At 60.3% G+C, this 115,343-nt stretch carries 101 protein-coding genes, 1 tRNA gene and 2 pseudogenes (2 of these 104 cut by a window edge); 52 read left to right on the forward strand and 52 right to left on the reverse strand.

Annotation, left to right across the window (positions count from 1 at the left end; translation table 11 throughout):
- The 3 genes in view from BW979_RS09270 to BW979_RS09280 are tightly spaced (each overlapping or abutting the next) and all read left to right on the forward strand, a layout consistent with a single transcriptional unit that may run on beyond the window.
- On the forward strand, positions 1-2,675 hold the 3' portion of the coding sequence (locus BW979_RS09270; RefSeq protein ID WP_076383673.1) for a Tc toxin subunit A. Its footprint begins 958 nt before the window's first position; the window shows 2,675 of its 3,633 coding nt (coding positions 959-3,633); its start codon lies off the left edge, out of view; it ends in the stop codon at positions 2,673-2,675.
- Positions 2,672-6,757: a neuraminidase-like domain-containing protein gene (locus BW979_RS09275; protein ID WP_076383674.1), complete on the forward strand. Its 4,086-nt coding sequence runs from the start codon at positions 2,672-2,674 to the stop codon at positions 6,755-6,757. Before BW979_RS09270 ends, BW979_RS09275 begins: the two co-directional genes overlap by 4 nt.
- The gene (locus BW979_RS09280; RefSeq protein ID WP_076383675.1) at positions 6,750-11,456 is read left to right on the forward strand and encodes an Ig-like domain-containing protein; all 4,707 of its coding nucleotides are present in this window, start codon (positions 6,750-6,752) and stop codon (positions 11,454-11,456) included. The genes BW979_RS09275 and BW979_RS09280 overlap by 8 nt, the downstream gene beginning before the upstream one ends.
- Before the next feature lie 16 nt (positions 11,457-11,472).
- Here the strand turns inward: BW979_RS09280 and BW979_RS09285 are convergent, their stop codons facing one another.
- The 6 genes from BW979_RS09285 to BW979_RS09310 form a co-directional block, all read right to left on the reverse strand.
- On the reverse strand, positions 11,473-12,804 hold the full coding sequence (locus BW979_RS09285) for a DUF58 domain-containing protein (protein ID WP_076383676.1): 1,332 nt from the start codon (positions 12,802-12,804) through the stop codon (positions 11,473-11,475).
- A 217-nt stretch (positions 12,805-13,021) separates the two neighbouring features.
- Positions 13,022-14,026, reverse strand: a complete 1,005-nt coding sequence (locus tag BW979_RS09290) for an AAA family ATPase (RefSeq protein ID WP_047227100.1) — start codon at positions 14,024-14,026, stop codon at positions 13,022-13,024.
- Positions 14,023-15,186 (reverse strand): DUF4350 domain-containing protein, encoded by a 1,164-nt coding sequence (locus BW979_RS09295; protein ID WP_076383677.1) that lies wholly within the window; start codon positions 15,184-15,186, stop codon positions 14,023-14,025. The genes BW979_RS09290 and BW979_RS09295 overlap by 4 nt, the downstream gene beginning before the upstream one ends.
- The gene (locus tag BW979_RS09300) at positions 15,183-16,721 is read right to left on the reverse strand and encodes a DUF4129 domain-containing protein (protein ID WP_076383678.1); all 1,539 of its coding nucleotides are present in this window, start codon (positions 16,719-16,721) and stop codon (positions 15,183-15,185) included. Before BW979_RS09300 ends, BW979_RS09295 begins: the two co-directional genes overlap by 4 nt.
- On the reverse strand, positions 16,708-17,682 hold the full coding sequence (locus tag BW979_RS09305; protein ID WP_076383679.1) for a stage II sporulation protein M: 975 nt from the start codon (positions 17,680-17,682) through the stop codon (positions 16,708-16,710). Before BW979_RS09305 ends, BW979_RS09300 begins: the two co-directional genes overlap by 14 nt.
- A complete protein-coding gene (locus tag BW979_RS09310) occupies positions 17,679-18,404 on the reverse strand; it encodes an RDD family protein (RefSeq protein ID WP_076383680.1) in 726 nt (241 codons plus the stop codon). The genes BW979_RS09305 and BW979_RS09310 overlap by 4 nt, the downstream gene beginning before the upstream one ends.
- Before the next feature lie 1,315 nt (positions 18,405-19,719).
- Here BW979_RS09310 and sbcB point away from each other — a divergent pair.
- Positions 19,720-21,147, forward strand: coding sequence for an exodeoxyribonuclease I (sbcB, locus tag BW979_RS09315; RefSeq protein ID WP_047227095.1), 1,428 nt, complete (start codon positions 19,720-19,722; stop codon positions 21,145-21,147).
- Positions 21,148-21,240: 93 nt separating this feature from the next.
- Here the strand turns inward: sbcB and mvaT are convergent, their stop codons facing one another.
- The gene (gene mvaT / locus BW979_RS09320; RefSeq protein ID WP_047227094.1) at positions 21,241-21,618 is read right to left on the reverse strand and encodes a histone-like nucleoid-structuring protein MvaT; all 378 of its coding nucleotides are present in this window, start codon (positions 21,616-21,618) and stop codon (positions 21,241-21,243) included.
- 303 nt (positions 21,619-21,921) lie between these two features.
- On the opposite strand from mvaT, the gene purU reads away from it, so the two are divergent.
- Positions 21,922-22,770 (forward strand): formyltetrahydrofolate deformylase, encoded by an 849-nt coding sequence (gene purU / locus BW979_RS09325; protein WP_047227093.1) that lies wholly within the window; start codon positions 21,922-21,924, stop codon positions 22,768-22,770.
- A 58-nt stretch (positions 22,771-22,828) separates the two neighbouring features.
- Entirely contained in the window at positions 22,829-23,020 is a 192-nt protein-coding gene (locus BW979_RS09330) for a hypothetical protein (RefSeq protein ID WP_076383681.1), read from the forward strand.
- A gap of 7 nt (positions 23,021-23,027) precedes the next feature.
- Here the strand turns inward: BW979_RS09330 and BW979_RS09335 are convergent, their stop codons facing one another.
- From BW979_RS09335 to BW979_RS28100, 5 genes and pseudogenes are all read right to left on the reverse strand, one after another.
- Positions 23,028-24,023 (reverse strand): lysylphosphatidylglycerol synthase transmembrane domain-containing protein, encoded by a 996-nt coding sequence (locus BW979_RS09335; protein ID WP_076383682.1) that lies wholly within the window; start codon positions 24,021-24,023, stop codon positions 23,028-23,030.
- Positions 24,020-24,787, reverse strand: a complete 768-nt coding sequence (locus BW979_RS09340) for a DUF2334 domain-containing protein (RefSeq protein WP_076386563.1) — start codon at positions 24,785-24,787, stop codon at positions 24,020-24,022. The genes BW979_RS09335 and BW979_RS09340 overlap by 4 nt, the downstream gene beginning before the upstream one ends.
- 16 nt (positions 24,788-24,803) lie before the next feature.
- Entirely contained in the window at positions 24,804-25,925 is a 1,122-nt protein-coding gene (locus BW979_RS09345) for a glycosyltransferase family 4 protein (protein ID WP_047227089.1), read from the reverse strand.
- Between the two features lie 184 nt (positions 25,926-26,109).
- A complete protein-coding gene (locus tag BW979_RS28095) occupies positions 26,110-26,874 on the reverse strand; it encodes a methyl-accepting chemotaxis protein (RefSeq protein WP_370695207.1) in 765 nt (254 codons plus the stop codon).
- Positions 26,875-26,967: 93 nt separating this feature from the next.
- Positions 26,968-27,999: pseudogene (locus BW979_RS28100) on the reverse strand (HAMP domain-containing protein); the annotation flags it as partial.
- 188 nt (positions 28,000-28,187) lie between these two features.
- Here BW979_RS28100 and BW979_RS09355 point away from each other — a divergent pair.
- Positions 28,188-29,675: a helicase HerA-like domain-containing protein gene (locus BW979_RS09355; protein ID WP_076383684.1), complete on the forward strand. Its 1,488-nt coding sequence runs from the start codon at positions 28,188-28,190 to the stop codon at positions 29,673-29,675.
- A 206-nt stretch (positions 29,676-29,881) separates the two neighbouring features.
- Here BW979_RS09355 and BW979_RS09360 read toward each other — a convergent pair whose 3' ends face one another.
- Entirely contained in the window at positions 29,882-30,337 is a 456-nt protein-coding gene (locus BW979_RS09360) for a DUF721 domain-containing protein (RefSeq protein ID WP_076383685.1), read from the reverse strand.
- Positions 30,338-30,644: 307 nt separating this feature from the next.
- Here BW979_RS09360 and secA point away from each other — a divergent pair, with 307 nt between their 5' ends.
- The 4 genes from secA (at position 30,645) to BW979_RS09380 (ending at position 36,453) form a co-directional block, all read left to right on the forward strand.
- Positions 30,645-33,380 carry a preprotein translocase subunit SecA gene (gene secA / locus BW979_RS09365; protein ID WP_076383686.1) on the forward strand — a complete coding sequence of 912 codons (2,736 nt, stop codon included), beginning with the start codon at positions 30,645-30,647 and terminating at the stop codon, positions 33,378-33,380.
- A 121-nt stretch (positions 33,381-33,501) separates the two neighbouring features.
- Positions 33,502-34,719: a bifunctional glutamate N-acetyltransferase/amino-acid acetyltransferase ArgJ gene (gene argJ / locus BW979_RS09370; protein ID WP_047227084.1), complete on the forward strand. Its 1,218-nt coding sequence runs from the start codon at positions 33,502-33,504 to the stop codon at positions 34,717-34,719.
- A 160-nt stretch (positions 34,720-34,879) separates the two neighbouring features.
- Positions 34,880-35,512 (forward strand): glutathione S-transferase family protein, encoded by a 633-nt coding sequence (locus BW979_RS09375; protein ID WP_047227083.1) that lies wholly within the window; start codon positions 34,880-34,882, stop codon positions 35,510-35,512.
- Positions 35,509-36,453 (forward strand): Nudix family hydrolase, encoded by a 945-nt coding sequence (locus BW979_RS09380; RefSeq protein WP_076383687.1) that lies wholly within the window; start codon positions 35,509-35,511, stop codon positions 36,451-36,453. Before BW979_RS09375 ends, BW979_RS09380 begins: the two co-directional genes overlap by 4 nt.
- A 136-nt stretch (positions 36,454-36,589) precedes the next feature.
- Here the strand turns inward: BW979_RS09380 and BW979_RS09385 are convergent, their stop codons facing one another.
- Genes BW979_RS09385 through BW979_RS09395 form a run of 3 tightly spaced genes read right to left on the reverse strand, consistent with a single transcriptional unit; the run spans position 36,590 to position 40,174 of the window.
- Positions 36,590-37,171, reverse strand: coding sequence for a cob(I)yrinic acid a,c-diamide adenosyltransferase (locus tag BW979_RS09385; RefSeq protein WP_076383688.1), 582 nt, complete (start codon positions 37,169-37,171; stop codon positions 36,590-36,592).
- A 2-nt stretch (positions 37,172-37,173) separates the two neighbouring features.
- The gene (locus tag BW979_RS09390) at positions 37,174-39,210 is read right to left on the reverse strand and encodes a sensor histidine kinase (protein WP_047227080.1); all 2,037 of its coding nucleotides are present in this window, start codon (positions 39,208-39,210) and stop codon (positions 37,174-37,176) included.
- Between the two features lie 46 nt (positions 39,211-39,256).
- A complete protein-coding gene (locus tag BW979_RS09395; protein WP_047227079.1) occupies positions 39,257-40,174 on the reverse strand; it encodes a putative 2-dehydropantoate 2-reductase in 918 nt (305 codons plus the stop codon).
- A 142-nt stretch (positions 40,175-40,316) separates the two neighbouring features.
- Between BW979_RS09395 and BW979_RS09400 the strand changes: the two genes are divergently transcribed.
- Positions 40,317-40,802 (forward strand): YajQ family cyclic di-GMP-binding protein, encoded by a 486-nt coding sequence (locus BW979_RS09400; protein WP_003205057.1) that lies wholly within the window; start codon positions 40,317-40,319, stop codon positions 40,800-40,802.
- A gap of 96 nt (positions 40,803-40,898) precedes the next feature.
- On the forward strand, positions 40,899-41,741 hold the full coding sequence (locus tag BW979_RS09405; protein ID WP_076383689.1) for a mechanosensitive ion channel family protein: 843 nt from the start codon (positions 40,899-40,901) through the stop codon (positions 41,739-41,741).
- 151 nt (positions 41,742-41,892) lie between these two features.
- Here the strand turns inward: BW979_RS09405 and BW979_RS09410 are convergent, their stop codons facing one another.
- Positions 41,893-43,161, reverse strand: a complete 1,269-nt coding sequence (locus BW979_RS09410) for an OprD family porin (protein WP_076383690.1) — start codon at positions 43,159-43,161, stop codon at positions 41,893-41,895.
- Between the two features lie 855 nt (positions 43,162-44,016).
- Between BW979_RS09410 and BW979_RS09415 the strand changes: the two genes are divergently transcribed.
- Together BW979_RS09415 and BW979_RS09420 are read left to right on the forward strand one after the other, a co-directional pair.
- Positions 44,017-44,442: an HIT family protein gene (locus tag BW979_RS09415; protein ID WP_076383691.1), complete on the forward strand. Its 426-nt coding sequence runs from the start codon at positions 44,017-44,019 to the stop codon at positions 44,440-44,442.
- Between the two features lie 4 nt (positions 44,443-44,446).
- Positions 44,447-44,653: a SlyX family protein gene (locus BW979_RS09420; protein ID WP_047227075.1), complete on the forward strand. Its 207-nt coding sequence runs from the start codon at positions 44,447-44,449 to the stop codon at positions 44,651-44,653.
- 70 nt (positions 44,654-44,723) lie between these two features.
- Here the strand turns inward: BW979_RS09420 and BW979_RS27950 are convergent, their stop codons facing one another.
- Entirely contained in the window at positions 44,724-45,329 is a 606-nt protein-coding gene (locus BW979_RS27950) for a cold-shock protein (RefSeq protein WP_047227074.1), read from the reverse strand.
- A gap of 374 nt (positions 45,330-45,703) precedes the next feature.
- On the opposite strand from BW979_RS27950, the gene BW979_RS09430 reads away from it, so the two are divergent.
- The 18 genes from BW979_RS09430 to BW979_RS09515 all read left to right on the forward strand — a co-directional run bounded on the left by BW979_RS09430 (position 45,704) and on the right by BW979_RS09515 (position 59,436).
- Positions 45,704-46,177 (forward strand): Dps family protein, encoded by a 474-nt coding sequence (locus BW979_RS09430; RefSeq protein ID WP_047227073.1) that lies wholly within the window; start codon positions 45,704-45,706, stop codon positions 46,175-46,177.
- 206 nt (positions 46,178-46,383) lie between these two features.
- Positions 46,384-46,761: a ribbon-helix-helix domain-containing protein gene (locus BW979_RS09435; RefSeq protein WP_076383692.1), complete on the forward strand. Its 378-nt coding sequence runs from the start codon at positions 46,384-46,386 to the stop codon at positions 46,759-46,761.
- 123 nt (positions 46,762-46,884) lie between these two features.
- Positions 46,885-47,106, forward strand: a complete 222-nt coding sequence (locus tag BW979_RS09440; protein WP_003178589.1) for an FmdB family zinc ribbon protein — start codon at positions 46,885-46,887, stop codon at positions 47,104-47,106.
- A 75-nt stretch (positions 47,107-47,181) separates the two neighbouring features.
- A complete protein-coding gene (aspS, locus tag BW979_RS09445; RefSeq protein WP_047227071.1) occupies positions 47,182-48,957 on the forward strand; it encodes an aspartate--tRNA ligase in 1,776 nt (591 codons plus the stop codon).
- A gap of 119 nt (positions 48,958-49,076) precedes the next feature.
- Positions 49,077-49,823, forward strand: coding sequence for a YebC/PmpR family DNA-binding transcriptional regulator (locus BW979_RS09450; RefSeq protein WP_076383693.1), 747 nt, complete (start codon positions 49,077-49,079; stop codon positions 49,821-49,823).
- A gap of 171 nt (positions 49,824-49,994) precedes the next feature.
- A complete protein-coding gene (gene ruvC / locus BW979_RS09455; protein WP_030140802.1) occupies positions 49,995-50,519 on the forward strand; it encodes a crossover junction endodeoxyribonuclease RuvC in 525 nt (174 codons plus the stop codon).
- A 114-nt stretch (positions 50,520-50,633) separates the two neighbouring features.
- Entirely contained in the window at positions 50,634-51,242 is a 609-nt protein-coding gene (gene ruvA, locus BW979_RS09460; RefSeq protein WP_047227070.1) for a Holliday junction branch migration protein RuvA, read from the forward strand.
- Complete coding sequence (ruvB, locus tag BW979_RS09465) at positions 51,243-52,304, forward strand: Holliday junction branch migration DNA helicase RuvB (RefSeq protein ID WP_047227069.1); 1,062 nt, start codon at positions 51,243-51,245, stop codon at positions 52,302-52,304.
- Positions 52,305-52,432: 128 nt separating this feature from the next.
- Complete coding sequence (ybgC, locus tag BW979_RS09470; RefSeq protein ID WP_047227068.1) at positions 52,433-52,900, forward strand: tol-pal system-associated acyl-CoA thioesterase; 468 nt, start codon at positions 52,433-52,435, stop codon at positions 52,898-52,900.
- Positions 52,890-53,585, forward strand: coding sequence for a protein TolQ (gene tolQ / locus BW979_RS09475; RefSeq protein WP_047227067.1), 696 nt, complete (start codon positions 52,890-52,892; stop codon positions 53,583-53,585). Before ybgC ends, tolQ begins: the two co-directional genes overlap by 11 nt.
- Positions 53,586-53,608: 23 nt before the next feature.
- Positions 53,609-54,061 (forward strand): protein TolR, encoded by a 453-nt coding sequence (tolR, locus tag BW979_RS09480; RefSeq protein WP_160893274.1) that lies wholly within the window; start codon positions 53,609-53,611, stop codon positions 54,059-54,061.
- Complete coding sequence (tolA, locus tag BW979_RS09485) at positions 54,061-55,104, forward strand: cell envelope integrity protein TolA (RefSeq protein ID WP_076383694.1); 1,044 nt, start codon at positions 54,061-54,063, stop codon at positions 55,102-55,104. Before tolR ends, tolA begins: the two co-directional genes overlap by 1 nt.
- On the forward strand, positions 55,101-56,402 hold the full coding sequence (gene tolB / locus BW979_RS09490; protein WP_076383695.1) for a Tol-Pal system beta propeller repeat protein TolB: 1,302 nt from the start codon (positions 55,101-55,103) through the stop codon (positions 56,400-56,402). The genes tolA and tolB overlap by 4 nt, the downstream gene beginning before the upstream one ends.
- A gap of 52 nt (positions 56,403-56,454) precedes the next feature.
- A complete protein-coding gene (gene pal, locus BW979_RS09495) occupies positions 56,455-56,952 on the forward strand; it encodes a peptidoglycan-associated lipoprotein Pal (RefSeq protein WP_047227063.1) in 498 nt (165 codons plus the stop codon).
- Between the two features lie 6 nt (positions 56,953-56,958).
- Positions 56,959-57,789: a tol-pal system protein YbgF gene (ybgF, locus tag BW979_RS09500; protein WP_076383696.1), complete on the forward strand. Its 831-nt coding sequence runs from the start codon at positions 56,959-56,961 to the stop codon at positions 57,787-57,789.
- A 166-nt stretch (positions 57,790-57,955) separates the two neighbouring features.
- Positions 57,956-58,603 (forward strand): 7-carboxy-7-deazaguanine synthase QueE, encoded by a 648-nt coding sequence (gene queE / locus BW979_RS09505; RefSeq protein WP_047227061.1) that lies wholly within the window; start codon positions 57,956-57,958, stop codon positions 58,601-58,603.
- Positions 58,604-58,622: 19 nt separating this feature from the next.
- Positions 58,623-59,297, forward strand: a complete 675-nt coding sequence (gene queC, locus BW979_RS09510) for a 7-cyano-7-deazaguanine synthase QueC (protein WP_171061329.1) — start codon at positions 58,623-58,625, stop codon at positions 59,295-59,297.
- Positions 59,298-59,360: 63 nt separating this feature from the next.
- A tRNA-Lys gene (locus tag BW979_RS09515) sits at positions 59,361-59,436 on the forward strand.
- 126 nt (positions 59,437-59,562) lie between these two features.
- Here BW979_RS09515 and BW979_RS09520 read toward each other — a convergent pair.
- Positions 59,563-60,498: a LysR family transcriptional regulator gene (locus BW979_RS09520; RefSeq protein WP_047227126.1), complete on the reverse strand. Its 936-nt coding sequence runs from the start codon at positions 60,496-60,498 to the stop codon at positions 59,563-59,565.
- A gap of 171 nt (positions 60,499-60,669) precedes the next feature.
- Here BW979_RS09520 and BW979_RS09525 point away from each other — a divergent pair, with 171 nt between their 5' ends.
- The 6 genes from BW979_RS09525 to BW979_RS09550 are packed head-to-tail and all read left to right on the forward strand — an operon-like array spanning position 60,670 to position 67,577.
- Entirely contained in the window at positions 60,670-61,287 is a 618-nt protein-coding gene (locus BW979_RS09525) for a thermostable hemolysin (RefSeq protein ID WP_047227059.1), read from the forward strand.
- Positions 61,284-62,849 carry an AMP-binding protein gene (locus BW979_RS09530; RefSeq protein WP_076383697.1) on the forward strand — a complete coding sequence of 522 codons (1,566 nt, stop codon included), beginning with the start codon at positions 61,284-61,286 and terminating at the stop codon, positions 62,847-62,849. Before BW979_RS09525 ends, BW979_RS09530 begins: the two co-directional genes overlap by 4 nt.
- Positions 62,824-63,705 carry a TauD/TfdA family dioxygenase gene (locus BW979_RS09535; RefSeq protein ID WP_076383698.1) on the forward strand — a complete coding sequence of 294 codons (882 nt, stop codon included), beginning with the start codon at positions 62,824-62,826 and terminating at the stop codon, positions 63,703-63,705. The genes BW979_RS09530 and BW979_RS09535 overlap by 26 nt, the downstream gene beginning before the upstream one ends.
- Positions 63,706-63,713: 8 nt before the next feature.
- Positions 63,714-64,841 carry an aminotransferase class III-fold pyridoxal phosphate-dependent enzyme gene (locus tag BW979_RS09540; protein ID WP_076383699.1) on the forward strand — a complete coding sequence of 376 codons (1,128 nt, stop codon included), beginning with the start codon at positions 63,714-63,716 and terminating at the stop codon, positions 64,839-64,841.
- Positions 64,819-66,159, forward strand: coding sequence for an aspartate aminotransferase family protein (locus tag BW979_RS09545; RefSeq protein WP_076383700.1), 1,341 nt, complete (start codon positions 64,819-64,821; stop codon positions 66,157-66,159). The genes BW979_RS09540 and BW979_RS09545 overlap by 23 nt, the downstream gene beginning before the upstream one ends.
- Entirely contained in the window at positions 66,156-67,577 is a 1,422-nt protein-coding gene (locus BW979_RS09550) for an amidase (protein ID WP_171061325.1), read from the forward strand. The genes BW979_RS09545 and BW979_RS09550 overlap by 4 nt, the downstream gene beginning before the upstream one ends.
- Positions 67,578-67,583: 6 nt before the next feature.
- On the opposite strand, the gene BW979_RS09555 is transcribed toward BW979_RS09550, so the two are convergent.
- The 6 genes from BW979_RS09555 to BW979_RS09580 all read right to left on the reverse strand — a co-directional run bounded on the left by BW979_RS09555 (position 67,584) and on the right by BW979_RS09580 (position 73,957).
- Positions 67,584-68,495, reverse strand: coding sequence for a DMT family transporter (locus tag BW979_RS09555; protein ID WP_047227054.1), 912 nt, complete (start codon positions 68,493-68,495; stop codon positions 67,584-67,586).
- 112 nt (positions 68,496-68,607) lie between these two features.
- On the reverse strand, positions 68,608-69,795 hold the full coding sequence (locus BW979_RS09560) for a cyanate transporter (protein ID WP_076383701.1): 1,188 nt from the start codon (positions 69,793-69,795) through the stop codon (positions 68,608-68,610).
- Between the two features lie 126 nt (positions 69,796-69,921).
- Entirely contained in the window at positions 69,922-70,848 is a 927-nt protein-coding gene (gene copD, locus BW979_RS09565; RefSeq protein WP_269458137.1) for a copper homeostasis membrane protein CopD, read from the reverse strand.
- A gap of 1 nt (position 70,849) precedes the next feature.
- The gene (copC, locus tag BW979_RS09570; RefSeq protein ID WP_047227052.1) at positions 70,850-71,236 is read right to left on the reverse strand and encodes a copper homeostasis periplasmic binding protein CopC; all 387 of its coding nucleotides are present in this window, start codon (positions 71,234-71,236) and stop codon (positions 70,850-70,852) included.
- A gap of 59 nt (positions 71,237-71,295) precedes the next feature.
- A complete protein-coding gene (locus BW979_RS09575) occupies positions 71,296-72,213 on the reverse strand; it encodes a copper resistance protein B (RefSeq protein WP_047227051.1) in 918 nt (305 codons plus the stop codon).
- 10 nt (positions 72,214-72,223) lie between these two features.
- Positions 72,224-73,957: a copper resistance system multicopper oxidase gene (locus BW979_RS09580; RefSeq protein WP_047227050.1), complete on the reverse strand. Its 1,734-nt coding sequence runs from the start codon at positions 73,955-73,957 to the stop codon at positions 72,224-72,226.
- Between the two features lie 393 nt (positions 73,958-74,350).
- Between BW979_RS09580 and nadA the strand changes: the two genes are divergently transcribed.
- A complete protein-coding gene (gene nadA, locus BW979_RS09585) occupies positions 74,351-75,409 on the forward strand; it encodes a quinolinate synthase NadA (RefSeq protein WP_047227049.1) in 1,059 nt (352 codons plus the stop codon).
- A 49-nt stretch (positions 75,410-75,458) separates the two neighbouring features.
- Here nadA and BW979_RS09590 read toward each other — a convergent pair whose 3' ends face one another.
- The 8 genes from BW979_RS09590 to BW979_RS09625 all read right to left on the reverse strand — a co-directional run bounded on the left by BW979_RS09590 (position 75,459) and on the right by BW979_RS09625 (position 85,683).
- Positions 75,459-75,947 (reverse strand): RDD family protein, encoded by a 489-nt coding sequence (locus BW979_RS09590; RefSeq protein ID WP_047227123.1) that lies wholly within the window; start codon positions 75,945-75,947, stop codon positions 75,459-75,461.
- Positions 75,948-76,040: 93 nt separating this feature from the next.
- Positions 76,041-76,253 carry a cold-shock protein gene (locus tag BW979_RS09595; protein ID WP_047227048.1) on the reverse strand — a complete coding sequence of 71 codons (213 nt, stop codon included), beginning with the start codon at positions 76,251-76,253 and terminating at the stop codon, positions 76,041-76,043.
- 394 nt (positions 76,254-76,647) lie between these two features.
- Positions 76,648-77,772 (reverse strand): glycine cleavage system aminomethyltransferase GcvT, encoded by a 1,125-nt coding sequence (gene gcvT, locus BW979_RS09600; RefSeq protein ID WP_076383702.1) that lies wholly within the window; start codon positions 77,770-77,772, stop codon positions 76,648-76,650.
- A 39-nt stretch (positions 77,773-77,811) separates the two neighbouring features.
- Entirely contained in the window at positions 77,812-79,188 is a 1,377-nt protein-coding gene (locus BW979_RS09605) for an L-serine ammonia-lyase (RefSeq protein ID WP_047227046.1), read from the reverse strand.
- A 186-nt stretch (positions 79,189-79,374) separates the two neighbouring features.
- On the reverse strand, positions 79,375-82,224 hold the full coding sequence (gcvP, locus tag BW979_RS09610) for an aminomethyl-transferring glycine dehydrogenase (RefSeq protein WP_076383703.1): 2,850 nt from the start codon (positions 82,222-82,224) through the stop codon (positions 79,375-79,377).
- A gap of 10 nt (positions 82,225-82,234) precedes the next feature.
- On the reverse strand, positions 82,235-82,618 hold the full coding sequence (gene gcvH / locus BW979_RS09615) for a glycine cleavage system protein GcvH (protein ID WP_047227044.1): 384 nt from the start codon (positions 82,616-82,618) through the stop codon (positions 82,235-82,237).
- Positions 82,619-83,048: 430 nt separating this feature from the next.
- Positions 83,049-84,557 carry a sigma-54-dependent transcriptional regulator gene (locus BW979_RS09620; protein ID WP_047227043.1) on the reverse strand — a complete coding sequence of 503 codons (1,509 nt, stop codon included), beginning with the start codon at positions 84,555-84,557 and terminating at the stop codon, positions 83,049-83,051.
- 220 nt (positions 84,558-84,777) lie between these two features.
- The gene (locus BW979_RS09625; RefSeq protein WP_076383704.1) at positions 84,778-85,683 is read right to left on the reverse strand and encodes a LysR family transcriptional regulator; all 906 of its coding nucleotides are present in this window, start codon (positions 85,681-85,683) and stop codon (positions 84,778-84,780) included.
- 112 nt (positions 85,684-85,795) lie between these two features.
- Between BW979_RS09625 and BW979_RS09630 the strand changes: the two genes are divergently transcribed.
- Together BW979_RS09630 and BW979_RS09635 are read left to right on the forward strand one after the other, a co-directional pair.
- A complete protein-coding gene (locus BW979_RS09630) occupies positions 85,796-86,674 on the forward strand; it encodes an MBL fold metallo-hydrolase (RefSeq protein WP_076383705.1) in 879 nt (292 codons plus the stop codon).
- 96 nt (positions 86,675-86,770) lie between these two features.
- On the forward strand, positions 86,771-87,385 hold the full coding sequence (locus tag BW979_RS09635; RefSeq protein WP_047227040.1) for an NAD(P)-dependent oxidoreductase: 615 nt from the start codon (positions 86,771-86,773) through the stop codon (positions 87,383-87,385).
- A 31-nt stretch (positions 87,386-87,416) separates the two neighbouring features.
- On the opposite strand, the gene BW979_RS09640 is transcribed toward BW979_RS09635, so the two are convergent.
- The 11 genes from BW979_RS09640 to BW979_RS09690 form a co-directional block, all read right to left on the reverse strand.
- Entirely contained in the window at positions 87,417-87,746 is a 330-nt protein-coding gene (locus BW979_RS09640) for a GlpM family protein (RefSeq protein WP_171061330.1), read from the reverse strand.
- A gap of 26 nt (positions 87,747-87,772) precedes the next feature.
- Positions 87,773-89,101, reverse strand: a complete 1,329-nt coding sequence (locus BW979_RS09645; RefSeq protein ID WP_047227038.1) for a sigma-54-dependent transcriptional regulator — start codon at positions 89,099-89,101, stop codon at positions 87,773-87,775.
- Positions 89,098-90,999 carry a sensor histidine kinase gene (locus tag BW979_RS09650; RefSeq protein ID WP_047227037.1) on the reverse strand — a complete coding sequence of 634 codons (1,902 nt, stop codon included), beginning with the start codon at positions 90,997-90,999 and terminating at the stop codon, positions 89,098-89,100. Before BW979_RS09650 ends, BW979_RS09645 begins: the two co-directional genes overlap by 4 nt.
- A gap of 160 nt (positions 91,000-91,159) precedes the next feature.
- Positions 91,160-91,894 (reverse strand): amino acid ABC transporter ATP-binding protein, encoded by a 735-nt coding sequence (locus BW979_RS09655; protein ID WP_047227036.1) that lies wholly within the window; start codon positions 91,892-91,894, stop codon positions 91,160-91,162.
- A complete protein-coding gene (locus BW979_RS09660) occupies positions 91,891-92,562 on the reverse strand; it encodes an amino acid ABC transporter permease (RefSeq protein WP_047227035.1) in 672 nt (223 codons plus the stop codon). Before BW979_RS09660 ends, BW979_RS09655 begins: the two co-directional genes overlap by 4 nt.
- Positions 92,562-93,308, reverse strand: a complete 747-nt coding sequence (locus BW979_RS09665) for an amino acid ABC transporter permease (RefSeq protein ID WP_047227034.1) — start codon at positions 93,306-93,308, stop codon at positions 92,562-92,564. Before BW979_RS09665 ends, BW979_RS09660 begins: the two co-directional genes overlap by 1 nt.
- 193 nt (positions 93,309-93,501) lie before the next feature.
- The gene (locus BW979_RS09670) at positions 93,502-94,416 is read right to left on the reverse strand and encodes a glutamate/aspartate ABC transporter substrate-binding protein (RefSeq protein ID WP_047227033.1); all 915 of its coding nucleotides are present in this window, start codon (positions 94,414-94,416) and stop codon (positions 93,502-93,504) included.
- 446 nt (positions 94,417-94,862) lie between these two features.
- A complete protein-coding gene (gene glpD / locus BW979_RS09675; RefSeq protein ID WP_076383707.1) occupies positions 94,863-96,401 on the reverse strand; it encodes a glycerol-3-phosphate dehydrogenase in 1,539 nt (512 codons plus the stop codon).
- Positions 96,402-96,730: 329 nt separating this feature from the next.
- Entirely contained in the window at positions 96,731-97,486 is a 756-nt protein-coding gene (locus BW979_RS09680) for a DeoR/GlpR family transcriptional regulator (RefSeq protein ID WP_047227030.1), read from the reverse strand.
- Between the two features lie 96 nt (positions 97,487-97,582).
- Positions 97,583-99,088: a glycerol kinase GlpK gene (gene glpK, locus BW979_RS09685; RefSeq protein ID WP_047227029.1), complete on the reverse strand. Its 1,506-nt coding sequence runs from the start codon at positions 99,086-99,088 to the stop codon at positions 97,583-97,585.
- A gap of 75 nt (positions 99,089-99,163) precedes the next feature.
- Positions 99,164-100,015 carry an MIP/aquaporin family protein gene (locus tag BW979_RS09690; RefSeq protein ID WP_047227028.1) on the reverse strand — a complete coding sequence of 284 codons (852 nt, stop codon included), beginning with the start codon at positions 100,013-100,015 and terminating at the stop codon, positions 99,164-99,166.
- 320 nt (positions 100,016-100,335) lie between these two features.
- On the opposite strand from BW979_RS09690, the gene ybaK reads away from it, so the two are divergent.
- Both ybaK and BW979_RS09700 read left to right on the forward strand, forming a co-directional pair.
- Complete coding sequence (gene ybaK, locus BW979_RS09695) at positions 100,336-100,806, forward strand: Cys-tRNA(Pro) deacylase (protein ID WP_076383708.1); 471 nt, start codon at positions 100,336-100,338, stop codon at positions 100,804-100,806.
- 171 nt (positions 100,807-100,977) lie between these two features.
- Positions 100,978-101,787 (forward strand): PhzF family phenazine biosynthesis protein, encoded by an 810-nt coding sequence (locus BW979_RS09700; RefSeq protein WP_047227026.1) that lies wholly within the window; start codon positions 100,978-100,980, stop codon positions 101,785-101,787.
- 105 nt (positions 101,788-101,892) lie between these two features.
- Here BW979_RS09700 and BW979_RS09705 read toward each other — a convergent pair whose 3' ends face one another.
- On the reverse strand, positions 101,893-103,002 hold the full coding sequence (locus tag BW979_RS09705; RefSeq protein ID WP_047227025.1) for an ABC transporter ATP-binding protein: 1,110 nt from the start codon (positions 103,000-103,002) through the stop codon (positions 101,893-101,895).
- Positions 102,999-103,919, reverse strand: a complete 921-nt coding sequence (gene argF, locus BW979_RS09710) for an ornithine carbamoyltransferase (protein WP_076383709.1) — start codon at positions 103,917-103,919, stop codon at positions 102,999-103,001. Before argF ends, BW979_RS09705 begins: the two co-directional genes overlap by 4 nt.
- Positions 103,920-104,113: 194 nt before the next feature.
- Here argF and BW979_RS27955 point away from each other — a divergent pair, with 194 nt between their 5' ends.
- From BW979_RS27955 to grxD, 4 genes are all read left to right on the forward strand, one after another.
- On the forward strand, positions 104,114-104,239 hold the full coding sequence (locus BW979_RS27955) for a hypothetical protein (RefSeq protein ID WP_257220644.1): 126 nt from the start codon (positions 104,114-104,116) through the stop codon (positions 104,237-104,239).
- A 47-nt stretch (positions 104,240-104,286) separates the two neighbouring features.
- Positions 104,287-104,574, forward strand: coding sequence for a hypothetical protein (locus BW979_RS09715; protein WP_047227023.1), 288 nt, complete (start codon positions 104,287-104,289; stop codon positions 104,572-104,574).
- A 131-nt stretch (positions 104,575-104,705) separates the two neighbouring features.
- On the forward strand, positions 104,706-106,814 hold the full coding sequence (locus BW979_RS09720; RefSeq protein WP_076383710.1) for a molybdopterin oxidoreductase family protein: 2,109 nt from the start codon (positions 104,706-104,708) through the stop codon (positions 106,812-106,814).
- A 99-nt stretch (positions 106,815-106,913) separates the two neighbouring features.
- Entirely contained in the window at positions 106,914-107,255 is a 342-nt protein-coding gene (gene grxD / locus BW979_RS09725; RefSeq protein ID WP_047227021.1) for a Grx4 family monothiol glutaredoxin, read from the forward strand.
- A gap of 197 nt (positions 107,256-107,452) precedes the next feature.
- Here grxD and bfr read toward each other — a convergent pair whose 3' ends face one another.
- Positions 107,453-107,926, reverse strand: coding sequence for a bacterioferritin (gene bfr / locus BW979_RS09730; protein WP_047227020.1), 474 nt, complete (start codon positions 107,924-107,926; stop codon positions 107,453-107,455).
- A gap of 199 nt (positions 107,927-108,125) precedes the next feature.
- The gene (locus BW979_RS09735; RefSeq protein ID WP_047227019.1) at positions 108,126-108,344 is read right to left on the reverse strand and encodes a bacterioferritin-associated ferredoxin; all 219 of its coding nucleotides are present in this window, start codon (positions 108,342-108,344) and stop codon (positions 108,126-108,128) included.
- Positions 108,345-108,647: 303 nt separating this feature from the next.
- Here BW979_RS09735 and BW979_RS09740 point away from each other — a divergent pair, with 303 nt between their 5' ends.
- Positions 108,648-109,250 (forward strand): peroxiredoxin, encoded by a 603-nt coding sequence (locus tag BW979_RS09740; protein WP_003204949.1) that lies wholly within the window; start codon positions 108,648-108,650, stop codon positions 109,248-109,250.
- Positions 109,251-109,452: 202 nt separating this feature from the next.
- On the opposite strand, the gene rnt is transcribed toward BW979_RS09740, so the two are convergent.
- On the reverse strand, positions 109,453-110,130 hold the full coding sequence (gene rnt, locus BW979_RS09745; RefSeq protein ID WP_047227017.1) for a ribonuclease T: 678 nt from the start codon (positions 110,128-110,130) through the stop codon (positions 109,453-109,455).
- Positions 110,127-111,173 (reverse strand): dihydroorotase, encoded by a 1,047-nt coding sequence (gene pyrC / locus BW979_RS09750; RefSeq protein ID WP_076383711.1) that lies wholly within the window; start codon positions 111,171-111,173, stop codon positions 110,127-110,129. The genes rnt and pyrC overlap by 4 nt, the downstream gene beginning before the upstream one ends.
- A 191-nt stretch (positions 111,174-111,364) precedes the next feature.
- On the opposite strand from pyrC, the gene BW979_RS09755 reads away from it, so the two are divergent.
- Complete coding sequence (locus BW979_RS09755) at positions 111,365-112,327, forward strand: flagellar protein MotY (protein ID WP_047227015.1); 963 nt, start codon at positions 111,365-111,367, stop codon at positions 112,325-112,327.
- 127 nt (positions 112,328-112,454) lie between these two features.
- Positions 112,455-113,672 carry an argininosuccinate synthase gene (locus BW979_RS09760; RefSeq protein ID WP_024779511.1) on the forward strand — a complete coding sequence of 406 codons (1,218 nt, stop codon included), beginning with the start codon at positions 112,455-112,457 and terminating at the stop codon, positions 113,670-113,672.
- 244 nt (positions 113,673-113,916) lie between these two features.
- Here BW979_RS09760 and BW979_RS09765 read toward each other — a convergent pair.
- A pseudogene (locus tag BW979_RS09765) lies at positions 113,917-114,174 on the reverse strand (hypothetical protein); the annotation flags it as partial.
- Positions 114,175-114,645: 471 nt separating this feature from the next.
- On the opposite strand from BW979_RS09765, the gene BW979_RS09770 reads away from it, so the two are divergent.
- Positions 114,646-115,272: a response regulator transcription factor gene (locus tag BW979_RS09770; RefSeq protein WP_047227014.1), complete on the forward strand. Its 627-nt coding sequence runs from the start codon at positions 114,646-114,648 to the stop codon at positions 115,270-115,272.
- Positions 115,273-115,328: 56 nt separating this feature from the next.
- Here the strand turns inward: BW979_RS09770 and BW979_RS09775 are convergent, their stop codons facing one another.
- On the reverse strand, positions 115,329-115,343 hold the final stretch of the coding sequence (locus tag BW979_RS09775) for a PA3496 family putative envelope integrity protein (RefSeq protein WP_047227013.1). Its footprint extends 168 nt past the window's final position; 15 of the gene's 183 nt are visible here — the last part of the coding sequence; its start codon lies beyond the right edge, outside the window; the stop codon is at positions 115,329-115,331.

Raw genomic sequence — 115,343 nt, forward strand, 5'->3', positions numbered from 1 at the left:
ACACCCAGGGGCTCGAGGCTTTGCTGTCGGTACGGGGCTTTGCGCCAGTGCGTTCGGCCAATGTGACGTACTCGTCGCAGGTGCCTGAAGAACCGGAAAGCGGGCGCTCCGGTTCGGTTTACCTCAACGCCAATGCCCACCCCGCTCTCCATATTACCGGTCGCGGAGAGGGCAATTTGTTTCTTCATAAACTCTCCGTGAGCCCAGGCAACGCGGCGGGACTTGCGCATTACGACCGAATGAATCGCAAGTTGCGCCTGGATCAATGGTTGGCACTGCCCAGCGAACAGGTGGATGCGCTGCTGGTGGCGGCCATCAAGGCTGAAGTGCGCGGTGGTGCGCCGGCAGATAACTGGTGGATCACTGAACAGGTCGTGCATGCCCTCGGGCTGTTTCAGTCGTTGCGCGAGCGCTGTGAATGCCCGGTGAACGACTTTGTCGTGTTTATCGACGAGTTGTCGATTTACGGTCGCGGTGAAGCACTGTCCCAATTCGATCAGCTCTTCAATGGCCAGGGCGATTACCGTGACCCCTTGAAGCTCGACGGCGGAACGTTTCCGATCGTGCCGGCACCTGAGGTGCCCGACCTGACCGTCAGCCAATTGTGCAGCGCGTTGGGCATCGACCTGCAGACCTACAACTACCTGGCCCTGGCGATTGCCAATGCCCATGGCATCGACGGCGACAGTCTGCCGCGTAACCTGGCGATCGTGTCCAGTTTCTACCGCATGGTGAAGCTGCCCCGGCTGTTGGGCATTACCCCGGTCGAAGGCGTGTTGTTGCTGACGGTGTTGGGTGGGGAGCTTTGGCTCAACGGTTTGGCGGGTGTGCCCCGGATCAACTCCACCACAAGCGATAGCCCGGATGTGCTGAACCTCATCCATGCCATGCAATTGTGTGTGGACTGGTGTGCCGATCACGACCTGCCGGTGCTTTGGATGGTGCAGCAGGTCTCGCCGCCTTCTGCGCTGGACGCTTCCCGGGACGCTGAGGGTCGGCTTTTTGAGCAGTTGCTCAATCTGTTGCCCGGCGCAATGCTCACCCACTCGGCGATCCTGATGGGCGGTGTGCCGGCGATGGCGGGCGCCAGTTGGCTGGAGCTGCTGGGGATGCAAACGACATTGGTCGAGTCCGATGGGCTGGTGATGTCGCGCACGGGAACCGAGGCTCAATACCTGGACTTTGCGCGAAGAGAGCTTGATTACGCCGTGACCATCGGCCTCGGTGAACAATATGAACTGGAGCGCCCCGCCATCGTCGATAGGCTCCTCGCCGTGGTGTTGGAGGCCAGGGACGCCCAGGTCTCGGTGGTCAAGGAATGCCTGGCGGTTTACACGGGTATCGGTTCCGAGCAAGCGCTCGAGGTGCTGGCGTGGGCCAATTCAACGGTGAGCCGGTTGCTGCGTCTGGTGCTCGAACGTGACCTTTCGCATCTTGAAGGCTCGGTGAAGCGACGCAACGCCTTGGCTGACCCATTGCTTGCGCTGCTGGCCGATGTGCGCCGTCGCAGTGCGGTGGTGGCGAAACTTGAGCTGAGCGCAGAGGTGTTGCGCGACTATCTGGATTACGGCCATAAAGCCTGGCTGGACCAGGACGACAAGCACGCGTTCACGGTGCGCACGCTTTATTACCTGACCACTCTCAACCGTGCGTTCGAGCTGAGCGACCAGCCGGCGCAGACGCTGCTCGACTACCTGCGCGAGGTCAATGCGCTGCCTTCTCCGATAGGGGGGCATGCACTGCGTCTGGCCGAACAAGCGGCGTCCATCCGGCTGGCCGGGTTTTTTGACTGGAGCGTGCAGGAGGTGCGCGAGTGCGTCAGCCGCTTCCAATCTGCGCAAAAAATCCTGAAAAACCTGCCCCAGCTCGATCTGTTGATGCGGGTCCGGGTGCTGGCGGCGCGCACCGGCATGGATGCCTTGACGATTTTCCTGATGGGCGGGCTGCCAGAAGAGATCAACAAACCCGCCTACAAGGCCGCCGCCGAACATGCCTTGCTGAGCCTGTCCGAATCCGATAGGCCGTTGGTGACCTTTACCGGGGATCTGAAGCAGCTCGTTACTGTGACGTGCAATCCGGACAAGTCCACGGTGGTGGCTGGGACTGATGAAACAATCACCTTCACCGTCACCCTTATGGACAGCGACGGGAACCCGTTGAGCGGCGTCAACGTTTACTGGAGCGCTGAACTGGGGACCGTTGAAACCAAGGCTACGGAACCCGACGGCGTGGTTGAGGCCGTGTACAAACCGGGCAAGGTGACGGGGTGGGACACGCCGCAATTCTGGCTCGATCTGTTTGAGCGCGAGTATGCCCCGACCGTCGAGGTCACTATCGATGCTAAACACATAGCCATACCATCACGGTACATGTCACCGGTACCTCTGGAAGCGGTACCTGCCGGTCAGGAAGTCGAACTCTACGCCACCATCAAGGACGTCCATGGAAACATTGCGAAAAACCATCTGACGCGCTGGTTAAGCAGGGACTTGGACGACGGGGGAGGCACGGTGGTTTATCGACCGGATCAGAGCTACACCAACCAGGAGGGCGTGGCCCGAACATTTGTTTCCAGCCCTACTGGCGGAAAGTTCCAGATCAGCGTTGCCCCTGAAGGTAGCGTGTTAGCTAATTTCCCGCCCATCATCTTTGAACGCGAGGAGCAAGTACCATGACTCTGAACACGTTGAGTGACTTGCTCGAAAAACGCCGGACCGCCCTGATCGAATACAGCCTCGGGCACGTTGAAAAAAGTGGTGAGAATCCTCCGAACAACTTCCTGCGGACCCCGGCGGACCTGTTCGAACTGCTGCGCCTGGATCCCCTGGACAGTTACCCGGTGCAAAGCTCCTGGGTCGCCGAAGCGACCAGTTGCGCCCAGCAGTTCATCCACGCCGCCTACCGCAAACTGGAACCCGGCTATGCCGACACCGAGTTCGACAAGCGGGACCTGGCCACCTGGGAGCTCTACAACAACTACCCGGATTGGTCGGCGCTGCAAATGATCGCGCTTTACCCGGAAAACTTCATCAACCCCTTCGTGCGGCAGCGCAAGACCAGCCTGTTCAAGACCCTTGAAAACAACCTCAACCAGGCACACTTGAACAGTGATTCGGTGCAGGTTGCCTTGCAGGAGTACCTGCAAACGTTCGAGCAAACCTGCAACCTGGACGTGCTCAGCAGCTACATGGACAGCGTCTCGCCGGCCCGGGCCGACTACTACTTTGTCGGTCGCCAGCGGGTGCCGCCTTACCAATACTTCTGGCGCAAGGCCGAGGTCGAGCTCTCTCCCACTTGCCCGGCCATCAACCCGGCGGCCTGGAGTGAATGGCTGCCGGTGGACACGCCCACGGGCGTGACGATACTGGATATCCGCCCGGTGTTCTGGAGCGGACGGCTGTGCCTGGTGTGGGCCGAATGGCAGTACAAGGTCGAAAGCGTGGACGAGGACGACGTAAGCCTGCCGCACCGGCTGGACATCAAAGTGGCGTTCATGGCCCAGAATGGCCGATGGTCGGCGCCGCTGAGCCTGCACAGCAGCGTGCATGACGACGACCTTTCCCAAGGCGCCCGGTTGATTGCGACGGTGTGGGCCGACCCCTACAACCCCAAGGGCAAGCTGGGCGTTTTTTTGACCAACGCTGAGGACTCCCTCAAGGTGTTTGCGGTGCGTGACGTGTTGTTCCGCCCCGTGGCCTGGGACGATGGCGGCTGGCTGGAACACGCGGCGCTCAAGCGATTTGTCACGGCTGAGACGGTGCAACATCCGCTGATGAATCAGCCGACCATGGTCACCTCCGTGGAGAGGACGGGCAGTTTGACACCGTACCTGAGCCTGCAGGCGGTGGTGTTTCGCGACGCCAGCACCGACATGGACAAGCTGTTTGTGCAGGGCTATTGCAGGCCAACGGGTTTGACCGGAGAGGCCACCTTTGACCTGACGTTGCAAAATTCGGCCGACGACCCTCCACCCATTTCGGGAAGTTTTCCCTTGGCCGGTGGCTGGAGTACCGAATGGCAGGAGTTTCAGCGTGAGAGTGGCTCATGGCCGGAGCCAACAACGTTTTCGTTCGGGCATACCGCAACCACGGGTGGATATGGCCGAAATAAATTCGAACTGACCATCATCAACGTCACGAAGTTTGCCCCTGTCTCACTGCTCAAGAACAGCCTCGATGCAGCGCAGTTTCTCTCCCTCAACCAACCCGAGCTGACCCTTAAGTACGCCCGCCTGAATTCGCTGTTCGGCCCCGAGCTGGTGCAGCGCTCGAATATCTCCGTCGAGGCGGTGCTGGATTGGGACACGCAGTTTCTGCCGGAGCCGCCCCCGGAAAGCCAAACGATCAGCGAGCCGAACGGAGCCTTCGACGGCGCTAACGGTCTGTTTTTCTGGGAGCTGTTTTTCCACCTGCCGCATCTGGTGGCCACACGTTTGCGCACCGAGGACCGCTTCCTGGAAGCGCAGAAATGGTTGCATTACCTGTTCGACCCGCAAGCGCCGGCCGACCCGGCCAACGACCCTCAGTACCCGAATCCCAAACCGAAGTATTGGCGCTGCCGCCCTTTGAATAGCAACGGCAACCTGGGCTGTGAAACCCAGGCGCCCACCGACCCTGACGCCATCGGCTATTCGGCGCCCCGGCACTTTCAGATTCTGGTGTTCTCGGAGTACGTCAAGAACTTGCTGGCCTGGGGCGACTGGTATTACCGCCAGCTCACCCGTGACAGCCTGGTGGCGGCCAAGCTGTGTTACGTGCAGGCCGAATTTCTGATGGGCAAGGCACCGGCGGTGCGCACGGTCAACCGCTGGGAAACCGACACGGTAGACAGCTTGATGAACAAAAGCAGGTCGCGACCGGCACTTGAGCAGTTCGAGCAAAGCCTGGCGTTCAGCCTCGCGGATTTCCCCGCGGCCGCCGAAGCGCCGCCGCTGCTGGGGCTGTTGGCCAACGAGCCTTTCAAGGCTCCGATCAATGAGCAGTTGCTCGCGCTGTACGACTTGCCCGGCCAGCGCCTGCATAACCTGCGCAACAACCTCACCCTGGACGGCAAGCCACTGGACACACCGCTATTCAGCCCACCCACCGATCCCAACGCGTTGTTGCGCGACCTGGCGGCCGGTGGTGTCGGTGCGCCAAGGCCCATGGGCGGTCGGTTGGTGGTGGGGGCTTTCCGCTGGCGCACGACGTTCGAGGTGGCATTGCGCGCCGTGCAGGCGCTCCAGGATCACGGCGCCCAGGTGCTGCGTCTGCTTGAACAACGGGACCAGGCCGAGCAGCAGGAACTGCAACAGAACCATCTGGTGGAACTGGGCAGCTACGCCCAGACGGTGCAGGAACAGAACATCACTCAGCTCCAGGCGAGCAGGACTGCGCTGCAGCAAAGCCGGGCGGTGGCAGAGGAACGGGCAACCGCTTATGAGCATCTCTACAACGAAAACGTGTCGAAGGTCGAATACGAGGTCATGGAGAGCTTGCAGCTTTCCAAAATCCTGGCATTGACCTCGGCAAGCATCAAACCCGCGGGCGCCGTGATTGCCTCGATGCCCAATATTTTTGGTTTGGCCGCCGGTGGGCATCGTCTCGAGAAAATAGCCGACGCGGTTTGTTTCGGTCTGGATGTTGCTTCGTCGGTGTTGCAAATGGACGCGGACAAACAGGCCACCACCGAAAGTTACCGGCGTCGCCGTGAAGAATGGCTACTGCAACGTAATCAGGCGCAGGCGGAGGTGCGTGCGCTCGATGCGCAAATCACCGCTCAGACCCACGCGGTGAGCGCCGCTCAAACCACGCTGGATCAAACCCTGCTGGCCAACAACCAGGCCTTGACGGTGTACAACTTCATCAAAAAGCGCGCGTCCAATGCCGAGCTGTATGGCTGGCTGCTGGGTCAGTTCAAGGCGTTGCATTACCAGGCCTACGATGCCGTCGTCAGTCTGTGCCTCAGCGCCCAGGCCTCGCTGAGTGCCGAAACCGGTGACTATGATTCGCAGATCCCCTTGCCCCAGGTCTGGCTGGACAACCGCCACGGTCTGACGGCAGGCGAACACCTGCGCGGGCATTTGATGCGCATGGAGCGTGAGTACCTGCAACGCTTTGAACGGCGGTTGGAGCTGGTCAAGACCATTTCCTTGCGCCAGTTGTTCGATGATGCGAGCGACCCGCAGGCCCCCAACAGCAGTTGGGCGAGCGCCCTGGATCAGTTGCGCACCAAGGGAACGCTGGAGTTCAAACTCTCTCAATTGCTGTTCGACCGCGACCACCCGGGGCATTACTGCCGGCAAATCAGCTCGGTCGAGGTCGACCTGCCTGTGCTGATCGGGCCTTATGAACATGTACGTGCCACCTTGCTGCAGATCAGCAGCATGACGGCTACCAAGGCATCCCTTCCAGCGGTGAAGTACTTGCATGATCCCGTGGGTAACGTGGCGCCTTCCGATGTGCAGATCAACCTGCGCAGCGGTCAGCAGATCGCCTTGTCGATGGGGCTTGGCGACCACGGCATGGTGGCGATGAAACCCGATGACAGCATGCTCAACCCCTTCGAAAACACCGGGGTGGTTTCACGCTGGCTGTTGAGTTTTCCAAGGGCGGTCCATGAGCCGCAGAAGAGCACGCTGCTGTCGTTGACGGACATCATCGTGCGCATCCGTTACATGGCCAGGGCCGGCGAGCCACCGTTCGTGCGAGCCGTCGAAGATCAGATCAGCCTGACTCCCCCCTACTCAACCGCCGAAGGAGCAGCTCGCCATGAATAAGCCGATTATCCTGGCCAATGAAAATCTGGTGCTCAATGGCGACTTCGAAAACTGGATCGAGCACTGGACACGGGGACCGATTCCGGGCGACCTGGGCACTGGGAAGGAGTGGTATGAGGGGGAGGAGGAGTTCGTTAGTTTTCTGACCATCGGCGATGAGGCTTCGGTCAGTCAGGCGCTGACGGCGCCCAAGGATCCAGGCGCTCCAGCGCGCTACGTCCTCACCTTTCTGTGCGAGACGAGGCATACCGAACCGGGCAGGCTGGTCATTAGCAGCGATAAACATCCGCAGGAGCAGGAAATCCTGTTGCCGAGAGGAGCAGCCCGGGATGTGGAGGAGGATCAGGCACGGCTGAGGGACGGTCAGCCGCTGGATTACAGACCTATTGCCTACAACGTACCCTTGGACCTGCCGTTCAACGCTCAAGACACCCTCACGCTGAATATTCAAAGCCCGCGAAACGCCCCCGAAGACGACATCGGGGCCATCCGCATTACGCGCATCAACCTCCAGGTGTACCTTGAGCCAGTGCTGATGCAAGCGTTCAAGCTTGACGAGCAGACACTGCCGGCAACCGGGCCTTTGTACGTGTGCCTGGGGGCCTCGGGTGACTTGGCTCATCAGCTTGAATTCAGGCCCGATCCGGACAATGCATGGGCCGGCACCCAAGCTGCGTTGACCAGCGATGACAACCCCCAGGGCGCGGTGCTCGCGACCCCGGCCTGGGGTGTGGATCACCCGTTGGATTCGGCCTGGGCCCTGGACTGTCCGGCGATCGGTGAAGACGGTCCCTATCTGTTTTCGATGGACCTGGTTAACCAGTACGCCGCCGATGCTTATCCGGTGCAGGTGTCCCTGGGGCATCATCGTCTGGCCTTTCGTGGCGTGCTCGAGGCGGCGTATTACCCGGTGCTTGAATACGACCAAAGTGTGCGTTTGGGGGTGCAGGTCACTTCCTATTACACCGGGCAACCCTTGAGCGACCGCACCGTGAACTGGACCTCCACGACCGGGCAGGTCACCGGCGTTGCCGTCAGCCGAACTGACGGCTGGGCCTACTTCGATTTTCAACCGACGCAGGCCGGTGATGTCGAGATCCAGGCGTCGGTCGAGAGCCTGTACTACGCCTCTGGCACGTTGACTCAAATCCTGACGGTGCGGGTGCTGGCCACGGATCCGTGGAAGGATGTGCTGACGGTGGTCGAGGGGGTTGAGTCGCGTTGGGAGGAAAAAACCGGTTACCCCAACCGCGGCTCGGAGTATCCCCTCGACGTGAAACTGCCCGCCGCCAGCCCCTTGCAGGGGACGCAGTTGTCGTTGCATTGGAGTGGTGATTCCCACGAGCAATTGGGCGTGGCCGTCAGCCCGGCCCTTGAAGCTCCGGTGCCGGTCACCGGCGCCGAACTGGCCTGGACCTTGACCAGCGAAGATCGGTCTGACGGTCGGTTCGACCTGCAACTGACCTGTTCGAAACTGTTGCTGCCTTCACCGAAAAAAAATATGTCGCTGGCGCGCAATCTGGTTCGGGTGGGTGAAGTCCGAGAGGCCAACAAGTTTCCCGTGGTGGACGAAAATGAAAGCGTGCTGTTGCGGGTGCAGGTGGTGCACTTCGTGGCCAGCGGCGACGGCGATCCGGTCATCAATGCCCAGGTCGAATGGAAAACCGGGGGCGAGACGCTATCCACCGTTACCACCGGCATCGGCGGTTGGGCCAGTGTGTTGTACACGCCGCAGAGTGCGGGGGACAAAGTGGTCATCGCCAGTATCAAGGCCCATGGCGAGGCCGTGGCGGTGGAGCGCCCGTTTGAGGTGAAGGCGATTGCCACCAGCCCCTGGAAAAACGAGGTCAGTATTCTGCTCGATGGCGAGGTGGTTGAGCGCAATGCGCTCGGTGTGCTCTGCCGGCGCGGGCAGACGCACACACTCAAAGTGCTGCCCAATTCCGGCAGCTCGTGGATCGGTAAGAACATCAGTCTGCATTGGCGCGGGACGGCGCCGGATATCGGGCTGGTGCCCAGTGACCTTGGAACGCCCAAAGCGCTGGTGGCAGCCGGTACGGAGTGGAATCTCGCCTCACAAGCGAATACGAGCACCAGCAGCCTGTTTGAGCTGGAGTTGCGCCTGGAGAGCGTTTCAATCGTTCGCGAGCTGACGGGGCGATTGGTGTCTGAGAATCTGACGGAAGAAGTCAGCCTGAGACTCGACCAGATAGCCGCCGCACTGGACGCCCAGGCGCTTTATCCGTGTCTGGGCGCGCTTCATCGTTTTAGCGTTTTACCCAATGCGCTGAGCCCGCTGGTGGGGTTGGAATCAACGTTGGCGTGGTCGGGGACACCCGCCGAGGAACTGGGGGCAACGGTGCGCCCTGCGTTGAATCTTGCGCAACCGATCAACGACGGCGGCGCGATCTGGACGCTGGACTTTTCCGCCAGTGAACAACCGGGCGAGTTTGCCCTGGCGTGGGCAGTGCCTGCGCTGGACTTCGTCGCCACGGCCAAGCCGATGACGCTGGCGCATAACAAAGTCAGGATCCAGGGCTGGCGCGAATCGCCGGTCGACCCAGTGGTCGGGCAGGATCCTGCGTGGCTGTGGGTCCAGGTGGTTTCCCACTTCACCGGGCGTGCCGTGGAGCAGGTGCCGGTGACCTGGACAGCGGGCAGTTCAAGCGCGCAACCCACCGACGCCGATGGCTGGTCGGGTTTTGCCGTGGCGCCGGCCGCCGCCGGCACCCAGACAGTGAAGGCCTCGGTGAGCAGTCGTTACGACGGCTACGAAGAGGAACGGCCCTTTGAAGTCACGGCGCTGGCAAGTGATCCGTGGGCGGGGCTGACGGTCCGGTTTGATGGCGCGCCCGCGCGACCCTGGGGTGAAAAAACCTACTTTCCGCGCCGCAAGGGCGAACATGTTTTTGAGCTGATGGCCTCCGAGAACAGCCCTTTGTTCGAGCGTGAGCTGACGCTTGGCATGACCGGAACCGGGCCCACCGAACTGGGCATCAGCTTTTTACCTGACCCCTTGGGAATGCCTCGCGAGTTTCCCAGCGAGGGCTTGCGTTTCACGCTCAAGGCCGGCGATCTGAAGGACGGCAGCTTTGCCTTGCGCCTGGCGTCCCAGCGTCTGGCCAGCCTATCCCCGGCGAATGCGATGTCGTTGGGCGAGGGCGAGCAAGTGCTGGAGATCCGCTGGGACAGCGGGGTTCAGCAAATACTGGAGTGGGAGCAGGAACTGGTCGAACAGGTCACCGTGATCTCCTCCATCAGTGGCAGGCCGATTGCCGGGGTGATCGTGACCTGGCGCGGTGATGACCTGGGGGAAGTGACCACCGTGACCGATTATTACGGGGTGGCGCGCGTGCGTTATGTGCCCACCACGCCCGGCGCGGCACAGTTGACTGCGACGGTGGGGGAAGGGCCGTACGCGGCATCGGTGGCGCTGTCGTACTTCTTGCACCAGCCCCGGGAAATCCAGTCGCTCACCAGCGACCAAGCCAATGGTCATATCGGCGAGCTGGTTTCAGCGCTCGTGACCGTGGTGTCGGCCATGACCGGCGAGCCCTTGGAAGACGTCGAGGTGCGGTGGGAGTACCCCCACATCACGATTGCGCCGACCCGGACAAATGCCGACGGGCAAGCCCCGGTGCAGTTCAGGTTGCCTGGCGTGCGGAAGGGGGTGCTATACGCCATTGTCACGGGGGGCTATGCGGGATGGGAGGTGGCAGGTCTGACCTTTGAGCTGCTGCCCAATGACATGACCTGGCTTCAGGAATTCAACCCCTACATCAATGGCCAACCCGTAAGGTGGCCTGACGTGGAACTGAATCTGGTCCCCGGAGAGGTTTGCACGCTGACGCTGGATTATGAGTACAGCTGGTTGATCGGCGATCCTGATGCGCAAGTCCTTCTGGAATATAAGCCGGGCGAACAAGCACAGGGTTTGATATTCGATCCGCCGTTGGGGCAGTTGGTGGCGATGGAGGCGGGGAGTACTGCGTTGAGCTGGTCTATTTCCACCCAGGAGACCCAGATTGACCCGTTTGTACTGCAATTCGATATGCCGCTGATGAGCGGGATGCCGAAGTCTCCGCCATTGCCGGGGCAAATAAGTCAGCCGGAGTTTGAGAACACATTTGACGAAATTCCAGTGAGTTTCGGAGGCAGTGCCTATCCCTGCCATGGCGCAAGGCACACTTTTACCGTGCGACCGCACTCCTCCAGCCAGTTTCTGAATAAAAATGTAAAACTGGTATGGAGCGGGGAGCCCGCCGCAGATCTCGGTGTGGTGATTACCCCCCCATTGCACACTCCCCAGTTGCTGGGCCCGGAGGGCGTGACGTGGCAGTTGAATTTCTTGAATACGACCCAGGATGCGGACTTTTCCTTGCACATGGAAGCCGTGGAGTCAGGGGAGACGACTGAGGTATTGGCCATGTCATTGGGCAATAACCTGGTAAAGGTTGAACGTTGGACGACGAGACTGAATATGGACAGCTCAACGACGAGTCCGCCACCTGATCGTATAAAGAGCATTCGTGCCCGTTCTCGATATTCGAATAAAGTCGCCGCCGGGATTGAGGTACTCGTCAACGGCGGGCCTTCCGGCATTCGCACCGATGAACGCGGTGAGGCTTCAATAGACGAATTTGGAGACGATAATTTTCATTTGTCGATCCGTAACCGTTACGACGGAAGTACGGTCTGACAACGCTTCTGAGGGTCTACAAATTCCCCGCCTTCTTCCACCCCAGATACAACGTCACCAGCTCGGCCCCCAATTCGCCGGGCCGGGCTTGCAGCACCGCCACCCCATGGGCACTCAAGCGCTCATGCAGTTCGGCCCGGGCGTTCAAATAATCCACTATCCCGCAATAGGTCAGGGCTTCGGGCAGGGTTTGCACCGGTGCCTGGCGTAAGCGGTCGAGTGCCTCTTCCCGCAGGCTCGCCACCAGAACCCGATGCTGTTGGCCCAGGCGTTTGACGGCGGCCAGCAGCTCCTCATCGTCTTCATCGCGAAGGTTGGTCACCAGCACCACCAGGGCTCGGCGCTTTTGCCGGGTCAGCAGTTGGGTGACGGCGGCCTGGTAGTCGGCCGGGCGTTGGCTGCTGTCCAGGTCGTACACGGTGTTGAGCAACACGTTGAGTTGACCGGTGCCTTTGACCGGTGCGAGGTAGCGTGGCTGTTCGCTGGCGAAGGTGCTCAGGCCCACGGCGTCACCCTGGCGCAGCGCGGTGTAGCTGAGCAGCAGGCAGGCGTTGAGAGCGTGGTCGAAGTGCGCCAGCTCGCCGTCCTGGCTGCGCATGCGCCGGCCACAATCGAGCATGAAGATGATCTGCTGGTCGCGCTCGTCTTCGTACTCCCGGGCAATCGGTGTGCGATGGCGGGCAGTGGCCTTCCAGTCGATCTGGCGCAGGCTGTCGCCTTCGCGAAATTCGCGCAGTTGATGAAACTCCTGCCCCTGGCCGCGCCGTTGGCGCTGGCGGATACCCAATTGGCTGAGCCAGTTGTCCACCGCCAGCAGTTGACCGTCGTAGAGCCTGGCGAAATCCGGGTAGACGCGGGTGTGGTCGAGGGCGTCCAGCAGACGTTTGCCGGCCCACAGGCCCAATGGGCTGGGCAGGCTGATTTCGCAGTGTTCAAAGCTGAAGTGACCGCGCTTGAGCGGGCGCAGGCGGTAGCCAACCTGGCTGTGTTGACCGGGTTGCAGCTCGACCGACAAGGGGAGGCTTTCGAAGTCCAGGCCGTCGGGGACGTGATCGAAGACCTGAACATTCAGCGGCTGCGCAAAGTCATGGCTGATCTGTAGTCGCACTTCGCTCCAGCGACCCAGTGCCAGGCTGCCGGGCATCTGCCGTTGCACCCGGGGCGAGGGCAAGCGCTTGAGGCGTACGGCATCAAGTATTGCCAGGGCCAAAAGGGCCAGCAGCAACCCCCAGTGGATCGACAGCAACATCGATGGAACCGCAACGCCCAGCGCCCGCAACGCGCCCAGCACGATGCCGAGGGCCAGCAGAATGGCGAGCCAGGTCAGCAGTAGGCGCGCGGGTTTCATGGGGGCGTTCCCTTGGAGAAGGTATTTGCTTTGGTAAAAGAGTTTGCCGCCAAGAGGTTTCCTGTGGCGAGGGAGCTTGCTCCCGCTGGACGCGTAGCGTCCCCTTGCGGTGTGCCAGGCAAAACCAGGGGGCTGCTTCGCAGCCCAGCGGGAGCAAGCTCCCTCGCCACAGAAAGCGGTCTTGCCTCAAGAAGTGCTCTTGGCACAGGCCGCCTCCTCACAACCGCGGCGCCGGCACTTGATCGAGCAGTTGCCCCAGCACCTGATCCACCGAAAGCCCTTCGATGTCCAGCTCCGGTGCCAGCCGCACCCGGTGGCGCAGCACGGCCAGGGCGCAGCCCTTGATGTCATCCGGCACCACGAACTCGCCGCCGCGCAACAATGCCCGGGCCCGGGCGCAGCGCACCAGGGCAATCGAGGCACGCGGCCCGGCGCCCAAGGTCAGGCCCGGCCAACTGCGGGTGGTGCGGGCCAGGCGCACGGCGTAGTCGAGCACCTGATCGTCCATCGGCAGGTCACTGGCGATGCGTTGCAGCGCTTGCACGTCCTTGGCCTGCAACACCGTGCGCAACGGTTGTACATCGAGCATGTCGGCCCGGGTCGAACGGCTGACCTGACGGACCATGTTCAATTCCTGGTCGGCGTCGGGATAGTCCATGCGCACTTTGAGCATGAAACGGTCGAGCTCGGCTTCCGGCAGCGGGTAGGTGCCTTCCTGTTCGATCGGGTTCTGGGTGGCGAGCACCATGAACGGTTGGGCGATGGGCAAGGCGCGACCTTCGAGGGTGACCTGGCGTTCCTGCATGGCTTCGAGCAGCGCCGCCTGGGTCTTGGCCGGGGCGCGGTTGATTTCGTCGGCCAGCAGCAGGTTGGTAAACACCGGCCCCTTGCGCAGCTTGAACTGCTCGGTCTGCAAGTCGTACACCGCGTGCCCGGTGACGTCGCTGGGCATCAGGTCGGGGGTGAACTGGATGCGCGCGAATTCGCCGCCGAAACAGCGGGCCAGGGCGCGCACCAGCAGCGTCTTGCCCAATCCTGGAACCCCTTCGAGCAAGACGTGTCCGCCGGCGATCAGGGCCGTGAGCACATCGTCGATCACCGCGGCCTGGCCGACCACCGCCTTGTGCAGCTCGGTGCGAATAGCCTGGGCCAGTTGACTGGCGCGCTGGCGCTGTTGGGCGGCGTGGGTCTGGCCGCCGGCAGGTTCGTTCTCTTCAGTCATAAGGCATTCCTGAGGGTTTGCAGATGGGCGACCTGACGGCAGAACTCAGCGCTGGACATGCGCTGTTGCGGTCGGGGGCTTAAGGCCTGGCTGATGGCCCGCGTGGGTTGGCGGGTCAGGCGGGCGAGCACTTGCCACTGTTCGGCCACGGCCAGTTGTTCGAAACCGGGATGCAGATGGCGTGCCCGGCGCAGCACGTCCTGTTGCAAGCTGTGCAGCAGATGCTGACGGCCATTGTGTCGTAGATGAAAACCGGCGCTGGCCTGCACGTGTTCCTCCAACTGGCGCCGCGCCTTGGGAGCCGGTTGTTGCAGCGGGCCCTGACGCACCGCCGAACGCCAGAGCCAGAGGGCGATCAAGGCCAGCAGCGCCACCAAGGCCTGGGGGAAATAACGCAGCAACAGGGCCAGCAAGTTGTCATGGTCGATGTCATACAGCAGCGTCACGTGGGTGTCGGCGCTCAAATACCAGAGCAGCCAGGCGTTGTCGTATTGGTCGATATGGTCGTTCTTCCACAGCTCGGCGTCGGTGAGCACGGTGATCGAGCCCAGGCCATGGTTGAGCTGCATCATGTGGGTCGCCAACGCGCTGTTGGCCCAAGCCTGGGCTAGGTTTTGCGGGTCTTCGAGGTGGAAATCGGTGTCGAAGCCGACATACGCGGGTGCTTCTTCGTCCTCCAGGTACAGCTTGGTCAGCTTGGGGTAGCGATTCTTGATGAGTTCGGGCTCCGGCGTCTTGAGGTCCTTGCTCAGGAATTGACGCAGGCGCACACGGTCCAGCAATAAGTCGCCGCTGCTGGCGGTACTGTTATCCCACAAGGCTTCGGCGACAAACAGCAATCGTCCACCGGCCTGGGCCCAGTTCATCAACTGATCGACTTCCCGTGGGGTCATGTGGGTGCGTTCACCCAACAACAGCAGGCTGCGCTGATCAGGCTCAAGGTTGGGCAGGACGTCCAGATTATTGGCGTGCTCGACGTTTATGCCCTGCCGGCGCAGGAAATGTTCGGCGGCCAGGTAGGGATTGGCCTGGGCCTCGGGGGAGGGGCCGTGATCGATGGTTTCCTGATAGGGCACTGCGTTCAGGAACAGATAGAGGGCCATGACGCAGAGCAGCGCGGCCACCCCGGCGCCGACCAACAGCCCTGCGCGGCGATTCATCGAGACGCCTCCGGCCCGAACAACCCGCGCCAGTCATCGCACAGTTGCTGTTGCAGGTGGGGCGGCGGCGGGCGATGGCCGTATGCAATGTTTTGCCAGTGCTGAGTCAGGTGTTGGCTGAAGGTCAGCAGGCGTTCATGCTCAAGCTGTTCGATGCGTTGCAGCACCTGGCCTTCGGTGTCGGCCGGTTTCAAGGGAAGCGCAAAGTCATGATGCAACCGGCTGAGCAAGGCCCGATACAGCAGCCCCAGGGCCTGGCGAGGGTCAGCGGCCCATAGTTGTTCCACGCTGGTGGCCACGTCGTCCGGCAGGCTCTCTTCGCGAATATCCAGACCGAACATCTGCGCCGGCATCGCTCGTGCCACGGGTGGGCGTTTTGTCGGTCGCAGATTCACCAAGGCCCTGAGCCTTTCCCGGTAGCGCCAGGCCAGCCAGGCAATCGCCGCCACCAGGCAGGCCCACAGTACGATCTGGATCAGTGCGGCGGCGATGTCGAAGCGTTGGCCGCTGATCCATTTGAACCATGCCTTGAGCCAGCCCGGCGCTTCGTCGGTCTCGGCCGATTCGGCGGTTTCTTCACCCAAGCGATAGCGGGTGACCGTTTCCGGGTTCTTGAACGGCGGAGCCTGGAGGATCGCCTTGATGCTGTCCTTGGAGGCTTCGCTGGTAAGAGGTTGGTTGAGCAGCCGCGGGCTGTCGGGGCCGGTGTTGTCTTCGGCGGCCCAGGCCGGCGGTGCCAGCGGCACCAGCAGCAGTGCCAGCAGCATCAGCGCGGGGGCGGTGCTGCTCAGGCGTTGGCGCAGGCGCCGGAACACCAGCTCAATGTCCCAGGCTTCGAGTATCGTGCGCCGGTTCAGGTAGAGGCTGAAACCGCAGGCGACATACACCGGCTCCCAGACGATCAGCAGCAGGGGATACAACAAGTTGATCAGGTGTTCGAGCCACAACCAGTCGTGCTCGGCGACGGCGATCAGCGTCTGCCAGTTCCATTGCAGCTCTACCTGCTGCGGCACGAGCAGGTAGAACAGGGCCATGAGGCCGAACCACAAGGCGATCTCCAGGTGGACACCGATCACGGTCAGCCATTGCGCGGCGCCACGGTTGCGTTGCAGCAGCACCCGCAAGCGCTGTTCACGCGCCTCGCCGTCGAGTCCTTCGAGTTGCACCACGGGCATCAGGAAGCTGCGACTCAGGCTCAGCCGTCGCCAGGTCAGGCTTGCCAGCAACTGGGGTTTGAGCAGTGTGGGCCACTGGCGCAAGGCCTGTTTCAGCGTCGGTGTTTCGCCGAACAGCGACTTGGACAAAATGTACAGGGGCAAACGGTCAAAGGCCGGTTTCAACCACCAGAACAGGAACATCGCCAGAGAGGGCGAATCCCACAGCAGCAGGGACAACAGCGCAAACACCGGCAGCGTGATAACGGCCCAGCTGGTCATCAGCAAACGTCGATGCTGCTGGCTCATCAACACGCCCAGGTCCATGGCTTCCCAGGTGGTGCGCGGGCGGATGACCACGGTGGCATCACTCAGACGCATGGCGGGCCCGTCCGGCAAACACCAGATAACTGATCACCAGAAGCCACAACAAGGCGCCGACCGTGTATTTGGTCGCGGCTGTCACGGCGCTGGAGGACCAGTAAGCTTCGATGAACGCGGCAATCAGCAGCAACAGCATCACGCCGCCGACCATCAGCACGCTTTTGCCGGCGGCGATCCGCAAGGCCTCGCCTCGGGTGAGGCGCCCCGGTGCGATCAACGCCCAGCCCAGTTGCAGGCCGGCGGCGCCGGCCAACGTGATGGCAGTGAGTTCGAAGGCGCCGTGGCCGATGACGAACGACCAGAACGTCCCACCCGAGCCTATCTGGGTCAGGTGCCCGGCCACCGCACCAATGGTCAGGCCGTTGAAAAACAGGAAGAACGCGCTACCCAGGCCAAACATCAAGCCACTGGCGAATGTCTGAAAGGCGATGCCGATGTTGTGCATGATGTAGTAGCCGAACATGACCCAGTCTTGGCTGGCGGCCCGCTCGATCGAACGCCCCAGGTGCCCGCTGGCCGGGTCGTACATGCCACGTATCTGGCTGACTTCCTCGACGCTCAACAGGCTGTAGACCAGCTCGGGAAACAGATAGACCAGCAGCCCGATGCCGATCAGGCTACCCATGAACATCGCTCCGGCGGCCAGTACGAAACGCCATTGTTCCCGCACGAGTCGGGGGAAACCGGCCAGGATGAAAGTCGAAAGGCCGGTCGATGGCCGGCTGCGATCCCGATAGAGTTGCTGGTGACCGCGCAGCGCCAACTGCTGCAGCGTGTCGACCAGCAGGCTGCTGTAACCTCGTGCCTGGGCCAGCGCCAGATGCTGACAAAGCCTGCGGTAGGCAGGAGGAAAGTCACTGCTTTGGGGCACGTTACGACTGCGCTCCAGTTGATCGAGTTGTCGGGACAGTCGGTCCCATTCGCCTTGGTGGCGGCTTTCGAACAGACTTTGTTTCATGTCGGCCCCAGCAGGCCACGGGCGATGCCATTGAGTTCGGCCACGGCTCTGGGGGCCTGGACGTTCAGTGGCGCGGCCAGGATGCTCGCCAGTTCGTTGACCCGCGCTTGGGACAGTTCAGCCTGGCGTTCAGCGAAACCCAGCACGGCGCGTTGCTCGTTCAGGCTCAGGGTAAAGGGCGGTCGTATCGACTGCGCCAGGGGCAGCGCGGGACGTTTGACCGGTTGCTCGCGATACACCACCAGGGTGCCGGCGGCCAGGTCTCCCAGGCGTTTGAAGGCAGGATGTTGCAGGCAACTGATTGCCCCGAAGGTGTAGCCGAAGGGTAGCATGTCGACAAAACGCAGCAGGTTGCGGATCAGTGAAGCGGACCAGCCGATAGGCCTGCCGTCGTCCTGCACCACTCGCAACCCCATGATCTGCTTGCCGGGGGAGCGCCCCTGGTTCAGCACCTCGAACAGCACCATGTACCACCAACTGACAACGAACAGCAGGATGGAGCCCAGGCCAATGCCCAGCTCACCAAAAAACGCCAGGATGATGAACACCAGCCCCAGGACCAGCCCGCGTATGCCCAGGTCGATGGCAAAGGCCAGCGCACGAGGCATCAACCCCGCCGGGCGTAGCGGCAGGTCGATGCCTTCGGGCGTTTCAACCTGATACCGCGTATCGAGTGGCGGGGGCAGCGTCGCGTTCCTTTGCAGTGCTGGTCTCTCGAGCATGGGCAACCTGAGTGATGGGCCGGTTCGAACGTTCAGTCTCGGTCCCGATGCTAGCAGTCTTCGTGCGGGCAAACGACATAACTATGTATGTCATTTCATGGCTTGCCACAGGATTCAGGGCCCGAACACAAAAGCAGAACCCCTGTGGGAGCGAGCCTGCTCGCGATGACCGCGGCACATTCAGCATTGCCGTTTCAGGCAGACCGCTATCGCGAGCAGGCTCGCTCCCACAGTTTTGATTGACGGTGTTCACGCATTTTGCACCCGCCACACATCCCTTGTGGGAGCGAGCCTGCTCGCGATGACCGCGGCACATTCAGCATTGCCGTTTCAGGCAGACCGCTATCGCGAGCAGGCTCGCTCCCACAGTTTTGATTGACGGTGTTCACGCATTTTGCACCCGCCACACATCCCCTGTGGGAGCGAGCCTGCTCGCGATGACCACGGCACATTCAGCATTGCCGTTTCAGGCAGACCGCTATCGCGAGCAGGCTCGTTCCCACAGTTCTGATTGACGGTGTTCACGCATTTTGCACCCGCCACACATCCCTTGTGGGAGCAAGCCTGCTCGCGATGACGGCGGCACATTCAGCATTGCCGTTTCAGGCAGACCGCTATCGCGAGCAGGCTCGTTCCCACAGCTCTGATTGACGGTGTTCACGCATTTTGCACCCGCCACACATCCCCTGTGGGAGCGAGCCTGCTCGCGATGACCGCGGCACATTCAGCATTGCCGTTTCAGGCAGACCGCTATCGCGAGCAAGCTCGTTCCCACAGTTCTGATTGACGATGTTCACGTATTTTGCACCCGCCACACATCCCTTGTGGGAGCGAGCCTGCTCGCGATGACCACGGCACATTCAGCATTGCCGTTTCAGGCAGACCGCTATCGCGAGCAGGCTCGTTCCCACAGTTTTGATTGACGGTGTTCACGCATTTTGCACCCGCCACACATCCCTTGTGGGAGCGAGCCTGCTCGCGATGACCGCGGCACATTCAGCATTGCCGTTTCAGGCAGACCGCTATCGCGAGCAGGCTCGTTCCCACAGTTTTGATTGACGGTGTTCACGCATTTTGCACCCGCCACACATCCCCTGTGGGAGCGAGCCTGCTCGCGATGACCGCGGCACATTCAGCATTGCCGTTTCAGGCAGACCGCTATCGCGAGCAGGCTCGCTCCCACAGTTTTGATCGGGGTGTTCACTGATCCGGTGTCCGCCTCAGATCCCCCTTTGGATTTCAAAACTCAGGCAGCGCTGGCCGCAGGTGGGCTCGAAGGCCTAGACTTCGCCAGTCTTCAACCCAGGAACGCCCCGTGACTTCTATCTTCTGGTACGACTACGAAACCACCGGCATCAACCCGCGTTGTGACCGGCCCTTGCAAGTGGCGGGGATCCGTACCGATTTCGAACTCAATGAAATCGACGAGCCGGTGAACCTGTATTGCCAGCCCAGCGAGGACATCCTGCCGCATCCGGCGGCTTGTGCGATCACCGGCATTACCCCGCAATGCCTGGCCGACAAAGGCTTGACTGAAGCCGACTTCATGACCCGTATCCACGGGCAACTGGCCGCGCCCGGCACCTGTGGCGCCGGTTACAACACCCTGCGCTTCGACGACGAAATGACCCGCTATAGCCTCTATCGGAATTTTTTCGACCCGTACGCGCGCGAGTGGCAGGGCGGCAATAGCCGCTGGGACCTGATCGACCTGGTGCGCGCCGCCTATGCGCTGCGCCCCGAAGGCATTGTCTGGCCGCAAGAGGAGGGCCGCGTGACCCTCAAGCTGGAGCGCCTGACCGCCGCCAATGGTATTGACCACGGCCAGGCTCACGATGCGTTGTCGGACGTGCGCGCGACGATCGCCTTGGCCCGTCTGATCCGCCAGAAACAACCCAGGCTTTACGAGTGGCTGTTCCAACTGCGCAGCAAACAGAAAGTCATGGATCAGATCCGCCTGTTGCAGCCTATGGTGCATGTTTCCGGGCGTTTCTCGGCCGCGCGCAACTACATCGGGGTAGTTTTACCATTGGCCTGGCACCCGAAAAATCGCAATGCCCTGATTGTCTGTGACTTGCACCTGGACCCGCTGGGTTTGCTGGACCACGATGCTGAAACCCTGAGGCAACGTTTGTATACCCGCCGTGAAGAACTGCTCGAAGGCGAGTTGCCGGTGCCTCTCAAACTCATTCATATCAACAAGTGCCCGGTGGTCGCGCCGCTCTCGGTGCTGCGTGCCGAGGACCAGCAGCGGCTGCAACTGGACATGGACGTTTATCAGGAGCGTGCGCTGCGGCTAACTGACGCACAGCAAGTTTGGCAGGACAAACTTCAGGCCATTTATGGTCGCGAGGATTTCACTGCCAGTGAGGATCCCGAGCAGCAGTTATACGCAGGCTTCATCGGCGACCGCGATCGTCGATTGTGCGAGCAAGTCCGCATGGCTGACCCTGCTCAATTGGCTTCAGAACACTGGCCTTTTGATGATGAGCGTTTACCGGAGTTATTGTTCAGATATCGCGCGCGCAACTTCCCTGAGACCTTGACCGGCGAAGAGCAGGAGCGTTGGAGACTTTTCTGTCAGCAGCGTTTGTCCTCCCCGGAATGGGGGGCGCCTAATACCTTGCAAAGTTTTGATGAGGCGATGGAGGAATGGATGGCCGTTTCCACGCCATTGCAGCGCGAGGTACTCATAGAGTGGCAGGGCTACAGCCAGCAATTGCGTAAACGTTTAAGCCTTTGAGTGGCGATGAAGTGGGTAAATCGCAGGCATAAAAAAACGCCAGCAATCGCTGGCGTTATTCTGTTCGCATAAAGCGGCGCGAACCGGTGAGGCTTAGCCCAGCAGGGTTGCCCAACCTTCAACCACGTCACCGCCCCACTTGGCTTTCCACTCTTTCAGAGTCTTGTGGTTGCCACCTTTGGTTTCGATGACTTCGCCGTTGTGCGGGTTTTTGTATTGCTTAACTTTGCGAGCGCGTTTGGTGCCGGTAGTTTTTACGGCGCCACGGGTTGCCTTGCTCGATTTGGCTTCTGGATCCAGCATGGCAATGATGTCACGCAGCGATTTCTGGTATTCGCCCATCAGCGTGCGCAGTTTGCCTTCGAATTCCAGTTCTTTCTGCAGCTTGTCGTCTTTAGACAGAGCTTTCAGGCGTTCTTGCAGTTCTTTGATTGCTTCTTCGGTGCTGCGGTATTCATTGATCAAGGACATGAGGACTACCTTATGTAGGACGCGGGTGACAAGGAGACAGTGAGGCAATAATAATCAGACAGTTTCATCAAGTAAACATTTAACCGATGTTTTATTTAATTAATTAGTGCAGCCTCGCAAAAACGGCGTTGCAGTTAAATACTGAAACACAGTCTTCACATCTGCTCACAAATATAGCGTGTTGCCAAAGGTCCGGCCCATTGCTGCCCGGGCAGACAAATGTGCGCGGCGTGTCATCGATACTGCAGTTTTGCCGCGCAATGGCTAGAATGGCCGCCTTTGTGAAGTTCTGGAGTTCCCCTAATGCGCACTTTTCGGCTGGTGATCGCTTGCCCGGACCGCGTCGGCATCGTTGCTAAGGTCAGTAATTTTCTGGCGTCCCATAATGGTTGGATCACTGAAGCGAGCCATCACTCGGACACTCACAGTGGCTGGTTTTTCATGCGTCACGAAATTCGTGCCGACTCGCTTCCCTTCGGCATCGAAGCCTTTCGTGAGGCGTTCGCACCGATTGCCGAAGAGTTTTCGATGGACTGGCGAATCACCGATACCGAGCAGAAAAAACGCGTGGTGCTGATGGCCAGTAAAGAATCTCACTGCCTGGCTGATTTGCTGCACCGCTGGCACAGCGATGAGCTCGATTGCGACATCGCCTGTGTCATTTCCAACCATGACGCCTTGCGCAGTATGGTGGAGTGGCACGGTATCCCTTATTACCACGTTCCGGTCGACCCACAGGACAAGCAGCCGGCGTTTGCCGAAGTTTCGCGGCTGGTCAAACAGCACGACGCCGAGGTGGTGGTGCTGGCCCGCTACATGCAAATCCTGCCGCCTTCCTTGTGCAGCGAATACGCGCACAAGGTCATCAATATCCACCACAGCTTCCTGCCGTCGTTTGTCGGTGCCAAGCCGTATCACCAGGCCTCGATGCGGGGTGTGAAGCTGATTGGCGCCACCTGCCACTACGTGACCGAAGAGCTGGACGCAGGGCCGATCATCGAGCAGGACGTTGTGCGCGTCAGCCACAGCGACAGCATCGAAGACATGGTGCGTTTCGGCCGTGACGTGGAAAAAATGGTACTGGCGCGCGGCTTGCGTTATCACCTGGAAGACCGAGTGCTGGTGCACGGCAACAAGACCGTGGTGTTCTGACTACACTGCAAAGGGCCTGGGCGAGTGATCACCAGGCCCTTTTTTCATGAGGTTCGCCATGACCGATCCATTGGACAAAGCCACCTCCCGAGCCCCGGCGACCCTGGGTGAGGGGTGCCTGAGCCGTTACGATCCTGAAGCGTTGAGCCCGGAGGATGGCACGGAGTTTCCCGACGCTGCGCAACTGTGGAAACAAATGCACCCCGAGGACGAACCAGCGCCTACCAAGCCTGAAAGCGGTGATTCCTAAAGGGGTGTCACGCCTGCCGCAGCTTGATCAACTTCTTGATCAACGGTCGCCCGACCATCAAAAAGAACACGGGTCCACCGGCGACCAGATAAAAGTAATAAGTCACGGCCCGCCAGATCAGAATCGCCGCTGCGGCTGTAGATTTGCCCACCATGGGCGCCAGCAGCGCCGCCGAGGTCAACTCTGCCGCCCCGGCGCCACCGGGCAGCAGGCTGAACTGCCCTGCGCTCAAGGAGAGCATCTGGATCAGAAAGCTCCAGGCCCACTGCAAATCCGCCCCCAGTCCTCTCAACGCCAGATACAACACGCTGTAGCGCAGGGCCCAGTGAAGGCAGGTCAGGCCGAAGACCTGGAACAGGGTCTGACGGGGCAATTTCAGGGTGTCGGTAAATGCCGCCAGAAAGTGCAGGATCTTGCGTCCCCAGCGTTGGCGAGTGGCGGTCTTTACCCGCAGATGTCGCAATAACCGAGCGCCCAGCAGAATCAGTTTGCGGTGGTAGCGGGCCACCAGCACGCAGCCGAACAGTCCGCCAAACAACGAGAAGGCACTCAATGCCAGCATCCATTCGATGCTCTGGCTGAGGTTCTGGAACAAGGCATAAAACAGGATGCCGACCAAGGCGCAGAGGAAAAACAGCAGATCGCTCAACTGATCCATGGCAAACACCGCGCTGCCATGGGCCGGACGCACGCCGTTGCGCGCCAGCAACGCCATCAGCGTCAGCGGCCCGCCACTGCCGCCGGGCGTGGCACACATGGCGAACTCGGTAGACATGACGATGCCAATGCTTTTCAGCCGGCCGATGCGCCCGCGGTGTTCACCCAGCAGCAAACGCAGGCGCACGGAGTTCAAGCCCCAGCACAGGACAATCATGCCGAGCATGGTCAGCAGCAGTGACAAGGGAAAGCGCTGCACCCGCGACCACATCTCCCCGCCACCCATCAACCACGGCACCAGTAGCGCCAAGAGCAAGGCGGCGCCCAGCCATATCAGCCGTTTCATGCGGCGTCGCGGACCTGCAGGCCCTGGGTCGCCAGCCATTGGACCTTGGTCATCGGTACGCGGCCGTCGTTGAGCAGGCGTTCGAGGGTGCGCAACCAATAATCCCGGGAGAACCCATGGCGCATGTCGACGGGATGCAGGCCGAGCCGAATGACTGGTGCCTGGCGCCAGCGCTGTTCACGTTGATCATTGATGACTTTGGAAAGGCCACGGCGCCAGGCGCTGCGGGCGCTCCATACCAGCCCTGGGGCGTCGATCGGGGTGAAGTCCGGCAAGCGATAGAGACGCTGGGGATCGCTGGTGTAACTCAGCGGCAACTGGCGCAGTGCCTGGCGCGTGCCTTCGCTCATGAGCCAGGCGGGCGCAACGAAACCCTCCAGCGGCCACTGGTAACGCTGGAAGGTTTCGACACCCGCGCGCAGGCGGGCGAGGGCCGCCTCCTCGGACAGGCTGTAAAACTCGCCTTCGTGGGTATACACCCGGCGCATGAACCAGTCCTTGGGATGAGTTGCCGGCGGACCGTCGTCGCAATGGTAGTAGCCGTGTAGCACCAATTCGTCGCCGCGCTCGACCCGGTTGTCGAGCAGGCGCCGAAAACCGGGGTGATCCTCCAGCGCGTTGGCGTGGTGAAAGTCCGGCACCACCAGCCAGGTCATTGGCACCTGGCCGAGGGCGTCGACAGCTTCGACGAAGGGCTGGTAGTCGGGCCAGGTTTGCGGCGCCACGTCATGCAGCACCAACAGTAGGCTGGGCGATTGATTCATCGACACGGACTTCACCTCAACCATTGGCCAACAGGGGCAGTTGTTCACCCAGGACGCTGTGGTAGTGGCCCAACAGGCTGTTGACCACCGAGTCCCAGGCGTAGTGACGCTCAACGTGCTGGCGCGCCAGCACACCGCGTCGCTGACAGCCTTCGGCAAACAGTTGCCGCACGGCGTTGGCCATGGCCTGTGGATTGTCGGGCGTGCACAGCAGGCCGCAGTCTTCGTGGACGATTTCGGTGAAAGCCCCGGCCGCCACCGCCACCACAGGGATACCGCTGGCCATGGCCTCGAGAATCACCAGGCCGAAGGTTTCCTGGTCACCGGCATGCACCAATGCATCGGCGCTGGCCATGAGCCGGGCAACTTGCGGTGCCGGACAGAATTCATCGACCACCGTAACGTTGTCCGGGACCACGGCGGGCATGGACGAACCCACCAGCAGCAGGTGATAACGTTCGCCCAGGCGTTTCATGCACTTGAGCAGCACCGGCAGGTTTTTTTCCCTGGAACCGCGACCGGCGAAAATCAGCAGGCGCGTATCTTCGGCGATGCCCAGCTCGGCTCGCAGTTCCGGGTCGCGGGCGGCGGGGTTGAAGGTTTGCAGATCCACGCCCAACGGCTGCACGTAGACGTTCTTGACCCCCAACCCGATCAACTTGTCGGCCATGACCTGGCTCGGCGCCAGGACCCGGTCGAAATTGCCGTACAACTTGCTGACATAGGCTTCGATGTTGGGCGTGAACCAGTTGCCCATGCGGTTGCTGACCAGCAGCGGCAGGTCGGAGTGATAGAAACCGATCACCGGCACATCGAGCTGACGCCGGGCGTCCAGGGCAGCCCATGCGGTGAGGTAGGGATCGCCGACTTCAATCAGGTCCGGTTGTAAATCACGCAGGACATTGCGCCAGGGCGCCAGGCGGAGCGGGAAGCGGTAGCCCTTGCCGAAAGGCAGCGCGGGGGCCGGAACCTTATAGATCCCGTCGTGCTCGCTCAAATGCGCGCCTGGGATCAACAGACTGTGACGAATTCCGGGCCGATCACTCAGGCGCCGGTGCTTGGCATCCAGATAAGTGCGCACGCCGCCGCTGGCGGGGGCGTAGAACATGGTTATGTCCGCTATGTGCACGATGAACATCCCTCCGGTCCGTATTCTCCTTTGTTGACCTTTAGTAAGAATAGATGTTCGGTTGGGGTTGTGGGCGGCGGGATGTCTGTCAGCAGTGTGTTGTTTGAGAGGGGCCTATCGCGAGCAGGCTCGCTCCACCGTGGATCTGTGTTGTGCACAAAACCCTGTGGAAGCGAGCCTGCTGGCGATGGCGTCAGATGCGGAAACTGCCCACCAGTTGCTTCAACCGCGCCGCTTGCTGCTCAAGGTCTGAGCAGGCGCGCAATGTCGATTGCAGGTTCTCCACGCCTTCCTGGTTCAGCGTGTTGATCTCGGTGATGTCCACGTTGATGGATTCCACCACGGCCGTCTGCTCCTCGGTGGCGGTGGCCACTGACTGGTTCATGCCATCAATTTCACCGATGCGCTGGGTCACGCTGTTCAGGCGCTCGCCGGCCAGGTTGGCGATTTCCACGCTTTCCTGGCTGTGGCGCTGGCTGTCGTTCATGGTCGTGACCGAATCCCGGGCGCCGACCTGCAACTCCTCGATCATGGTCTGCACCTGTTGCGCCGATTCCTGGGTGCGGTGGGCCAGGTTGCGCACTTCATCGGCCACCACGGCAAACCCGCGCCCGGCCTCACCGGCCCGGGCTGCCTCAATTGCAGCATTGAGGGCAAGCAGGTTGGTTTGCTGGGAAATGCTGGTGATCACCTCCAGGATCTGGCCAATGTTCACGGTTTTGCTGTTCAGCGATTCAACGTTGCTGCTTGAGGCACTCAGCAAGTCGGACAAGCGATTCATCGCGGCAATGCTGCGATCCACCACTTGTTGACCATCCTCGGCCAGGCCACGGGCGTCGCTGGCCTGATGGGAAGCTTGCGCTGCATTGCGGGCGATTTCCTGAGCAGCGGCGCCTAATTGATTGATGGCCGCGGCCACGCTGTTGGTGCGACTGGCCTGCTCGTCGGAATTGACCATCGAGGAGTTCGACGCGCTCACCACCCGCAAGGCGACTTCGTTGACGTGTTCGGTGGCGGAGGACACTTCGCGGATCGAATTATGGATACGCTCCACGAAACGGTTGAACGCCGTGCCCAGAATGCCGAATTCGTCCTGATTCTGGATCGTCAGACGTTTGGTCAGGTCGCCGTCGCCATCGGCAATGTCTTCCATCGCCCGGGTCATCACATGCAGCGGTTGGATCAGCAAGCGGATCAACATGCTCAGCAGCGCAATGATGAACGCCACGGCAATGACCGTCGCCACGACGGCCGAGGTGCGGAAATCGCTGAGCATCGAGTAGGCCTTGTCTTTGTCCACCGACACGCCGACGTACCAGTTCACCGAGGGCAGGCCTTTGATCGGCGTGAAGGTCACGATACGCGTTTGGCCATCGACCTCGACTTCGCTGATCTGGTCGCTGATCTTCGGGGTGTTCGTCGGGTAGGCTTCGGCCAGGGTTTTCATGACCAGGGCTTTATCCGGGTGTACCAGGATCTTGCCGTCGGCGCTGATCAGGTAGGCATACCCCATGCCGTCGAAATTCACGGTCTTGAGGTTGTCCACAATGGTCTGCAGGCTCAGGTCGCCGCCCACGACACCGACATTTTGTGTGGCGTTTTTCGAGGCGCTGGCGATGGAAATGATCAGCCCGCCGCTGGCAGCGTCAATGTAGGGTTCGGTCAGGGTCGAGGTGCTGCTGCTTTGTGCGCCTTTGTACCAAGGACGTACGCGCGGATCGAAACCGTCAGGCATCTTCGCATCGGGGCGAATGATGAAACTGCCCTGGGCATCGCCAAGGTAGGACGCCATGAAGGTCGAGGTCAGCGCTTTCTGTTCCAGCAGGTGGGTGACGCTGCTCGGGTCGGGGGTGACGGCGATGTTCTGGGCCAGGTTCTCGATAAGCAGGATGCGGCCGGTCAGCCAGGTCTGAATGTTGTTTGCCGTGACAGCACCCATTTCATGCAGGTAACTGTCCAGGTCGTCACGGATGGCGTTGCGTTGCAGGTAATCGTTGTAGGCCGTGAAGGAAGCGAAGGCCGCAATCACGATGAGCGCGGCGGCTATTAGAATTTTATGGCTAAAGCGCAGGTTTTTATTCATGGCACGGGGGTCCGCTAAGGTCTTGATACGCTAAGCGTGCTTATATATAAGCGCGCAAAAATGGCTTCATAGTGAAAAAAAGCTGATATTTCCTCCTCTCCTTAGGGAATTATCCGACCTTGTTTCAGTAGGGTCTGTCGCTTTAGATATCGGCCATGCAAGGCCATAGATTAACCACAGGTGACGAAATGCCTGACTCATCGCAACTTGTTATTGGCGCCGACCTTGCCGGCCAACCCATCGCCCAGGCCCTGCGTCTGGCTAACCGTCATGGTCTGGTGGCAGGTGCCACCGGCACCGGCAAGACCGTCACCTTGCAACGCCTGGCCGAGACGTTCAGCGATGCCGGCGTTGCGGTATTCGCCGCAGACATCAAGGGCGACCTGTGCGGCCTCGGCGCCGCCGGCAATCCCCAGGGCAAAGTCGCCGAGCGTATCGCCGGCATGTCCTGGCTCGGCCACAAACCCCAGGCTTATCCGGTGACCTTGTGGGACATTCATGGCAAGTCCGGTCATCCGCTGCGCACCACCCTGAGTGAAATGGGCCCGCTGTTGCTCGGCAGCCTGTTGGAACTCACCGACAGTCAGCAATCGGCGCTGTACGCGGCCTTCAAGGTTGCCGATCGCGAAGGCCTGTTGCTGCTGGATCTCAAGGACTTGAAGGCGCTGCTCAATCACCTCAGGGACAACCCTGAGCTGCTGGGGGACGACGCCGCTTTGATGACCACCGGTTCCAGCCAGGCTTTGCTGCGGCGCTTGGCCACATTGGAGCAACAAGGCGCGGATGCGCTGTTCGGCGAGCCGGCCTTGCAGCTTGAGGACATCCTGCAACCGGCCAGCGACGGACGCGGCCCTATCCATTTGCTGGACGCCAGCCGTCTGGTGCATGAAGCACCAAAAGTCTACGCAACGTTCCTGCTCTGGCTGCTGGCCGAGTTGTTCGAGCAATTGCCCGAGCGCGGCGACGCGGACAAACCGCTGCTGGCGCTGTTCTTCGATGAGGCCCATCTGCTCTTTGCCGATACCCCCAAGGCGTTGCAAGAGCGGTTGGAGCAAGTGGTGCGGCTGATTCGCTCCAAGGGCGTGGGGGTGTACTTCGTGACCCAGTCGCCAGGAGACTTGCCGGACGACGTGCTGGCGCAGTTGGGCCTGCGCATCCAGCACGGCTTGCGGGCCTTCACCACCAAGGAGCAGAAATCCCTGCGGGCGGTGGCGGACGGTTTCCGGCCCAACCCGCAATTCGATGCGCTGACGGTGCTGACCGAGCTGGGTATTGGCGAAGCCTTGGTGGGCACTTTGCAGGAAAAGGGCACGCCGCAAATGGTCCAGCGTGTGCTCGTGGCGCCGCCACAATCGCGGATTGGGCCGTTGACCGAAGTTGAACGCGCCGGGCTGATCGCCCGTTCCCCTTTGCAAGGGCGTTATGACAAACCCATTGATCGCGAGTCGGCCTATGAAGTGCTGATGGGGCGCAAGGGCTTGGAGCCGCAAGCCGAAGAGGCACAGGGCAAGGCGAGCGCTGAAGAACCGAGTTTCACCGACAAGGCCGGGGAATTTCTCGGTACGGCGGCCGGCCAGGCATTGAAATCGGCGATGCGCCAGGCCGCCAATCAGTTGGGACGGCAACTGGTGCGTGGGTTGATGGGGTCGTTGCTGGGGAGCAAAAAGCGCCGGTAACCGGCTCGGCACAGTTCAACATTGTGGGAGCGAGCCTGCTCGCGATGGCGATTCAACAGGCGCCAAATGTACCGACTGATCTGCCACTATCGCGAGCAGGCTCGCTCCCACAATTGATCTGTGTCGTACACAAAATCTGTGTTCACTGAAGATCTCCTGTGGGAGCGAGCCTGCTCGCGATAGCGATTCAACTGGCGACCTGGAAGTCAGTCCTTGGGCCGCGCATGTGCCGCCAACCGCTCCAGCGCCGCCCGCAGGTTGGGGTCGGTGATGCCATCGGCGGTGGCCTGGATGGTGGCGGCTGCGTCGGTGGACAAGTCCAGCGTGTGCCCCTTGACGGCGACTTGCACCGTGGGCGGTTGTACCTTGAACAGAATCCGCGTCAGGCCGGAAAATTCCTCGAATGCCTGCAATTGCCTCAGCAGGCGCTTTTGCTGATAGCGCAAGCGCGTAGCCCAGTGACCGTCCGTGACGATCAGCAGCAGGCTGCCTTCGCGCCAGGAGGCCACGTGGCAGTGCTCGCGAGCGGCGGGCTGTAGTTGGCTGTCCAGCAGGCGCTGCAAGTGACCCAGTCGTTTGGCGTGGCCGAAGATGGCTTTCAGCGGTTTGGCTTCGCGCAGCAGAACGGCGGGAACCTTGGCTGGAAGAGGGCGAAAGGCCATGAACGAATACCGCAAGTGACAGAGGCGCCATGGTAGCAGAAAGCGCCGAGTGCGCCGCGACCGCTCGCCGCGGGCGCCCTTGTCCGCGCAATCAATGAATAACTTCTCTCGTTTGTGGGTTGAAGTTCGCGCAAAAGCCCTTATTTTAGGGAGGCCCCGTCACAGCGCTGTGCCAGCATCGTGGAATAACGCCACTTTCCTCACCATCGTTTCCGGGTAGAATGCTCGTTCGCATGCGGCCATGAGGGCTGCACGGGCGACTCACGGGGCCGCCCTCCATCCCTTTAGTGTGGAAGATCCTGCCGATATGTTTGCGCCTTTGTTAAAGAAACTTTTTGGAAGCAAGAACGAGCGTGAAGTCAAACGCATGCTCAAGACGGTACAGATCGTCAATGCCTTCGAAGAGCAAATGGTGGCCCTTTCGGACGATCAGTTACGCGCCAAGACTGCCGAATTTAAGGACCGCATAGCCAAGGGGGAAACCCTTGACCAGCTCCTGCCCGAAGCCTTCGCGGTTGCCCGTGAAGCCGGCAAGCGGGTGATGGGCATGCGTCACTTCGACGTTCAGTTGATCGGCGGCATGACCTTGCACGAAGGCAAGATCGCTGAAATGCGTACCGGTGAGGGCAAGACCCTGGTGGCGACACTGGCGGTATACCTCAATGCACTGTCCGGCAAGGGCGTGCACGTGGTGACGGTCAACGACTACCTGGCCCGTCGTGATGCCAACTGGATGCGTCCGCTGTATGAATTCCTCGGCCTGACGGTCGGCGTGGTCACGCCGTTCCAGCCGCCGGAAGAAAAACGCACCGCCTACGCTTGCGATATCACCTACGGCACCAACAACGAATTCGGTTTCGATTACCTACGCGACAACATGGCGTTCAGCATGGATGAAAAATTCCAGCGTGAACTCAACTTTGCCGTGATCGACGAAGTCGACTCCATTCTCATCGACGAAGCCCGTACCCCGCTGATCATTTCCGGTCAGGCCGAGGACAGCTCCAAGCTGTACATCGAGATCAACAAGTTGATCCCGCAGCTGGAACTTCACGTCGAAGAAGTCGAGGGTGAAGTGACCAAGGCCGGCCATTACACGGTCGACGAGAAGACCCGTCAGGTCGAGCTCAATGAAGCCGGTCACCAGTTCATCGAGGAAATGCTCACCCGCGTCGGCCTGCTGGCCGAGGGCGAGAGCCTGTACTCGGCCCATAACCTGGGCCTGCTGACCCACGTCTATGCCGGCCTGCGTGCGCACAAGCTGTTCCATCGCAACGTCGAGTACATCGTCCAGGACGGCCAGGTCGTGCTGGTGGATGAGCATACCGGCCGGACCATGCCGGGTCGCCGTCTGTCCGAAGGCCTGCACCAGGCCATCGAAGCCAAGGAAGGTCTGAACATCCAGGCCGAAAGCCAGACCCTGGCCTCGACCACTTTCCAGAACTACTTCCGCCTGTACAACAAGCTGTCCGGCATGACCGGTACCGCCGACACCGAAGCGTTCGAATTCCATCAGATCTACGGCCTGCAAGTGATGGTGATCCCGCCTAACAAGCCGCTGGCCCGTAAAGACTACAACGACCTGGTGTTCCTCACCGCCGATGAGAAATACGCGGCGATCATCGCCGACATCAAGGAATGCATGGCCCAGGGCCGTCCTATCCTGGTGGGTACCGCCACGATCGAAACCTCCGAGCACATGTCCGCATTGCTCACCAAGGAAGGTATCGAGCACAAGGTCCTCAACGCCAAGTTCCACGAAAAAGAAGCCGAGATCATCGCCCAGGCCGGTCGCCCGGGTGCCCTGACCATTGCCACCAACATGGCCGGCCGTGGTACCGACATCCTGTTGGGCGGGAACTGGGAAGTGGAAGTGGCCTCCCTGGAAAACCCGACGCCCGAGCAGATTGCGCAGATCAAGGCCGACTGGCAGAAGCGTCATCAACAGGTGCTCGAGTCCGGCGGTTTGCAGGTGATCGCTTCCGAGCGTCACGAATCGCGTCGTATCGACAACCAGCTGCGTGGCCGTGCCGGTCGTCAGGGCGATGCCGGTTCCAGCCGCTTCTATCTGTCGTTGGAAGACAGTCTGATGCGTATCTTCGCCTCTGATCGGGTGAAGAACTTCATGAAGGCCCTGGGCATGCAGCCGGGCGAAGCGATCGAACACCGGATGGTCACCAACGCCATCGAGAAAGCCCAGCGCAAGGTCGAGGGCCGCAACTTCGATATCCGTAAGCAATTGCTGGAGTTCGACGACGTTAACAACGAACAGCGTAAAGTGATTTATCACATGCGTAACAGTTTGTTGGCCGCCGACAACATTGGCGAAACCATCGCAGATTTCCGCCAGGACGTGCTCAACGCAACCGTCAGCGCCCACATTCCGCCGCAGTCGCTGCCTGAGCAGTGGGATGTCGCCGGTCTGGAAGCTGCCTTGCAGAGCGACTTCGGCGTGGCGTTGCCGATCCAGCAATGGCTGGACGAAGACGATCACCTGTACGAAGAAACCCTGCGCGAGAAGCTGCTGGCCGAACTGATCGCCGCGTACAACGAGAAAGAAGACCAGGCCGGCGAAGAAGCGCTGCGCTCCTTCGAGAAGCAGATCGTACTGCGGGTGCTGGACGACTTGTGGAAAGACCACCTGTCGACCATGGATCACTTGCGCCATGGTATCCACCTGCGTGGTTATGCCCAGAAGAACCCCAAGCAGGAGTACAAGCGCGAGTCGTTCACGCTGTTCTCCGAGTTGCTGGATTCGATCAAGCGCGACTCGGTCCGCGTGTTGTCCCACGTTCAGGTTCGCCGCGAAGACCCGGCCGAAGAAGAAGCCCGTTTGCGTCAGGAAGCCGAAGCCTTGGCCGCGCGCATGCAGTTCGAGCACGCCCCGGCCCCAGGCCTGGAAGTTGCCCAGGAGGAGGGCGCCGAGGTGGATGTTGCCTTGGCGACCGCGCCGGTACGTAACGAGCAGAAGCTGGGCCGCAACGAGCTGTGCTATTGCGGTTCGGGCAAGAAATACAAGCATTGTCACGGGCAGATTCAGTAACACCCGTTTCAAGCGCTGAACGACCCGCGCCGCGACCGGCTTTCAGCCGTCGCGGCGTTTTGCCATTTTGATTCGCCGTCTCGATTAGGCGGTGTCGATTTATCTATTTAGGAGCGCATTCATGGCTGTTGGTCTTGGTCCGTTGCCAACGTTGCACCCGGTTGCCGGTTTTGAACTCGGTATCGCCTCGGCGGGCATCAAGCGCCCAGGGCGCAAGGATGTCGTGGTCATGCGTTGCGCCGAAGGCTCGACGGTTGCCGGCGTGTTCACCCTCAACGCCTTTTGCGCCGCGCCGGTCATCCTGGCCAAGCAACGCGTGCAGGGGCCGGTGCGTTACCTGCTGACCAACACCGGTAACGCCAACGCCGGCACCGGCGCGCCAGGCCTGGCCGCCGCCGAACGCACCTGCGCCAAGCTGGCCGAACTGACCGGCGTCGACGCCAGCCAGGTGCTGCCGTACTCCACCGGGGTGATCGGCGAACCGCTGCCGGTCGAGAAGATCGAAGGCGCGTTGCAGGCCGCTCTGGATGACCTGTCGGAAAACAACTGGGCCGCTGCCGCCACCGGCATCATGACCACCGACACGCTGCCCAAAGGGGCCAGTCGTCAATTCCAGCACGATGGCGTGACCGTGACCGTCACCGGCATCAGCAAAGGCGCCGGCATGATCCGCCCGAACATGGCGACCATGCTTGGCTACATCGCCACTGACGCCAAAGTCTCCCGGCAGGTGCTGCAAGACCTGATGCTCGACGGCGCCAACAAGTCGTTCAACCGCATCACCATCGACGGCGACACCTCCACCAACGACTGCTGCATGCTGATCGCCACCGGCAAGGCTGATCTGCCGGAAATTACCGAAGCCAGCGGTGCGCTGTTCGCCGCCCTGAAGCAGGCGGTATTCGAAGTCTGCATGGAAGTGGCCCAGGCCATCGTCCGTGACGGCGAAGGCGCGACCAAGTTCGTGACCGTGCAGGTCAACGGTGGCGGCAACCATCAGGAATGCCTGGATGTCGGCTACACCGTGGCGCACTCGCCGCTGATCAAGACCGCGCTGTTCGCCTCCGACCCGAACTGGGGCCGGATCCTCGCCGCCGTCGGCCGTGCCGGTGTGCCGGACCTGGACGTGAGCAAGATCGACGTGTTCCTCGGTGAAGTCTGCATCGCCAGCCAGGGCGCACGCGCCGCCACCTACACCGAAGCCCAGGGCGCGGCGGTGATGCAGCAGGAAGAAATCACCATTCGTATCGAGCTGGGACGTGGTGATTGCAGCGAAACGATCTGGACGACTGACCTGTCCCACGAGTATGTGAAGATTAACGCGGAATATCGGACTTAACAGTTCGGGACCGAGTTGCTGCCATCGCGAGCAGGCTCGCTCCCACAGGGATTGGTTGGGTGACCTGGACGTGTTCACACCACCGATCCATTGTGGGAGCGAGCCTGCTCGCGATGGCGCCAGTACAGCCTCCACAACACCCCAAGAAAGGATTCCAGACTTGAGCCTGCACCTGATCATCGGCGACAAACACCTTTCCTCCTGGTCCTTGCGCGGTGCGCTGGCCCTGGCGTTGACCGGCGCAAAGTACACCGAAGAGCTGGTCAGGCTCGACCAACCGGACACCCGTGAGAAACTGCTCAAGTATTCAGCCACCGCCAAAGTCCCGTTGCTCAAGACCGAATTCGGTGTGATCGCCGACTCCCTGGCGATTGCCGAATACCTGGCTGAACAGTTTCCCGATGCGGGCCTCTGGCCCAGGGACGTCGCGGCCCGGGCTCAGGCACGTTCGGCCTGTGCACAAATGCACAGCGGTTTTTTTGCTATCCGCAGCCACATGCCGTTTGACCTGCTGCGCGATGCGCCGCTAGTGCCCATGCCGGCGGAAGTTCAAGCGGAAATCCAGCGGATGCTGGCACTGTGGGCCGAATGCCGTGCGGCGGCTACTGAAGCCGGGCCCTACCTGTTTGGCCGCTTGAGCCTGGCCGATGTGTTCTTCGCGCCGGTGGCCGTGCGCTTGCGCACCTATCAGGTGGCGTTGCCCGAGGTCGATGCGGCCTATGTCGAAACTATCTATCAATGGCCGGCGTTCAAGGCGTGGCAACAGGCCGGCCTGGAGGAAACAGCGCGGTGAAACGAGTCCATGTAGCGGCGGCGGTCATTCGTGACGCTGCCGGCAAAATCCTGATCGCCCGACGGGCCGACACCCAGCACCAGGGTGGCCTTTGGGAGTTTCCCGGTGGCAAGGTCGAGGCGGATGAGTCCGTCGAAACCGCCCTGGCCCGCGAACTTCATGAGGAGCTGGGCATTGTCGTCGTCGCCGCCCGGCCGTTGATCAAGGTGCGTCACGATTACCCGGATAAACAGGTGTTGCTGGATGTCTGGGAAGTCTCGGCGTTCACCGGCGAGCCCCACGGTGCCGAAGGGCAGCCGTTGGCCTGGGTCACGGCCCGGGAGCTTTTGAACCATGAGTTCCCGGCGGCCAACCAGCCGATCATCGCGGCGGCTCGTTTGCCCGGCGAATATTTGATCACCCCTGAAGGCCTCGAAACGCCGCAGTTGCTGCGCGGCATGCAAAAGGCTATCGCCGGCGGGATCAAACTGGTCCAGCTGCGCGCGCCCAACGGCTACGACCCGAAGTACCGCGATCTGGCGGTGGATGCGGCAGGTTTGTGCGCCGGCAAGGCCCAGTTGATGCTCAAGGGGCCTTTCGAATGGCTGGGGGATTTCCCGTCCGCCGGCTGGCACATTACCGCCGCGCAATTGCGCAAGCATGCTGCGGCCGGTCGTCCTTTCGGCAAAGACCGTTGGCTGGCGGCGTCCTGCCACAACGCCGAGGAGCTGTCCCTGGCGCAGCAGATGGACGTGGACTTCGTGACGCTCTCGCCGGTGCAACCGACCCAGACCCATCCCGAGGCCCAACCGCTGGGGTGGGAAGAGGCTTCGCGGTTGATCGAGGGCTTCAACAGGCCGGTGTATCTGTTGGGCGGGGTGGGGCCTGACGAGCGGCAGCAAGCCTGGGCCGCTGGGGCGCAGGGTGTGGCGGGGATTCGGGCGTTTTGGCCTGGGCCTTGATTGGGTGGGATGACTGATCGTTCCCACGCTCTGCGTGGGAACGCCTCAACGGACGCTCCGCGTTCGGCTCTGGAGGGACGCGGAGCGTCCCGGGCTGCGTTCCCACGCAGAGCGTGGGGAACGATCATGCAGGTCATCAACTCTCGGGCTTGGCAGCCGCCACCCACAGCATCTCAGCCACCCCTTGCCGCCGGGCAATGACCCGCGCCGCGACGAATAACAGATCCGACAACCGATTGATATACGCCAGCCCCGGCCCGGCCAATGGCTCCACGGCGTTCAACTGCTGACAACGGCGTTCGGCGCTACGGGCCAGGCTGCGGCAGACGTGGGCCTGGGCGATCAGTGTCGAGCCACCGGGCAGGATGAAGTTCTCCAGCGGTCCCACTTCTTCGTTCCATGCATCGATGGCTGCTTCCAGGCGCTCGACTTCCAGCACGTTCAAGGCCTGATAAGCCGGCATCGCCAGTTCGCCGCCCAGGTCGAACAGTCGATGCTGACAAGGCGCCAAGACCTCGATCAGCTCCTGTAGCGCCGGATATTCAGCTGCCTCTACCGCGAGGCTGGCGAGCAACAATCCCAACTGACTGTTGAGCGTGTCCACCTCGCCAATGGCCTCGACCCGTGGATGGTCCTTGGCTACACGGCGACCATCCCCCAACCCGGTCTCACCTTTGTCGCCGGTGCGGGTGTAAATCTTCGACAGGCGAAAACCCATGTTCAGCGCTCCAATTGTTTGTGTTCCTGCGGCACCATTGAGGTGCCGGTCAATGGCAGGCGCAAGGTGAAGCAGGTGCCCTGGCCCGGCGCCGACTGCACTTCCATCTGGCCCTTGTGATTATTGGTGATGATGAAATACGACACCGACAGCCCCAGCCCGGTCCCTTGGCCGATTTCCTTGGTGGTGAAGAACGGCTCGAAGGTGCGTTTGCGTACGTTCTCGCTCATGCCGATGCCGTTGTCCTCCACCTGGATCTCTGCCCACGGTGGGTTCAGCCGCGTGCGCAGGATAATGCGCCCGGGTTCGCTGTCGTCCTGGCGTTGATGGATCGCCTGGGCGGCGTTTTTCAGCAGGTTGAGCAGCACCTGCTCCAGCTCGTTGGCGGTGCCGGGCACCGGGCCCAGGTTGGGGTCGAACTGCCGGATGATCGCCTGGCCCTTGAAATCGAAACCGATTGCCAGGTCGAAGTCGTTGCCGGCGATCTCCACCGCCTGGTCGATCAGTGCCGGCAGGTCGCAGGGCGCCATCTGCCGGGTGCTGCGCCGGCTGAAGCTGAGCATGTGGGTGACGATTTTCGCCGCCCGGGCGCCGGCCTGCTGGATGCCGTCGAGCAACTGCGGGATTTCCCGGCTTTGCAGGTAAAGGTTCACCCTTTGCAGTTCGATATTCAGTTGTTCGGCCTGTTCGATGTTCTTCGGCAGCTCCGGCGACAGGCGTCGGCGGATGTTTTGCACGTTGTGCAGGATGGCTCCCAGCGGGTTGTTGATTTCATGGGCCATGCCCGCCGCAAGACCGCCGACCGAGAGCATCTTTTCTGATTGCACCATCATTTCTTCCAGCGACAGGCGTTGGGTGATGTCATCGATGCGGATCACCACGCCGCGTCCGGCGCCGCCCATCAGTGGATAGAAAGTGAGGGCGTAGTGCCGGGCCTCGTCGTCCTTGGTCCAGGTGACGCGTTCGATTTTCGCTACCGTGTGCTGTTCGACCGTTTGCTTGAGCTGCGGCAGATAAGGCTTGAGCGGTTCGAAGGCGAGGAAGATCGGCTGGTTCAGCGCCTCGTCCAGGCGTGTGCCGGAGAGGGCGCTGGCTTCCTGGTTCCATTGGGTGACGTAGAGCTGTTCGTCGAGGGCGATCAGGGCCGAGGGCATGGAGTCGATAATGCTGTTGAGGTAGTTCTGGAAACCGGTGAGCTTTTTCTCGATCTTGCTGCGCACCTGGACTTCCAGTTCCAGTTTGCGATTGGTGTGGCGGGTTTCTTCCGCCAGGCCCTGGGCCTGGTCGTAGGCGGCCTGGGAGTCGTCACGCGCGCGCTTGAGTTGCTGCTCCCGGGCTTCGATCCGCGAGAGCATGGTGTTGAACGCCTCGGCCAGGCTGCCGATTTCGTCGTGGTTGCCGCGGGCGGCGCGCAGGGAATAGTTCTCCTCGCGGGTGACCTGGCGCGACAGTTCCTCGAGCTGATGAATCGGCTGGGTGATCAGGCGTTTGATCTGCTGGGCAATGACCAGCCAGAGCAACACGCTGAAAATAAGGATGCCGAGGCTGGCGGTCAGGGTGCCGGTGTAGAACGCCGTCGGCAGTTCGCTGCTGGCCACCAGCAACAGATGACCCGGCGCCGTCCCCGGGCGGGGCAGGGTGATGACCTGATTGCTGCGAAACTCACTGGCTTGCCACGCCTGCATGTGGCGGTAATGGTCCGGCAGCTTGAGCTTTTCGCCCTGTTGCAGTTGCGCCAGGCGTGCGCCCTCGCCGTCATACAACGCAGCGGCCCGCAACGGCGCGTAGCTGTTGAGTTCATCCAGCAGGCGCTGGGCGGTCTGAGGCGACTGCAGGGCATCGGCGATCAGGCTCGGGTTGGCCACCAGCCGACCGATGGTCTGCAGGGCCTGGGGCGCCATGCTTTCCTGGGAAATGTAATAGGCGGCGCTGATAAAGGTCAGGTTGGCCACCAGCAGGACGGTGGTCAACAACACCAGCAGGGCGGCCAGCAGTTTCTGGCCGACCGGGAGGTTTTCAAGGCGCTGGCGCAATGGCATCGGACTCTTCGTTTAAAAGGAACACGAGGGCCAGCGTAGCCGCTGCTCAGTCGCCGGGCAATCCGAGGTTGTTCAAGTGGGTAATCAGACGCTGCCGCAATTGTTCCAGGTGTGGCACCGGTAACCGGTGGCGCTCGGCAACCTTGCAAGCGTGGCCGAGCAGGTAGCTGATTTCGGTGCGGCGGCCATGGGCGACGTCCTGGTACATCGAGGAGTAGTTGGCGGCGGTGGCCTGTATGACCCGTTCGACTTCCGGCTGCAAGTCTTCGGCCGCCATGGGCTGGCCGCAGCGTTCCAGCAGGTCCGTGAGTTCCGCGCAGAGGGTCGCCACTTCGCAGTGATGCGCCTGCAGGCCGCCGTTCTTGCAGTGGTGCAGGACGGTCAGAGGGTTGATGGCACAGTTGAGCGCCAGTTTGCGCCAGAGCCGGGTGAGGATGTCAGCCGTCCATTCGTGGGGTATGGCGGCGGCGGTGAGGTCGTCCAGCCAGATCGGTGCCACCGGGTGCGCGGGGTCACCCAGCCAGGTGTAGCCGTGGCCGGCAAACACCACGCGCCAGTCACCGTCGCGGAATGCCCCTTCGGTACTGGAGGCACTGATGCAACGGGCCTGGGGAACACGATTGGCGACTGCGTCCTGACTGCCGAGGCCGTTCTGTAGCAGGATCAGTTCCGCGTCGGCGCTCAGGCGATGAGCCACAGAAGCCACGGCCGCTTCGGCGTCATAGGCTTTGCAGGCCAGGAGCAGGCGTTTGATCGGCTCGGGGGCGTCGGCTGTTTGCCCGGGGACCGGGTAATGTTGGGCCTGGCCCTGTTCCACCAGCGTCAGACCGCCGGCGGCCCGATAGGCCTGCAAGCGTTGTTCATTGCGCAGTACCAGCCGCACCGGCAAACCGGCCCGGGCCAGGCGCGTCGCCCACAACGTACCGAGGCTGCCGGCCCCCAGGACATGCCAGGTAGTAGGCATCAGTTTTTTACTCGGTTTGGCGCAGGCATCTGGGGGCTCGCAGTGTCGACAGGAAAAGACCCGTTATAATGAGCCCGATTTTAACCACAAGCCAAGCACGCGCCTTTGTTACGGGCGCGTCTTTTTTATTGGAGAACACTACATGCCGTCATTCGACGTGGTATCCGAACTGGACAAACACGAAGTCACCAACGCCGTTGAAAACGCCGTCAAGGAACTCGACCGTCGTTATGACCTCAAGGGCAAGGGCAGTTTCGAGTTCAAGGAGAAGGACCTGACCGTCAACCTGACCGCCGAGGCCGACTTCCAGCTTGAGGCAATGATCGAGATCCTCAAGCTGGCCCTGGTCAAGCGCAAGATCGACGTTCAGTGCCTTGAGGTCAAGGACGCCTATGCCTCGGGCAAGCTGATGAAGCAGGAAGCCGTGCTCAAGGAAGGCATCGACAAGGAACTGGCGAAGAAAATCGTTGCTCATATCAAGGACGCCAAGCTCAAGGTGCAAGCCGCCATCCAGGGCGAGCAAGTGCGCGTCACTGGCAAAAAGCGTGATGACTTGCAGGAAGCCATCGCGGCACTGCGGGGCAAGGAATTCGGCATGCCTTTGCAGTTCAATAACTTCCGCGACTGATACCCGGTGCACAGAGGCATTGTGGGGAGCGGGCAAACGCTCTTTCACAATGCTTCGCCCGGTCTTTCGTGGTTACGGCAATAGAAGGAGAGGTAGATGGACTTGAACGCTGAAGTGGACAACTTGATCAAGGCGTCCGAGGCCTGGATCCCCATGATCATGGAGTACGGCAGCCGGGTGCTGCTGGCGGTGGTTACGCTGGCCATTGGCTGGTGGCTGATCAACAAGGTAACCCGCAAACTCGGCGGGCTGTTGGCACTGCGCAATGCCGACCTGGCGCTGCAAGGGTTCATCAGCAACCTGGCGAACATCATCCTCAAGATCCTGCTGATCGTCAGCGTGGCGTCGATGATCGGCATTGAAACCACCTCGTTCATCGCGGCTATCGGTGCGGCAGGCCTGGCGATCGGCTTGGCATTGCAGGGCAGCCTGGCGAACTTCGCCGGTGGTGTGCTGATTCTGTTGTTCCGCCCGTTCCGCATCGGTGACTGGATCGAAGCTCAGGGTGTGGCCGGTACGGTCGACAGCATCCAGATATTCCACACCGTGATTCGCACCGGTGACAACAAAACTGTCATCGTGCCCAACGGCAACCTGTCGAACGGCATCATCACCAACACCAATCGCCAGCCGACCCGCAAAGTAATATTCGACGTGGGCGTGGACTACCAGGCTGATTTGCAAAAGGCTCGGGAAGTGTTGTTGGAACTGGCCAAGGACGAGCGTGTACTGGCCGATCCGGCGCCTGAGGCGGTGATTTCCACCCTGGGCGACAGTTCGATCACGGTGTCGTTGCGGGTATGGGTCAAAACGGCCGATTACTGGAGCGTGATGTTCATGTTCAATGAACAGGCCCGGGATCGTTTGAAGGACGCGGGAATTGATATTCCGTTTCCGCAGCGGGTTATTCGTATGGTCCACGAAGGGGCAGCGCAATAACGCTTTGAATGCATGAGCTGATTGTTAGTTAGCTTGCTAATTACGAAGTTGCTTTCAAGCTGACTTGTAATGGGCACAAAAAAACCGCTCACCTGGATCAGGTGAGCGGTTTTTTATTTGTTGCCGGTGTAACTATCGAATGACCGCTGAATTACAAGATGCTCAGAGGGTATTCGACGATGAAGCGGAAGTCGTTGTTGTCACGGCCAACACCGGTGCTCCCACGATAGAACGCGCTACGTACGCGGAAAGACAGGTCTTTGGCTGGACCGCTCTGCATAACGTACTTGGTTTCGATGTCCAGTTCGTGTTCTTTAGCGTCATCATTGGTGGCAGTGACAATGTTGTCACCAGTGATGTAACGGGTCATGAAGCTCAGACCAGGAACGCCGTAAGTCTTCATGTTCAAGTCGTAGCGAGCCTGCCAGGAGCGCTCGTCTTGATTGTTGAAGTCGGAGTATTGGACGGAGTTGGAGAGGAAGATAGTACCGCCGCCGTCAACGCCGTAAACGTAGCCAGTGTCACCGGTGGAGCGCTGGTGAGCCAGGGTGAATTTATGGGCGCCGATGCTATAGGCTGCTGCGAGGGACCAGATGCGGTTGTCGATGTCACCGCTGAGGTCTTGACCCTGGCTCTTGCTGTCGTAGCCGTTGAAGTCGAAGTTCAGGGACTGATCTTCGTTAATCGGCAGGGTGTAGTTCAGGTTGAGGTATTTCTTCTTGAAGTGGTCATCCACATCAGAAGCAGCCACGCCAGCTACGAAGTTGTCAGTGAACTGGTAGGTTGCGCCAGCAATGTTAGCGGAGGTCAGGCCAGGGTGTACACCGTCGGTAACGTCAATGCTATCGCGACCCATGCCAACCTGATCGCTCAAGGAAGTGAAGCGACCTGCGCTCAGTTCCAGGCCCTTGATTTCGTTGCTGGTGATCAGGGTACCGGTGGCAACTTCAGGCAGCAGACGACTGTCGTCGGTGGAGAATACTGGGCTGCTGGTGAACTGGTTACCGTATTTCAGAACGGTGTCGGACAGGCGGAATTTAACTGCGCCGCCAGCCTTCGATTGAGTTTCTTCCAGATTGCCATCGCTGTCCGCGGCGAACAAACCGTTACCGCGACGACCGCTGCCGCCGTCGAAGCGGACGGAGCCCAAAGCGAAAGCGTCAACGCCTACGCCTACGGTACCTTGGGTAAAGCCCGACTCGTAGATAGCGCGTACGCCAAGGCCGGCTTCTTCGCGATAACTTTGTTCGTCGCTGGCGTTGTTCTTCCAATCACGATTCATGTACAGCATACGGCTCAGAACGTTCAGGCTCTGATCTTCGAAAAAGCCCTTGGATTCTTCCTGGGAAGAGGCCATTGCGAACTGCGAGGTACTGGCCGAAACAGCCAGTGCGATCATGCTCCACTTCATCACGCGCATCGTGATTTGCTCCTTTGGTTTTTAGAAGAGTCTTGCCGTCCCACCTGTTTTTTTATCTGGGCGGCTCTTTCTTTTTGTGTCGGCGCGAACTTATATCACGACGACATTCATTGGCGATACTTGCCCATCCAATCTTTCAGCTTCTTTACGACCCTGTCGCCAATGGCTCGATCCATGTCGTATTTGGGCTGTTCCGGCGCAATCGGACTCACAACTCGAAGTTGCTTCTTTTTTTCCGGCGTCGGTGTAAAGAGTCCTTTGTTACTGCGCTTGAAGCTCCCTGTGGGCAACCTTGCCACTTTATTTATAGGCCAGCAGGTTTTCGCTTCCGGCGGTGCCCTGCAGGCGATATGGGGATGAATGCAACAAGCATGCTCAAACCCGGATTTTGTTCACGTTTTTTTCACATTCTCCATTTTTGCATGGTGAAACCTCATGAAACCGGGCTCCAAAGGCCTTGTTTTAAATGAGGTTGACTGCTGTGGCGCTCTCGTGTTTAGAACCGCTAAACGCTGCGAGACAACCAAAAACGTTACCGGTTCACCCTCTCAGTGAGTAGATCACGGATGCTTCGTGCACTGAGCGTAGACGCGTTGTGCTGTTTTGGTGCAAAAAATCTCTACCTTGTACGAAAATTTTACAGGCTCAGTGCAAGAGGCAGTGCTCGCAGCGCCCGTCTCAGGCCTATGTGTTACCGGCCGCGCTGAGTTGGTGCGCGTACTGGAAAAAAAGCATCGGACAGGGTCATGACAGTACGCAGTGAACCCTTCGACGTTCAAGGGTATGCTGCGGCTCTATGTCCCACTCAGGCCCGCTGAGTCGGGCAAAAACGATAACCAGCGAGGAGTGCGCGCGGTGTTTGCTTTAGATCCACAACTGCAACAAGACACGTTAGTCATGGGTGACTTCCCGCTGTGCCGGTTGCTCTTGTCCAACGATTCCAATTACCCGTGGTTCATCCTCGTGCCGCGACGGGAAAATATCAGCGAATTGTTTCAATTGGATGACGCCGACCAGCGGCAGCTGTGGAAGGAAACCACGGCCCTGGCCGAAACCCTCAAGGACTCCTTCAATGCTGACAAGCTGAACGTTGCAACCTTGGGTAACGTCGTCAGTCAGTTGCACATGCACGTCATCGTGCGCAAGCGTGATGACGCGGCCTGGCCAGCGCCGGTCTGGGGCAAACACCCGGCCAGGTCGTATACTGCTGAACAGGTGAAGGTCATTCGCGACCGATTGCGAGCGGCCCTGACCGATGATTTCAAGTTTCTGGAGGGCTGAAACCATGAACCTTGAAGAGCGTGTAACGGATCTGGAAAGCCGCCTGGCGTTTCAGGATGACACCATCCAGGCATTAAATGACGTGCTGGTGGAGCAGCAACGAGTGGTCGAGCGTCTGCAGCTGCAAATGGCCGCGTTGCTCAAGCGCCAGGAAGAGATGGCCGGGCAATTCGAAACCTTCGAAGAAGAAGCGCCTCCGCCTCACTACTGACCGACCGGAACGACAGGCAATAAAAAACCGCGAGCAGCCAGGCTGCATCGCGGTTTTTTTACGCTTGGGATCAGCGGCGCGGTAGCGCGGCGATCACATCTTCGGCCTGCAGGCCCTTGTCGCGGTTCATCACGGAGAACTCCACGCGCTGGCCTTCGACCAGAACGCGGTGGCCTTCACCACGAATGGCTCGGAAATGCACAAAGATGTCATCGCCGGAGTCGCGGGAGATGAAACCGAACCCCTTGGAAGTGTTGAACCACTTCACGGTGCCGGTATCGCGGTTGGACATGTCGTAGTTTTGCGGTGCGGCGGCCGGTGACGACTTCTTGTAGAAGCTGACAGCCAGGTGCAATGCCACGGCGAGCAGTGATGCGGCCAGGCTGAACAGCACGGCCGGTTGACCGGCGATTTGCGGCATGGGTGCCAGCAGGGTCAGGGTTTGCAGGGCAACGGCCAACACGAGCAAGGCGCTGACCAGGTTTTGCAGTTGATGACGTGGGCCTTTGTTCCAGTAGGGGATAACAGGTGCAAGGGTCAGGTTGAGCAGGCCGAAAAAGGCCAGGTAAAGCGCATCGGGATGTTGCAGGTAAGGCGTGGCTTCGGAACCCAGGCTAGGGATGAAGGACAGCAGCAGGGCAGCTGCGCCCATTAGCAAGTGGACGATTTTCAACATTTTGATTGACTCACGGTTAAGACGGATCACAAGGAAGAGCTGATCGGGGCGGTTCGCTTCGGAACAATAGAGAGGCGTTGGACACATTCCCGAATCAGCCTATGCGCCATGCCCGGAAAAATAGGCGTAGCGACACACTGCCTATTTAACAGCAAAGCCTCTACCTTCTCAAACCCGTTACGGGGGGCGGACCGCGCTGTTCGTCGGCGCAAGGTGTCAGGCAAGGGCGTGAAATCTCCCGCCTCGTCGGAACCCTCCGGTGTTGCGGCTTGTCGGTTCAGGAGGGCTGGCGATTTGTCGCAGGCTGGCGGCGGTAACACCGGCTAGAGTGCAAGGGCCGCTGTCGAATTCATCACCGCAGGAGATCAACCAACATGGCCATTGATATCGGGATCAGTGAAGAAGATCGCAAATCCATCGTCGAGGGGCTTTCACGGCTGCTGTCGGACACTTACGTTCTGTACCTCAAGACCCATAATTTTCACTGGAACGTCACGGGGCCGATGTTTCGCACCCTGCACCTGATGTTCGAGGAGCAATACAACGAACTGGCGCTGGCGGTGGACCTGATTGCCGAACGCATTCGTGCCCTCGGCTTTCCTGCGCCGGGCGCTTACGCCGTGTATGCACGCTTGTCTTCTATCAAGGAAGAAGAAGGCGTGCCTGGCGCCGAAGACATGATCCGCCAGTTGGTCGAGGGTCAGGAAGCCGTGACGCGTACGGCCCGTAGCATCCTTCCTTTATCGGACAAGGTCAGTGACGAACCGACCACCGATCTGCTGACCCAGCGCATGCAGGTCCATGAAAAAACCGCATGGATGTTGCGCTCGCTGCTGGAAGACCGGTAAGCGCCGGGCCGGGCGATGACGGAGGGGCTGGCATTATCGCTGGCTCTTTGTGTAGGACGTCGTAATTCGTCGCCTGCCTGCTGCTGGCTTGTCCTACGCCGATGGTCATAAAGTCATCTGGATCTGGCGATGCCGTTGAGCTTCCATAGAGCCACAGATTGGTTGTTCCAATTGAGAGGTTCGTATGGCAAAGGAGTGTCAACGGTATGATTCAAGGAAAGGAACCTGGGGAGGGTGTGCATGGGCGCTTTCAGCCCATTACCATCGACCCGTTCGTCCGGGGGTTCGACATGCAGCTGGCCCGGCCCCTGTCCCGATCGATCCGCCTGAACGGGTTCGCCACCTGTCTTCGGCTCGAGCAGGTCTATTGGGATATTCTCGGTGACATGGCCCAGCTCAACAGCTGTTCCATCAGTACTCTGCTGTCCCATGTGGACCGGGAAGTGCACCTGCGCCATGGCGGGGTACGCAACTTCAGCGGTTTAGTGCGCGTGGTTTGCGTGGTGCACAGTTTGAAGGAGGCAGGGACGGAGGTCGTGGGGCGTCATTGGCGCGATGAATGCGTGGCGCCTGTCAGTGGCTGAGACCGACCGGTAACGGCCTGTGCCGTCTTACGGCTGCACAGGCCGCATTTAATGGATATAATCCCGCTCTTTGCCGCAAAGCCCAGCCTTTGCGCGAGTAACCTGATCGCCGAGACAACCCCCATGCCGATGTACGACTATCAATGTGCTTCCTGTGGTCATCAGATGGAAGCCATTCAAAAGATCAGCGCGGCACCGCTGGTCGACTGCCCTGCCTGTCAGGCGCCGGAACTGAAAAAGATGCTGTCCATGCCAGGTTTCCGCCTCGGTGGCACCGGCTGGTATGAAACCGACTTCAAGACCGGCGCCAAGAAGAACCTGGCCGGTGGCGACAAAGCTGACTGAGTTGAACACGCGCGAGCTCTTGCACGGGCAGGGCCTCCAACCGAATTTCGAATTACGAGAAGTGAAACCACTACCATGATGCGCAGCCATTATTGCGGCCAACTGAACGAAAGCCTGGAAGGTCAGGAAGTTACTCTTTGCGGATGGGTCCATCGTCGCCGTGACCATGGCGGGGTGATTTTCCTCGATATCCGTGATCGTGAAGGCCTGGCTCAGGTAGTGTTCGATCCGGACCGCGCTGAAACCTTCGCCACCGCCGACCGCGTGCGCAGCGAATACGTGGTCAAGATCACCGGCAAGGTACGCCTGCGTCCGGCCGGTGCCGGCAACGCCAACATGGCCTCGGGCATGATCGAAGTGCTGGGCTATGAGCTGGAAGTGCTCAACGAAGCGGAAACCCCGCCGTTCCCGCTCAACGAATACTCCGACGTGGGCGAAGAAACCCGCCTGCGCTATCGCTTCATTGACCTGCGTCGCCCGGAAATGGCCGAGAAGCTGCGTCTGCGTTCGCGCATGACCACCAGCATCCGTCGTTACCTGGATGAAAACGGCTTCCTCGACGTCGAGACGCCGATCCTGACCCGCGCCACGCCGGAAGGTGCTCGCGACTACCTGGTGCCGAGCCGCACCCACCCCGGTAGCTTCTTTGCCTTGCCGCAATCGCCGCAGTTGTTCAAGCAACTGCTGATGGTGGCCGGCTTCGACCGCTACTACCAGATCGCCAAGTGCTTCCGCGACGAAGACCTGCGTGCCGACCGTCAGCCTGAGTTCACTCAGATCGACATCGAGACCAGCTTCCTCGACGAAAAAGACATCATGGGCCTGACCGAAGGCATGATCCGCAACCTGTTCAAGGAAGTGCTGGGTCTGGAATTCGGCGAGTTCCCGCACATGACCTTCGAAGAGGCCATGCGCCGCTACGGTTCCGACAAGCCGGACCTGCGTAACCCGCTGGAACTGGTGGACGTGGCCGATCAGCTCAAGGAAGTCGATTTCAAGGTGTTCAGCGGCCCGGCCAACGACCCGAAATGCCGGATCGCGGCCCTGCGTGTGCCAGGCGGGGCAAGCATGCCGCGCAAGCAGATCGACGACTACACCAAGTTCGTCGGCATCTACGGTGCCAAGGGGTTGGCGTACATCAAGGTCAACGAGCGCGCGGCGGGTGTTGACGGCCTGCAATCGCCGATCGTGAAAAACATCCCTGAAGCCAACCTGAACGTGATCCTCGATCGCGTGGGCGCGGTTGATGGCGACATCGTGTTCTTCGGCGCTGACAAGGCCAAGATCGTCAGCGAAGCCTTGGGCGCGCTGCGCATCAAGCTGGGTCACGATCTCAAGCTGCTGACCTGCGAATGGGCGCCGATGTGGGTCGTCGACTTCCCGATGTTCGAAGAGAACGACGACGGCAGTTTCTCCGCGCTGCACCACCCGTTCACCGCGCCGAAGTGCTCACCTGAGGAGTTGGAGGCCAACCCGGCCACCGCTCTGTCACGCGCTTACGACATGGTCTTGAACGGCACCGAGCTGGGTGGCGGTTCGATCCGTATCCATCGCAAGGAGATGCAACAGGCGGTCTTCCGTCTGCTGGGCATCAGTGAAGCGGAACAGGAAGAGAAATTCGGCTTCCTGCTCGATGCTCTGAAGTACGGTGCACCGCCCCACGGTGGCCTGGCCTTTGGCCTGGACCGCCTGGTGATGCTGATGACCGGCGCCCAGTCGATTCGTGAAGTGATCGCGTTCCCGAAAACCCAGAGCGCGGCCGATGTCATGACCCAGGCTCCGGGTGTAGTGGATGCCAAGGCACTGCGCGAGTTGCACATCCGTCTGCGTGAACAGCCAAAGGCTGAGTAAGGCCGACACCTGAAGGCGCATCTTCGGATGCGCCTTTTCATTGGGGTCGATATTTCTGGTTGCCGGCTACTGTGCGAGCGCAGGGCGGGCAATGTTGCAAAGAGAAACCGGAGCGAGTTATGGCAGGTCATTCCAAGTGGGCGAACATCAAGCACCGCAAAGAACGTCAGGATGCCAAGAGGGGCAAGATATTCACCAAGTGGATCCGTGAGCTGACGGTCGCTGCCCGCCAGGGTGGCGGTGATCCGGGCTCCAACCCGCGCTTGCGCCTGGCCCTGGACAAGGCGCTGGGGGCGAACATGAGTCGCGACATCATCGACCGCGCTATCGCCCGCGGCGCGGGTGCGACCGAAGCCGATAATGTGGAAGAGCTGACCTACGAGGGTTACGGCCCCGGTGGCGTAGCGGTGATGGTCGAGTGCATGACCGACAACCGCAACCGCACCGCCGCCGCCGTGCGTCACGCCTTCAGCAAATGCGGGGGCAACTTGGGCACCGACGGTTCGGTGGCGTACCTGTTCGAGCGCAAGGGGCAGATCAGTTTCGCGCCGGGCCTCGATGAAGATGCCCTGACGGAGGCGGCCCTGGAAGCCGACGCCGATGACGTGGTCAGTCATGAAGACGGTTCCTTCGACGTGTTCACCTCGTTCGCCAGCTTCTACGCCGTGCGCAATGCCCTGGAGGCTGCCGGTTTCAAGCCGGCCGACGCGGAAATCGTCATGCAGCCGACCACCAGCGCCGAACTGGACCTGGAGGGTGCCGAGAAGGTGCTCAAGCTGATCGACATGCTCGAAGACCTGGACGATGTGCAGAATGTCTACTCTAACGCGGACATTCCTGAAGCGGTCGCTGAACAGCTTGGCTGATAGCGTTGTTGGTACAGCGATCTTGTTCAGTTATGCGTAGGTGCTTTATGTGGGAGCGAGCCTGCTCGCGATAGCGAGGGTCCAGCTTGCAAAGATGTTGCAGTGATACCCCTATCGCGAGCAGGCTCGCTCCCACAGATTCAAACACTTCATCTCCAAACCGCAGGCGTTATGACTTTAATCCTTGGTATCGACCCCGGTTCGCGCATCACCGGCTACGGCGTGGTTCGTGATACCGGGCGCGGCTGCGTGTACGTCGCGTCAGGCTGTATCCGCACCGGTGCCGGTGAGTTGCACGAGCGCTTGCAGATCGTTTATCGCGGCGTGCGTGAAGTCATCCAGACCTACGGCCCGGTCACCATGGGCATTGAAAAGGTCTTCATGGCGCGTAACGCCGATTCTGCCCTGAAGCTGGGGCAGGCTCGTGGGGCGGCCATTGTGGCCGGTGCCGAGGAAAACCTGGAAATCGCCGAATACACCGCGACCCAGGTCAAGCAGGCAGTCGTTGGAACGGGCGCGGCGAACAAGGAACAGGTGCAAATGATGGTGATGCATCTGCTGAAACTGGTCAGCAAGCCGCAGATCGATGCCTCCGACGCCCTGGCCATCGCCATTTGCCATGCCCATACCCGTTCCAGCCTGTTGCCGCATGGCCTGGGAGCCGCACGCAGTCGTGGCGGGCGCCTGCGTCTCTGATAGCATCAGCGCAATCTTTCGTGAGCCCGAGCATTTTGCGCCTGTGTCGTCGGCCTCCATGCTCCGGCCGTTACTCGCCAGTCCACGGCTGGCCTACGCCCAAGGATCTGAAACGTGATTGGACGCTTGCGCGGCACCCTGGCTGAAAAACAGCCGCCGCACCTGATTCTGGATGTAAATGGCCTGGGTTATGAGCTGGAAGTGCCCATGACCACCTTGTATCGCTTGCCGTCGGTCGGTGAACCGCTGACGCTGCACACCCATTTGGTCGTGCGCGAGGATGCCCAGTTACTCTATGGCTTCGTCGGCAAGCGCGAGCGGGATTTCTTCCGCGAGCTGATTCGTCTCAACGGCGTCGGTCCGAAACTGGCCCTGGCCTTGATGTCGAGCCTGGAAGTCGACGAACTGGTGCGCTGCGTGCAGTCCCAAGACACTTCGGCCCTGACCAAGGTGCCAGGTGTCGGCAAGAAAACCGCCGAGCGCCTGTTGGTTGAGCTCAAGGACCGTTTCAAGGCCTGGGAAGCGGTGCCGGCCATGTTCGCGCTGGTGCCTAACCAGCCGGACGCGCCAGCGCCCGCGGCCAGCGCGGAAAACGATGCGGTCACCGCACTGATCTCCCTGGGCTACAAGCCGCAGGAGGCCAGCAAGGCGATTTCCGCTATCAAGGAAAAAGGCTTGAGCACCGAAGACATGATTCGTCGGGCCCTGAAGGGAATGATTTAAGTGATTGAAGCCGATCGTCTGATCGCCGCCACGGGTGCCCCCCGTGACCGTGAAGAAGTACAAGACCGTGCGATTCGTCCCGTCAGTCTGGCCGATTACATCGGTCAGCCGGCGGTTCGCGAGCAAATGGAACTGTTTATCCAGGCGGCCCGTGGGCGCAGCGAGTCTCTGGACCATACCTTGATCTTCGGCCCACCCGGTTTGGGCAAGACCACCCTGGCCAACATCATCGCCCAGGAGATGGGCGTGTCGATCAAGAGCACGTCCGGGCCGGTCCTCGAGCGTCCGGGTGACCTGGCGGCGCTGCTGACCAATCTTGAGCCCCATGATGTGCTGTTCATCGACGAAATCCACCGGCTATCGCCGATCGTCGAGGAAGTGCTGTACCCGGCGATGGAGGATTTCCAGCTCGACATCATGATTGGCGAGGGGCCGGCGGCCCGTTCCATCAAGCTCGATCTGCCGCCGTTCACCCTGGTGGGCGCCACGACCCGCGCCGGCATGTTGACCAATCCGCTGCGGGACCGTTTCGGTATCGTCCAGCGCCTGGAGTTCTACAACAACGCCGATCTGGCGACGATCGTCGGCCGCTCGGCCGGCATTCTCGGGTTGCCGCTGGACCCGGATGGCGCTTATGAGATCGCCCGGCGGGCGCGGGGTACACCGCGGATCGCCAACCGGCTGTTGCGTCGGGTCCGGGATTTTGCCGAAGTTCGCGCCAAGGGCCACATCACCAAACCGATTGCCGACCTGGCGTTGAACCTGCTGGACATCGACGAGCGTGGTTTCGACCACCAGGACCGGCGCCTGCTGCTGACCATGATCGAGAAGTTCGACGGCGGTCCGGTGGGCGTGGACAGCCTGGCGGCGGCCATCAGCGAAGAGCGCCATACCATCGAAGATGTGCTGGAACCGTACCTGATCCAGCAGGGCTACATCATGCGCACCCCTCGTGGGCGTGTGGTGACGCGTCACGCCTATCTGCATTTCGGCTTAAACATCCCGACACGAATGGGTGAGATGCCGGTGGTAGACGAATTCCTCGATGCCGTGGACGATTGAACGACCTCTGTGCAGCGACTTTTTTCAGGTTCGTGCTGTCCCAGACGACACCCGGAGCGTCATTGCATTTCGAGAATGAAAAAACAGTTGCCTGGCCGATTGGCAACCTGAGGAGTAAGCACTAGAGTATGCGCGCGCAAAACGGGCTGGAGTCGTTCGCACATCGCTGTCGCGTTTATTACGAGGACACCGATGCCGGCGGCATCGTTTACTACGTCAATTACCTCAAGTTTATGGAACGGGCTCGAACCGAACGGCTGCGGGAACTGGGTTTTGCCCAATCCGCGCTGGTGGGAGAGGACCTGTTATTCGTCGTGCATTCCAGCGAAGCGCGCTACCACGCGCCGGCGCGACTGGACGACGAGCTTCTGGTAAGTGCCGATGTCATCGAATTGAACCGTGTCAGCCTGCGCTTCAAGCAGCAGGTCAGGCGGGCTACGGATAATGCGCTGCTCTGTGAAGGGCAGTTTCTGGTGGCCTGTGTGCGCACCCATAGTTTGAAACCCCGGGCCATTCCCGAAGCTCTACGTGCGGCCTTTGCCGGCGTGAGCGGCGCCGGTACATACTCAGAGCAGGAGATAAAGCGTGGAAGCTAACGTCGTCGACCATTCCTCCATGTGGAGCCTGGTCAGCAATGCCAGCGTTGTGGTGCAGTTGGTAATGCTGATCCTGGTAGCCGCATCGGTGACCTCATGGATCATGATCTTTCAGCGCAGCAATATGCTGCGCGCCGGTCGTCGAGCCCTGGAGAGCTTCGAGGAGCGCTTCTGGTCCGGTATCGACCTGTCCAAACTCTACCGCCAGGCCGGCAGCAACCCGGACCCGGACTCGGGGGTCGAGCAGATCTTCCGTGCCGGCTTCAAGGAGTTCTCCCGTCTGCGCCAGCAACCAGGCGTGGACCCTGAGGCGGTGATGGAAGGCGTGGCCCGTGCCATGCGCGTCGCCATCTCCCGCGAGGAAGAAAAACTCGAGCAGGGCCTGCCATTCCTGGCCACCGTTGGTTCGGTCAGCCCGTATATCGGCCTGTTCGGTACCGTCTGGGGGATCATGAACTCCTTCCGTGGCCTGGCCACTGCCCAGCAAGCGACCCTGGCCACCGTGGCCCCGGGTATCGCCGAGGCACTGATTGCCACCGCCATCGGTCTGTTCGCGGCCATCCCGGCTGTTATCGCCTACAACCGCTTTGCTGCCCGCAGCGAAACGCTGACCAGCCGTTACTACACCTTCGCCGATGAATTCCAGGCGATCCTGCACCGCAAAGTGCACACCAGCGAAGAATAAGCAGGTATTTCCCAATGGCTTTAATCGCTCGAGCCCGAAAAAAGCGCAAGCCGGTTGCCGAGATGAACGTGGTGCCCTACATCGACGTGATGTTGGTGCTGCTGGTCATCTTCATGGTGACCGCGCCGATGCTCAATCAGGGCGTGAAGGTTGATCTGCCCAAGGTTTCCAGTGAAGCCTTGCCGCAGGACAACGACACCCAGGTCCTGACCATTTCGATCAAGGCTGACAAGACCTACTACTGGAACCTTGGCAGCGAAGTCGACACCGAGAAGCAGCAGGACCGGGCCATGACCTTGCCGCAGATGACCGATGCGGTGACCAAGATCATCAACGCCGGCAACAGCAACGGCAAACGCACCCAGGTCTTCATTCGCGGCGACAAGACCGTCGACTACGGTGCGGTGATGGGCGCCATGGGCGGCCTGCAGAAAGCCGGGGTCGGTAATGTTGGCTTAATCACTGAGGCGCCCTGATGCAGCAACAGCGAGAGCCGTCCGCCTCGGAAAGCTACTTCTGGCCTAGTGTCTGGGCAATTGGCCTGCATGTGCTGGTGTTTGGCATGCTGTTCGTCAGTTTTGCCATGACTCCGGAGCTGCCGCCGGCCAAGCCGATCGTGCAGGCGACCCTGTATCAGCTCAAGTCCAAGAGCCAGGCCACCACGCAGACCAACCAGAAGCTTGCCGGTGAGGCGAAGAAATCCGCCGCGCGCCAGACCGAAGTCGAGCAGATGGAGCAAAAGAAGGTCGAGCAGGAAGAGATAAAAGCTGCGGAACAAAAGAAAGAGCAAGCGGCTCAAAAGGCCGAAGAAGCCAGGAAGGCTGACGAAGCCAAGAAGGCCGACGAGGCGAAGAAAACCGCCGAGGCCAAAAAGGCCGAAGAAAAGAAACTGGCTGATATAGCCAAGAAAAAATCCGAAGAAGAAGCCAAGAAAGCCGCTGAAGAAGAGGCCAAGAAAGCGGCCGCTGAAGAAGCGAAGAAAAAGATTGTCGAGGACGCGAAGAAAAAAGCGGCCGAAGACGCCAAGAAGAAAGCTGAAGCTGACGAGGCGAAAAAGAAAATCGCCGAAGACGCGAAGAAGAAAGCCGCCGCCGATGCCGCCAAGAAAAAGGCTCAGGACGCAGCGCGTAAATCCGCCGAAGAGAAAAAGGCCCAGGCCTTGGCAGATTTGCTTTCCGACACGCCGCAGCGCCAGCAGGCATTGGCTGATGAGCAGGGCGATGAAGTCGCCGGCAGTTTCGATGATTTGATTCGCGCCCGAGCGGCAGAAGGCTGGGCTCGTCCACCTTCGGCACGCAAAGGCATGACTGTAGTATTGCAAATCGGCATGTTGCCCGACGGTACGGTTACCTCGGTCAGCGTGGCCAAGTCCAGCGGTGATGGCCCGTTCGACGCTTCGGCGGTCGCAGCGGTCAAGAACATTGGGCGATTGACGGAAATGCAAGGAATGAAACCGAGCGATTTTGCTCCCTATCGTTCATTCAAGATGACATTCACACCTGAGGATCTAGCCTTGTGAGAAACCTTCTTCGATCAATGCTGGTCGTTATCTGCTGCCTGGCAGGGATAGCGGTAGCAGAGGAAAAGAACATTCTGGTCACCAGCGGCAGCGATCGGGCGACCCCGATCGCCGTCGTACCGTTCGGCTGGCAGGGCGGTAGCGTCCTGCCGGACGACATGTCGGAAATCATCGGTAATGACCTGCGCAACTCGGGTTATTACGCGCCGATTCCGAAGCAGAACATGATCAGCCTGCCGACCCAGGCCAGCGAAGTCATCTATCGCGACTGGAAAGCCCTGGGCGCCCAGTACCTCATGGTCGGCAACATTGTGCCGGCCGGTGGTCGCCTGCAGGTGCAGTACACCCTGTTCAACGTCGCCACCGAGCAGCAAGTGCTGACCGGTAGTGTGTCGGGCAGCGTCGATCAGCTGCGTGACATGGCGCACTACATCTCCGATCAGTCGTTCGAGAAACTCACCGGCATCAAGGGTGCGTTCTCTACCCGCATGCTCTATGTGACGGCCGAACGCTTCTCTGAGAAAAACACCCGCTATACCTTGCAGCGTTCAGACTATGACGGTGCTCGTGCAGTGACCCTGCTGCAATCGCGCGAGCCGATCCTGTCGCCGCGTTTCGCCCCCGATGGCAAGCGCATCGCCTATGTTTCGTTCGAACAGAAGCGCCCGCGTATTTTCATGCAACACATTGACACCGGTCGCCGTGAGCAAATCACCAACTTCGAAGGCCTGAACGGTGCGCCAGCCTGGTCGCCGGACGGTACGCGCCTGGCATTCGTGCTGTCCAAGGACGGTAACCCGGACATCTATGTGATGAACCTGGCTTCGCGGGCGATTTCTCGCGTGACCAACGGTCCCGGCATCAACACCGAACCGTTCTGGGGCAAGGATGGCTCGACCATCTACTTCACCTCCGACCGTGGCGGCAAGCCGCAGATCTACAAGACCAGCGCCAGTGGTGGTGGTGCCGAACGCGTGACGTTCGTCGGTAACTACAACGCCAACCCTAAACTGTCGGCGGACGAAAAGACCCTGGTGATGATCCATCGCCAGGATGGCTTTACCAATTTCAAGGTGGCGGCTCAGGATCTGCAGCGCGGTAGTGTAAAGATCCTCACTGATAGCACTCTGGACGAGTCACCTACTGTTGCGCCCAACGGCACCATGGTAATCTACGCCACCCGCCAGCAGGGCCGGGGAGTCTTGATGCTCGTGTCCATTAATGGACGCGTGAGGCTCCCGCTTCCTACCGCACAAGGCGAAGTCAGAGAACCGTCCTGGTCCCCTTACCTGAACTGACGCGGCGCAATACGTTTTACTTAACACACTGGGGTTCATTAGGAGTTTCACGATGGAAATGCTGAAGTTTGGTAAATTTGCTGCGCTGGCTCTGGCCATGGCTGTAGCTGTAGGTTGCTCGTCCAAAGGCGGCGACAACGCCGGTGAAGGCGCTGTTGATCCAAACGCTGGTTACGGCGCTAACACTGGTGCAGTTGATGGCTCCCTGAGCGAAGAAGCTGCTCTGCGCGCAATCACCACCTTCTACTTCGAATACGACAGCTCGGACCTGAAGCCAGAAGCCATGCGCGCTCTGGACGTTCACGCCAAAGACCTGAAGTCGAACGGTGCTCGCATCGTTCTGGAAGGCAACACCGACGAACGTGGTACTCGTGAGTACAACATGGCACTGGGCGAGCGTCGTGCGAAAGCCGTTCAACGCTACCTGGTACTGCAAGGTGTTTCCCCAGCTCAGCTGGAACTGGTTTCCTACGGCGAAGAGCGTCCAGTTGCTACCGGCAACGACGAGCAGTCCTGGGCTCAAAACCGTCGCGTCGAACTGCGTAAGTAATTCGTCATGCGAACGTGCCGCCGTGCTGTAACTGTTCTGGCTCTCAGCCTCGCGCCGCTTGCGGTGTGGGCTGCGGTTCCCGTGGTCGATAATGATTCCGGCTATAACAATAGCGCAAGCAATTATCCGCCTGCAGGTTACGGTACGAGCGGCGCCTATGCCGGGGGAGGGGTTTCGGCCCCTGTCTCGGCACAGGGCCAGCTGTTCAACCAACTGCAGCAAATGCAAGACCAGATTTCACGCCAGCAAGGCGCGATTGAAGTTCTGCAAAATGAAATTTCGCGCATGAAGCAGGAAAACCTGGAGCGATACCAGGATCTTGATCGGCGCATAGGAACCGGCGTTGCACCTGCCGCGACTCCTGAGAATTCTCCAGCCGGTGGCGACTTGAACGCCCCTGGCGCAGCCGCAGGCGCGGGAGCAACTGCTCCGGCACCTGCAGCCGGCGGTGAGCCGGCTGATCCGGCGAAGGAAAAGCTCTATTACGATGCGGCCTTCGATCTGATCAAAGCCAAGGATTTTGACAAGGCCAGCTTGGCCTTTGCCGCTTTCCTTCGCAAATACCCTAACAGCCAGTATGCGGGCAACGCCCAATATTGGCTGGGTGAAGTGAACCTGGCCAAGGGCGACCTGCAAGGTGCCGGTCAGGCCTTCGCCAAGGTCTCGCAGCTCTATCCCAAGCACGCCAAGGTGCCGGACTCGCTCTACAAGCTCGCTGACGTGGAGCGTCGCCTGGGCCACACCGACAAGGTCAAGGGCATTCTGGAGCAGGTGGTGGCCCAATACCCGGGTACCTCCGCCGCCCAATTGGCTCAGCGTGACTTGCAGCGTATGTGAGGCTGTTTGATCCGTTTCGAAGAAACCCGCGCTTGTCGCGGGTTTTTTCGTTAGAATTCACGCCCTTTTTATGAAACACGCTTCTTGGGATCTGCGCGTTGGCGGGGTTGCTGGAAGTGCCTGACGGAGGCGGACAGCCTGTTTAGCTGTTACGCCCGTGGCGACTATGCAAGACACATTGAGAATTACCGAAGTTTTTTACTCGTTGCAGGGTGAAACGCGAACGGCCGGGCTGCCCACAGTATTTGTGCGCCTCACCGGTTGCCCGTTGCGTTGCCAATACTGCGACAGTGCCTACGCCTTCAGTGGCGGCACCCTGCGCAGCCTCGACGACATCCTTGAGCAGGTGGCCGGTTTTCGCCCGCGCTACGTCTGCGTTACGGGCGGCGAACCACTGGCGCAACCCAACGCCATCCCCTTGCTCAAGCGATTGTGCGATGCCGGTTACGAGGTATCGCTGGAAACCAGCGGCGCCTTGGACATCGCACCCGTTGATCCGCGAGTCAGCCGCGTCGTCGATCTGAAGACCCCAGGGTCCAAGGAAGCCCATCGCAATCGCTATGAGAACATCGAACTGCTGACGCCCAACGATCAGGTCAAGTTCGTTATCTGCTCGCGGGAAGATTATGACTGGGCCGTGTCCAAGCTGATTCAATACGGGCTCGACCAGCGGGCTGGCGAAGTGTTGTTTTCGCCAAGTCATCATGACTTGAACGCCCGGGAGCTGGCGGACTGGGTGGTGGCGGACAATTTGCCGGTGCGCCTGCAATTGCAGCTGCATAAATATCTTTGGAACGACGAGCCGGGGCGCTGATATGACTGAACACTCGAACATTGCAGAAAAACGTGCCGTCATCCTGTTGTCCGGCGGCCTCGATTCCGCGACGGTCGTGGCCATGGCGCGTGCCGAGGGCTACCGCTGCTACACCATGAGTTTCGATTACGGCCAGCGCCACCGCGCCGAACTGCACGCCGCCGAGCGGGTGGCCCGGGACCTGGGTGTCGTCGAACACAAGGTGATCGGCCTGAACCTCAATGGCATCGGCGGCTCGGCCTTGACCGACAGCTCCATCGACGTGCCTGAAACTCCCAGCGAAGGCATCCCGGTGACCTACGTGCCGGCACGCAACACGGTGTTCCTGTCCCTGGCCCTGGGCTGGGCGGAGGTGCTGGGTGCCCGTGATATCTTCATCGGCGTCAACGCCGTGGATTATTCCGGCTACCCGGACTGCCGTCCGGAGTTCGTCGAAGCGTTCGAGCGTATGGCCAACCTGGCGACCAAGGCCGGTGTAGAAGGGCAGGGCTTCCGTATTCAGGCACCACTGCAGAATCTCAGCAAGGCCGACATCGTTCGGGCGGGGGTGAAGCTTGGCGTGGACTACGGGCTCACCGTTTCCTGCTATCAGGCTGACGATCAGGGGCGTGCCTGCGGCAAATGCGACAGCTGTCGCCTGCGTGCCGAAGGCTTCGCGGCGGCGGGTGTGAGCGATCCAACCCCTTATTTTTGATTTATTTCAAATTAGGTGTTGAATAGTCCTTAGAAATCAGTATTATACGCGCCACCACACAGCGGGTCGTTAGCTCAGTTGGTAGAGCAGTTGGCTTTTAACCAATTGGTCGTAGGTTCGAATCCCACACGACCCACCATTTTTAGCAGTTTTAAAAGTCTGGAAGGCCCACGAAAGTGAGGATTTCCGGATTTTTTTTTGCCTGTAGAAAACTCGCCGCTTGAAAACCGGAACCACCCGACGATTCGAGTGGTTCCCTGGGTTGTTAAAGCAAGCCGTCCTCGGCGCATACCTTCACGATCTGTTCGCGAAACCAGATGTTGGCGTTGTCCTGGCCGGGTTTCTCGCTCCACATCATATCCAGCGTAAAGTTCGGTAAGCCCACTGGTGGCCTGCGATGGCTGTATTTGCCTTCATCGCAGGTCAACGCCTGGATACGCCGAGGCAACGTCAGGATGAAGTCGGTTCCCGGAATCATATTCAGTGCTGCCACGTAGCTGTTGGCCCGAGCGACAATCTGTCGGTTGTAGCCTTGCCGGGCGAGCCAGCCGTCCACCATGTTGGTGTCGGAGGTCCAGGGCGTCGGAAAAACATGCTGGCAGGCGACGAACGCCTCCAGATCAAATTCCTCCCTGGGCAGTGAAAAGTCTTTATCGACCACGCAGACCAGTTCATCTTCCAGTAATACTTGCGAGCGCAACCCTTTCGCGCCGCGATGAAAGTTGGGGCCAAAACAAACAACCAGGTCGAATCGACCCTCCATCAATTCGTCAACCGGAATGTCTTTGTGAAATTTCGTGATGTTAATGATAACGGGGAAACGGCTGCCAATGAATCGTTTCACTAGCTGGGGAAGTATAAGAAGTTCGAAGTACTCCGGGGCGCAAATATTGAATGTTATTTCTTTCTGCGTGGGGTCGAATGTTTGAATGCCGGAGTGGCATATATTTATGGTCTTGAGGATGTTGAGTACATGGCTGTACATGGCCGTGGCTTTGTTCGTGGGCCGCATGCCACTACGGGTATTGATGAATAACTCATCTTCGAAACTTGTGCGCAGCTTCTTCAGGCAGTAGCTCACGGTTGACTGGCTCACACAGAGGGTCTCGGACACCTCGGTGACGCTGCTTTGCTCGTACACCGCGACAAACACCATCAGGTCCTGCATGTCCAGCTTTCTAAGCAAATTACTATTGAGCATAAGATCCTTCTCGGCGCAATCCATCAGCTAGCGTCCCTTGTTTTTATGACAAAGGGGTTTATTTATATATTAGCGGAAGGCATTTATTTTTTAAATGGCTTGTGGGAATTTTCTTAAATATGCTCGCCTCGCTTTTTATAGAAATCCTGCACAAGGACGGAGGAGGACGATATGCAAATTCGCGTCGCAGAAACTAAGACACCGTTATGGGTGCAAGCCACTGAAGTAGTGAAAGAGAAATTTCGCCGTTCTTATTCGGCGTCGGTTGAACCGAATCCACAATACTTTGCGGTCACCCAGGATCCGTCAGACCGTATTCTTGCCTGTGCCGGTATTACATTCGCGGACCACCGCACACTGTTTTCCGAGCAATACCTGGCGCAACCGATAGAAGTGATTTTGTCCCAGCGCCTGGAGAAAACGATCGACCGCTCAAACATTGTCGAGATCGGCAATTTGATCTCCCATCACCTGACGGCCGGCATGATTCTGGTCAACATGATTCCCCTGTTGTCCTGGTGCATGGGTGGGCATTACTTGTTGTGTACGGTGACGCCCCGCGTTCGGCAAATGATGGAAAGTTGCCAAATCGATTTCGAGCCGCTGCTGACAGCAGACCCTGCGCGCCTGGGCGAGGAGGGTGGCAAGAACTGGGGGACTTATTACTCCAAATTGCCGGTCACCGGGTTCATCCGGGTAGACCCGCAGCGCTCGCGTTTCGCGGCCATGACGCTCAATACCTCGTTCACCCAACTGCCTGGCGATTCACTGGCGAGGGCGCAGCCATGAGCGGCGGATTTATCCATCACTTGCAAAGCGCGTTGCAAGACAATCGCCAGGCTGTCTGCGCGGTGGACTGGTCGGCGTCGGGCGGCGAGCCGGTGGCATTGACCTATGGCGAGCTGGAACATCGTGCCCTCAATCTGGCCGCCGAACTGCAACGGCGTTTTCCCAGCCCGGCCCATGGCGATCATGTGGTTTTGGGAATTGCCACGCGTAACAGCAGCGACTGGCTGGTGGCCGATCTTGCTTGCTTGTTTGCCGGGATTACCGCGTTACCGTTGCCATTGGCTTTCAGCCAGGCTCAGGCGGAGCACCTGGCCGAGCGTTGCGACGGGTTTGTAGTGGATGCCGCCGGGCAGCGGACACTGGCGCAGCGATGGAAGTTGAATTTCCCTGAAAGCCGTTTGCGCCACATCAGCGAGCCGGTCATCGAACAGCCTTTGTTGCATACGCCCGACGGTGATGAAGACTGGATCTGCAAAATCATTCACACCTCGGGCACGACCAGTCGCCCGAAGGGCGTGCAGTTGAGTACCCAGGCGGTCGGCGCCGTGCTGGCATCGCTGCGTCAACGTATGCCCGCCGATGCTCATCGCCGTTACCTGTCGCTGGTGCCCTTGAGTTTGCTGCTCGAACAGGTGACTGCCGCCTATCTACCGTTGCTGGCGGGCGGAACCGTGCATTTCTTGCCACCGAACGAAGCATTGCTCGGCGAGCCTGGGGCTTCGCCACAGCGTCTGGTCGAGTGGATCCTGCAGGTCCAGCCAACGGCCCTGACAGTGCCGCCGGTGATGGTCAACCGCTTCCTGGAACAAATGGACGAGGGCGGCGAGCAGGGCGAGAGACTGGCGCGCTATCTGCAATCGGGTGCGCATATTACCTGTGGCGGTGCGGCGGTCAGCATCGATGTACTGCACGGACTGGAAGAACGGGGCATTGCTGTGTACCAAGGCTACGGCCTGTCCGAGAACGCCTCGGTGGTCAGCATGAACACCTTCGAACAGCAGCGCCTGGGCAGCGTGGGCAAACCCTTGCCCCATGTCCAGGTGCGTATCGGCGCCGACCAGACCATTGAGGTCAAGAGCAGCTCACTGTTCAGTGGCTATTCCGGCACGGACCCCAGTGCCTGCTCCATGTCCGCCGATGGCTGGATGGACACTGGAGACCTGGGAATGCTGGACGACGATGGCTACCTCTATGTGCACGGGCGCAAGAAGAACGTGATCTGCCTGCCCAACGGGCGCAACGTCAGCCCCGAACAGGTTGAGCTGGAGTATCGCAAATACCCCGGCGTCAACGATGCCGCAGTGTTTTTCGATGAGCGCCATGGCCTGGTGGCGTTGCTGTGTGTCGAGTCGGCCCCCGCGCGCGATGAGCTGGTGGCCTGGTCCGCCCGGCGTTTTTCCGACATCGAAAGACCCAGCCGACTCTGGTTGTTGACCCAGGACGACCCGTTGATCGAGCAGCTTTACACCGTTACCGGCCGGCCAAAACGCGCTGACATCGCCACTGTTTTTTCCACTCTGCAAGGGACTGCATCCAATGACCACGCCTGCCTTTCACTTTGAAACCGCGGACATCTCCATCGTCGAGTCGCACCACTTCGCCAGCCTGGGCAAGAGCGAGCTGTATGAGCTGCTGGGCCATTACGGGGTCGTGCTGTTTCGTAACTGTATCCACAGCGCCGAAGATTTCAGCGCCTACGTCAAACAAAACAGTTCGCGGCTGAGCCTGGATCCGGCTCGCGTCATGGTAGGCGGCGCGGCACAGTTGGTGGACGCGGGACATCAGGCGGTTGGCCTGCACTGCGAAAACGGTAACTCGCCGTTCTGGCCGGACATGACCTGGTTCTATTGTCAGGAAGCACCACGCAAGGGGTCGCAAACGACGTTGTGTGACGGTGAGAAGGTGTTGGCGAAACTGTCTCCAGCCTGCCGCAGTTTTTTTGAAGAAAACCCTATCCGCTACAGCCGTACCGTTGCGGGGGAAAAGTGGCGTCGTTTGGTTTGCCACTATTCGCCAGCGTTGTCGGACCCGGCGGCCGTCGAAATCGAGGACCTGTGGCAAATCATCGGGGAGGACCCGCAGACGGTTATTTCCTTCAACCCGGCCGATGACTCCATTCACTACGCCTTCAGCACTCCGGCGATCCTCACGTCCGCGTTCAGCCAGCGTCCGGCCTTCGCCAACAGCATCCTGGGACCTTCCTTCAACTACGAAGCTCCGGTGATCGACACCGTGGGGGGGCAGCCGATTCCTGCCGGGTTTCAGCGGGAAATTGCCGAAGTGTCCGCCCAGTACACCTGCCCGGTTGGCTGGCGCGATCACGACGTGGTGATGATCGACAACCGTCGGGTCATGCACGGTCGTGAAACCATCGTCGACGAACGTCGACGCATCTTCAACGCCTTGAGCTATCGCTGAGACTCATCATGACGAACAACAACAAATACATTGTCAGCGGACAGTACGAGAGTTATCTCGATGGCGATGGCCGGCAGATTATCGACCTGAGCGGCGGGTTCGGTTTCCAGGTGCCGTCGGTGATCGAGGCGGTCAGTCGCCAAGCGGACATCATGGGGTTATCCAACCGGGTGCTGATGTCCCAACCGCTTATTGCCTTGTGCCGACGCCTGGCCGAGCTGCTGCCTGCGCCGCTCGTCAACTCTTATGTGTGCAGCTCCGGGGATGAGGCGTTCGAGGGCGCATTGAAGTTGTGCAAGGGCCTCAAGCCCAAGGGCAACACCATCGTGTTCATCCAGGGGGGGGATTATGGCGCGCTGACCTACGGACGTTGCCTCAGCGCCGCGCAAGATGATCTGGCCGTGCAGAGTTTTCTAGGGTTCAAGCGAGTGGCGATTCGGCATCTGGCTGACCTGGACACGGTGGACTGGAGCGATTGTTTCGCGGTGTGCCACAGCAACACCCGCGTGGATGCCAGCGGCCGATTGCAACTGCTCGATGCTGCACTGCTCGAGCAATTGCATGCCCGCGCAGCACAGGCTGGCGCGCCGGTCATCGCGGTCGACACCCACAGTTGCCTCGGTAGCCTGGGGACGCTGTTCGGTTTCCAGCGTTATCGTCCTGTCCCGGACATTGTCGTGCTTGGGGGCCCCTTGGGGGGCAGCGCGATTCCCATCGGCACCTATACCTGCAGCGAGCGCATGGCCTGGCAGGTCTATGGGCGCAGCAGTCCGGCCAAACACGGCAGCACCACCGCTGGTAATCCGATGGCGTGTGTAGCGGCCCTGGCAGCCCTGGATTATGTGCAGGCCCACGACTCGCCTCTGCATTGTCTGGAGAACGGTCAGCGGCTGGTGCAAACCCTGGCGCCATTCGGAGCGGTGGCCGTGGGTGGCTGGGTCAGCCTGCCGCTGGCCGATGATCTGCAGCCGTCCCTGCTGTGCGAAGCGCTTTACCAGCAAGGCGTTTATATCAGCCCACCCCGGGGCCGCGAATTGATCTTGCGCTGCCCGATCACTGCACGCCCCGAACAGATTCAACGTGCCGCCCACCTCATCAAGGAGACGCTAAGCCATGTCCTTACTCAGGCCGCATGAACAACTGCTGGATGATTGCCAGCGGCACTGGAGCGCCTCGGCGGCCAAGCTGTATCGCCTGGGCAAGACCAGCGTAGAACAGCAGACCGATGGCATCCATGTCACCGATCACACCGGCAAGCGCTTCATTGACTGCGCGTGCAGCTACGGGGTGTTTATCGTCGGGCATCGCAACCCGACGGTGCGTGAGCAGGTGCAGGCGCAATTGAATCAGTTGGCCTGGGTCCCGGAAGGCCGGCGCCATCCGCTTCAAGACAAGCTGTCCGAGCGGCTTTGCCAACTGGTGCCGGGAGAATGGGGCGACGTGCAATTCATGGTCTCGGGTGCCGAGGCCGTCGAGCAGAGCCTGCGTTATGTGCTGCGGATCCAGCCCCAGCGGCGCAGAATCGTCGTGATGAGCGGCTCCTATCATGGCAAGACTTTGGCGGCGATGAGCATTCTGGGCCAGCAACAGCACCACAGCAGTTATGGCATCGCTTGCCCCGAAGTGACCTGTGTCCCCTACGGCGATTTCGCCGCCCTGCAAAAGGCCGTGGGCGAGGGTGTCTGTGCGGTGTACGTCGAGCCGATTCTGGGCGGCGCTCATCTGCAGGTGCCCCCGGTGGGCTACATGGCCAACCTTCGCGCCTTGTGCGACGCCACGGGCACGCTGCTGGTGGCGGATGAAATCCAGACCGGTTTCGGCCGATGCGGCAAATGGTTCGCCGTGCAATATGACGACGTGGTGCCTGACATCATGATCCTCTCCAAGGGCCTGACCGGCGGCTACACCTCGTTCGCTTGCGCCATGTACAGCCGGCGCCTGGCCACCCAGTATCCGCTCAGCGAAATCGAGCCCGACACGCGAACCAATGGCGGGCATCCGCTAGCGTGTGCCTCGGCGCTCGCGGCCATCGACTACATCGAGCAACACAACCTGGTGGAGCTGTCGCGGGCCAACGGTGGGTTGCTGCGCCACGGTCTGCAACGGCTGGCCTTGCGTTATCCGCACATCATCGAGGATGTGCCGGGCGTCGGCCTGATGACGGGCCTGCGCCTGCGTGGTTCGGTCTATGAGGCGCTGATGAGCATGGAGCTGGGCAAGCGTGGCGTCCACGCCGGGCATTCCATGAATGAAAAGGCCGAACGCCCGGTGTTGCGTTTTTATCCGCCGCTGAATATCACGCCCGAAGCCTTGCAGCATGTCCTGGCGATGATCGAAGAGTCCCTGCAAGCCATCGATCGGCGCCCGGCGCTGGCGGTGAAAGCGTTTTCCCTGGTGGTGCGCAACATGTATCTGTTGCCCAACAAGTGGCTGCGCAGCAAGGAGGCGTCATGAGCCTGTTCAACCCCGATACGCTGACCCTGCGGGAAATGGCCGGTCTGCTGCGCCGTGGCGTGCTGACCAGCGTCACGTTGCTGGAGTTTTACCTGCAACGCATCGCTGAGCGTAACCGGCACATCAACGCACTGATCCAGCTGGCGCCAGTCGAGGAACTGCGGCGCCAGGCTCGCGAGGCTGACGAGATGGCGCGCGTTGGCCAGATCAGTGGCCCGCTGCATGGCATTCCCATCACCATCAAGGATGTCCTGCATGTGCGTGGTTTCAAGATGTCCCGAGGGCTGGGGGAGCTGTTGGGCGAACCCAGCGAGCAGGACGCAACGGCCGTTGCCCGGCTTCGACAGGCCGGGGCGATCATTCTGGGCATCAGCAATGTGCCTGAGCTGTGCATGGCCTTCGAAACCGAAAACCTGGTCTACGGCCGGACCCTGAACCCCCACGACTTGCAACGCTCCGCCGGCGGCAGCAGCGGCGGTGAGGCAGCGGCGATCGCTGCCGGGTGTTCCCCGGCCGGGCTGGCGTCCGATGCATGTGGCAGTGTGCGGATACCGGCGCACTTCAATGGCATCTGCGGCTTGAAACTGACCCAGGGACGGGTGCCGCTGACCGGCCAGTTTCCCAATGACCGTTCCGGGCTGTTCCACATGACCTCGGCCTTTGGCGTGATGGGCCGCTATGTCGATGACCTGGCGCTGCTCGGCCAATTGATCAGCGGTGCCGACGGACAGGATCCGGACACCGTCGACGTACCGTTCACCGCCAGCGAGCCGCTGGCCAGCCTGCGGGTGGCGCTGTTCTCGGCGTCGAGCCGCACGCCGGTCAGCGCGGCGGTGAGCCAGGTATTGCAGCACGTCGAACGATGCCTGGGGCCGGTGGTGGCCGAGGTGAGCACGGTCGCGCCGCCGATGCTCGATGAGGCCTGTGATGTGCTGTGGCGGGTGTTCATCACCGGCGCTGACGCCGGTCGCGGTTGGCGGCAATTGTTCGAGTCCATGAACAAGCGACGTTTTACCCCGGCCATCGCTCAATTGCTGGACATGAGCGAGGCGGTGGAGTTGACCGTGGATGAGGTCAAACGCGACTGGATCATGATCGATACGTTTCGCTATGAGTTGGCGAAATTCTTCAAGCAGCATGACCTGTTCATCTGCCCGGTATTTCCGGACGTGGCGTTCCGTCACGGGGAGTCCCTGGAGGATCGCGACCGGTATGCCTTCGTGTTCCCGTTCAGCCTCAGCGGTTCCCCGGCAGTAGTGATCCGCGCCGGAACGGACCCGGCTACCGGGATGCCCATCGGCATCCAGATTGTCGGGCCTCATTGGCAGGAAGAACGGTTGTTGGCGGTGGCTGCTTTTCTGGAGCGTGAGCTGGAGCGCTGGAGTCCGGTTACGCCCCGTCCGGCATCGACGTACTGACCGCCCTCAAGCCGTGACGGTTCTGGTGTTTCGGCTGCTGAGCACCAGTGCCAGCATGCCGATACCCACCAGGGCAGCACCGAGGATCTCGATCATCAGCGGTTGCTGCCTGAGCCAGAACCAGTGCAGTACGGTCACGAACAGGGTGCTGAGGTAGACATAGGAAACCACCGTGGACGGCGCGATTACCCCAATTGCCCGGTGCAACAGCCAGAAAGTGGCGAGGGTGCCGAACACGGCCAGGTACATCAGCCAGCCGATGTCCAGCGTCGACAACTGCAGAGCGCTGCGCCAGCCGCCGCTGAACAGGCAAAACACCAGCAGAAACAGCGCCCCGAACAGCATGTTCCAGAACGTCATCGTCACCGGGTCGCGGCCTTTCAGCGCGCGGACCTTGAACCGTTGGCTGAGGGGGGAATACAGCGCCATCGCCAGGCAACCGGCGCCGAAAACCAGCACGGGATAGAGCGCCGGCAATTGTCCCGGGGCCGAGCCCTTGAGGGTCAGCAACACTGCGCCGATCGCTGCGGTCGACATCGGCAGCAGGCGGGTCTTGAGGCTTGGGTTGGGCAGCAGAAATACCTCGAACAACAAGGTCATCAACGGCACCAGCGTGTACAGCGTCGCGGTATTGACCGCCGAGGTGTAGCGCAACGCTTCGAACAACGAACCGAAGTACGTTGCCAGCAACAGGCCAAGTACGGCATGGGCCAGCAGGCCTTTGCCGGAGACCGGCGAGGTGTTTTTCAGCAGTAACAGCGGCAGGAACATCAGGGCGGAAAACAGCAGTCGCAACCCGGTGAGCAGGATCGGATCGATTGACTGACTGACCTGCGCCGCGGCAAAGAACGATGCTGCGATCAGGATCGCCCAGATGAGCATGCCCCAGTGAGCGGCTGCGAAACCGACGTTTTTCATCAAGGTTCTATTCCTGCTTTCAAATACCGGAACGTCATGAGGGACAAATCGGCCGGCTGTCATGGTGAGTGTGAAAAACAGGGCCGCAGTCAACTGCAGCCCTTTGACGTCACTAGCTGATATGTCGCGCGTAGTGTTTGGGATTGAAGCGCAGGACCATCACGATCATCAGCGCCATGACCGCGGTGAGCGACCACCAGGCCCATTCGAAGCTGCCCAACTGATCGCGGATCATCCCGGCAATCAACGGCGAGAGGCCGGCGATCAGGTAGCCGATACCTTGCACGAACGCCGTCAGACCACCGGCCCGACGTGGGTTGTCCAAGTGATCGAGGGACACGATCAGGCTCATCGGGAACAGACCGCCAATGCCCAGCCCCAGCAGGCAAGGCCACAACAGGCTGAAGCGGTCCGGGCTGAGGATCAGGCCGCAGAACCCCGCGATGATCAGGGCCAGCAAAACCGCCAGGACCAGGCGCTTATCCTGGCTGCGGTTGGCAATCGCCGGGGTGACGAGGCCGGACAATACTTCCATTGCGGTGAGGAACCCCAGCAGCAGGCCGGCGTGCTGTTCGCTCCAGCCTTTCTCCACGTAATACGGTGCCAGCCACGCCAGCACGCAGGTGTAGGAGGCGGTGCCGAGGCCGAAGAAGATCGCCAGCAGCCAGGCCCGCGAATTGCTGAAAAACGATTCCTGGCGCTGCGCCGGGGCTGCGGGCAAAGGCGTGACGGCCGCGCGCTGGGCGTACCAGCAGCCCAGGGCGATCAGCGCCAGCAGTGCCCAGATCGCCAGGCCGATACGCCAGCTGCCGGTCTGCTCCAGGACGAACGGTGAAAACGACGCCGCAAGCGCCGCGCCGCCCATGATGGACGTGACGTACAGGCCCATGAACAACGAGACATTGTCGGCGAAGCGCGATTTGATCAGCGCCGGCATCACGGCCTGGATCAGGGCGATACCGATCCCCGCCAGCACCGCGCTGATAATCAGCTCGACGGCGCTGTCCAGGTACAGGCGCGATGCCGTGGCGATGCCGATGATCAGCAGCGACAGCACGATGGTGCGGTGCTCACCGATGCGCAGGGCAATGCGCATGCCCAAGAACATCGCCAGACCCATGGCCATGACCGGCAACATGGTCAGTAACGAAGCGGTGCTGAAACTCAGCGGCACCTCGCCGCGAATGGCTGATAACAATGGCCCGACAGCCGCCATAGAGGGGCGCAGGTTCAGTGCCACCAACACCACGCTGACCATCAGCCAGACGGCGTGGGTGCTTGAAGTTCGAACGTTTTCCATAACAGAGCCTTGCTGGATAAAGCTCCATTTAGGCTGGGATGTGAGGGGTGGGGCAAACTGAAATCTGGTGGGGGGTATTTAAAAATCAGGTGCACTCCAAACCCCTGTTCAGTGGAGTCAGTCGTGCTATTCCATCGCCGGACTCAACGTCCCGAGCCATGCCACCAACGCCAGTATTACCACCGCCACGGACAACTCCAGAGCCATGCTGCGCCGCAGGGCATTGACCGCCACGCTGTGCTCCCCGGTCTGCCGAGCCTGTTCCAGCAACGGGCTCAGATGAAAACGATTCAGCGCGGCAAACACCAGCATCGCCGCGAACAACACGACTTTAAGCACCAGCAATTGACCATAGGTGCTATCCAGCAGCCCGTCGACGCGAGGACCGACGATGAACAGATAGTTCACCACCCCTGTCACACTGATCACCACCACAATCACCGCCCCGGCTGTTTCAAACCCGGTCAGGGTTCGCGCCAGGACCGGCAGCCGGTGTTCAGCACGGCGAAGTAGCAGGGCAAACGCAGTCAGGGCGCCCACCCAGCCGCCCGCCGCCCACAGGTGCAGAAAATCGGTGATGAAGTGCCAGTTACGGCGCAGGCCTTCGTCCATGGCGCCATGCCCGGCCCAGGCCAGTGTCGCCAGGGCCACGGCACCGCTGAGGGTGACCAGCCACAAGCTGACGGTCGGTGCCGGGTGGTTCAGGGCCACAGCAATTGTCGCCAGCAACAGCGCCGCGATCCGAACACTCCAGCTCACACCCACGTCGGTCTCGAACACCATCATTTCAATGTGCGGCAACAGCTCGTTCCAGTCGGTGACGCCGCTCATGGCCCAGGCCATGCACAGCATGGCGGCCACCGACAACAGCACGCCAAACAGCGCTGTGGTCAGCACAAGTGCTTTGAAGTGCACCACCACGCCCGAGATCCGCTCTGGACCGCGCAAGCTATACAGACCGAACGCGGCCAGGCCGAACAACACCATCAGATCCAGGTACAGGGCCAAGCGCAGAACAATGTTGAGCAGGTCAATGTTGATCGAGGCGCTCAAGTCACTTCACCTTGAACGTGACATTGCCGGTGATCGGGTGAGTATCGGACGACACCGCGCGCCACTGGACCTGGTAGGTGCCGGTGGTGAGCGGAGCGTTCGGGGTAATGACCATGGTTTTGGGGTCATCGCTGCCGGAGACCTTGGCCTTCATGGGCATGGGCGAGTGCGCCGACATGCCGGGCATCCCGGTCATGACCAGCTTGGCGCCGGAGAACTTGGTCATCAGGTTCTCGGAAAAATGCAGTTCGATCTTTGCCGGCGCCGCACCTTCAGCACCTTCGGCGGGCGTGGAGGAAAGCAGCTTTGGGTGCGCTTGGGCCAGGCCACTGATTAACAGGCCTGTGGACAGCGCGACGGTGACTACAGCGGTTCTGATAAATGACATGCAAGGACTCCTACAGCTCAGGTTTCTAGTTTTTTAGTTGACTGCGATTACAAACACCCTCAGAACCACATGCGCACGCCCAGCACCAGGCGTGCCTCGCTGCGGTCTTCGTTCTCTTCCCGGGCGTAGTCGGCAGTGTTGCCGTAGACGCGGTTCCAGGTGACGCCGATATAAGGGGCGAACTCACGGCGGATTTCGTAGCGCAGCCGCACACCCACTTCAGTGTCCGACAGCCCGGAGCCGACACCGCGATCGGGATCGTTCCTGCCGTAAAAGTTGGCTTCGGCGGTGGGTTGCAGGATCAGACGATTGGTCAGCAGGATGTCGTAGTCGCCTTCCAGGCGCACCGCACTCTGACCGCCTTCGCCGATGAACGCGGTGGCCTCGGCTTCAAAGTTATACAGCGCCATGCCCTGTACACCGAAGGCGGCCCAGGTTTGCGGGTCGCCCGGCTTGAAATCCTGGCGCACGCCGGCGACCACGTCCCACCAGGGGCTGACGGCATGCCCCCACAGGGCCTGGAGTTCGGCTTCCTCGGTCTTGCCGTTGGTGCGTTCGCCTTCGGAGCGCAGCCACAAGCGATCGATGTCGCCGCCGATCCAGCCCGAGGCGTCCCAGCTCAGGGCACTGCCATCATCGGCGTCTTGCCATTCCAATTGGTCGATGAGCAAGAATGAATGGATGGCGCTGTCATGCACGGCATGGCCGCCATGGTCTTCGTAGACGGCGGCGCGGTCGGCGTCGGTCAGCTCGGGAATCGGCGTGCGGCTGCTGGTGGGGGCCGATTGCATCGGTTCCATACCCTGCATCGAGTCCATGCCTTGCATCTGGCTATGGTCCATCCCCTGCATCTGGCTGTGATCCATCTGACTGTGATCCATGCCTTGCATGGCATCGCTCGCGGCCCAGGCCGAGCCAGTGGCGCCCAGGGTGAGGCTGGCAAAAAGTGCCAGGGGGTAGTGAAAAATAGTGGTCATGGTCGGCTCCTCATTCCTGCACCCGAACTTCACGGAACATCCCCATCTCCATGTGGAACAGCAAGTGGCAGTGATATGCCCAGCGTCCGAGGGCGTCGGCGGTGACCCGGTAACTGCGTTTGGAGCCCGGCGGCACATCAATGGTGTGTTTACGCACCATGAACTGGCCATTCTCGTCCTCCAGATCGCTCCACATACCGTGCAGGTGGATGGGGTGAGTCATCATGGTGTCGTTGATCAGCACGATGCGCAGGCGCTCGCCGTACTTGAGCAGCAGCGGTGCGGCATCGGAGAACTTCACGCCGTTGAACGACCAGCTGAATTTCTCCATGTGGCCGGTCAGGTGCAGTTCGAGGGTGCGGCCCGGTTCACGCCCGTCGGGGTCGGGGAACGTGCTGCGCAGGTCCGAGTAGGTGAGGACCTTGCGACCGTTGTTGCGCAGGCCCATGCCCGGGTCGTCGAGCTTGGGGCTGACGCTCATGGCCTGCATGTCCACCAGCGGATTGTCTTTTTCGGAGTCTGGATGGGACAGCCCGGCGTCCATGCCTTGCATGGAACCGTGGTCCATCCCCGCCATCTGGCTGTGATCCATGCCCGCCATGCCTTGCATCGATCCGTGATCCATACCACCCATGCCCATGTCGTCCATGGTGACCAGTGGCCGTGGATCCAGCGGCGGCACCGTTGCCGAAAGACCGGAACGGGTCGCCAGGGTGCCGCAGGCGTAGCCGGTACGATCCATCGATTGGGCAAACAGCGTATAGGCTTCTTCGCTTGGCTCGACGATAACGTCATAGGTTTCGGCCACGGCGATGCGCAGCTCATCAACGCTCACCGGTTTGACGTACTGTCCGTCGGACGCCACCACGGTCATTTTCAGGCCGGGGATGCGCACGTCGAAATAGGTCATGGAGGAGCCATTGATCAAGCGCAGGCGAAGGCGTTCGCCGGGTTTGAACAGACCGGTCCAGTTCATGTCCGGCGTCTGGCCGTTCATGAGGTAGGTGTAGGTGGCGCCACTGACGTCGGCCAGGTCGGTGGGGTTCATCTTCATTTCGGCCCACATCTTGCGATCGGCCACGGTGGCGGCCCAGCCGTTCTTGCCCACATCGTCAATGAAATCACCGACGGTGCGTTTGTTGTAGTTGTAGTAGTCCGATTGCTTCTTGAGCTTGCGGATGACATCGGCGGGGTCTTCGTCGGTCCAGTCGGTGAGCATCACCACGTAGTCGCGCTCGTACTGGAAGGGCTCGGGCTCCTTGGCGTCGATCACCAGTGGGCCGTAGACCCCGGACTGTTCCTGGAAGCCGGAATGACTGTGGTACCAGTAAGTACCGTTTTGCCGGACCTTGAATTGATAGACGTACATGCCATCGGGCTCGATGCCCTTGAAGCTCAACCCCGGCACGCCGTCCATGTTGGCCGGCAGCAGAATGCCGTGCCAGTGGATGGAGGTTGGATCTTTCAAACGGTTGCGCACCCGCAGAGTCACGATGTCACCCTCACGCCAGCGCAGCAGCGGGCCGGGGATGCCGCCGTTGATGGTCTGGGCGGTGCGCGGATTGCCGGTGAAGTTGACCGGGCTTTCGCCGATGAACAGGTCGAACTCGGTGCCCGTCAGTACATTGGGTTGGCCGGGGCTGGTGACCGCCCAGACGGGCGCGCGCCACAAGCCCAGGCCAGCCAGGATGCCGCCGGCAGTCAGGCCTTTTACGAAGGTTCGCCGGGAAGTATTTGATTGCATGCCGTTTGAAGTCCGTCAGTCGATTTGCAGCGAGCACAGGGGCGTCCGTGTGCAGGGTTGAAAGAAAGATGACACAGGCGGGAACGCGAAGTGATTACATTTCAGTCAGGTTGACGCGGCTGTGAGAGCAAGGCTTGCTCGCGATGAAGGCCATGCGGTTTTTCAGAAATCGAGGCGCCAGCTTCGCGGGCAAGCCTTGCTCCCACAGATAGAGCGCTGGCCACAGGGCACAGGTCAGAATGATCTTTTGCAACGGCGGGTTATTCTGTAGCCTTGCCGGCTTCACGCTATACCGTGCCTGATTGATACCCACTTTCCCGGCGGTACCCGAGTGGTCCGGAGCCGGGTGTATACTCGACTTTCGCGCAAAACGCGCCTGCAGGTCTTGCGAACATGACGCAAATTTCCGAACGCCTTCTGGTTCAGGCCCATCTCGACGCCAAACAGCCCAAGCCGCTGACCGCCGAGCAAGAGGCCTGGTACCGCGCCGCCATCGCCGCCGAGCTCAAGGCTCAGGATGCGGTGCTGGTCGCGCACTTCTACTGCGACCCGATCATCCAGGCCCTGGCCGAAGAGACCGGGGGCTGTGTGTCCGACTCCCTGGAAATGGCCCGCTTCGGCAACGCCCATCCGGCCAAGACCGTGGTGGTGGCCGGGGTCAAGTTCATGGGCGAGACCGCCAAGATCCTCAACCCCGAAAAACGCGTATTGATGCCGACCCTGGAAGCCACGTGCTCCCTGGACCTGGGTTGCCCGGTGGAGGAGTTCTCGGCGTTCTGCGACCAGCATCCGGAACGCACCGTGGTGGTGTACGCCAACACGTCGGCAGCGGTCAAAGCCCGGGCCGACTGGGTGGTGACGTCCAGTTGCGCACTGGAAATCGTCGAGAGCCTGATGGACAACGGCGAGACGATCATCTGGGGCCCCGACAAGCACCTGGGCACTTATATCCAGCGCAAGACCGGCGCCGACATGCTGCTTTGGGACGGCGCCTGCATCGTTCACGAAGAGTTCAAGTCCAAGCAGTTGGAGGACATGAAGGCGCTGTACCCGGACGCCGCAATCCTGGTGCACCCCGAGTCGCCAACTTCGGTGATTGAACTGGCCGATGCGGTGGGCTCCACCAGCCAGTTGATCGCCGCGGCCCAAAGCCTGCCAAACAAAACACTGATCGTCGCCACTGACCGTGGCATCTTCTACAAGATGCAGCAGTTGTGCCCCGACAAGGTCTTCATCGAAGCCCCCACCGCCGGCAACGGCGCGGCATGCCGCAGTTGCGCGCACTGCCCGTGGATGGCGATGAATACCCTGGAGCGCACGCTCAAGAGCCTGCAGGAAGGCACCAACGAGATATTCGTCGACCCGGCGCTGATCCCCCAGGCCATTCGCCCGCTCAAGCGCATGCTGGACTTCACCCAGGCGGCGCGGATGAAGCTGGCGGGCAATGCCTGAAGGTAGCTCCAAGTTGCAAGCTGCAAGTCCAAAGCTTGCAGCTTGCGACCTATTTCTTTTTCTTGGGAATTCGCACCAGCTGCGTATCCGAGTAGATGTCATGCCAGGTGCGCTTGCGCTTGTCGAACAGCGACCAGATGAAGCCCAGTCCCACCAGCAGCAATGAGGCGATCGACACGACAAATCGCAACAGGGCCTGCCACAGGCTGATCGCCGTGCCATCGGCGTTCTGCACGCGAATGCACCACACCTGCATGCCCAGGGTCTGGCCGTTGTGGGTCCAGAACTTGGCGAAGAAGCCGAACAGCACGAAAAGCAGCACGGTGGACAGTAGCGGGTCGCCGTCCAGTGCGCCGGCGTCGGTGAGGGCGCGCATTTTTTCTTCGCCGATGATCGCCATCTGAATCATCTTGTAGACGCCGCCAGTGACGATCAGCAGGGCTGTGCACAGCAAAAAGTCATAGAACATCGCGGCCAGGCGACGGCCCAGGGTGGCGGGAGGGAACTCGCCTTGGGGGATGAGCAGGTGTTTGGGCATGACGGCCTCGGACGAAAAAGAGGCCATTTTACGGATTTACGCCCATAAAAAAGCCCCTGATATCAATCAGGGGCTTTTTTGTTTCTCGAAAGCTTAGCCTTCGGCTTGAACCTCGTCAGCCTGCATGCCTTTCTGGCCTTGCACAGCAACGAAAGTGACTTTCTGGCCTTCTTTCAGGCTCTTGAAGCCGCTGCCCTGAATGGCGCGGAAATGCACGAACAGATCCGGACCGCTGTCAGGAGTGATAAAACCAAAACCTTTCTCGTCGTTGAACCACTTGACGATACCGTTCTGACGCTCAGCCATTTTCTTATTTCCTTTGATGCTAAATTAATGACAGCCTCTTCCACATGAAAGAGTACTGGGGCTGGGTTGCAGGAAAGTAAGAGACGTCGAGCGGGATGTAGCGAACTTCATAAGCTACTGCCCAGGTCACGGTTCCAAGCGACCCATGCAAACACAGTGATCAAACTCTACGCCAACTATGAACAAAAAAACAACCCCCTCTGAAGGCCCCGTATTTGCTCGGCATTCTCGTATTTACAGGGGCTGCGGGCTGGGGCTTATTCGATAGGCTAGTTCAATTGTTTTCAACGTAATAGGTGCAATTTCAATATCGAGTAGATGCACCTTTTTATGGCGGTTGCGTTACACATTAGTGCACGTATAACGCAACCGCGTTACGTATAGAAACAGTCAATCAACCGCGGTAGTAGCGTTGTGGAACAAATGGCATTTTGCTTACAAGCAAAGGCACTTTTTTCCCACGCACGATGGCCCAGACTGGCGTATCCAGTGCGACATAGGCGCTGTCCAGGTAACCCATCGCCAACGGAGCGCCCAAGGTCGGGCCGAAACCGCCGCTGCACACCGTACCGATAATCTCGCCCGCTTCGTCGACGATCTCTGCACCTTCGCGCACGGGTGTGCGTTCCTGGGGCAGCAGGCCGACGCGTTTGCGCTTCACGCCGCCCTGTTGCTGGGCGAACACGGTTTCAGCGCCCGGGAAACCACCGGCCCTGACGCCATCGGCGCGGCGGGCTTTAGAGATCGCCCACAGCAGGCTGGCTTCGATCGGGGTCGTTTCGGTGTTCATGTCGTGGCCATAAAGGCACAGGCCGGCTTCCAGGCGCAGGGAGTCGCGAGCGCCCAGACCGATGGCGGCCACTTCCGGCTCTGCCAGTAGGGCGCGGGCCAGCTTTTCGGCCTCGGCGGCGGGCACCGAGATCTCGAAACCGTCTTCACCGGTGTAACCCGAACGGCTGACAAAGCAGTCCATACCCAGCAGCGTGACGCGCTGGAACTGCATGAAGGTCATCTTCGCCACGTCTGGCGCCAGTCGTGCAAGCACGGTGACGGCGGCCGGGCCTTGCAGGGCGAGCAAGGCGCGGGCTTCGAACAGTGGCTCGATGCTGCACGGGTCGCCGATATGGGCGCGCAGGTGGGCCAGGTCCTGCTCCTTGCAGGCCGCGTTGACCACCAGGAACAGCTCGTCGTTGCCCAGGTTGGCGACCATCAGATCGTCGAGGATGCCGCCGTTTTCGTTGGTGAACATGGCATAGCGCTGCATGCCCACCGGCAGGTCGATGATGTCCACCGGCACCAGGGTTTCCAAGGCTTTGGCGGCGTTTGCGCCGCTCAGGCGAATTTGGCCCATGTGGGACACGTCGAACAGCCCGGCCTGATCGCGGGTGTGCTGATGTTCTTTCATCACGCCCAATGGGTATTGCACCGGCATGTCATAGCCGGCGAACGGCACCATGCGGGCGCCGAGTTCGAGGTGCAGGGCGTGCAACGGGGTCTTCAGCAATGGTTCGGTGGACATATCAGCTCCTGGAAAAAATGTAGAAGTGAGGCAAGCGCATCAGCATTCGATGATGTTGACCGCCAGACCGCCGCGGGCGGTCTCCTTGTATTTGCTTTTCATGTCGGCGCCGGTCTGGCGCATGGTGCGGATGACTTTGTCGAGGGAAACGAAGTGATGCCCGTCGCCGCGCATGGCCATGCGCACCGCATTGATGGCTTTCACGGAGCCCATGGCGTTGCGCTCGATGCACGGCACTTGCACCAGGCCGCCGATGGGGTCGCAGGTCAGGCCGAGGTTGTGTTCCATGCCGATTTCGGCGGCGTTTTCCACTTGCTGCACGCTGCCGCCGAGCACTTCGCACAGGGCGCCGGCGGCCATGGAACAGGCCACGCCGACTTCACCCTGGCAACCGACTTCGGCGCCGGAGATGGAGGCGTTTTCCTTGTACAGGATGCCGATGGCGGCGGCGGTCAGCAGGAACCGCACCACGCCGTCTTCATTGGCCCCAGGGATGAAGCGCATGTAGTAATGCAGCACGGCCGGGATGATTCCCGCCGCGCCGTTGGTCGGCGCGGTGACGACGCGGCCACCGTAGGCGTTTTCTTCGTTGACGGCCAGGGCATACAGGTTGACCCAGTCCAGCACCGACAGCGGGTCGCGCAGGGCAGCCTCCGGGTTCTTGCACAACTGACGGTGCAGCGCCGCCGCCCGGCGCTTGACCTTCAGCCCGCCCGGCAGAATGCCTTCGTTGCGGCAGCCGGCTGCCACGCAATCCTGCATCACCTGCCAGATCTTCAGCAGGCCGGCGCGGGTTTCGGCTTCGGGGCGCCAGGCACTTTCGTTGGTCAGCATCACTTGGCTGATGGACAAGCCATAGGTGGTGCAGTGGCTCAACAAGTCCTTGGCGCTTTTGAACGGGAAGGTCAGGGGGGTGGCATCTTCGACGATACGGTCGGCGCCGGCAGCGCTTTCGTCGACGACAAAACCACCGCCTACCGAGTAATACTCGCGGCTGCGCACCTGCAGGCCCGCCGCATCGAAGGCGCGGAAGATCATGCCGTTGGGATGAAAAGGCAGCGGCTTGCGAATCATCGCCAGGTGCAGTTTTTCGTTGAATTCAATGCAGTGTTCACCCAGCAGGTTCAGGCGCCCGTTGCTGCGAATCTCTCGCAAGCGGGCGTCGACCGTTTCAGTGTCCACGGTATCCGGGTGTTCGCCTTCCAGACCCAGCAGCACGGCCTTGTCACTGCCGTGGCCTTTGCCGGTGGCGCCGAGTGAGCCGTAGAGCTCGACCTTGACGCTGGCGGTGGTGTTGAGCAGGTCATCACGACGCAGCCCTTCGACGAAACGGGCAGCGGCACGCATCGGGCCGACCGTGTGGGAACTGGAGGGGCCGATGCCGATTTTGAACAGGTCGAACACGCTTAACGACATGGTGTTTCTCCGGTTTCTTTTTATGAGGATCGACGGTTTAAGGTCTGGCATAGATCCTTGTGGGAGCGAGCCTGCTCGCGATAGCGGAGTGTCAGGCAACATCTCTATTGGCTGTTACGCCGCTATCGCGAGCAGGCTCGCTCCCACAGAGGATTCGGAGGGCTGGTAGATCGCCCTCCGCTCAGGTCAAGCGTAGCTTTCGATCGACGGGCAGGCGCAGACCAGGTTGCGGTCGCCGAACACGTTGTCGACCCGGCCTACCGGCGGCCAGTATTTGCCGTCGATCAACGACGCCACCGGGTACACCGCTTGTTCGCGGCTATAGGGGTGGGTCCACTCGCCGACGATTTCCGCGGCGGTGTGGGGGGCGTTTTTCAGTGGGTTGTCGTCTTTGTCCAGGCTGCCGTTTTCCACCGCGCGGATTTCTTCGCGGATGCAGATCATGGCGTCGCAGAAGCGGTCCAGTTCTTCCTTGGATTCGCTTTCGGTCGGCTCGATCATCAGCGTACCGGCCACCGGGAACGACATGGTCGGGGCGTGGAAGCCGAAGTCGATCAGGCGCTTGGCTACGTCATCGACGCTGATGCCGCTGCTGTCCTTGAGCGGGCGCAGGTCGAGGATACATTCGTGGGCCACCAGGCCGTTGCTGCCGGAGTAGAGCACCGGGTAGTGTTCTTCCAGACGGCGGGCAATGTAGTTGGCGTTGAGGATTGCCAACTGCGAGGCACGCTTGAGGCCCGCACCGCCCATCATGCGGATGTACATCCAGGTGATCGGCAGGATGCTTGCGCTGCCAAATGGCGCCGCGCACACCGCGCCTTCCTTGCGCGCCATGTTGGCGTGGCCCGGCAGGAACGGTGCCAGGTGGGACTTGACGCCGATCGGGCCGACACCCGGGCCGCCACCGCCGTGAGGAATGCAAAAGGTCTTGTGCAGGTTCAGGTGCGACACGTCGCCACCGAACTTGCCCGGGGCGCAGAGGCCGACCATGGCGTTCATGTTGGCGCCGTCGATGTACACCTGGCCGCCGTTGTCATGAATGATCCCGCAGATTTCGCGGATGCCTTCCTCGAACACACCGTGGGTGGACGGGTAGGTGATCATCAGCGCCGCGAGGTGTTCGCGGTGCTCGGTGGCCTTGGCCCGCAGGTCTTCGATGTCGACGTTGCCGCGAGCATCGCAGGCGGTCACGACCACACGCATGCCGGCCATGTTGGCGGTGGCCGGGTTGGTGCCGTGGGCCGACGATGGGATCAGGCAGATATCGCGACGGTCTTCGCCACGGCTCTGGTGATAGGCGCGGATCGCCAGCAGACCGGCGTATTCACCCTGGGAACCGGCGTTGGGTTGCAACGACACCGCGTCGTAACCGGTGGCAGCGCAGAGCATGGCTTCCAGTTCGTCGGTCAGTTGCTGGTAGCCGGCGCTCTGTTCGGCGGGGGCGAACGGGTGCAGGGCGCCGAACTCGGCCCAGGTCACCGGGATCATTTCGCTGGCGGCGTTGAGTTTCATGGTGCAGGAACCCAGCGGGATCATGGTGCGATCCAGGGCCAGGTCCTTGTCGGCGAGCTTGCGCAGGTAGCGCATCAGCTCGGTTTCGGAGTGATAGCGGTTGAACACCGGGTGGCTGAGGACCGCCGACTGGCGCACCAGCTCGGCCGGGATACGGCTGTGCACGGTGGCGGCCAGGGCGGCGAAGTCCGGCAGGGCCTTGCCGTCGGCCAACAGGCTCCACAGCGTTTCGACGTCCGCCTGGCAGGTGGTTTCGTCCAGGGACAAGCCCAGGCGTTCAGCGTCCACCACGCGCAGGTTGATGCGCTGGGCACGCGCCTTGTCGTGCAGGGCAGCGGTTTGCGCGCCGGTGTGCAGGGTCAGGGTGTCGAAAAAGCTGTCCTGCTCGACAGCCAGACCCAAGGCGCCCAAGCCCTTGGCGAGGATCGCGGTGAGGTGATGAATGCGGTTGGCGATCTGAGTCAGGCCTTTAGGGCCGTGATACACGGCGTACATGCTGGCGATGTTGGCCAGCAAGACCTGGGCGGTGCAAATGTTGCTCGTGGCTTTCTCGCGACGGATGTGTTGTTCGCGGGTCTGCATCGCCAGGCGCAAGGCCGGCTTGCCGAAACGGTCCACGGAAACACCCACAAGGCGGCCCGGCATATCGCGCTTGAAGGCATCCTTGGTAGAGAAATACGCCGCGTGTGGGCCGCCAAAGCCCAATGGCACGCCAAAGCGCTGGGCGCTGCCGATGGCCACGTCGGCGCCGAACTCACCCGGTGCCGTCAGCAGGGTCAGGGCCAGCAGGTCTGCGGCGACAGCAACCAGGGCGTTGGCGGCATGGAAGCGTTCGGTCAGTTCACGGTAATCGAACAGGTCACCGTTGCTGGCTGGGTATTGCAACAGCGCGCCGAAGAAACTGCCGACATCGGTCAGTTCGCGTTCGTCGCCCACGACCACGTCGATGCCCAAGGGCTCGGCACGGGTGCGCAGCACATCGAGGGTTTGCGGGTGGCAATGGCGGGAAGCGAAGAAGGCATTGCTGCCCTTGTTCTTGCTCAGGCGCTTGCAGAAGGTCATGGCCTCGGCGGCGGCGGTGGCTTCGTCCAGCAAGGATGCGTTGGCGATCGGCAGGCCGGTCAGGTCGCTGATCAAGGTCTGGAAGTTCAGCAGTGCCTCGAGACGGCCCTGGGAAATTTCCGGCTGGTAGGGGGTATAGGCGGTGTACCAGGCCGGGTTTTCCAGCAGGTTGCGCAGGATCGGCGCTGGCGTGTGGCAGTTGTAGTAGCCCTGGCCGATGTAGGTCTTGAACAGTTGGTTCTTGCTGGCGATGGCCTTGATCGAGGCCAGTGCATCGGCTTCGCTCTGGCCGTCGCCCATGTCCAGCACGCTGGTGCCCTTGATGCTTTCCGGAATGACGCTGGCGCTCAACGCTTCCAGGGAGTCGTAGCCCAGGCGCTCGAGCATGGCTTGCTCGTCGCTGGCTCGCGGGCCGATGTGGCGGGCGATGAATTCGTTGGCGGTGCCGAGATTAACGGTCATGTTGCGCTCCTCAGGCTTCGGCGTTGGCTTTGATCAGGCGGTCATAGGCGTCCTGATTCAGCAGTTGGTCAACTTGGGTGGCGTCGGCGGGCTTGAATCGGAAAAACCAGCCTTCGCCCAGCGGATCTTCGTTGACCAGTTCCGGATTGCTTTCCAGGGCCGGGTTCACTTCCAGCACTTCTCCGTCCAGCGGCATGTACACACCGCTGGCGGCTTTCACCGATTCCACGGTAGAGGCTTCGTCACCCTTGGCGTAGCTTTGCAGTTCCGGTAACTGAACATAGACCACATCGCCCAAGGCGTTCTGGGCAAACGCGGTAATACCGACGGTAACGCTGCCGTCGGCTTCAGTGCGCAGCCATTCGTGATCTTCAGTGAAACGCAACTCGCTCATGGAAACTCCTGGGGCCAGATTCTCTGGTGGACGCGAAGAAAGGCGCGGGGCTTGGCCCGGCCGAATGGTTATATCCTTAGCAAGAATGCGGCCAATGCTAATAAATACTTATATATCAATGGCTTACTTGGTTCTGTCGAGCGCAGGCTGTATTGAGCTGTAGCGAAAACGCTACAGCTATACGCCTGGAAAAAATCGTTGTGGGATCAAAGCCTTGCGCGGCGCAGTTTAGCGCCAAGTGTATCGATATCGTTCCGCTGTAGCGCTTTCAGTACAGGTGGAGGTCGTTTTTGAGCCAGGTTCCGGATACGCCGCAGGTCCCAATGTGGGAGCGAGCCTGCTCGCGATAGCGGTGGGTCAGCCAGCACGGATATTGACTGATACATCGCTATCGCGAGCAGGCTCGCTCCCACAGAGGGCAGCAGCGTGCTTACGGCTTGCCGGAAATCCCGTATTTACGCAACCGATGGGCAATCGCTGTATGGGAGGTTTGCAGGCGGCTGGCGAGCTGGCGGGTCGAGGGGTAGTTGACGTAGAGGCTTTCGAGCAGATGTTTTTCGAAGGCTTCCACCGCTTGCTCAAGGCTCTCGACTTCCACGTCACCCTGGCGCGCCACGGACGTGCCGGCAATGTCCAGGTCGCCAATGTCCACCAGGCTGCTTTCACAGATGGCGGCGGCGCGGAAGATCACGTTCTGCAATTGCCGCACATTGCCCGGCCAGCGGTTGCCCAGCAGCGCCGGGTAGGTGCCGGGGGCCAAGCGGCAGACCGGGCGCTGGATTTGCGCACAGGCCTGCTGCATGAAGTAGCGCGCCAGCAGCAAGATGTCCTGGCCACGCTCACGCAGCGGCGGCACTTCGACGTTGAGCACGTTCAGGCGATAGAACAGGTCTTCGCGGAACGAACCTTCGCTGACCATTTTTTCCAGGTTGCGGTGGGTCGCGCTGAGGATTCGCACGTTGACCTTGATTTCCCGGTCGCCGCCGACCCGACGGAAGCTGCCATCGTTCAAGAACCGCAGCAGCTTGGCTTGCAGGTAGGGCGACATCTCGCCGATTTCATCGAGAAATACCGTGCCCTGGTTCGCCAGTTCCATCAGCCCCGGCTTGCCACCCCGTTGCGCGCCGGTGAAGGCGCCGGGGGCGTAGCCGAACAGTTCACTTTCGGCCAGATTCTCCGGCAGCGCCGCACAGTTCAGGGCCAGGAACGGCGCGCCGTGGCGGGCACTGATGGCATGGCAGGCCCGGGCCACCAGCTCTTTGCCCGTGCCGGTTTCGCCCTGGATCAGTAACGGTGCATCCAACGCCGCTACCCGCTGGGCCCGGGCCTTGAGGGTGCGGATCGCCGGGGATTCGCCCAGCAACGCGTCAAACCCTTCGGCGTGGTCGTGGTGCAGCGCCGACAGGCGTTCGCCGATGCGGTTTGGCTGATAGAGGGTCAGCAACGCACCGGCGTTTGTAATGGGCGTGGCGTCCAGCAGTAAGGTCTGGCCGTTGAGGGTGATTTCCCGCAGCGGCAGGCGGAAACCATTCTCCAGCAGAGCGACCAACAGGGCTTCGTCACCGAACAGCTCGGCAACACTTTCCCCGGCCGGTTCACGCCCGTACAGGGCGATCAACGCCGGGTTGGCCAGCAATACGTGGCCGGCGCTGTCGAGGGCCAGTACCGGGTCGGTCATGGCCGCGAGCAGGGCGTCGAGCTGCAAATGCCGACGCTGGCCGGGCAGGATGTCCACCACGGTGACCGCCTGCACGCCCCGCACGCTGAACAGCGCCTCGCGTAATTCGTCCAGCACCTGCGGGCTGAGGGTCGGGGCATCGATGTAGACGTTGGGCGGCACCATCTCCACCGCATCCAGATTGAGATTGCGCCCACCGAGCAGCGCCAGGACTTCCTGGGTAATGCCGACGCGGTCGATGAAACTGACGTGGATACGCATGGGGCGGTTCTGGGTTCTGGAATACGGAGGGTGGCAAGTATGCCTTGGGGCGGGCTATTGGTGAAATCCTGGTGCAGGGTCAAGGATATACACCGATCTCTATTGTGGGAGCGAGCCTGCTCGCGATAGCGCAGGGTCAGTCCACATCTCCATTGGCTGTTGCACCGCTATCGCGAGCAGGCTCGCTCCCACAGGAAGTTGGCGGTGAGGCGGCTATCGTTTACAACCCAACATCCCACTCCGGCCTCTCGGGAAATTTGAGCACCAAAAAATCCAGCAGGCTGCGCAGCGCCGACGGCATGTGTTTGCGTGAGGCATACACCGCGTACATGTTCATCCGGCGGGGTTCGGCGTGGGGCAACAGGCGGATCAGTTCGCCGTTCTTGATGTGGGTGCCGGCCTGGTAGCTGGGCAGCATCGCCACGCCCGCACCGGCTATCGTTGCCTGCAGCAATGTGCTGGCCTCGTTGGCGCTGATGTTGCCCTGCACCGGCACCGAGACCTGCTCGCCGTCCTGCTCGAAATGCCACAGGCTCTTGCCGACGTAGGAGTGGGTCAGGCAGTTGTGCCGGCTCAAATCCTCGACCCATTGGGGCGTTGGGTGTTCACGCAGGTAGCCGGGCGAGGCGCAGATCACCGAGCGACAGACTGTGAGGCGCCGGGCAATCAGGTTCGGGTCCAGGTCGTTGCTCATGCGGATCGCCAGGTCGATGCGCTCGTCCACCAGGTTCACGGTGCGGTCGAGCATTTGCAGGTCGACGCTGACCCCTGGGTAGCGCACGACGAACTCGGTCATGGCTGCCGCCAATTGGGCCTGGCCGAACGAGGTGCTGGCGCTGATGCGCAGCATGCCCCGTGGCGCGTCGTCCGACGTACTGACGGCGGCCTGCATGTCGCCGGACAGATCCAGCATCTGCCGACAGCGCGGCAGGATCTCCAAACCCGCGGCCGTCAGGCTCAATTTGCGGGTGGTGCGATGCATCAGCCGGGCACCGACCCAGTCTTCCAGTTCCGCCAGATACCGTGACACCACCGGTCGTGACAGGTCCAGGTGTTCGGCTGCCGCCGACTGACTGCCCAGTTCCACCACGGCGACGAACACTTGCATTGCTTGTAGACGATCCATGATTTGCCCGATTTCAGAAACAAACTATGTCCAAGCATCGCATTTTTTGAAACGAGTCAGGTCCCTAAGCTGCGCTCATTCCCAATCGGGCTTATGCACAACGGAGCACAACATGACCGGATCCACCTTATTCAAGCGTCTGCTGCTGACCAGCGCTTCGATGATTTTTGCGGCCAACACCTGGGCAGCCGATCTTGCCCTGGAGGTCTACAACCCTGGCGCGGCGGCCGTTTTCCCGGTGACCTCGGTATTGGTCAGTGGGGAAAAAGAAGTGGTGTTGGTGGACGCCCAGTTCGGCAAGTCCCAGGCCGAACAGGTGGTGCAGAAAATCCGCGCCAGCGGCAAGCAATTGACCACGATCTACATCAGCCACGGTGATCCCGACTACTATTTTGGTCTGGAGACCCTGACCGCCGCGTTCCCGGATGCCAAGGTGCTGGCCTCTGCGCCGACCGTCGAACACATCAAGCACACCATGGACGGCAAGTTGAAATATTGGGGGCCGATCCTCAAGGGCGATGCGCCGAGCAAAGCGATCGTACCCCAGGTACTCAAGGGCGACAGCCTGACCCTGGAGGGCAAGCGCTTGCAGATCATCGGTCTTGATGGCCCGCAACCGGACCGCAGCTTCGTGTGGATCCCGTCGATCAAGGCGGTGGTCGGCGGCGTCGTGGTGGCCGAGAACATTCACGTCTGGATGGCCGACACGCAGACACCGCAGTCCCACAAGGATTGGCTGGCGACGCTGGAGGGCATTGAAAAACTGCAACCGAACACTGTGATTCCCGGCCATTACCTGGGTGATAGTGCCCGGTCTCTGGCTCCGGTGAAATTCACCGCCGAGTACATCAAGGCCTTCGACGAAGAAACCGCCAAAGCCAAGGGCTCCGCCGCCCTGATCGCCGCCATGAAGCAGCGCTACCCCGATCTGGGGGAAGACAGCTCCCTGGAGCTCAGTGCCAAGGTGGCCAAGGGTGAGATGAAGTGGTGAATACCGATCTTTGATCAGAGCACCGTTGTGGCGAGGGGATAAATCCCCTCGCCACAAGAGCCTGTATTTCAACATCGCTAACCAATGGAGAACATCATGAGCAAAATCGCAATCATCGGCGCCACCGGTCGGGCCGGCAGCCAGTTGTTGGAAGAAGCCCTGCGTCGTGGCCACAGCGTGACGGCCATTGCCCGTAACACGGCCAAGATCGGTAAGAGGGCCGGTGTGGTCAGCCAGCAGTTGGATGTATTGGACAGCGAGGCCTTAATCGCAGCGGTAGCCGGTCATGATGTGGTGATCTGCGCCGCCCATTTCGCCACCGTGCCGGCCGACAAGGTCATCGCCCCAATCAAGGCTGCCGGGGTCAAGCGCTTGCTGGTGGTGGGCGGGGCCGGTTCGTTGCTGCTGCCGGACAATAGCCGTGTGATCGACAGCGAAGGCTTCCCTGAAGAATACCTCGCCGAAGCCAGCGCCGGAGCATTGTTCCTGGACGTGCTGCTCAAGGAACAGGACCTGGACTGGACCTTCCTCTCGCCCTCGGCGGAGTTCGTCGAGACCGAGCGCACCGGTCAGTTCCGTATCGGCAAGGATCACCTGCTGTTCGACGCCGCCGGGCGCAGCTGGATCAGCTTTGCCGATTACGCCATTGCAATGATCGATGAAGTGGAGACGCCGCAGTTTTCACGGCAGCGCTTTACCGTCGGTTATTGAGCCACTGGTTAGGACAGGCGCTCCTACGGGGTCAGCTGTGGAGTCTCATCCACACGCTGACCAGCACCGTCGCCGCCATCAGCCACGCCACCGCCGCCACGGCCAGCGAAGCCTCCAGGCGCATCCGGTCGACCATCACATACAGCGTCGCCAGGTAGACGAAGTAGGGGATGATCGACCACATGCCAAACACGATGGTGGTTTTCAGATCGTCCACCGAGCGGCCCTTGCCGACAATGTAGTGGGCGATCAGGGCGAAGGTGGGAAACAGTGGCACCAGCCCGGCGATGTAATAGTTCTTGGTCTTGGCGAGCATCGCCAGAATGACCACCACGGCGGCACCGAGCGTTGCTTTGAAAATCAGGTCCACAGGTTTACTGTCCCAGGTTAATGGCTCAGGCCATATTTTTTGACTTTGTCGAACAGCGTGGTCTTGGCCATGCCCAGTTCGAGACTGGCCTGGGTCAGGTTGCCACCGCTGCGTTGCAGGGCGTCCACCAGCAGGTTGCGTTCGAAGGCTTCCACCGCTTCGGCGAAGGCCAGGCCCTGGCTGGCGCCGCTGGCACCCGACTTCTTGAAGGCCGGCAGGCCGAGTGCATAGCGCTCGGCGACGTTGCGCAGTTCCCGCACGTTGCCCGGCCAGTCGTGGCTCATCAGGTTGGACAGCGTCTGGTTGTCCAGCTCCGGCACCGTGCGGTCGAAACGCAGGGACGACTGCTGCAGGAAATGCTCGAACAGTTGCAGAATGTCTTCGCGGCGCTCGCGCAGGGGCGGCAGTTCCAGGGTCACCACGTTGAGGCGGTAATACAAGTCGCTGCGAAACTGCCCGGCCCGGCCCAGTTCATCCAGGTCGGACTTGGTGGCGGCGATGACCCGGCAATCCACGGCCACACTCTGGTTCGAACCCAGCCGCTCGAGGGTGCGTTCCTGCAACACCCGCAGCAACTTGATCTGCAAGGGCAGGGGCATGCTTTCCACTTCATCGAGAAACAGCGTGCCGCCGTCGGCGTGCTCGATCTTGCCGATCCGTCGTTTGCCGGCGCCGGTAAAGGCGTTGGCTTCGTGGCCGAAAATCTCGCTTTCGAACAGGTTCTCCGGCAGGCCGCCGCAGTTGAGCGCGACGAATTGTTTGCTGTGACGTCGGCTGAAGTCGTGCAGGCAGCGCGCGACCAGTTCCTTGCCGGTGCCGGTTTCACCTTCGATCAGCACGTTGGCCGAGGTGTCGGCTACGTTGGCGATCAGTTCTCGCAGGTGCTGCATGGCCGGTGAACGGCCGATGATCCGGCCTTCCAGGGAGTCGCGTTCGGCCAGTTGCCGGCGCAGCGATGAAACCTCCCGGGCCAGGCTGCGTTGCTCCAGGGCGCGGCGGGCGACGTCCACCAGGCGTTCGGGGGAGAAGGGTTTCTCCATGAAGTCATAGGCGCCTTTTTGCATGGCGCCGACGGCCATGGAGATGTCGCCGTGGCCGGTGATCAGCACCACCGGCAGGCTGCGGTCCCGGGCCTTGAGGCGGGTCAGCAGCTCCAGGCCATCGATGCCCGGCAGGCGAATGTCGCTGATGACGATGCCGGCAAAGTCATCGCCGACCCGCTCCAGGGCCTCTTCGGCGCTGCCCACGCCGATGCAGGGAATGTCTTCCAGGGACAGGGCCTGCTGGCAACCCAGCAGGACATGGGGGTCGTCTTCGACGATCAGTACGCTCAGGTCGTTATTCATGGCTGCTCGGCAGGTAAAGGGCTTACCAACGGTAAACTGAGGGCAAACGTGGTTCCACCTTCGGCCGGGTGTTCGACCTCCAGATGCCCGCCCGCGGCGGCGGCCAGGCTCGCCGAAAGGGTCAGGCCCAGGCCCAGGCCCTGTTCGCCAGGTTTGGTGGTGAAGAAGGGTTCGAACAAATGTTTGCGCGCCTCGGGATCGATGCCATGGCCGTTGTCCCGCACCCGCAGGCGATATTTGCCATCCGAGGCAGTGCCTTCAAGCCACAGCCGCGGCTCGGGTTGGCTCTGCATGGCGTCCAGGGCGTTGCCGATCAGGTTCACCAGGATTTGTTCAAGACGCGTCTGGTCGATCTGTACCTGCACGTCATCGTAACCGGCATGCACCTGGATCTTCAGGCTTTCGAGGCGGCCGCCCAGCAGTTGCAGCGCGGCTTCGACCGCCTTGCCGAGGCTGGCCCGGCCCTGATCGTCCCCGCGCCGGGCGAAGGAGCGCAGGCTGGCGGTGATCCGGCCCATGCGGTCGATCAGGTCGTTGATGGTCTTGAGGTTGGCGCTGGCGATATCCAGTTGGCCCCGCTCAAGAAAGCGTACGGTATTGCCGGACAGGGTACGCAGCGCGGCCAGCGGCTGGTTGAGTTCATGGGCGATGCTGGTGGACATCTGGCCAATGGCGGCGAGTTTGCCAGCCTGCACCAGTTCGTCCTGGGCCCGGCGCAACGTCTCTTCGGCCTGCCGCCGTTCGCGGATCTGGCCCTTGAGCCGTTCATTGCTGGCCCGCAGGTCGGTGGTGCGTTCGGTAATCCGACGTTCGAGCTGGTTGTTGGCTTCCTGCAAGGCCTCCCGGGCAGCCAGGCGAGTGGCGATGACCTTGCGCCGCTCGTTCCAGGCGATCAGCAGGAAAGCCACCAGGGCGAAGGCTACGGCCACCAGGATGCCCTGGTTGATTGCCTGGCGACGCAGGTCTTCAAGTGGCGTCAGCAGGGTGAAATTCCAGGGTGTGTCGCTCAGGGGGCGGGTCTGTGACAGATAGCTGATGGGCCGCTCGTCGGACACCAGTTCGGCATTGGCCGGGAAGGTCAGTTTTTCCATGCCTTCGGCCAGCCGTTCCCGAGCCAGGGGAACCAGCTCGTTCAGTGGGAACCAGTAATATTGCAGGCTGCGGGCCAGGCGCTCTTTGGTTTCGTCGCTCAGCGGTCGCACGGACTTGAGCCGCCGCGCCGGATCGCTGGACAAAATGATGATGCCATTCTCGTCGCTGACGAAGGCTTCCAGGCGCGCGCGCTGCCAGCGCTCTTCCATGGCTTCCAGGCGCACTTTGACCACCGCCACGCCGATAATTTTGCCCTGTTGTTCCAGGCCATGGGCCAGGTAATAACCAGGCTCGCCGCTGGTGCTGCCGATGCCATAGAAGCGCCCGGGCTGACCGCGTACGGCGTTCTGGAAATAGGCGCGAAAGGACAGGTCTTCACCCAGGTAACTGTCGACGTCGCGCCAGTTGCTGGTCGCCATGACCCGGCCTGTGGTGTCCATCACATAAATGGCCCGACTGCGGCTGCGCCGGTTCAGGCCTTCGAGGTATTCGTTGACGGTCTTGCGATGCTCGGGCGTGGGGTCGTCGAGCAGTTGCGATACGCTGGATTCAAGCTCCAGCAGGCTGGGCAGGTAGGTGTATTTGCTGATCTCGCTCTCGACCGCACGGGCGTGCAGCTCCAACTGGCGCTCGCCGTTCTCGCCCAGACTGCGAATGCCGTAGTGCTCACTGATCCAGAAGCCGAGGTAACCCAGGCCGATCATCAGGGCAATGATCAGCGGCGGCAGGAACAGATGGCGAATCAGACGAGGCTTCACGGCGAGTGATGGCGGCGCGGCGCGATAGAGAGTGGGGTCGCATTTCATCACAGAAGCCTTGGGTCAACCACAACACAAATCGACAAACCAACACTGCTCCCTTGTGGGAGCGAGCTTGCTCGCGATGACTGCTGATCAGTCGACAATAAGGTGACTGGCAGTCCGCTATCGCGAGCAAGCTCGCTCCCACAGTGGGGAGCGGTGTTGTTTAGTGCTGCAGGATTTTCTCAAGGAAATGCTGCGCACGTTCGGAGCGGGCGCTGATGTCGCCGAAGAACTCTTCCTTCTCGCAGTCTTCGATGATCTGGCCCTGGTCCATGAAGATCACCCGGTTCGCCACTTTGCGGGCAAAGCCCATTTCGTGGGTCACGCACATCATGGTCATGCCTTCGTGGGCCAGTTGCACCATCACGTCGAGCACTTCGTTGACCATTTCCGGGTCAAGGGCCGAGGTCGGTTCGTCGAACAGCATCACGATCGGGTCCATCGCCAGGGCACGGGCAATCGCCACGCGCTGCTGTTGGCCGCCGGAGAGCTGGCCCGGGTGCTTGTGGGCATGGGCCGACAGACCGACCCGCTCAAGCAGTTGCAGGCCTTTCTGGGTGGCTTCTTCCTTGCTGCGGCCCAGTACCTTGATCTGGGCGATGGTCAGGTTTTCGGTGATGGTCAGGTGCGGGAACAGCTCGAAGTGCTGGAACACCATGCCAACGCGCGAGCGCAGTTTCGGCAGGTTGGTCTTCGGGTCGGCGATGGACGTACCGTCGACCACGATGTCGCCTTTCTGGAACGGCTCCAGGGCGTTCACGCATTTGATCAGCGTGGACTTGCCCGAACCCGACGGGCCGCACACCACCACAACTTCACCCTTGCTGACCTCGGTGCTGCAATTGGTCAGTACCTGGAAGTCCCCATACCACTTGTTGATGTTCTTGATAGAGATCATACGGCGAACCTTTTTTGCAGACGCTTGACCAGCAGCGAGGCGGCAAAGCTGATTGTGAAGTACACGAGACCTGCGATGATCAGGAACTCATGGGAGCGGCCGATGATGTCGCCATTGGCCCGCGAAGCATTGAGGAAATCCACCAGACCGACGGTGTAGACCAGCGAGGTGTCCTGAAACAGGATGATGCTTTGTTGCAACAACAGCGGGGTCATCTTGCGAAACGCCTGGGGCAGGATGATCAGGCGCATGGTCTGGCCATAATTCATGCCCAGCGCCTGGGCGGCGCCCATCTGACCCTTGGGGATCGACTGCACGCCGGCCCGCACGATTTCGCAGAAGTAGGCCGCCTCGAACATCATGAACGCCACGACGCAGGAGCCAAACGCACCGATAGGGGTGTCTTCGCCGGTGATCCAGCGCAGAACGAACGGCACCGCCAGATAGAACCAGGTGATGACCAGCAGCAGCGGGATCGAGCGGAAATAGTTGACGTAGGCCCCGGCAATGCTGGAGATCAGCTTGTTGTGGGACAGGCGCATCAGCGCCAGGATAGTCCCCAGGATGATCCCGCCAACGACGCCTAGGGCCATCAGCTTGAGCGTCATCACCATGCCGTTCCACAAACCGGGAATGGCCGGGATGATGCCAGTGAAGTCGAGTTCCATTATTTACCCCCCACGGAAATCAGGCCGGGCACCGCGACTTTCTTCTCGACCATGCGCATGAGCAGCATCAGGCTCATGTTCAGGGTGAAGTAGATCAGTGTCGCCAGGGTGAAGGCTTCGAACAGGTTGGCGGAGAACTCGGCGGTCTGTTTGGTCTGTGCAAGCAATTCCATCAGGCCGATCAGCGAGGCCACGGAGGAGTTCTTGAAGACGTTCAAGAATTCCGAGGTAAGCGGCGGAATGATGATCCGGTAGGCCTGGGGCAGCAGGACGTTCCAGTAGATTTGCGGCAGCTTGAAGCCCATGGCCCGTGCGGCGGATTCCTGGCCGCGCGGCAGCGCCTGAATACCAGTACGAACTTGTTCGCAGACCCGCGCGGCGGTAAACAGGCCCAGGCACACGACGACGCTCAGATAGGCCGAGGTCGTGGGGTTCAGGTCCTGCTTGTACCACTCCTGCAGGTCCGCAGGCAGCAAGTCGGGCACCAGGAAGTACCAGATGAACAGCTGAACCAGCAGCGGTACGTTACGAAAGAGCTCCACGTAGCCGGTGGCGATACCCGACACCAGCCGGTTCGGCACGGTGCGCATCACGCCCAGGACCGAACCCAGCAGTAGGGCGATGATCCAGGCCGCGACGGCGATGGCGATGGTCCAGCCCAGGCCGGCCACGTACCAGTCGAGATAAATCTCGCTGCCGATGCCGGTGGACTTGAAGAACACGCCCCAGTCCCAGTTGTAATTCATTAGGGTCTCCCCTCAGATCGATCGATATGCAAATACCCGCCTGGGGAAGCTCCATTCCCACCTGACCCTTGAAGGGCAGGCACACACGATCGGCTCGACAGCCACCGGTTCGAGTGTTTCCAGATATGCCAGCAGGGAGTGACCATCCCCTGAAAGCGCAAAAGCACTTCCAGGGGACAAGGTTAGTCAGGAATCAGGATTTCTTTTCGTCGGCCGCTTTGTCGGTCGGTTCGGCGATCAGTTTCTTGAGCTCTTCGCTCATCGGGAAGTTCAGGTTCAGGCCTTTTGGCGGAATTGGCTGCATGAACCATTTTTCGTAGATCTTGTTGATTTCACCAGAAGCGTAGGTGGCCTTGATGGCGTCATCGACGGCTTTTTTGAACGGCTCGTCGCCCTTGCGCATCATGCAACCGTAGATTTCGAAGGACTGCGGGGTACCGGTCACGGCCCAGTCGCCTGGTTTCTTGGCCTTGGCCATTTCACCGGCCAGCAAGGCGTCGTCCATCATGAAGGCAACGGCACGACCGCCTTCGAGCATGTTGAACGATTCGCCGTGGTCCTTGGCCGAGATCACGTTCATGCCCATCTGCTTGTCGGCGTTCATGGACTTGAGGATGCGCTCGGACGTGGTGCCGGCGGTGGTCACGACGTTTTTGCCCTTGAGGTCGTCGAAGTCCTTGTACTTGGAGTCCTTCTTGGACAGCAGCTTGGTGCCGATCTCGAAGATGCCAACGGAGAAATCAACCTGCTGTTGACGCTCGACGTTGTTGGTGGTGGAGCCGCATTCCAGGTCGACGGTGCCGTTTTGCACCAGTGGGATACGGGTTTGCGAGGTCACCAGGTTGTACTTGACCTGCAGGTTCGGCACGTCCAGTTCTTTTTTCAGGGCTTCGACGACTTTCAGCTGAATGTCGTGGGAATAGCCGACCGGTTTGCCGGAGGCGTCCGCGATATAGGAAAACGGAATGGAAGCGTCGCGATGCCCGAGCGTGATGACGCCGGACTCTTTGATCTTTTTCAGCGTACCGGTCAGTTCGGCAGCGAAAACCGGGGTGCTGATCAGAGCGGCAGCAATGGCTGCGCCCAGGAGATGGGGAACGATGCGCATCGATATTTCCTCGACATTGTTTTTCTTATTCAGCCGGTTCGTCGGCCCTGAGTGCTTCGAAGTACCTGGCAGCTCCTGTTGTGTTGGCATGCAGGCATTCGTCTCGAAGGAGTGTAGAGCATGAGTCGTGCCAGACCAGTTGACTCAAATTAACTGTTTGTTTTTAAACGTAATTAATCTTTTTTCTGATGTTTTCCACAGGCTGTTTATCCGGTTGGCCGAATTGACTGGTGAGTCTTGTTCGGAAAACCGAATGCATTCCGGCCTCTCCATGTCTTGTGAGAGCGAGCCTGCTCGCGATAGCGGTCTGCCTGGCGAGACTTATGTTGAAGTTGATGGCCTCATCGCGAGCAGGCTCGCTCCCACAGAGGGCGGCGGTGTATGCCAGATAGCAAAAAGCCCCTGAATCGCCAGATTCAGGGGCTTTCGTATAAGCGGTTAACCGATCAGGCCGCTTCGATCTTGCGACGGTTGTGCTCCACCTTGTCCAGGTATTGCTGCAGCTTCTGCTGTTCGGCCGCGGTGGTGAACAAGCCAAGTTTGCTGCGGCGCCACAGGATATCGTGGGCATCGATGGCCCATTCATCGCTGCACAGGTAGTCGACTTCCCGGGTGTAGAGGCCCGCTCCGATGTATTCGCCCATGTCACCGAGGTTGTGCACGCCTTCAAGCATGCGCCAGGTGCGGCTGCCATAGGTGGTGGCCCAGCGACGGGCAAGCTCGGTCGGCACCCAGTCGAATTTGTCACGAATCGCCGAGCACAGCGCTTGCGGGGTGGTCATGTTTTCGCCGCCGGGGAGGGTAGCTACGGCAGTCCAGCTGGGGCGCATCTGGGTAAAATACGGGGCCAACTGCGCCATGGCCGATTCGGCCAGTTTGCGGTAGGTGGTCAGCTTGCCGCCGAACACCGACAGCAGCGGGGCTTCGTCCGCACTGCCCGACAGCGCCAGGGTGTAGTCCCGGGTGACGGCCGATGGGTTGTCGGATTCATCGTTGCACAACGGCCGAACACCGGAATAGCTGTGCAGGATATCGTCGCGGCTGATCTGCTTCTTGAAGTGCGCGTTGACCACTTTGAGCAAATAATCGGTTTCGCCCTCGGTGATCGCCACTTTGGCCGGGTCGCCGGTGTATTCGCGGTCGGTCGTGCCGATCAAGGTGAACTGGTTCAGATACGGAATGGTGAAGACGATGCGCTGGTCTTCGTTCTGAAGAATGTGCGCGTGCTCGCCTTCGTAGAGTTTCGGCACGATCAGGTGGCTGCCCTGGATCAGACGAATGCCGTAAGGCGACTCCAGCTTCAGGTCGTCGCGAATGAACTTGGCAACCCAAGGACCGGCCGCGTTGACCAGCGCCTTGGCGCGGATCGAAAACAGGCTGCCGTCGGCGCGTTCCAGATGCAAATGCCACAAACCTTTACTGCGACGGGCGTTCACGCAACGTGTGCGAGTGTGGACATGGGCGCCTTTTTCCCGGGCGGCCATGGCGTTGAGCACCACCAGGCGCGCATCGTCGACCCAGCAGTCGGAGTATTCAAAGCCTTTGGTAATCTCGCTTTTCAGCGCGCTGTCGGCGCCGAATTTCAGGCTTTTGGAACCGGCAAGTTGTTCGCGCTTGCCCAGGTGATCGTAGAGGAACAGGCCGGCGCGAATCATCCAGGCGGGGCGCAAGTGCGGACGATGGGGCAAGACGAAGCGCATCTGCTTGACGATGTGCGGAGCCTTGGTCAACAGCACTTCGCGCTCGGCCAGCGCTTCGCGCACCAGACGGAATTCGTAATGTTCGAGGTAGCGCAGGCCGCCATGGATCAGCTTGCTGCTGGCCGAGGAGGTGTGGCTGGCCAGGTCGTCCTTTTCGCAAAGGAACACCGAGAGGCCGCGACCCGCTGCGTCTGCGGCAATCCCCACGCCGTTGATCCCGCCGCCAATGACGGCGACGTCGTAAACCTCAGCGAGAGGGGGCGTAGGCGAGGTAGAAGTGGGCATCGGCTGGCCTCGGGCTTTTTTTCGAAATATTTGAATTCGAACATTAATGTTCATTTGCGAAAATACTAGCCCATAAACTCGGCAACAGCCAGCAGACTTCGATTGAAAATACTGATCAAAGGAAGCTGAAAGGAAAATTTTCGAACATGAAGCGGGTCGCTGATATGGTCGGAGATGCTTTTGTGGCGAGGGGATTTATCCCCGCTGGGCTCACAGCAGCCCTAAAGCCAGGCGACTCGGTATATGAGGCAAATTGAGTTGACTGTATTGGGGCCGCTGCGCAGCCCAAGCGGGGATAAATCCCCTCGCCACAGGGTTTCGGGGGGGGCTCAGACCACTTCCAACCGAATCTTGTGCTGGCTCAGCAATTGCGCCAGGGCCGGCACGGGTTGCTGATCGGTCACCAGGCAGTCGATCAGGCTGATCGGTCCCAGCCTGACCATGGCGTTGCGCCCGAATTTGCTGGAGTCCGCCGCCAGCAGCACCTGCCGGGCGTTGGCGATGATCGCCTGGGAGACCCGCACTTCCTGGTAGTCAAAATCCAGCAGGCTGCCGTCTTCATCGATCCCGCTGATGCCCACCAGGGCGAAGTCGACCTTGAACTGGTTGATGAAGTCGACGCTGGCCTGGCCTACCACGCCTCCGTCGCGTCTGACATTTCCACCTGCGATCAGGACTTCGAAGTCGTCCTTGGCGCTGAGGATCGAAGCTACGTGCAGATTGTTGGTGATGACCTTCAGGTGGTTGTGATTGAGCAGCGCCCGGGCGATGGATTCGGTGGTGGTGCCGATGTTGATGAACAGCGAGGCATGGTCAGGGATCTGGGCGGCAATGGCTTCGGCGATGCGTTGCTTCTCGTCGCGCATCTGATCGGCGCGCATGGCGTAGGCGGTGTTCTCAACGCTCGAATCATAGGCCGCGCCGCCGTGGTAGCGACGCAGCAGGTTCAATTCCGCCAATTGATTGATGTCGCGGCGGATGGTCTGCGGGGTGACAACGAATAGCTGCGCCATTTCCTCGATGCTGACGTAGCCGCGTTCGCGGACCAGTTCGAGGATTTGCTGCTGACGGGGAGGCAGATTCATGGGGCTTCCTTTGGGCTGCCATACAAAATTTGCCCATGATGCCGCAGGAATCCCCTCCCGACCAGTTTCACGACCCTCGTCGTACCCAGCTTCGGCTTATTCAGCGTCTTCGTGAGGTTCCCAGTCGCGGGTGCGGCTGACCGCTTTCTGCCAGCCGGCGTAGAGTTTTTCCTTGGCCTGCTCGTCCAGTTGCGGTTCGAATTCGCGCTCGATCACGGCCTTGCCGCGCAGTTCTTCCAGGCTGCCCCAGAAACCACACGCCAGGCCGGCCAGATACGCGGCGCCCAAAGCCGTGGTTTCCCGCATTTTAGGGCGTTCGACCCGGGTGCCGAGAATGTCCGCCTGGAACTGCATCAGGAAGTTGTTCGCTACCGCGCCGCCGTCCACGCGCAGGGCCTTGAGGCGTTCGCCCGAATCCTGTTGCATGGCGTCGAGTACGTCGCGGGTCTGGTAGGCAATCGACTCCAGCGCTGCACGAATGATGTGGTCGACCCGCACGCCGCGGGTCAGGCCGAACAGCGCGCCACGGGCATAGGGGTCCCAGTAGGGGGCGCCCAGGCCGGTGAAGGCCGGTACCAGGTACACGCCGTTGCTGTCCTTGACCTTGTTGGCGAAGTATTCGGTGTCGAGGGCGTCATTGATGATTTTCAACTCATCGCGCAGCCACTGCACGGTGGAGCCGCCGTTGAATACCGCGCCTTCCAGGGCATAGGCCACTTCGCCGCGAGGACCGCAGGCGATGGTGGTGAGCATGCCATGATTGGATTTGACGGCTTTGTCGCCGGTGTTCATCAACAGGAAGCAGCCGGTGCCATAGGTGTTTTTCGCCTGACCTGGCTCCACGCACATCTGGCCGAACAGGGCGGCCTGCTGGTCGCCGGCGATGCCACCGATGGCGATGCCGCTCTTGGTGCGGCCATAGACTTCCGAGGACGACTTCACTTGCGGCAACATTTCGCGAGGGATGTCGAGAATCTCGAGCATCTTCGCGTCCCACTCCAGCGAGTGAATATTGAAGAGCATGGTGCGCGAGGCGTTGGTGTAATCGGTGACGTGGACTTTGCCGCCGGTAAATTTCCAGATCAGCCAGCTGTCCACGGTGCCAAACAGCAGTTCGCCGTTACGTGCGCGTTCGCGGCTGCCCTCGACGTTGTCCAGGATCCACTTGAGCTTGGTGCCGGAGAAATACGGGTCGGTGACCAGGCCGGTGGTTTCGCTGATGTACGGTTCGTGGCCGTCACGCTTGAGTTGCTGGCAGATCTCGGTGCTACGTCGGCACTGCCAGACAATGGCGTTATAGATCGGCCGGCCGGTGGTCTTGTCCCAGACCACGGTGGTTTCGCGCTGGTTGGTGATGCCGATCGCGGCGACCTGGTCATGATGCAGGCCAGCCTGGGCCAAGGCTTCGACCATCACCGCGCTCTGGGTGGCGAAGATTTCCATCGGGTCGTGTTCGACCCAGCCGGCCTGGGGGTAATGCTGGGCGAATTCGCGCTGGGCGGTGCAGACCACATTGGCGTCGCGGTCGAAAATGATCGCCCGCGAGCTGGTCGTACCCTGGTCGAGGGCAATGATGTAGTTCTTGTTCTGAATGTCGGTCATGTCGATTGCCTTGGGACGTGAATAAGGGGTGAGGCCTGGCGCACGCTTGAGCGGGCAGAGTGTGCGCCGATTGTTTCAGGATGTTCTGGGTTTGCCGTCAATGGCCGGTTTTGCATCCTTTGTAACAGCCACGGCGCTGGGCAGATGGCGGGCAATCAACCCGCGATAGGCCGCAGCGCCCAGGCATGCACCCACGATCGGTGCAAAAATCGGAACCAGGAAGTACGGGATGTCGCGTCCACCCGTGAGGGAAATTTCACCCCACCCGGTGAAGAAAGTCATTAGTTTAGGGCCGAAGTCTCGCGCCGGATTCATCGCGAAGCCCGTCAGCGGTCCCATCGAGCTGCCAATTACCGCGATCAGCAGGCCGATCAGCAGTGGCGCCAGCGGGCCGCGGGGCAGGCCATTGTTGTCATCGGTCAGGGACATGATCACGCCCATCAGAATGGCGGTGATGATCACCTCCACCAGAAACGCCTGGCCAGTGGACAGCGCCGGGTGTGGATAAGTGGAGAACACCGAGGCCAGTTCAAGGCTGGCTTCTGAGCCACGAATCATTTGCCGGGACTGTTCGAAATCGAAGAATAGATTGCTGTACAGCGTGTAGACCAGCAGCGCGCCACAAAAGGCGCCGGCCACCTGGCAAATAATGTAGAAGGGCAACTTACGCTTTTCAAAGTCGGTGAAAATACACAGCGCGATGCTGACGGCGGGGTTCAGGTGTGCGCCGGAAACGCCGGCACTGAGGTAGATCGCCATGCTGACACCGACACCCCAGATGATACTGATTTCCCACAGACCGAAACTCGCACCCGCGACCTTGAGCGCTGCAACGCAGCCAGTGCCGAAGAAAATCAGCAGGGCAGTCCCCAGGAATTCGGCCAGGCATTGGCTGGAAAGGGGTGGCTGTTGTAAAGCAATTGTCATTCAAACCTCGGTTTTTGTTGTTGTCTGGCGCGTCCGGTAAAGCCCGATCGCGCGTTCAGCGCCGAGGTAGGATCCTCATCCTGAACTCGGGGTGTTGGTTGAGACCTGAATTTCTGTTTTCAGTTTCGAAAAAATATAGACAAGAAACGCTGGTGTCAAAGGTCGAAAGTGAACCATTGGTCACATTTAAACTATTCGTGGTGTGAATGACTGTTTCGCTCACGCTAAGTCACTGGGGTTGGCAGCCCAGTTCCAGCGCCTTTTGGCCGACGATGACTTAGAATCCGGCCACGCTTATTCGAATTTCCTCAGGAGCGATCATGACCCCGGCATTGGATCTGCTTAAAAAGGTGCGCGCCGAGCATCGCATTCACAGTTATGAACACGATCCCAAGGCAGCCTCCTATGGTTTGGAAGCGGCAGAAAAGCTTGGACTGGATCCGGCGCAGGTCTTCAAGACGTTGTTGGCAGCCAGCGAAAAACACGAGTTGTTGGTGGCGGTGGTGCCCGTGGTCGGCAGCCTGGATTTGAAAGCCCTGGCCCATGCCGCCGGCGTAAAGAAAGTCGAGATGGCCGACCCCGCGGCCGCCCAGCGTTCGACCGGTTATCTGCTCGGTGGTATCAGTCCATTGGGGCAGAAAAAACGTCTTCGCACTTTTATCGACAGTTCTGCCCAGCCGTTCGCCAGCATCTTTGTCAGTGCCGGAAGGCGCGGGCTGGAGGTAGAGCTGGCGCCTGCGGTACTGGCCGAGCATACCGGGGCGGCGTTTGCGGATATCGGGCGTGCTTGAAACCGGCGCAGGGCGTGAGCAAGTACCGTTGTCATAATGGTGTCGGGCTTAGGCTTGGGTGGCTGCCGGGGCCTTCGTCCTGGGCTGTAGGGTGAAAATTCGTCGGATCTGTCACTGGAAAAGCAGTAGCTGGGCACTCATGCTCATGCATCAATAACAAGGAGAAGTGCCATGCAGCTTGCGTTTCATCAAGTCGATGCGTTCAGTGATCGGCCGTTTGGCGGCAATCCGGCGATGGTCTATCGGCTCGACGCCTGGCTGGCCGATGACTTGATGCAAAGGATCGCCGCCGAACATAACCTGGCTGAAACGGCCTTTCTGGTGCGTGAAGGCCAGCATTGGCATATCCGCTGGTTCACGCCCACCACCGAGGTACCGTTGTGCGGGCATGCCACCTTGGCCAGCGCCCATGTGCTGTTCGAGGTCTATCACGAAACCGTCGAGCGACTGGACTTCATCTGTCGATCCGGGGCGTTGAGCGTCACTCGCGAAGGTGATCGGCTATGGCTGGATTTTCCAGCCATCGTCCCCAGCGAGTTGGGTGCATCCCTGGTGGTCCAGGCTGCCCTGGGCGTGGAAGCGGTGGACGTGTTGAGCTCCAACGAACTGTTCGTCGTGCTGGAGTCGGAGCAGGCGGTGCTCGATTGCAAGCCGGACATGGCGGCCCTGGCGAAGCTGCCGTGGCCGGGCGCAATCGTGACTGCGCCGGGAAGCCGGCATGATTTTGTCTCGCGTTATTTCGCCCCGGCGATTGGCATCAATGAAGATCCGGTCACGGGCTCGACCCATTGCAGCCTGATTCCTTACTGGTCTCGGCGCTTGGGCAAGCTGGGGCTGACGGCTTATCAGTGCTCGGCCAGGGGCGGCGAACTGTTCTGCCGACTTGAGGGAGAGCGGGTGAAGATTGGCGGGAATGCGACGTTGGTGGCCAGTGGGACGTTGATGTTGGGGGGAGCCGGTAACCTCATCTCAAATCTCTGAGGTCAAAATGTGGGAGCGAGCCTGCTCGCGATAGCGTTGGTTCAGCTTGCATCGATGCTGAATATGCCTACGCCATCGCGAGCAGGCTCGCTCCCACAATTGCTTCTAGCTGGCAGTACTGTAGCGCCGCACACCGCTTTCCACGGGGGGTATATGGGCCGCCGTGCTCCCTGACGCCTGGAACAACACCAAGTGTTCAGCCGCTACGCGGATGCCGACGTTGTCCCCCACCAGATGGTCGGCATGGCTCGGGAAAATGGATTCCAGCTGCGCTCCGGTCGGCAATTGCAGGCGATACAGGGTTGAAGCCCCCAGGAACGTCTTGCCGACAATCCTGCCTGTGAGCGGACTGTCCGGTGCGTAGACGATATCGTCCGGGCGCAGCAGCACATCCACCGCACCACCGATGGGCCAGGTGTAGGCCCGATTGCCGCGCAGGATACCCAGCTCGGTTTGCACCGATTCCGGGCTGTCGAGCTGGCCGCGAATGAAGTAACCCTGGCCAATGAAGCTGGCGACAAATGGCGTCAGCGGTTCATGGTACAGATTGTAGGGCGTATCCCACTGTTCCAGCCGACCCTCCTTGAATACCCCGACATGGTCGCTCACCGCGAAGGCTTCTTCCTGATCGTGGGTTACCAGAATCGCGCTGGTGCCGCGGACCTTGAGAATGTCCCGCACTTCATGGCTGAGCTTGCGTCTGAGCTCACCATCGAGATTGGAGAACGGTTCGTCGAGCAGCAGCAATTGCGGTTCCGGCGCCAGGGCGCGAGCCAGGGCCACACGTTGTTGCTGACCCCCGGACAGTTCATGGGGAAAGCGCTTGCCCAGGCTCTTCAGGTTGACCAGCTCCAGCAGTTCCTCGACCACGCGGTCCTTGTCCGGATGCTTGCGAATGCCAAACGCAATGTTCTCCGCCACGCTCAGGTGAGGGAACAGCGCATAGTCCTGAAATACCATGCCGATGCGGCGTTTTTCCGGGGCGAGGGTGAAGCCGGCGCGGGAGATGGTTTCCCCCGCCAGCTGGATCTCACCTTCCTGTACCGGTTCGAAACCGGCGATGGCTCGCAGCGTCGTGGTCTTGCCACACCCGGACGAGCCGAGCAGGCAACCGATATCCCCGGCATTGAGGTGCAGGTTGAGGTTCTGGACGACGCGCTGGTTTTGATAACCGCAAGTCAGGTTCTGCAGGTTCAGTAGCAGGGTATGGCTCATGCGTGGTGGTACGCCGGCTCGACCAGAAACTCGAGCAAGGCCTTTTGTGCGTGAAGGCGATTTTCTGCCTGATCCCATGCCACGGAGCGTGGATCGTCCAGCAGGTCGACGCTGATCTCCTCGCCGCGATGGGCCGGCAGGCAGTGCATGAACAGCACGTCAGCGTCCGCCAGGTCGAGCAGGGCGCGGTTGACCTGAAGTGGCGCGAACAGTTTCAGACGCTTGGCGGTTTCTTCTTCCTGGCCCATGGAGGTCCAGACATCAGTGCTCACCAGGTGCGCGCCGGCCACGGCCTGTTTCGGATCACGGACGATGGTCACCCGGCTCCCGGCCTTGGCCACCAGTTCGGCACTGGGGTCATAGCCTTCCGGGCAGGCGATGCGCAGTTGGAAGTCGAACTGGATCGCGGCTTCTATATAGCTGTTGCACATGTTGTTGCCATCGCCGACCCAGGCCACGGTCTTGCCCTGGATCGAGCCGCGGCGTTCGAGGAACGTCTGCATGTCGGCCAGCAACTGGCAGGGGTGCAAGTCATCGGACAGACCATTGATCACCGGTACGCGCGAGTGCGCCGCAAACTCAGTCAGCGTGCTGTGGGCGAAGGTACGGATCATCACCGCATCAAGCATGCTCGACATGACGATGGCGCAGTCGCCGATCGGTTCGCCACGGCCCAGCTGGGTGTCGCGGGGCGACAGGAAGATTGCCTGGCCGCCGAGCTGGATCATGCCGGCTTCGAAAGAAATACGGGTGCGGGTCGATGACTTCTCGAAGATCATCCCCAGCACACGGTTTTTCAGGGGCTCGAACAGTACGCCGCGATTACGCAGGTCCTTGAGCTCCACGCCTCGACGGATCACGCCGAGCAACTCGTCGGGCGTGAAATCCATCAGGGAGAGAAAGTGCCTTGCGCTCATGATTGACTACCTTTTGTCACTGATCGCAGATGCTCAAAGCCTTGTTTCATGAAAAAACGGGCGAGACCTGCGGCAAAAGCCGCACGGGGCGACGAAATAGGGGAAGGCGCGATCTTATAAGGAAATGTCGCGTCTTACCAATAGGGCTACAGTTTTAGGGGATTTCAGCGAGGTCATAGCAGGTTGGCGAAGACATGTATGAAGCCGGTTTCCTGACAGCAGCCACCCATTTGTACACCGGCCTTGCGCAGCTTGGCAATCAAACCGGGGCGTTATTGAATGATTTGGCCGGCCTGTTCCTGGGCGTGAATATTTCCTAATGCCAGGGCCTGGGTTATAAATGAACCTCAGACGCAGGAGCCCCGAAATGGATTCGAAAGAGCAACAACTGATGGAACTACTGGGGCTGACAGCGCGCTCCCTGACTCACCTGACCGCCTCGGTGACGTCCATGTCATTCGAGTTGCTGCGCAGCGATGACGAGGTGACCAAGGCTGCAGGTCGACGCATGATCGATCGCATGGCCACCATCAGCAGCGGGCTCGACGAGCATTGGCGATTGATCGGAGAGTTGACGGGCGTGCCCATTGCTCACGAGCAAGTGGAAACCATCGAGGAAATCCAGTTGCTGGCGCCGCCTTCCGAGCAGCCTTGAGCTCACTGCATCGGCGGGCCTGATGCACGGCAATTCACAGGACGAACGTCGCTGGCGCAGGGGTGGATCACGCGCCATAGTTTTGTTCCCGCGGCCGAAAGCGCCCGTTACGAATAAAATAGAGGCTGGCCATGACCAAGACTCTCCACCACCGTGCGTGCCATCTGTGCGAAGCCATCTGTGGCTTGACCCTTGAAACCACCGAGACCGAAGGCCAGGGCCTGGCGATCACCTCGATCAAGGGCGATCCACTGGACAGCTTCAGTCGCGGCCACATCTGCCCCAAGGCGGTAGCCCTGCAGGATATTCAGAACGATCCGGATCGCCTGCGCCAGCCCATGCGGCGTGTCGGTAGCGAGTGGCAGCCTATTGCGTGGGACGATGCCTTCGCGCTGGTGGCCGAACGTCTGGCGGGTATCCAGGAGCGCCACGGTCAGAACGCGGTAGCGGTCTACCAGGGCAATCCCAGCGTGCATAACTATGGGCTGATGACCCACAGCAACTATTTTTTGGGCCTGCTGAAGACGCGCAGCCGGTTTTCGGCGACTTCGGTGGACCAACTGCCTCACCACCTGACCAGCCACCTGATGTACGGTCACGGCCTGTTGTTGCCAATACCGGACATCGATCACACCGACTTCATGTTGATCCTGGGCGGCAACCCGCTGGCCTCCAATGGCAGCATCATGACCGTGCCGGACGTGGAAAAACGCCTCAAGGCGATCCAGGCCCGTGGCGGTAAAGTGGTGGTGGTCGATCCGCGTCGCAGCGAAACGGCGGCTATTGCCGACCAGCATGTGTTCGTGCGCCCGGGTGGCGATGCCGCTTTGCTGTCTGGTGTGCTCAATACCCTGTTCAGCGAGGGCTTGACCCGTGACAGCCACCTGCCGGTGGATGGCCTGGAAGACGTGCGCCAGGCCGTCGCGACCTTCACGGCTGAAGCGATGAGCCCGCTCTGTGCTGTGCCGGCTACGCAGATCCGGCAGTTGGCCCGGGACTTCGCTGCCGCGCCTTCAGCGGTCTGTTATGGACGGATGGGCGTCTCGACCCAGGCGTTCGGCACGCTGTGTCACTGGCTGATTCAGCTGATCAACCTGGTGACCGGCAATCTTGACCGGGTCGGTGGGGCCCTGTGTACCGAGCCTGCGGTGGACCTGGTTGCGACCACCTCGGGAGGGCATTTCAATCGCTGGCAAAGCCGGGTGTCCGGGCGTCCCGAGTACGCGGGCGAGTTGCCGGTTTCGGCTCTGGCCGAGGAAATGCTCACCGAGGGCGAAGGCCAGATTCGTGCGCTGGTCACCGTGGCGGGCAACCCGGTGCTGTCCACTCCCAACGGACGGCAACTGGAGCAGGCGCTGGACGGGTTGGAGTTCATGGTCAGCGTCGATCTGTACATCAACGAAACCACGCGCTACGCCGACCTGATCCTGCCATCCACCTCGGCCCTGGAAAACGACCATTACGACACCACGTTCAACCTGTTCGCGGTGCGCAACGTGACCCGTTTCAACCGGGCGATCCTGCCCAAGCCCGAAGGGGCGCTGCACGACTGGGAAATTTTCGTCGGACTGGCCAAGGCTTTCGCTGCCAGAACCGGCAAGGAACTCAAGCCGACCATGCCGCCGGCGCAAATGATCGATTTCGGCCTTCGTGCCGGCGCCTATGGCGATGCCTCGCCGCATAAGCTGTCCCTGGCGACCTTGTTCGACCATCCCCATGGCATCGACCTGGGCGCCCTCAAGCCCAACCTGGCGCCACGCTTGAAAACCGAAAACCAGCGAGTGCAGGCTGCACCGGCGGTCATTCTTGCCGACCTCACGCGCTTTGCCGGGTTACAGGCACCACAGGCGGATGAGTTGCTGATGATTGGCCGACGTCATGTGCGCAGCAATAACTCCTGGATGCACAATTTCCACCGCCTGGTGAAGGGCAAGCCGCGTCATCAATTGCTGATGCACCCGGAGGATCTGAGCAGTCGCGGGTTGAGCGACGGGCAGCGGGTGAAAGTCAGTTCGCGGGTGGGTATGCTTGAAGTCGAGGTGCAGGGTAGCCTGGACATGATGAAAGGCGTGGTCAGCCTGCCCCACGGTTGGGGCCATGCCCGGCCGGGCGTGCAGATGACCATTGCCAGCGCCCAGCCCGGTTCGAGCGCCAATGACCTGACCGATGACTGTCAGCTGGATGAGTTGTCTGGCAATGCAGCGCTCAATGGGGTTCCGGTGAAGGTGGTGGCTGCGTGAATTTGTCTCTCGGGGAGACCGAGCAGCGTGCTCGGCTTTCCGTTACAATGCGCCACCGTGTCGACAACTGAAGTCGCAAAGTTTAAGCCGAGGTGCTCCGTGGATATCATCGAAACGATTAAAGACCAGATTGCCAACAACACCATCCTGCTTTACATGAAAGGCTCGCCGAATGCGCCACAGTGCGGCTTCTCGGCCAAGGCTGCTCAGGCTGTGATGGCGTGTGGCGAGAAGTTTGCCTACGTGGACATCCTGCAGAACCCGGAAATCCGCGCCAACCTGCCCAAGTACGCCAACTGGCCAACTTTCCCGCAACTGTGGGTGGCCGGTGAGCTGATCGGCGGTAGCGATATCATGACCGAGATGGCGGCCGACGGCTCTTTGCAGGCCACGATCAAGGCTGCTGCCGAAAAAGCGGCTGCGAACAAGACAGAAGCCTGATTCACGGACAAACAATGTGTGAGCGAGCCTGCTCGCGATGAGGGCGTGTCAGTCAACGTGTTGGTGACTGATAGACCGCTATCGCGAGCAGGCTCGCTCCCACAAAGGTTTTGCGCTGTGGCCTGGAAATCCAGGCAGTAAAAAGCCCCGCCTCTGGAAAGAGGGCGGGGCTTTTTATTGGCTTGCTTTTGGGGAAGTTACTCTTCGCCCATCTGCGATTGCAGGTAGTTCTCAAGACCCACTTTGTCGATCAGGCCCAGTTGGGTTTCCAGCCAGTCGATGTGTTCTTCCTCGGACTCGAGGATGTCTTCAAGCAGTTCGCGGCTGCCGAAGTCGCCAACGCTCTCGCAATGGGCGATGGCGACTTTCAGGTCGGCGTGGCCGGCACGCTCGATCGTCAGATCGCACTTGAGCATTTCCTGAGTGTGTTCGCCGATGTGCAGCTTGCCCAGGTCCTGGACGTTCGGTAGACCTTCGAGGAACAGGATGCGCTTGATCAGCTTGTCCGCGTGTTTCATCTCGTCGATGGACTCGTGGTACTCGTGCTTGCCCAGCTTGTTCAGGCCCCAATCCTCATACATGCGCGCATGCAGGAAGTATTGGTTGATCGCGACCAGCTCATTGGCGAGGATCTTGTTGAGATGCTGGATGACTGTAACGTCGCCTTTCATGGTGAGGGCCTGCCCTGTAATAGCTGTGTATAGGGCTGAGTTTGAGCCGCGCACTGACGAGTGTCAAACCTAAGTTATTGAATAATAAATGAAAATTAATCGGAATAAGAATGTTTGTGTTCCGCGTCTAGAGGCTAAGCGCTTGATTTAAAGGCATAAAAAAACCGGACATTGAGCCCGGTTCTTCAAGAAGCTGGATTTAAGCGGCAGTAAATTCTACCGGATAGGGAATCGAGGCCTGGGCCGTTTGCATTTTGGCAAGGGTTTCGCGAACCACTTCCTTGGCCAGGCACGCACATTTGCCGCATTGGCTGGCTACGCCGGTGGCTTGGCGGACTTCGCGGTAGCTGCAGCAGCCTTCATAGATCGCTTCGCGGATTTGTCCGTCGGTGACGCCAGTGCAGAGGCAAACATACATAAGTAAGAACCGTCGCTGGTTGTGACTCAATTGAGACGGATCTTAATGTTAACGAGAATGATTGTCAAAGTTGTTTCTGAAACCCTTGGGCCAGAGCTGACGAACGGTTTTTTATCCAGGGCCAATGAGGGGGCATGCCAAGGGAAAGGATTTTTGGACTCGCCGAAAAACCGTTGAAGACAGTCCAAATTCGCGGTGTATGATGATCGGCCCTTGCAAGCGGGTTCGTGTCACAGGGCTGTCGCCTGAGGGTGGCAGGCTGGCCCGGACCTTGTTTTCACGTTATTCACCAGGAGATATCCAATGAGCGTACTCGTAGGCAAACAAGCCCCTGACTTCACCGTTCCAGCCGTTCTGGGCAACGGCGAAATCGTCGACAGCTTCACCCTGTCCTCGGCCATCAAAGGCAAATACGGCCTGGTGTTCTTCTACCCGCTGGACTTCACCTTCGTCTGCCCATCCGAGCTGATCGCGCTGGATCACCGCATGGACGACTTCAAGGCCCGCAACGTTGAAGTGGTTGCTGTTTCGATCGACTCGCACTTCACCCACAACGCCTGGCGCAACACCCCAATCAACAATGGCGGCATCGGCCAGGTGAAATACACCATGGCTGCCGACATGAAGCACGAAATCGCCAAGGCCTATGACGTTGAGTCCGAAGGCGGCGTGGCTTTCCGTGGCGCGTTCCTGATCGACGACAAGGGCGTTGTCCGTTCGCAGATCATCAACGACCTGCCACTGGGCCGTAACATGGAAGAGCTGATCCGTCTGGTCGACGCGCTGCAATTCCACGAAGAGCACGGCGAAGTTTGCCCAGCCAACTGGAAGAAAGGCGACAAGGGCATGACCGCATCCCCTGAAGGCGTTGCCGCCTACCTGGGCGAGCACAGCGACAAGCTGTAAGCGCAACAGGCACAAAAAAACCGGCCCTCGATGGGCCGGTTTTTTTATGGGGAAGGATTTATCCCAATTGTTTAAAAACACCAGAAACAGCTGTGGGAGCAAAGCTTGCTCGCGATACAGGCGCCTCGGTATCTCTGGGATACCGTGTCGTTTTCATCGCGGGCAAGCCTTGCTCCCACCGTCCTGATGCTTACTCAGCACATCAGTCGTCGAAATCCTGCCAGCCACCCATTTCTTTCCAGCGATTGACGATGCCGCAGAACAGCTCGGCCGTCTTCTCGGTGTCGTAGCGGGCCGAGTGGGCTTCACGGCCATCAAAGTCGATGTCGGCTGCCTGGCAGGCCTTGGCCAACACGGTCTGGCCGTACGCCAGGCCGGCAAGCGTCGCGGTGTCGAAGCTGGAAAACGGATGGAACGGGTTGCGCTTCATATCCAGGCGCGCCACCGCCGCATTGAGAAAGCCCAGGTCGAAGCTGCTGTTGTGGCCGACCAGGATCGCCCGTTTGCAACCGTTGGCCTTCAAAGCCTTGCGCACGCCTCGGAAAATGTCAGTCAGGGCCGTCTCTTCACTCACCGCCATGCGCAATGGGTGATCAAGCTTGATCCCGGTGAACTCCAGGGCTGCCGCCTCGATGTTGGCGCCTTCGAACGGTTCGACGCGGAAGAAATAGGTGTGATCAGGGAACACAAAACCTTTTTCGTCCATGCCAATGGTGGTCGCAGCGATTTCCAGCAGCGCATCGGTGGCGGAGTTGAAACCGCCGGTTTCTACGTCGACCACGACCGGCAGGTAGCCCCGGAAGCGGGCTGCCATGGGGTGACGGGCAGCGCCCGAACCACCGTTGCCGTCCAGCTCGTCGTCGAAATGATCTTCACTCACACACTTTCCTCCAGCAGGCGCCAGCGCAGTTTTTCACCGGCGCGCAGCGGGATAACAGTCAGCTCGCCAAAAGGCAGGCTGGCGGGGGCGGTCCACTCGTCGCGAACCAGGGTAATACGATTGGTGTTCACCGGCAGGCCATAGAAGCGCGGGCCGTGGAGGCTGGCGAAACCTTCGAGTTTGTCCAGCGCATTGCGCTGCTCGAACGCCTCGGCATACATCTCGATGGCGGCATAGGCGGTGTAGCAGCCAGCGCAACCGCAGGCCGCTTCCTTGGCGTGCCGGGCATGGGGCGCCGAGTCCGTGCCGAGGAAGAACTTGGCGCTGCCGCTGGTGGCAGCGTCGAGCAAGGCTTCTTGATGGGTGTTGCGCTTGAGGATCGGCAGGCAATAGAAGTGCGGACGGATCCCGCCCACCAGCATATGGTTGCGGTTGTACAGCAGGTGATGCGCGGTAATGGTCGCGCCAACGTTCGCCGGGGCTTCGTTGACGAACTGCACGGCATCACCGGTGGTGATGTGTTCGAACACCACCTTGAGCGTCGGGAAGCGTTCCACGACGCGACGCATGTGCTCATCGATGAAGATTTTTTCGCGGTCGAACACGTCGACGTCGCCACGAGTGACTTCACCGTGGATCAGCAACGGCATCCCGACTTCGGCCATGGCCTCCAGCGCCGGGAAAATCTTGTCGATGCTGGTGACGCCGGAGTCCGAGTTGGTGGTGGCGCCGGCGGGGTACAGCTTGGCGGCATGGACGAAGCCGCTGGCCTTGGCCTCGCGTATTTCTTCGGGCTGCGTACGGTCGGTGAGGTAAAGCACCATCAGCGGTTCGAAACGGCTGCCGGCCGGGCGTGCGGCCAGGATTCGCTGGCGATAGCCGTCGGCCTCGATGGCGTTGCGCACTGGCGGAACCAGGTTCGGCATGATGATTGCGCGCCCGAAGGTGCGCGCGACATCGGCGACGGTATGGGTCAACACAGCACCATCGCGAAGATGAATATGCCAGTCGTCGGGACGCAGCAGGGTCAGGCGGTCGGACATTGGGGGGCTTCCAGGCGGGTCAAACTCTGGGGAATGCTACCGGAAAAGACCGATTCAGGCACCCGCTATCAAGTTCTGGCGCAAGTTACCGATAGCTCCTACAGGTGTGCCACGAATCCGTAAGGCGCCCCGGACAGGCGTCATACTCTCAACGTGTGTCGATCTTTGTATAAAAGCCATTGGAGCCGCCCGTGCGCCAGCGTTATTTAGCCTTGCTCAGTGTGTTTGCCAGCCTTCCCGCCATGGCGCTCACTTTCCAGACCCGTCTGGAGAGCATTGAGTGGACGGTCGAAGGCGACAAGTTCGAGTGCCGGCTGAGTCAGCCGGTCACCGATTTCGGCAGCGGCGAATTCGTGCGCCGGGCCGGCGAGCAGGCGATCTTCCGGCTCAAGTCCCATAACCCGATGCTCGGTGGTGGTTCGGCCATCCTGCTGGCGGCCGCCGCGCCTTGGCAGCCGGGACGGGGCGACATCAACCTGGGCTCGGTCAGGCTCGGCAGCGGCGATGTGCTGTTCAACAGCTCTCAGGTCCAGGCGGGCCGCTTGATCAGCGGGCTGATGGAAGGGCGCAGCCCGGTGGTACGGCGTAACACTGGGGACGGGCGGGTTTCGGAAGTCCGGCTGCTGCCCGTGCGCTTCAACAAGGCCTTCAGTGATTACCAGGGCTGCGTGGCAAAACTGTTGCCGAAGAATTTCGAGCAGGTGAAGCAATCCCAGATCGGCTTTCCCGGCGAAGGCGTTGAGCTCGATGCCCGGGCCAAGGCTCAGTTGCAGGTGATGATCGACTTCATCAAGGCCGACCCGACCGTCAACCATGTCGAACTCGACGGTCACTCCGACAATAGCGGCAATCGATTGACCAATCGTGAGCTGTCTCGTCGCCGTGCCCTGGCGGTCCAGGACTTCTTCAAGGCCAACGGCTTTCAAGAGTCGCAGATCACCGTGCGGTTCCACGGCGAACGTTACCCCCTGGTGCCCAACACCAGTGCCGCCAATCGCGCCAAGAACCGTCGTGTGGCCGTGCGCCTGGAGCGTGTGGCGGTGCCTGAAGCGCCGGCACCGCAGGCTACACCCGCCGCGCCCCCTGCCAAGGCTCCGACGCCGACCGCGACACCGGCCCAGCCCACTGCAGCCACCGCCGCGCGGACATCCTGACCCGTGAGGATCGTCGCGCGCTCGACATAATCTGTCGCTTCGTCGTCATAAGCTGTCGCGCCCCTGTAAATTATCCGCGCTGGACGTTAAACTTCCCGGCTTTCCGTACAACCCGTGGAGTGATGGCATGGCGGACGTAAACAAGGTCGTTCTGGCGTATTCCGGCGGCCTGGACACTTCGGTGATCCTCAAGTGGCTGCAGGACACTTATAACTGTGAAGTGGTGACCTTCACCGCTGACCTGGGGCAGGGCGAAGAAGTCGAGCCTGCACGCGCCAAGGCTCAGGCCATGGGCGTCAAAGAGATCTACATCGATGACCTGCGCGAAGAGTTCGTCCGTGACTTCGTGTTCCCGATGTTCCGCGCCAACACTGTTTACGAAGGCGAGTACCTGCTGGGTACCTCCATCGCCCGTCCGTTGATCGCCAAGCGCCTGATCGAAATCGCCAACGAAACCGGTGCCGACGCCATTTCCCACGGTGCCACCGGCAAGGGCAACGATCAGGTGCGTTTCGAACTCGGTGCCTATGCCCTCAAGCCCGGCGTGAAAGTCATCGCGCCGTGGCGCGAGTGGGACTTGCTGTCCCGTGAAAAGCTGATGGATTACGCCGAGAAGCACGCCATCCCGATCGAACGCCACGGCAAGAAGAAATCCCCGTACTCGATGGATGCCAACCTGCTGCACATCTCCTATGAAGGCGGCGTGCTGGAAGACACCTGGACCGAGCACGAAGAAGACATGTGGCGCTGGACCGTCTCCCCGGAGAAGGCTCCTGACACCCCGCAATACCTGGAGCTGACCTATCGCAACGGCGATATCGTCGCGCTGGACGGCGTGGAAATGAGCCCGGCCACCGTGCTGGCGACCCTGAACCGTATCGGTGGCGAACACGGCATCGGTCGTCTGGACATCGTCGAGAACCGTTATGTCGGCATGAAGTCCCGCGGCTGCTACGAGACCCCGGGCGGCACCATCATGCTGCGTGCTCACCGCGCGATCGAGTCGATCACCCTGGACCGCGAAGTGGCTCACCTCAAAGACGAGTTGATGCCCAAGTACGCCAGCCTGATCTACACCGGTTACTGGTGGAGTCCGGAGCGTCTGATGCTGCAACAGATGATCGATGCCTCCCAGGTCAACGTGAATGGCGTCGTGCGCCTGAAACTGTACAAGGGCAATGTCATCGTCACTGGGCGCAAGTCTGACGACTCCCTGTTCGATGCCAACATCGCGACTTTCGAAGAGGACGGTGGCGCTTACAACCAGGCCGACGCTGCTGGCTTCATCAAGCTCAACGCCCTGCGCATGCGCATCGCGGCGAACAAGGGTCGCAAGCTGTTCTGATCCTGGCTCCATGAAAACGGCCTGCCATGTGCAGGCCGTTTTTTTTGGGGGACCCTTTCCCCTGTGCTGCTCATTCGTTGTGGCGCTGTTTTGCGCGTTTGGATCGATTTGCCTCGGCCAGGCCTTCCGGTGCCCGGGGGATAACCAAAATGAACAGTCGTCGCTGTTTTTTCTGTGGATGAACAGTGATCAGCCATCCTTTGCCCTTGGGCGCCCGGCGGGAAAACCGTGCGCGCCGACAGCTTGAATCATCCATGATTCTCATGAAGTGTTTGCTCTTGCGAAAATCCGAGGGTGAATATAACGAGCGATAGTTAAAGTTCAGGGTTATAAAAAAAAGAAATAATAGATAGAACGGAAAGCTGATCAGAAACCAAAGATAGTATTCACGGTCCTGATCGTCGAGGAAAGGCAGGGAGATGGCTGCCGAAGTCTCGGACAAAGTTGCGAATATAGCGATTAGCGTCATGGGGTTGGTGATGATTTTCGAAGGTTTTTTCATGGTGGATGCTCATAACATATTCAGGCTCGGTGATTGCATTAGGAAGGTGTGAGTAATTGATGAGTTCGCGGTTAAGGTATTGATCGTGGTGTTTTCTCATGAATAGGATTGAATAAATTTCGCTTATTCCTTATGTGAATTCAATTTTATTTAAATAAAACCTTTGTGGTTGTGTTGGTAAATAATTCAGTTACTTTTTATGAGGCGAGTGTTTTTTTTTGCTATTGGGGGACGGGGTGGATGCAGAAAAAAGCGCTTGTTTAGAGGGGCGCGGATCCCCTGATGCATCCATTTGCCTCTGTAAACAAATTTATGGCGCATTATTTCCAAGGGGATTTGTAGGATTTTTCTGTATCGCTTGTAGGTTGCGTCTCTCGGTGCGAGCGGTCAGGGGGGGCGGCATGCCAAGGTAGAATTGACTAGGCTATTGTGCGTGCTCTAAAAATTCGAACAGCGAAGTTGGATTTGCCCATGAATAAAGTGCTGATCGTGGATGATCATCCCGTCATTCGTCTTGCTGTACGTTTGCTAATGGAGCGTCATGGATATGAAGTTATTGCCGAAACCGATAATGGCGTCGATGCGTTGCAACTTTCCCGTGAACTTATGCCTGATATCGTTATTCTGGATATCGGCATTCCGAAACTGGATGGACTGGAGGTCATCGCCCGCCTGACCGCCAACCCTTCACCTTTGAAAGTTCTGGTGCTGACTTCCCAGGCACCTGGGCATTTTTCGATGCGCTGCATGCAGACGGGGGCAGCCGGTTATGTGTGCAAGCAGCAGGACCTCACCGAGTTACTCAGTGCAATCAAGGCGGTGCTGTCGGGGTACAGTTATTTCCCCAATCAGGCGCTGCATACGGTGCGTTCGAGTCTGGGTAACGCAAGCGAGTCCGATATGGTCGATCGACTGTCCGGGCGAGAGATGATGGTCTTGCAGCAACTGGCTCGCGGAAAGACCAACAAGGAAATTGCCGATGGGATGTTCTTGAGCAACAAGACCGTCAGTACATACAAGACACGCTTGTTGTTGAAGCTCAATGCCCGCTCGCTGGTTGATCTGATCGAACTGGCGCAGCGTAACGGGTTAGTGTGAGTTTTTCCGGCCGCGCGTACTCAGTAAAAAGCCTCCATTCGGGAGGCTTTTACGTGTCAGAGGTCAAAGTC

Source organism: Pseudomonas sp. A214 (assembly GCF_900156295.1).
In the GTDB taxonomy this organism is placed as follows: Bacteria; Pseudomonadota; Gammaproteobacteria; order Pseudomonadales; family Pseudomonadaceae; genus Aquipseudomonas; species Aquipseudomonas rhizophila.

Excerpts from the sequence above, each read along its gene's own strand:
- BW979_RS09275 (WP_076383674.1), top strand. The coding sequence starts at position 2,672 with ATGACTCTGAACACGTTGAGTGACTTGCTCGAAAAACGCCGGACCGCC.
- BW979_RS09280 (WP_076383675.1), top strand. The coding sequence starts at position 6,750 with ATGAATAAGCCGATTATCCTGGCCAATGAAAATCTGGTGCTCAATGGC.
- BW979_RS09285 (WP_076383676.1), bottom strand. The coding sequence starts at position 12,804 with ATGAAACCCGCGCGCCTACTGCTGACCTGGCTCGCCATTCTGCTGGCC.
- BW979_RS09290 (WP_047227100.1), bottom strand. The coding sequence starts at position 14,026 with ATGACTGAAGAGAACGAACCTGCCGGCGGCCAGACCCACGCCGCCCAA.
- BW979_RS09295 (WP_076383677.1), bottom strand. The coding sequence starts at position 15,186 with ATGAATCGCCGCGCAGGGCTGTTGGTCGGCGCCGGGGTGGCCGCGCTG.
- BW979_RS09300 (WP_076383678.1), bottom strand. The coding sequence starts at position 16,721 with ATGCGTCTGAGTGATGCCACCGTGGTCATCCGCCCGCGCACCACCTGG.
- BW979_RS09305 (WP_076383679.1), bottom strand. The coding sequence starts at position 17,682 with ATGAAACAAAGTCTGTTCGAAAGCCGCCACCAAGGCGAATGGGACCGA.
- BW979_RS09310 (WP_076383680.1), bottom strand. The coding sequence starts at position 18,404 with ATGCTCGAGAGACCAGCACTGCAAAGGAACGCGACGCTGCCCCCGCCA.
- mvaT (WP_047227094.1), bottom strand. The coding sequence starts at position 21,618 with ATGTCCTTGATCAATGAATACCGCAGCACCGAAGAAGCAATCAAAGAA.
- purU (WP_047227093.1), top strand. The coding sequence starts at position 21,922 with ATGCGCACTTTTCGGCTGGTGATCGCTTGCCCGGACCGCGTCGGCATC.
- BW979_RS09330 (WP_076383681.1), top strand. The coding sequence starts at position 22,829 with ATGACCGATCCATTGGACAAAGCCACCTCCCGAGCCCCGGCGACCCTG.
- BW979_RS09335 (WP_076383682.1), bottom strand. The coding sequence starts at position 24,023 with ATGAAACGGCTGATATGGCTGGGCGCCGCCTTGCTCTTGGCGCTACTG.
- BW979_RS09340 (WP_076386563.1), bottom strand. The coding sequence starts at position 24,787 with ATGAATCAATCGCCCAGCCTACTGTTGGTGCTGCATGACGTGGCGCCG.
- BW979_RS09345 (WP_047227089.1), bottom strand. The coding sequence starts at position 25,925 with ATGTTCATCGTGCACATAGCGGACATAACCATGTTCTACGCCCCCGCC.
- BW979_RS28095 (WP_370695207.1), bottom strand. The coding sequence starts at position 26,874 with ATGGTCAATTCCGACGAGCAGGCCAGTCGCACCAACAGCGTGGCCGCG.
- BW979_RS09355 (WP_076383684.1), top strand. The coding sequence starts at position 28,188 with ATGCCTGACTCATCGCAACTTGTTATTGGCGCCGACCTTGCCGGCCAA.
- BW979_RS09360 (WP_076383685.1), bottom strand. The coding sequence starts at position 30,337 with ATGGCCTTTCGCCCTCTTCCAGCCAAGGTTCCCGCCGTTCTGCTGCGC.
- secA (WP_076383686.1), top strand. The coding sequence starts at position 30,645 with ATGTTTGCGCCTTTGTTAAAGAAACTTTTTGGAAGCAAGAACGAGCGT.
- argJ (WP_047227084.1), top strand. The coding sequence starts at position 33,502 with ATGGCTGTTGGTCTTGGTCCGTTGCCAACGTTGCACCCGGTTGCCGGT.
- BW979_RS09385 (WP_076383688.1), bottom strand. The coding sequence starts at position 37,171 with ATGGGTTTTCGCCTGTCGAAGATTTACACCCGCACCGGCGACAAAGGT.
- BW979_RS09390 (WP_047227080.1), bottom strand. The coding sequence starts at position 39,210 with ATGCCATTGCGCCAGCGCCTTGAAAACCTCCCGGTCGGCCAGAAACTG.
- BW979_RS09395 (WP_047227079.1), bottom strand. The coding sequence starts at position 40,174 with ATGCCTACTACCTGGCATGTCCTGGGGGCCGGCAGCCTCGGTACGTTG.
- BW979_RS09400 (WP_003205057.1), top strand. The coding sequence starts at position 40,317 with ATGCCGTCATTCGACGTGGTATCCGAACTGGACAAACACGAAGTCACC.
- BW979_RS09405 (WP_076383689.1), top strand. The coding sequence starts at position 40,899 with ATGGACTTGAACGCTGAAGTGGACAACTTGATCAAGGCGTCCGAGGCC.
- BW979_RS09410 (WP_076383690.1), bottom strand. The coding sequence starts at position 43,161 with ATGCGCGTGATGAAGTGGAGCATGATCGCACTGGCTGTTTCGGCCAGT.
- BW979_RS09420 (WP_047227075.1), top strand. The coding sequence starts at position 44,447 with ATGAACCTTGAAGAGCGTGTAACGGATCTGGAAAGCCGCCTGGCGTTT.
- BW979_RS27950 (WP_047227074.1), bottom strand. The coding sequence starts at position 45,329 with ATGTTGAAAATCGTCCACTTGCTAATGGGCGCAGCTGCCCTGCTGCTG.
- BW979_RS09430 (WP_047227073.1), top strand. The coding sequence starts at position 45,704 with ATGGCCATTGATATCGGGATCAGTGAAGAAGATCGCAAATCCATCGTC.
- BW979_RS09435 (WP_076383692.1), top strand. The coding sequence starts at position 46,384 with ATGATTCAAGGAAAGGAACCTGGGGAGGGTGTGCATGGGCGCTTTCAG.
- BW979_RS09440 (WP_003178589.1), top strand. The coding sequence starts at position 46,885 with ATGCCGATGTACGACTATCAATGTGCTTCCTGTGGTCATCAGATGGAA.
- aspS (WP_047227071.1), top strand. The coding sequence starts at position 47,182 with ATGATGCGCAGCCATTATTGCGGCCAACTGAACGAAAGCCTGGAAGGT.
- BW979_RS09450 (WP_076383693.1), top strand. The coding sequence starts at position 49,077 with ATGGCAGGTCATTCCAAGTGGGCGAACATCAAGCACCGCAAAGAACGT.
- ruvC (WP_030140802.1), top strand. The coding sequence starts at position 49,995 with ATGACTTTAATCCTTGGTATCGACCCCGGTTCGCGCATCACCGGCTAC.
- ybgC (WP_047227068.1), top strand. The coding sequence starts at position 52,433 with ATGCGCGCGCAAAACGGGCTGGAGTCGTTCGCACATCGCTGTCGCGTT.
- tolA (WP_076383694.1), top strand. The coding sequence starts at position 54,061 with ATGCAGCAACAGCGAGAGCCGTCCGCCTCGGAAAGCTACTTCTGGCCT.
- pal (WP_047227063.1), top strand. The coding sequence starts at position 56,455 with ATGGAAATGCTGAAGTTTGGTAAATTTGCTGCGCTGGCTCTGGCCATG.
- ybgF (WP_076383696.1), top strand. The coding sequence starts at position 56,959 with ATGCGAACGTGCCGCCGTGCTGTAACTGTTCTGGCTCTCAGCCTCGCG.
- queE (WP_047227061.1), top strand. The coding sequence starts at position 57,956 with ATGCAAGACACATTGAGAATTACCGAAGTTTTTTACTCGTTGCAGGGT.
- BW979_RS09520 (WP_047227126.1), bottom strand. The coding sequence starts at position 60,498 with ATGCTCAATAGTAATTTGCTTAGAAAGCTGGACATGCAGGACCTGATG.
- BW979_RS09525 (WP_047227059.1), top strand. The coding sequence starts at position 60,670 with ATGCAAATTCGCGTCGCAGAAACTAAGACACCGTTATGGGTGCAAGCC.
- BW979_RS09530 (WP_076383697.1), top strand. The coding sequence starts at position 61,284 with ATGAGCGGCGGATTTATCCATCACTTGCAAAGCGCGTTGCAAGACAAT.
- BW979_RS09535 (WP_076383698.1), top strand. The coding sequence starts at position 62,824 with ATGACCACGCCTGCCTTTCACTTTGAAACCGCGGACATCTCCATCGTC.
- BW979_RS09540 (WP_076383699.1), top strand. The coding sequence starts at position 63,714 with ATGACGAACAACAACAAATACATTGTCAGCGGACAGTACGAGAGTTAT.
- BW979_RS09545 (WP_076383700.1), top strand. The coding sequence starts at position 64,819 with ATGTCCTTACTCAGGCCGCATGAACAACTGCTGGATGATTGCCAGCGG.
- BW979_RS09550 (WP_171061325.1), top strand. The coding sequence starts at position 66,156 with ATGAGCCTGTTCAACCCCGATACGCTGACCCTGCGGGAAATGGCCGGT.
- BW979_RS09555 (WP_047227054.1), bottom strand. The coding sequence starts at position 68,495 with ATGAAAAACGTCGGTTTCGCAGCCGCTCACTGGGGCATGCTCATCTGG.
- BW979_RS09560 (WP_076383701.1), bottom strand. The coding sequence starts at position 69,795 with ATGGAAAACGTTCGAACTTCAAGCACCCACGCCGTCTGGCTGATGGTC.
- copC (WP_047227052.1), bottom strand. The coding sequence starts at position 71,236 with ATGTCATTTATCAGAACCGCTGTAGTCACCGTCGCGCTGTCCACAGGC.
- BW979_RS09575 (WP_047227051.1), bottom strand. The coding sequence starts at position 72,213 with ATGACCACTATTTTTCACTACCCCCTGGCACTTTTTGCCAGCCTCACC.
- BW979_RS09580 (WP_047227050.1), bottom strand. The coding sequence starts at position 73,957 with ATGCAATCAAATACTTCCCGGCGAACCTTCGTAAAAGGCCTGACTGCC.
- nadA (WP_047227049.1), top strand. The coding sequence starts at position 74,351 with ATGACGCAAATTTCCGAACGCCTTCTGGTTCAGGCCCATCTCGACGCC.
- BW979_RS09590 (WP_047227123.1), bottom strand. The coding sequence starts at position 75,947 with ATGCCCAAACACCTGCTCATCCCCCAAGGCGAGTTCCCTCCCGCCACC.
- BW979_RS09595 (WP_047227048.1), bottom strand. The coding sequence starts at position 76,253 with ATGGCTGAGCGTCAGAACGGTATCGTCAAGTGGTTCAACGACGAGAAA.
- gcvT (WP_076383702.1), bottom strand. The coding sequence starts at position 77,772 with ATGTCCACCGAACCATTGCTGAAGACCCCGTTGCACGCCCTGCACCTC.
- BW979_RS09605 (WP_047227046.1), bottom strand. The coding sequence starts at position 79,188 with ATGTCGTTAAGCGTGTTCGACCTGTTCAAAATCGGCATCGGCCCCTCC.
- gcvP (WP_076383703.1), bottom strand. The coding sequence starts at position 82,224 with ATGACCGTTAATCTCGGCACCGCCAACGAATTCATCGCCCGCCACATC.
- gcvH (WP_047227044.1), bottom strand. The coding sequence starts at position 82,618 with ATGAGCGAGTTGCGTTTCACTGAAGATCACGAATGGCTGCGCACTGAA.
- BW979_RS09620 (WP_047227043.1), bottom strand. The coding sequence starts at position 84,557 with ATGCGTATCCACGTCAGTTTCATCGACCGCGTCGGCATTACCCAGGAA.
- BW979_RS09625 (WP_076383704.1), bottom strand. The coding sequence starts at position 85,683 with ATGGATCGTCTACAAGCAATGCAAGTGTTCGTCGCCGTGGTGGAACTG.
- BW979_RS09630 (WP_076383705.1), top strand. The coding sequence starts at position 85,796 with ATGACCGGATCCACCTTATTCAAGCGTCTGCTGCTGACCAGCGCTTCG.
- BW979_RS09635 (WP_047227040.1), top strand. The coding sequence starts at position 86,771 with ATGAGCAAAATCGCAATCATCGGCGCCACCGGTCGGGCCGGCAGCCAG.
- BW979_RS09645 (WP_047227038.1), bottom strand. The coding sequence starts at position 89,101 with ATGAATAACGACCTGAGCGTACTGATCGTCGAAGACGACCCCCATGTC.
- BW979_RS09650 (WP_047227037.1), bottom strand. The coding sequence starts at position 90,999 with ATGAAATGCGACCCCACTCTCTATCGCGCCGCGCCGCCATCACTCGCC.
- BW979_RS09655 (WP_047227036.1), bottom strand. The coding sequence starts at position 91,894 with ATGATCTCTATCAAGAACATCAACAAGTGGTATGGGGACTTCCAGGTA.
- BW979_RS09660 (WP_047227035.1), bottom strand. The coding sequence starts at position 92,562 with ATGGAACTCGACTTCACTGGCATCATCCCGGCCATTCCCGGTTTGTGG.
- BW979_RS09665 (WP_047227034.1), bottom strand. The coding sequence starts at position 93,308 with ATGAATTACAACTGGGACTGGGGCGTGTTCTTCAAGTCCACCGGCATC.
- BW979_RS09670 (WP_047227033.1), bottom strand. The coding sequence starts at position 94,416 with ATGCGCATCGTTCCCCATCTCCTGGGCGCAGCCATTGCTGCCGCTCTG.
- glpD (WP_076383707.1), bottom strand. The coding sequence starts at position 96,401 with ATGCCCACTTCTACCTCGCCTACGCCCCCTCTCGCTGAGGTTTACGAC.
- BW979_RS09680 (WP_047227030.1), bottom strand. The coding sequence starts at position 97,486 with ATGAATCTGCCTCCCCGTCAGCAGCAAATCCTCGAACTGGTCCGCGAA.
- glpK (WP_047227029.1), bottom strand. The coding sequence starts at position 99,088 with ATGACCGACATTCAGAACAAGAACTACATCATTGCCCTCGACCAGGGT.
- BW979_RS09690 (WP_047227028.1), bottom strand. The coding sequence starts at position 100,015 with ATGACAATTGCTTTACAACAGCCACCCCTTTCCAGCCAATGCCTGGCC.
- ybaK (WP_076383708.1), top strand. The coding sequence starts at position 100,336 with ATGACCCCGGCATTGGATCTGCTTAAAAAGGTGCGCGCCGAGCATCGC.
- BW979_RS09700 (WP_047227026.1), top strand. The coding sequence starts at position 100,978 with ATGCAGCTTGCGTTTCATCAAGTCGATGCGTTCAGTGATCGGCCGTTT.
- BW979_RS09705 (WP_047227025.1), bottom strand. The coding sequence starts at position 103,002 with ATGAGCCATACCCTGCTACTGAACCTGCAGAACCTGACTTGCGGTTAT.
- argF (WP_076383709.1), bottom strand. The coding sequence starts at position 103,919 with ATGAGCGCAAGGCACTTTCTCTCCCTGATGGATTTCACGCCCGACGAG.
- BW979_RS27955 (WP_257220644.1), top strand. The coding sequence starts at position 104,114 with ATGTATGAAGCCGGTTTCCTGACAGCAGCCACCCATTTGTACACCGGC.
- BW979_RS09715 (WP_047227023.1), top strand. The coding sequence starts at position 104,287 with ATGGATTCGAAAGAGCAACAACTGATGGAACTACTGGGGCTGACAGCG.
- BW979_RS09720 (WP_076383710.1), top strand. The coding sequence starts at position 104,706 with ATGACCAAGACTCTCCACCACCGTGCGTGCCATCTGTGCGAAGCCATC.
- bfr (WP_047227020.1), bottom strand. The coding sequence starts at position 107,926 with ATGAAAGGCGACGTTACAGTCATCCAGCATCTCAACAAGATCCTCGCC.
- BW979_RS09735 (WP_047227019.1), bottom strand. The coding sequence starts at position 108,344 with ATGTATGTTTGCCTCTGCACTGGCGTCACCGACGGACAAATCCGCGAA.
- BW979_RS09740 (WP_003204949.1), top strand. The coding sequence starts at position 108,648 with ATGAGCGTACTCGTAGGCAAACAAGCCCCTGACTTCACCGTTCCAGCC.
- pyrC (WP_076383711.1), bottom strand. The coding sequence starts at position 111,173 with ATGTCCGACCGCCTGACCCTGCTGCGTCCCGACGACTGGCATATTCAT.
- BW979_RS09760 (WP_024779511.1), top strand. The coding sequence starts at position 112,455 with ATGGCGGACGTAAACAAGGTCGTTCTGGCGTATTCCGGCGGCCTGGAC.
- BW979_RS09770 (WP_047227014.1), top strand. The coding sequence starts at position 114,646 with ATGAATAAAGTGCTGATCGTGGATGATCATCCCGTCATTCGTCTTGCT.